General features: G+C 59.9%; 124 protein-coding genes and 15 pseudogenes. 84 read left to right on the forward strand and 55 right to left on the reverse strand.

From position 1 onward, the window contains the following. The first annotated feature begins 205 nt into the window (after positions 1–205). Together ACFQT0_RS30790 and ACFQT0_RS30795 are read left to right on the forward strand one after the other, a co-directional pair. Positions 206–676 (forward strand): alpha/beta fold hydrolase, encoded by a 471-nt coding sequence (locus ACFQT0_RS30790; RefSeq protein WP_380207340.1) that lies wholly within the window; start codon positions 206–208, stop codon positions 674–676. Between the two features lie 8 nt (positions 677–684). Continuing rightward, entirely contained in the window at positions 685–1026 is a 342-nt protein-coding gene (locus tag ACFQT0_RS30795; RefSeq protein WP_380207342.1) for an alpha/beta fold hydrolase, read from the forward strand. A 176-nt stretch (positions 1027–1202) separates the two neighbouring features. Here ACFQT0_RS30795 and ACFQT0_RS30800 read toward each other — a convergent pair whose 3' ends face one another. Beyond that, entirely contained in the window at positions 1203–1712 is a 510-nt protein-coding gene (locus tag ACFQT0_RS30800) for a hypothetical protein (protein ID WP_380207344.1), read from the reverse strand. 452 nt (positions 1713–2164) lie between these two features. Here ACFQT0_RS30800 and ACFQT0_RS30805 point away from each other — a divergent pair, with 452 nt between their 5' ends. The 6 genes from ACFQT0_RS30805 to ACFQT0_RS30830 all read left to right on the forward strand — a co-directional run bounded on the left by ACFQT0_RS30805 (position 2165) and on the right by ACFQT0_RS30830 (position 6106). Further along, on the forward strand, positions 2165–2464 hold the full coding sequence (locus ACFQT0_RS30805) for a hypothetical protein (RefSeq protein WP_380207346.1): 300 nt from the start codon (positions 2165–2167) through the stop codon (positions 2462–2464). A gap of 16 nt (positions 2465–2480) precedes the next feature. Continuing rightward, positions 2481–2711, forward strand: coding sequence for a helix-turn-helix domain-containing protein (locus tag ACFQT0_RS30810; RefSeq protein WP_380207347.1), 231 nt, complete (start codon positions 2481–2483; stop codon positions 2709–2711). Between the two features lie 125 nt (positions 2712–2836). After that, a complete protein-coding gene (locus ACFQT0_RS30815; RefSeq protein WP_380207349.1) occupies positions 2837–4690 on the forward strand; it encodes an ice-binding family protein in 1854 nt (617 codons plus the stop codon). Between the two features lie 93 nt (positions 4691–4783). Continuing rightward, positions 4784–5446: a T9SS type A sorting domain-containing protein gene (locus tag ACFQT0_RS30820; protein ID WP_380207351.1), complete on the forward strand. Its 663-nt coding sequence runs from the start codon at positions 4784–4786 to the stop codon at positions 5444–5446. Positions 5447–5626: 180 nt separating this feature from the next. Next, complete coding sequence (locus ACFQT0_RS30825) at positions 5627–5728, forward strand: PID-CTERM protein-sorting domain-containing protein (RefSeq protein WP_380207353.1); 102 nt, start codon at positions 5627–5629, stop codon at positions 5726–5728. A 240-nt stretch (positions 5729–5968) separates the two neighbouring features. Next, on the forward strand, positions 5969–6106 hold the full coding sequence (locus tag ACFQT0_RS30830; RefSeq protein WP_380207355.1) for a hypothetical protein: 138 nt from the start codon (positions 5969–5971) through the stop codon (positions 6104–6106). Between the two features lie 174 nt (positions 6107–6280). Here the strand turns inward: ACFQT0_RS30830 and ACFQT0_RS30835 are convergent, their stop codons facing one another. Further along, positions 6281–6586, reverse strand: coding sequence for a hypothetical protein (locus ACFQT0_RS30835; RefSeq protein ID WP_380207357.1), 306 nt, complete (start codon positions 6584–6586; stop codon positions 6281–6283). Positions 6587–7679: 1093 nt separating this feature from the next. On the opposite strand from ACFQT0_RS30835, the gene ACFQT0_RS30840 reads away from it, so the two are divergent. After that, the gene (locus ACFQT0_RS30840; protein WP_380207359.1) at positions 7680–7850 is read left to right on the forward strand and encodes a hypothetical protein; all 171 of its coding nucleotides are present in this window, start codon (positions 7680–7682) and stop codon (positions 7848–7850) included. Positions 7851–8352: 502 nt separating this feature from the next. Then, positions 8353–8628: a hypothetical protein gene (locus ACFQT0_RS30845; protein WP_380207361.1), complete on the forward strand. Its 276-nt coding sequence runs from the start codon at positions 8353–8355 to the stop codon at positions 8626–8628. Between the two features lie 167 nt (positions 8629–8795). Here ACFQT0_RS30845 and ACFQT0_RS30850 read toward each other — a convergent pair whose 3' ends face one another. Further along, complete coding sequence (locus ACFQT0_RS30850) at positions 8796–9752, reverse strand: serine hydrolase domain-containing protein (protein WP_380207362.1); 957 nt, start codon at positions 9750–9752, stop codon at positions 8796–8798. Between the two features lie 316 nt (positions 9753–10068). Here ACFQT0_RS30850 and ACFQT0_RS30855 point away from each other — a divergent pair, with 316 nt between their 5' ends. Next, positions 10069–10308, forward strand: a complete 240-nt coding sequence (locus ACFQT0_RS30855; protein ID WP_380207364.1) for a hypothetical protein — start codon at positions 10069–10071, stop codon at positions 10306–10308. 402 nt (positions 10309–10710) lie between these two features. On the opposite strand, the gene ACFQT0_RS30860 is transcribed toward ACFQT0_RS30855, so the two are convergent. Then, positions 10711–10875 (reverse strand): hypothetical protein, encoded by a 165-nt coding sequence (locus tag ACFQT0_RS30860; RefSeq protein WP_380207366.1) that lies wholly within the window; start codon positions 10873–10875, stop codon positions 10711–10713. Between the two features lie 225 nt (positions 10876–11100). On the opposite strand from ACFQT0_RS30860, the gene ACFQT0_RS30865 reads away from it, so the two are divergent. Then, positions 11101–11310: a hypothetical protein gene (locus ACFQT0_RS30865; protein ID WP_380207368.1), complete on the forward strand. Its 210-nt coding sequence runs from the start codon at positions 11101–11103 to the stop codon at positions 11308–11310. Further along, complete coding sequence (locus ACFQT0_RS30870) at positions 11277–11903, forward strand: phosphatase PAP2 family protein (RefSeq protein ID WP_380207369.1); 627 nt, start codon at positions 11277–11279, stop codon at positions 11901–11903. The genes ACFQT0_RS30865 and ACFQT0_RS30870 overlap by 34 nt, the downstream gene beginning before the upstream one ends. Positions 11904–12429: 526 nt before the next feature. Here ACFQT0_RS30870 and ACFQT0_RS30875 read toward each other — a convergent pair. The 6 genes and pseudogenes from ACFQT0_RS30875 to ACFQT0_RS30900 form a co-directional block, all read right to left on the reverse strand. After that, positions 12430–12888 (reverse strand): hypothetical protein, encoded by a 459-nt coding sequence (locus tag ACFQT0_RS30875; protein ID WP_380207371.1) that lies wholly within the window; start codon positions 12886–12888, stop codon positions 12430–12432. Further along, the gene (locus tag ACFQT0_RS30880) at positions 12789–13880 is read right to left on the reverse strand and encodes an RCC1 domain-containing protein (RefSeq protein ID WP_380207513.1); all 1092 of its coding nucleotides are present in this window, start codon (positions 13878–13880) and stop codon (positions 12789–12791) included. Before ACFQT0_RS30880 ends, ACFQT0_RS30875 begins: the two co-directional genes overlap by 100 nt. Then, positions 13874–14335, reverse strand: a pseudogene (locus ACFQT0_RS30885) (RCC1 domain-containing protein); the annotation flags it as partial. The pseudogene ACFQT0_RS30885 and the gene ACFQT0_RS30880, both read right to left, overlap by 7 nt. 142 nt (positions 14336–14477) lie before the next feature. After that, positions 14478–14702: pseudogene (locus ACFQT0_RS30890) on the reverse strand (hypothetical protein); the annotation flags it as partial. 35 nt (positions 14703–14737) lie between these two features. Next, a pseudogene (locus tag ACFQT0_RS30895) lies at positions 14738–14812 on the reverse strand (hypothetical protein); the annotation flags it as partial. 28 nt (positions 14813–14840) lie between these two features. Then, positions 14841–15266 (reverse strand): annotated as a pseudogene (locus tag ACFQT0_RS30900) (RCC1 domain-containing protein); the annotation flags it as partial. A 636-nt stretch (positions 15267–15902) separates the two neighbouring features. Between ACFQT0_RS30900 and ACFQT0_RS30905 the strand changes: the two are divergent. The 18 genes and pseudogenes from ACFQT0_RS30905 to ACFQT0_RS30990 all read left to right on the forward strand — a co-directional run bounded on the left by ACFQT0_RS30905 (position 15903) and on the right by ACFQT0_RS30990 (position 31467). After that, positions 15903–16493: a recombinase family protein gene (locus ACFQT0_RS30905; protein ID WP_380207372.1), complete on the forward strand. Its 591-nt coding sequence runs from the start codon at positions 15903–15905 to the stop codon at positions 16491–16493. Between the two features lie 269 nt (positions 16494–16762). Next, positions 16763–17878 carry a PDDEXK nuclease domain-containing protein gene (locus tag ACFQT0_RS30910; protein ID WP_380207374.1) on the forward strand — a complete coding sequence of 372 codons (1116 nt, stop codon included), beginning with the start codon at positions 16763–16765 and terminating at the stop codon, positions 17876–17878. A 501-nt stretch (positions 17879–18379) separates the two neighbouring features. After that, positions 18380–18946 (forward strand): hypothetical protein, encoded by a 567-nt coding sequence (locus tag ACFQT0_RS30915; RefSeq protein WP_380207376.1) that lies wholly within the window; start codon positions 18380–18382, stop codon positions 18944–18946. After that, positions 18943–19098 carry a hypothetical protein gene (locus ACFQT0_RS30920; RefSeq protein WP_380207378.1) on the forward strand — a complete coding sequence of 52 codons (156 nt, stop codon included), beginning with the start codon at positions 18943–18945 and terminating at the stop codon, positions 19096–19098. The genes ACFQT0_RS30915 and ACFQT0_RS30920 overlap by 4 nt, the downstream gene beginning before the upstream one ends. Before the next feature lie 59 nt (positions 19099–19157). Further along, the gene (locus ACFQT0_RS30925; RefSeq protein ID WP_380207379.1) at positions 19158–20144 is read left to right on the forward strand and encodes a hypothetical protein; all 987 of its coding nucleotides are present in this window, start codon (positions 19158–19160) and stop codon (positions 20142–20144) included. Next, complete coding sequence (locus ACFQT0_RS30930) at positions 20141–20404, forward strand: hypothetical protein (protein WP_380207381.1); 264 nt, start codon at positions 20141–20143, stop codon at positions 20402–20404. Before ACFQT0_RS30925 ends, ACFQT0_RS30930 begins: the two co-directional genes overlap by 4 nt. Then, entirely contained in the window at positions 20373–21074 is a 702-nt protein-coding gene (locus ACFQT0_RS30935) for a hypothetical protein (RefSeq protein ID WP_380207383.1), read from the forward strand. The genes ACFQT0_RS30930 and ACFQT0_RS30935 overlap by 32 nt, the downstream gene beginning before the upstream one ends. Before the next feature lie 72 nt (positions 21075–21146). Further along, positions 21147–22877 (forward strand): hypothetical protein, encoded by a 1731-nt coding sequence (locus ACFQT0_RS30940; protein ID WP_380207385.1) that lies wholly within the window; start codon positions 21147–21149, stop codon positions 22875–22877. Between the two features lie 1433 nt (positions 22878–24310). Further along, the gene (locus tag ACFQT0_RS30945) at positions 24311–24625 is read left to right on the forward strand and encodes a glycosyltransferase family 2 protein (RefSeq protein ID WP_380207387.1); all 315 of its coding nucleotides are present in this window, start codon (positions 24311–24313) and stop codon (positions 24623–24625) included. A gap of 50 nt (positions 24626–24675) precedes the next feature. Continuing rightward, the gene (locus ACFQT0_RS30950; RefSeq protein WP_380207388.1) at positions 24676–25365 is read left to right on the forward strand and encodes a hypothetical protein; all 690 of its coding nucleotides are present in this window, start codon (positions 24676–24678) and stop codon (positions 25363–25365) included. 60 nt (positions 25366–25425) lie between these two features. After that, on the forward strand, positions 25426–26283 hold the full coding sequence (locus ACFQT0_RS30955; protein WP_380207390.1) for an ABC transporter permease: 858 nt from the start codon (positions 25426–25428) through the stop codon (positions 26281–26283). A gap of 5 nt (positions 26284–26288) precedes the next feature. After that, positions 26289–27047 carry an ABC transporter ATP-binding protein gene (locus tag ACFQT0_RS30960; protein ID WP_380207392.1) on the forward strand — a complete coding sequence of 253 codons (759 nt, stop codon included), beginning with the start codon at positions 26289–26291 and terminating at the stop codon, positions 27045–27047. Continuing rightward, the gene (locus tag ACFQT0_RS30965; RefSeq protein ID WP_380207394.1) at positions 27044–27475 is read left to right on the forward strand and encodes a hypothetical protein; all 432 of its coding nucleotides are present in this window, start codon (positions 27044–27046) and stop codon (positions 27473–27475) included. The genes ACFQT0_RS30960 and ACFQT0_RS30965 overlap by 4 nt, the downstream gene beginning before the upstream one ends. An 86-nt stretch (positions 27476–27561) precedes the next feature. Beyond that, the gene (locus ACFQT0_RS30970; RefSeq protein ID WP_380207396.1) at positions 27562–28827 is read left to right on the forward strand and encodes a glycosyltransferase family 2 protein; all 1266 of its coding nucleotides are present in this window, start codon (positions 27562–27564) and stop codon (positions 28825–28827) included. A 2-nt stretch (positions 28828–28829) separates the two neighbouring features. Next, positions 28830–29617 (forward strand): annotated as a pseudogene (locus ACFQT0_RS30975) (glycosyltransferase family 2 protein). A gap of 86 nt (positions 29618–29703) precedes the next feature. Continuing rightward, entirely contained in the window at positions 29704–30462 is a 759-nt protein-coding gene (locus tag ACFQT0_RS30980; protein WP_380207398.1) for a class I SAM-dependent methyltransferase, read from the forward strand. Positions 30463–30514: 52 nt separating this feature from the next. Further along, entirely contained in the window at positions 30515–31171 is a 657-nt protein-coding gene (locus tag ACFQT0_RS30985) for a polysaccharide deacetylase family protein (RefSeq protein ID WP_380207400.1), read from the forward strand. 29 nt (positions 31172–31200) lie between these two features. Next, entirely contained in the window at positions 31201–31467 is a 267-nt protein-coding gene (locus ACFQT0_RS30990) for a polysaccharide deacetylase family protein (protein ID WP_380207401.1), read from the forward strand. 1656 nt (positions 31468–33123) lie between these two features. On the opposite strand, the gene ACFQT0_RS30995 is transcribed toward ACFQT0_RS30990, so the two are convergent. The 7 genes from ACFQT0_RS30995 to ACFQT0_RS31025 all read right to left on the reverse strand — a co-directional run bounded on the left by ACFQT0_RS30995 (position 33124) and on the right by ACFQT0_RS31025 (position 38629). Then, positions 33124–33480 (reverse strand): hypothetical protein, encoded by a 357-nt coding sequence (locus ACFQT0_RS30995; RefSeq protein ID WP_380207403.1) that lies wholly within the window; start codon positions 33478–33480, stop codon positions 33124–33126. A 148-nt stretch (positions 33481–33628) separates the two neighbouring features. Then, positions 33629–33955 (reverse strand): ParA family protein, encoded by a 327-nt coding sequence (locus ACFQT0_RS31000; protein WP_380207405.1) that lies wholly within the window; start codon positions 33953–33955, stop codon positions 33629–33631. Beyond that, on the reverse strand, positions 33952–34275 hold the full coding sequence (locus ACFQT0_RS31005; RefSeq protein ID WP_380207407.1) for a ParA family protein: 324 nt from the start codon (positions 34273–34275) through the stop codon (positions 33952–33954). Before ACFQT0_RS31005 ends, ACFQT0_RS31000 begins: the two co-directional genes overlap by 4 nt. 141 nt (positions 34276–34416) lie before the next feature. Beyond that, positions 34417–35631, reverse strand: coding sequence for a replication initiation protein (locus tag ACFQT0_RS31010; protein ID WP_380207409.1), 1215 nt, complete (start codon positions 35629–35631; stop codon positions 34417–34419). Between the two features lie 786 nt (positions 35632–36417). Then, on the reverse strand, positions 36418–37314 hold the full coding sequence (locus ACFQT0_RS31015; protein ID WP_380207411.1) for a hypothetical protein: 897 nt from the start codon (positions 37312–37314) through the stop codon (positions 36418–36420). A 61-nt stretch (positions 37315–37375) separates the two neighbouring features. Continuing rightward, complete coding sequence (locus ACFQT0_RS31020; RefSeq protein ID WP_380207413.1) at positions 37376–37786, reverse strand: CHC2 zinc finger domain-containing protein; 411 nt, start codon at positions 37784–37786, stop codon at positions 37376–37378. Between the two features lie 204 nt (positions 37787–37990). Continuing rightward, positions 37991–38629: a hypothetical protein gene (locus ACFQT0_RS31025; RefSeq protein ID WP_380207415.1), complete on the reverse strand. Its 639-nt coding sequence runs from the start codon at positions 38627–38629 to the stop codon at positions 37991–37993. Between the two features lie 1424 nt (positions 38630–40053). Between ACFQT0_RS31025 and ACFQT0_RS31030 the strand changes: the two genes are divergently transcribed. Beyond that, the gene (locus tag ACFQT0_RS31030; RefSeq protein WP_380207417.1) at positions 40054–40341 is read left to right on the forward strand and encodes a hypothetical protein; all 288 of its coding nucleotides are present in this window, start codon (positions 40054–40056) and stop codon (positions 40339–40341) included. 152 nt (positions 40342–40493) lie between these two features. Here ACFQT0_RS31030 and ACFQT0_RS31035 read toward each other — a convergent pair whose 3' ends face one another. The 3 genes from ACFQT0_RS31035 to ACFQT0_RS31045 form a co-directional block, all read right to left on the reverse strand. Further along, positions 40494–40805 (reverse strand): hypothetical protein, encoded by a 312-nt coding sequence (locus ACFQT0_RS31035; RefSeq protein ID WP_380207418.1) that lies wholly within the window; start codon positions 40803–40805, stop codon positions 40494–40496. Positions 40806–41001: 196 nt separating this feature from the next. Further along, entirely contained in the window at positions 41002–41217 is a 216-nt protein-coding gene (locus ACFQT0_RS31040) for a hypothetical protein (protein ID WP_380207420.1), read from the reverse strand. Positions 41218–41967: 750 nt separating this feature from the next. Further along, a complete protein-coding gene (locus tag ACFQT0_RS31045; RefSeq protein ID WP_380207422.1) occupies positions 41968–42189 on the reverse strand; it encodes a hypothetical protein in 222 nt (73 codons plus the stop codon). Between the two features lie 259 nt (positions 42190–42448). Here ACFQT0_RS31045 and ACFQT0_RS31050 point away from each other — a divergent pair, with 259 nt between their 5' ends. After that, on the forward strand, positions 42449–42760 hold the full coding sequence (locus ACFQT0_RS31050) for a hypothetical protein (RefSeq protein ID WP_380207424.1): 312 nt from the start codon (positions 42449–42451) through the stop codon (positions 42758–42760). A 75-nt stretch (positions 42761–42835) separates the two neighbouring features. Here ACFQT0_RS31050 and ACFQT0_RS31055 read toward each other — a convergent pair whose 3' ends face one another. Beyond that, positions 42836–43306: a hypothetical protein gene (locus tag ACFQT0_RS31055; protein ID WP_380207426.1), complete on the reverse strand. Its 471-nt coding sequence runs from the start codon at positions 43304–43306 to the stop codon at positions 42836–42838. 1068 nt (positions 43307–44374) lie between these two features. On the opposite strand from ACFQT0_RS31055, the gene ACFQT0_RS31060 reads away from it, so the two are divergent. The 7 genes and pseudogenes from ACFQT0_RS31060 (at position 44375) to ACFQT0_RS31090 (ending at position 47354) form a co-directional block, all read left to right on the forward strand. Further along, positions 44375–44890, forward strand: a complete 516-nt coding sequence (locus ACFQT0_RS31060; protein WP_380207428.1) for a hypothetical protein — start codon at positions 44375–44377, stop codon at positions 44888–44890. A gap of 66 nt (positions 44891–44956) precedes the next feature. After that, positions 44957–45523: a hypothetical protein gene (locus ACFQT0_RS31065; RefSeq protein WP_380207429.1), complete on the forward strand. Its 567-nt coding sequence runs from the start codon at positions 44957–44959 to the stop codon at positions 45521–45523. A 94-nt stretch (positions 45524–45617) separates the two neighbouring features. Next, positions 45618–45872 carry a T9SS type B sorting domain-containing protein gene (locus tag ACFQT0_RS31070; protein ID WP_380207431.1) on the forward strand — a complete coding sequence of 85 codons (255 nt, stop codon included), beginning with the start codon at positions 45618–45620 and terminating at the stop codon, positions 45870–45872. Positions 45873–46052: 180 nt separating this feature from the next. Next, entirely contained in the window at positions 46053–46184 is a 132-nt protein-coding gene (locus ACFQT0_RS31075; RefSeq protein ID WP_380207432.1) for a hypothetical protein, read from the forward strand. Between the two features lie 53 nt (positions 46185–46237). Further along, positions 46238–46399: pseudogene (locus ACFQT0_RS31080) on the forward strand (DUF4172 domain-containing protein); the annotation flags it as partial. Positions 46400–46484: 85 nt separating this feature from the next. Next, on the forward strand, positions 46485–47036 hold the full coding sequence (locus tag ACFQT0_RS31085) for a Fic family protein (RefSeq protein ID WP_380207434.1): 552 nt from the start codon (positions 46485–46487) through the stop codon (positions 47034–47036). A gap of 186 nt (positions 47037–47222) precedes the next feature. Beyond that, positions 47223–47354, forward strand: a complete 132-nt coding sequence (locus tag ACFQT0_RS31090; RefSeq protein WP_380207436.1) for a hypothetical protein — start codon at positions 47223–47225, stop codon at positions 47352–47354. Positions 47355–47551: 197 nt separating this feature from the next. On the opposite strand, the gene ACFQT0_RS31095 is transcribed toward ACFQT0_RS31090, so the two are convergent. The 5 genes from ACFQT0_RS31095 to ACFQT0_RS31115 all read right to left on the reverse strand — a co-directional run bounded on the left by ACFQT0_RS31095 (position 47552) and on the right by ACFQT0_RS31115 (position 51976). Then, the gene (locus tag ACFQT0_RS31095) at positions 47552–48310 is read right to left on the reverse strand and encodes a sensor histidine kinase (protein WP_380207437.1); all 759 of its coding nucleotides are present in this window, start codon (positions 48308–48310) and stop codon (positions 47552–47554) included. A 44-nt stretch (positions 48311–48354) separates the two neighbouring features. Further along, positions 48355–48966, reverse strand: a complete 612-nt coding sequence (locus tag ACFQT0_RS31100; protein WP_380207438.1) for a hypothetical protein — start codon at positions 48964–48966, stop codon at positions 48355–48357. Continuing rightward, positions 48921–49715, reverse strand: coding sequence for a hypothetical protein (locus ACFQT0_RS31105; protein WP_380207440.1), 795 nt, complete (start codon positions 49713–49715; stop codon positions 48921–48923). Before ACFQT0_RS31105 ends, ACFQT0_RS31100 begins: the two co-directional genes overlap by 46 nt. A gap of 246 nt (positions 49716–49961) precedes the next feature. Continuing rightward, on the reverse strand, positions 49962–51455 hold the full coding sequence (locus tag ACFQT0_RS31110; protein WP_380207442.1) for an IS1182 family transposase: 1494 nt from the start codon (positions 51453–51455) through the stop codon (positions 49962–49964). 83 nt (positions 51456–51538) lie between these two features. After that, on the reverse strand, positions 51539–51976 hold the full coding sequence (locus ACFQT0_RS31115; protein ID WP_380207444.1) for a hypothetical protein: 438 nt from the start codon (positions 51974–51976) through the stop codon (positions 51539–51541). Between the two features lie 674 nt (positions 51977–52650). Here ACFQT0_RS31115 and ACFQT0_RS31120 point away from each other — a divergent pair. From ACFQT0_RS31120 to ACFQT0_RS31180, 13 genes and pseudogenes are all read left to right on the forward strand, one after another. Beyond that, on the forward strand, positions 52651–53256 hold the full coding sequence (locus ACFQT0_RS31120) for a hypothetical protein (RefSeq protein ID WP_380207446.1): 606 nt from the start codon (positions 52651–52653) through the stop codon (positions 53254–53256). Positions 53257–53535: 279 nt separating this feature from the next. Beyond that, complete coding sequence (locus ACFQT0_RS31125; RefSeq protein ID WP_380207448.1) at positions 53536–53664, forward strand: hypothetical protein; 129 nt, start codon at positions 53536–53538, stop codon at positions 53662–53664. A 65-nt stretch (positions 53665–53729) separates the two neighbouring features. Then, on the forward strand, positions 53730–54239 hold the full coding sequence (locus tag ACFQT0_RS31130; RefSeq protein WP_380207450.1) for an RrF2 family transcriptional regulator: 510 nt from the start codon (positions 53730–53732) through the stop codon (positions 54237–54239). Then, the gene (locus ACFQT0_RS31135; protein ID WP_380207452.1) at positions 54236–54601 is read left to right on the forward strand and encodes a cupin domain-containing protein; all 366 of its coding nucleotides are present in this window, start codon (positions 54236–54238) and stop codon (positions 54599–54601) included. The genes ACFQT0_RS31130 and ACFQT0_RS31135 overlap by 4 nt, the downstream gene beginning before the upstream one ends. Before the next feature lie 640 nt (positions 54602–55241). Beyond that, positions 55242–56551, forward strand: a pseudogene (locus ACFQT0_RS31140) (cbb3-type cytochrome c oxidase subunit I). Then, positions 56529–57581, forward strand: a complete 1053-nt coding sequence (locus ACFQT0_RS31145) for a cbb3-type cytochrome c oxidase subunit II (protein ID WP_380207454.1) — start codon at positions 56529–56531, stop codon at positions 57579–57581. The pseudogene ACFQT0_RS31140 and the gene ACFQT0_RS31145 overlap by 23 nt, the downstream one beginning before the upstream one ends. Before the next feature lie 64 nt (positions 57582–57645). Beyond that, positions 57646–57837 (forward strand): hypothetical protein, encoded by a 192-nt coding sequence (locus ACFQT0_RS31150; protein ID WP_380207456.1) that lies wholly within the window; start codon positions 57646–57648, stop codon positions 57835–57837. A gap of 125 nt (positions 57838–57962) precedes the next feature. Next, the gene (locus ACFQT0_RS31155; protein ID WP_380207458.1) at positions 57963–58352 is read left to right on the forward strand and encodes a hypothetical protein; all 390 of its coding nucleotides are present in this window, start codon (positions 57963–57965) and stop codon (positions 58350–58352) included. A 12-nt stretch (positions 58353–58364) separates the two neighbouring features. Beyond that, complete coding sequence (locus ACFQT0_RS31160; RefSeq protein ID WP_380207460.1) at positions 58365–58706, forward strand: group III truncated hemoglobin; 342 nt, start codon at positions 58365–58367, stop codon at positions 58704–58706. Between the two features lie 137 nt (positions 58707–58843). Continuing rightward, positions 58844–59627, forward strand: a pseudogene (locus ACFQT0_RS31165) (succinate dehydrogenase/fumarate reductase iron-sulfur subunit). Positions 59628–59757: 130 nt separating this feature from the next. Further along, positions 59758–60426 carry a cupin domain-containing protein gene (locus ACFQT0_RS31170; protein WP_380207462.1) on the forward strand — a complete coding sequence of 223 codons (669 nt, stop codon included), beginning with the start codon at positions 59758–59760 and terminating at the stop codon, positions 60424–60426. A gap of 103 nt (positions 60427–60529) precedes the next feature. Next, entirely contained in the window at positions 60530–60760 is a 231-nt protein-coding gene (locus ACFQT0_RS31175; RefSeq protein ID WP_380207464.1) for a hypothetical protein, read from the forward strand. A gap of 32 nt (positions 60761–60792) precedes the next feature. Beyond that, positions 60793–62109: a molybdopterin-dependent oxidoreductase gene (locus ACFQT0_RS31180; protein ID WP_380207466.1), complete on the forward strand. Its 1317-nt coding sequence runs from the start codon at positions 60793–60795 to the stop codon at positions 62107–62109. A 235-nt stretch (positions 62110–62344) separates the two neighbouring features. On the opposite strand, the gene ACFQT0_RS31185 is transcribed toward ACFQT0_RS31180, so the two are convergent. From ACFQT0_RS31185 to ACFQT0_RS31830, 6 genes and pseudogenes are all read right to left on the reverse strand, one after another. Next, entirely contained in the window at positions 62345–62974 is a 630-nt protein-coding gene (locus ACFQT0_RS31185) for a gliding motility-associated C-terminal domain-containing protein (protein WP_380207468.1), read from the reverse strand. Then, complete coding sequence (locus ACFQT0_RS31190; RefSeq protein ID WP_380207470.1) at positions 62956–63399, reverse strand: PKD domain-containing protein; 444 nt, start codon at positions 63397–63399, stop codon at positions 62956–62958. Before ACFQT0_RS31190 ends, ACFQT0_RS31185 begins: the two co-directional genes overlap by 19 nt. A 2-nt stretch (positions 63400–63401) precedes the next feature. Then, positions 63402–64106 (reverse strand): hypothetical protein, encoded by a 705-nt coding sequence (locus tag ACFQT0_RS31195; RefSeq protein ID WP_380207472.1) that lies wholly within the window; start codon positions 64104–64106, stop codon positions 63402–63404. Next, positions 64079–64387 carry a hypothetical protein gene (locus tag ACFQT0_RS31200; RefSeq protein ID WP_380207474.1) on the reverse strand — a complete coding sequence of 103 codons (309 nt, stop codon included), beginning with the start codon at positions 64385–64387 and terminating at the stop codon, positions 64079–64081. The genes ACFQT0_RS31195 and ACFQT0_RS31200 overlap by 28 nt, the downstream gene beginning before the upstream one ends. 83 nt (positions 64388–64470) lie before the next feature. Further along, a complete protein-coding gene (locus tag ACFQT0_RS31205) occupies positions 64471–64722 on the reverse strand; it encodes a hypothetical protein (RefSeq protein ID WP_380207475.1) in 252 nt (83 codons plus the stop codon). After that, positions 64719–65599, reverse strand: a pseudogene (locus ACFQT0_RS31830) (DUF7948 domain-containing protein). Before ACFQT0_RS31830 ends, ACFQT0_RS31205 begins: the two are co-directional and overlap by 4 nt. Positions 65600–66109: 510 nt before the next feature. Here ACFQT0_RS31830 and ACFQT0_RS31220 point away from each other — a divergent pair. Both ACFQT0_RS31220 and ACFQT0_RS31225 read left to right on the forward strand, forming a co-directional pair. Then, positions 66110–66580: an alpha/beta fold hydrolase gene (locus ACFQT0_RS31220; protein WP_380207340.1), complete on the forward strand. Its 471-nt coding sequence runs from the start codon at positions 66110–66112 to the stop codon at positions 66578–66580. Positions 66581–66588: 8 nt separating this feature from the next. Further along, positions 66589–66930 carry an alpha/beta fold hydrolase gene (locus ACFQT0_RS31225; protein ID WP_380207342.1) on the forward strand — a complete coding sequence of 114 codons (342 nt, stop codon included), beginning with the start codon at positions 66589–66591 and terminating at the stop codon, positions 66928–66930. A 176-nt stretch (positions 66931–67106) separates the two neighbouring features. On the opposite strand, the gene ACFQT0_RS31230 is transcribed toward ACFQT0_RS31225, so the two are convergent. After that, complete coding sequence (locus ACFQT0_RS31230; protein ID WP_380207344.1) at positions 67107–67616, reverse strand: hypothetical protein; 510 nt, start codon at positions 67614–67616, stop codon at positions 67107–67109. 452 nt (positions 67617–68068) lie between these two features. Here ACFQT0_RS31230 and ACFQT0_RS31235 point away from each other — a divergent pair, with 452 nt between their 5' ends. The 6 genes from ACFQT0_RS31235 (at position 68069) to ACFQT0_RS31260 (ending at position 72012) form a co-directional block, all read left to right on the forward strand. Then, a complete protein-coding gene (locus ACFQT0_RS31235; protein WP_380207346.1) occupies positions 68069–68368 on the forward strand; it encodes a hypothetical protein in 300 nt (99 codons plus the stop codon). Between the two features lie 17 nt (positions 68369–68385). Beyond that, the gene (locus ACFQT0_RS31240) at positions 68386–68616 is read left to right on the forward strand and encodes a helix-turn-helix domain-containing protein (protein ID WP_380207347.1); all 231 of its coding nucleotides are present in this window, start codon (positions 68386–68388) and stop codon (positions 68614–68616) included. A 126-nt stretch (positions 68617–68742) separates the two neighbouring features. Further along, positions 68743–70596, forward strand: coding sequence for an ice-binding family protein (locus tag ACFQT0_RS31245; RefSeq protein WP_380207349.1), 1854 nt, complete (start codon positions 68743–68745; stop codon positions 70594–70596). A 93-nt stretch (positions 70597–70689) separates the two neighbouring features. Next, complete coding sequence (locus tag ACFQT0_RS31250) at positions 70690–71352, forward strand: T9SS type A sorting domain-containing protein (protein ID WP_380207351.1); 663 nt, start codon at positions 70690–70692, stop codon at positions 71350–71352. A gap of 180 nt (positions 71353–71532) precedes the next feature. Then, positions 71533–71634 carry a PID-CTERM protein-sorting domain-containing protein gene (locus ACFQT0_RS31255; RefSeq protein WP_380207353.1) on the forward strand — a complete coding sequence of 34 codons (102 nt, stop codon included), beginning with the start codon at positions 71533–71535 and terminating at the stop codon, positions 71632–71634. Positions 71635–71874: 240 nt separating this feature from the next. Continuing rightward, the gene (locus tag ACFQT0_RS31260; protein WP_380207355.1) at positions 71875–72012 is read left to right on the forward strand and encodes a hypothetical protein; all 138 of its coding nucleotides are present in this window, start codon (positions 71875–71877) and stop codon (positions 72010–72012) included. Positions 72013–72186: 174 nt separating this feature from the next. Here ACFQT0_RS31260 and ACFQT0_RS31265 read toward each other — a convergent pair whose 3' ends face one another. Beyond that, the gene (locus tag ACFQT0_RS31265) at positions 72187–72492 is read right to left on the reverse strand and encodes a hypothetical protein (RefSeq protein ID WP_380207357.1); all 306 of its coding nucleotides are present in this window, start codon (positions 72490–72492) and stop codon (positions 72187–72189) included. A gap of 1028 nt (positions 72493–73520) precedes the next feature. On the opposite strand from ACFQT0_RS31265, the gene ACFQT0_RS31270 reads away from it, so the two are divergent. Together ACFQT0_RS31270 and ACFQT0_RS31275 are read left to right on the forward strand one after the other, a co-directional pair. Beyond that, on the forward strand, positions 73521–73757 hold the full coding sequence (locus ACFQT0_RS31270) for a hypothetical protein (protein WP_380207481.1): 237 nt from the start codon (positions 73521–73523) through the stop codon (positions 73755–73757). A 501-nt stretch (positions 73758–74258) separates the two neighbouring features. After that, on the forward strand, positions 74259–74534 hold the full coding sequence (locus tag ACFQT0_RS31275; RefSeq protein WP_380207361.1) for a hypothetical protein: 276 nt from the start codon (positions 74259–74261) through the stop codon (positions 74532–74534). Between the two features lie 143 nt (positions 74535–74677). On the opposite strand, the gene ACFQT0_RS31280 is transcribed toward ACFQT0_RS31275, so the two are convergent. Then, positions 74678–75655 carry a serine hydrolase domain-containing protein gene (locus ACFQT0_RS31280; protein ID WP_380207483.1) on the reverse strand — a complete coding sequence of 326 codons (978 nt, stop codon included), beginning with the start codon at positions 75653–75655 and terminating at the stop codon, positions 74678–74680. Between the two features lie 316 nt (positions 75656–75971). Between ACFQT0_RS31280 and ACFQT0_RS31285 the strand changes: the two genes are divergently transcribed. Continuing rightward, the gene (locus ACFQT0_RS31285) at positions 75972–76211 is read left to right on the forward strand and encodes a hypothetical protein (protein WP_380207364.1); all 240 of its coding nucleotides are present in this window, start codon (positions 75972–75974) and stop codon (positions 76209–76211) included. A 409-nt stretch (positions 76212–76620) separates the two neighbouring features. Here the strand turns inward: ACFQT0_RS31285 and ACFQT0_RS31290 are convergent. Continuing rightward, positions 76621–76803, reverse strand: a pseudogene (locus tag ACFQT0_RS31290) (hypothetical protein); the annotation flags it as partial. Positions 76804–77009: 206 nt separating this feature from the next. Here ACFQT0_RS31290 and ACFQT0_RS31295 point away from each other — a divergent pair. Together ACFQT0_RS31295 and ACFQT0_RS31300 are read left to right on the forward strand one after the other, a co-directional pair. After that, positions 77010–77219 (forward strand): hypothetical protein, encoded by a 210-nt coding sequence (locus ACFQT0_RS31295; protein ID WP_380207368.1) that lies wholly within the window; start codon positions 77010–77012, stop codon positions 77217–77219. Next, positions 77192–77803 carry a hypothetical protein gene (locus ACFQT0_RS31300; RefSeq protein WP_380207485.1) on the forward strand — a complete coding sequence of 204 codons (612 nt, stop codon included), beginning with the start codon at positions 77192–77194 and terminating at the stop codon, positions 77801–77803. The genes ACFQT0_RS31295 and ACFQT0_RS31300 overlap by 28 nt, the downstream gene beginning before the upstream one ends. 624 nt (positions 77804–78427) lie before the next feature. On the opposite strand, the gene ACFQT0_RS31305 is transcribed toward ACFQT0_RS31300, so the two are convergent. The 8 genes and pseudogenes from ACFQT0_RS31305 to ACFQT0_RS31340 form a co-directional block, all read right to left on the reverse strand. Next, positions 78428–78691: a hypothetical protein gene (locus ACFQT0_RS31305; protein WP_380207518.1), complete on the reverse strand. Its 264-nt coding sequence runs from the start codon at positions 78689–78691 to the stop codon at positions 78428–78430. A 346-nt stretch (positions 78692–79037) separates the two neighbouring features. Further along, positions 79038–79115 (reverse strand): annotated as a pseudogene (locus tag ACFQT0_RS31310) (hypothetical protein); the annotation flags it as partial. A gap of 113 nt (positions 79116–79228) precedes the next feature. After that, the gene (locus ACFQT0_RS31315; protein ID WP_380207514.1) at positions 79229–79567 is read right to left on the reverse strand and encodes an RCC1-like domain-containing protein; all 339 of its coding nucleotides are present in this window, start codon (positions 79565–79567) and stop codon (positions 79229–79231) included. Continuing rightward, a complete protein-coding gene (locus tag ACFQT0_RS31320) occupies positions 79507–79791 on the reverse strand; it encodes a hypothetical protein (protein ID WP_380207516.1) in 285 nt (94 codons plus the stop codon). The genes ACFQT0_RS31315 and ACFQT0_RS31320 overlap by 61 nt, the downstream gene beginning before the upstream one ends. After that, positions 79785–80246 (reverse strand): annotated as a pseudogene (locus tag ACFQT0_RS31325) (RCC1 domain-containing protein); the annotation flags it as partial. The gene ACFQT0_RS31320 and the pseudogene ACFQT0_RS31325, both read right to left, overlap by 7 nt. A 77-nt stretch (positions 80247–80323) precedes the next feature. Continuing rightward, positions 80324–80455: pseudogene (locus ACFQT0_RS31330) on the reverse strand (hypothetical protein); the annotation flags it as partial. Beyond that, positions 80413–80613 (reverse strand): annotated as a pseudogene (locus ACFQT0_RS31335) (hypothetical protein); the annotation flags it as partial. The pseudogenes ACFQT0_RS31335 and ACFQT0_RS31330, both read right to left, overlap by 43 nt. Then, positions 80604–81176, reverse strand: a pseudogene (locus ACFQT0_RS31340) (RCC1 domain-containing protein); the annotation flags it as partial. The pseudogenes ACFQT0_RS31340 and ACFQT0_RS31335, both read right to left, overlap by 10 nt. Positions 81177–81812: 636 nt before the next feature. Here ACFQT0_RS31340 and ACFQT0_RS31345 point away from each other — a divergent pair. From ACFQT0_RS31345 to ACFQT0_RS31425, 17 genes are all read left to right on the forward strand, one after another. Continuing rightward, positions 81813–82403: a recombinase family protein gene (locus ACFQT0_RS31345; protein WP_380207486.1), complete on the forward strand. Its 591-nt coding sequence runs from the start codon at positions 81813–81815 to the stop codon at positions 82401–82403. A 269-nt stretch (positions 82404–82672) separates the two neighbouring features. Further along, positions 82673–83788 (forward strand): PDDEXK nuclease domain-containing protein, encoded by a 1116-nt coding sequence (locus ACFQT0_RS31350; protein ID WP_380207374.1) that lies wholly within the window; start codon positions 82673–82675, stop codon positions 83786–83788. 501 nt (positions 83789–84289) lie between these two features. Continuing rightward, positions 84290–84856: a hypothetical protein gene (locus tag ACFQT0_RS31355; protein WP_380207376.1), complete on the forward strand. Its 567-nt coding sequence runs from the start codon at positions 84290–84292 to the stop codon at positions 84854–84856. Next, complete coding sequence (locus ACFQT0_RS31360) at positions 84853–85008, forward strand: hypothetical protein (protein ID WP_380207378.1); 156 nt, start codon at positions 84853–84855, stop codon at positions 85006–85008. Before ACFQT0_RS31355 ends, ACFQT0_RS31360 begins: the two co-directional genes overlap by 4 nt. Positions 85009–85067: 59 nt before the next feature. Next, positions 85068–86315 carry a hypothetical protein gene (locus tag ACFQT0_RS31365; protein WP_380207488.1) on the forward strand — a complete coding sequence of 416 codons (1248 nt, stop codon included), beginning with the start codon at positions 85068–85070 and terminating at the stop codon, positions 86313–86315. Continuing rightward, the gene (locus tag ACFQT0_RS31370) at positions 86284–86985 is read left to right on the forward strand and encodes a hypothetical protein (protein WP_380207383.1); all 702 of its coding nucleotides are present in this window, start codon (positions 86284–86286) and stop codon (positions 86983–86985) included. The genes ACFQT0_RS31365 and ACFQT0_RS31370 overlap by 32 nt, the downstream gene beginning before the upstream one ends. Further along, the gene (locus tag ACFQT0_RS31375; protein WP_380207490.1) at positions 86985–88787 is read left to right on the forward strand and encodes a hypothetical protein; all 1803 of its coding nucleotides are present in this window, start codon (positions 86985–86987) and stop codon (positions 88785–88787) included. Before ACFQT0_RS31370 ends, ACFQT0_RS31375 begins: the two co-directional genes overlap by 1 nt. A gap of 1433 nt (positions 88788–90220) precedes the next feature. Next, positions 90221–90535: a glycosyltransferase family 2 protein gene (locus ACFQT0_RS31380; RefSeq protein WP_380207387.1), complete on the forward strand. Its 315-nt coding sequence runs from the start codon at positions 90221–90223 to the stop codon at positions 90533–90535. Between the two features lie 50 nt (positions 90536–90585). Next, complete coding sequence (locus ACFQT0_RS31385) at positions 90586–91275, forward strand: hypothetical protein (RefSeq protein ID WP_380207388.1); 690 nt, start codon at positions 90586–90588, stop codon at positions 91273–91275. A gap of 60 nt (positions 91276–91335) precedes the next feature. Further along, positions 91336–92088, forward strand: coding sequence for an ABC transporter permease (locus ACFQT0_RS31390; RefSeq protein WP_380207491.1), 753 nt, complete (start codon positions 91336–91338; stop codon positions 92086–92088). A gap of 109 nt (positions 92089–92197) precedes the next feature. Beyond that, positions 92198–92956 carry an ABC transporter ATP-binding protein gene (locus ACFQT0_RS31395; protein ID WP_380207392.1) on the forward strand — a complete coding sequence of 253 codons (759 nt, stop codon included), beginning with the start codon at positions 92198–92200 and terminating at the stop codon, positions 92954–92956. 154 nt (positions 92957–93110) lie between these two features. Further along, complete coding sequence (locus ACFQT0_RS31400) at positions 93111–93383, forward strand: hypothetical protein (RefSeq protein ID WP_380207492.1); 273 nt, start codon at positions 93111–93113, stop codon at positions 93381–93383. 86 nt (positions 93384–93469) lie between these two features. Further along, positions 93470–94735 (forward strand): glycosyltransferase family 2 protein, encoded by a 1266-nt coding sequence (locus tag ACFQT0_RS31405; RefSeq protein ID WP_380207396.1) that lies wholly within the window; start codon positions 93470–93472, stop codon positions 94733–94735. Between the two features lie 2 nt (positions 94736–94737). Then, the gene (locus tag ACFQT0_RS31410; RefSeq protein ID WP_380207494.1) at positions 94738–95013 is read left to right on the forward strand and encodes a glycosyltransferase family 2 protein; all 276 of its coding nucleotides are present in this window, start codon (positions 94738–94740) and stop codon (positions 95011–95013) included. Next, the gene (locus ACFQT0_RS31415) at positions 95004–96371 is read left to right on the forward strand and encodes a methyltransferase domain-containing protein (RefSeq protein ID WP_380207495.1); all 1368 of its coding nucleotides are present in this window, start codon (positions 95004–95006) and stop codon (positions 96369–96371) included. Before ACFQT0_RS31410 ends, ACFQT0_RS31415 begins: the two co-directional genes overlap by 10 nt. Positions 96372–96423: 52 nt before the next feature. Further along, positions 96424–97080, forward strand: a complete 657-nt coding sequence (locus tag ACFQT0_RS31420) for a polysaccharide deacetylase family protein (protein ID WP_380207400.1) — start codon at positions 96424–96426, stop codon at positions 97078–97080. Between the two features lie 29 nt (positions 97081–97109). Then, positions 97110–97376, forward strand: coding sequence for a polysaccharide deacetylase family protein (locus ACFQT0_RS31425; RefSeq protein ID WP_380207401.1), 267 nt, complete (start codon positions 97110–97112; stop codon positions 97374–97376). A gap of 1573 nt (positions 97377–98949) precedes the next feature. Here the strand turns inward: ACFQT0_RS31425 and ACFQT0_RS31430 are convergent. The 10 genes from ACFQT0_RS31430 to ACFQT0_RS31475 form a co-directional block, all read right to left on the reverse strand. Continuing rightward, positions 98950–99390 carry a hypothetical protein gene (locus ACFQT0_RS31430; protein ID WP_380207497.1) on the reverse strand — a complete coding sequence of 147 codons (441 nt, stop codon included), beginning with the start codon at positions 99388–99390 and terminating at the stop codon, positions 98950–98952. Positions 99391–99538: 148 nt separating this feature from the next. Beyond that, positions 99539–99865, reverse strand: a complete 327-nt coding sequence (locus ACFQT0_RS31435; protein ID WP_380207405.1) for a ParA family protein — start codon at positions 99863–99865, stop codon at positions 99539–99541. Continuing rightward, on the reverse strand, positions 99862–100185 hold the full coding sequence (locus ACFQT0_RS31440) for a ParA family protein (RefSeq protein ID WP_380207407.1): 324 nt from the start codon (positions 100183–100185) through the stop codon (positions 99862–99864). The genes ACFQT0_RS31435 and ACFQT0_RS31440 overlap by 4 nt, the downstream gene beginning before the upstream one ends. 141 nt (positions 100186–100326) lie before the next feature. Next, positions 100327–100710 carry a hypothetical protein gene (locus ACFQT0_RS31445; RefSeq protein ID WP_380207499.1) on the reverse strand — a complete coding sequence of 128 codons (384 nt, stop codon included), beginning with the start codon at positions 100708–100710 and terminating at the stop codon, positions 100327–100329. Positions 100711–100745: 35 nt separating this feature from the next. Next, positions 100746–101075 carry a hypothetical protein gene (locus tag ACFQT0_RS31450; RefSeq protein ID WP_380207500.1) on the reverse strand — a complete coding sequence of 110 codons (330 nt, stop codon included), beginning with the start codon at positions 101073–101075 and terminating at the stop codon, positions 100746–100748. Further along, a complete protein-coding gene (locus ACFQT0_RS31455) occupies positions 101063–101539 on the reverse strand; it encodes a replication initiation protein (protein ID WP_380207501.1) in 477 nt (158 codons plus the stop codon). The genes ACFQT0_RS31450 and ACFQT0_RS31455 overlap by 13 nt, the downstream gene beginning before the upstream one ends. 841 nt (positions 101540–102380) lie before the next feature. Further along, positions 102381–102965, reverse strand: a complete 585-nt coding sequence (locus ACFQT0_RS31460; protein ID WP_380207503.1) for a hypothetical protein — start codon at positions 102963–102965, stop codon at positions 102381–102383. Between the two features lie 50 nt (positions 102966–103015). Beyond that, on the reverse strand, positions 103016–103693 hold the full coding sequence (locus ACFQT0_RS31465) for a CHC2 zinc finger domain-containing protein (protein ID WP_380207504.1): 678 nt from the start codon (positions 103691–103693) through the stop codon (positions 103016–103018). A 123-nt stretch (positions 103694–103816) separates the two neighbouring features. Continuing rightward, positions 103817–104410 carry a hypothetical protein gene (locus ACFQT0_RS31470; protein ID WP_380207506.1) on the reverse strand — a complete coding sequence of 198 codons (594 nt, stop codon included), beginning with the start codon at positions 104408–104410 and terminating at the stop codon, positions 103817–103819. Next, a complete protein-coding gene (locus ACFQT0_RS31475) occupies positions 104401–104589 on the reverse strand; it encodes a hypothetical protein (RefSeq protein WP_380207508.1) in 189 nt (62 codons plus the stop codon). The genes ACFQT0_RS31470 and ACFQT0_RS31475 overlap by 10 nt, the downstream gene beginning before the upstream one ends. A 1265-nt stretch (positions 104590–105854) precedes the next feature. On the opposite strand from ACFQT0_RS31475, the gene ACFQT0_RS31480 reads away from it, so the two are divergent. Beyond that, positions 105855–106250 carry a hypothetical protein gene (locus ACFQT0_RS31480; RefSeq protein WP_380207510.1) on the forward strand — a complete coding sequence of 132 codons (396 nt, stop codon included), beginning with the start codon at positions 105855–105857 and terminating at the stop codon, positions 106248–106250. Between the two features lie 151 nt (positions 106251–106401). Here ACFQT0_RS31480 and ACFQT0_RS31485 read toward each other — a convergent pair whose 3' ends face one another. Further along, the gene (locus tag ACFQT0_RS31485) at positions 106402–106791 is read right to left on the reverse strand and encodes a hypothetical protein (protein ID WP_380207511.1); all 390 of its coding nucleotides are present in this window, start codon (positions 106789–106791) and stop codon (positions 106402–106404) included. Positions 106792–107285: the final 494 nt, after the last annotated feature.

Genomic DNA, 107285 nt, shown 5'->3' on the forward strand with positions numbered 1-107285 from the left:
GCGGGAAGGCGAGCCAAGCCGCTGGCAGGGCTTAGCTCGCGTGCTCAAAACGCGGCGCTAAACGTAGCTTGCACCTTCGCTGGAAGGGGCGCTTTGCGGGGGAGCAAGAGGCTTCGTCTCTGGCAGCGCCCGCTCAGCTTCGTGTAAACGCGGGCCGGCTCGACGTCGGCGCCCCCACCAACGCCACCTGATTAGCTGCCTCGCGATGCGTCCCTACCTGCTGCTTTTGCTCATCCTCCTCTCGGGCCTACGCGCCGTGGGCCAGCCCGTGCCGTACGGCAATAACCCGGCCGCGGGCCATTACCAACTGGTGCGGGGAGTCAAGCTCTACTACGAAGTGTATGGCAAAGGCCAACCCCTGTTGCTGATTCACGGCAATGGCGGGAGCATCGAGAAGTTCAAGGCCAACATCCCCTACTTCGCCCAACGGTACCAGGTGATTGCCGTGGACAGCCGGGCGCACGGCAAGTCGGTGGACCCGGGCGACTCGCTCAGCTTTGAGATGATGGCCGATGACTTTGCCGGCCTGCTCACCGCGTTGCGCCTGGATTCGGTGAACGTGCTGGGCTGGAGTGATGGCGGCATCAACGCCCTGGCACTCGCACTCCGGCACCCCAAAAAGTGCGGCGCCTGGCGTCCACGGGGGCCAACCTGTCGCCCGACTCCGCGGCCCTAGTACCGGCGGTGTGGAAACAGCAACAGGTAGTCTACCAGGCGAATAAAGGCAAGGCCTTTCCCGACCCGGTGCAGCGCAATAAATGGAAGGTATTTAAACTGGATGTGTTGCAGCCCAACATTCCGCTGGCGACGCTGCGGCAGATTACGGCCCCCGCCTTCATCATCGCCGGCGACCGGGACATCATCACGCACGCCCATACGGTGGCCATCTACCGCCACCTGCGCCGCGCCTGGCTGTGGATAGTGCCCAACAGCGGCCACGCCACGCTCCGGGAGCATGCCGACGAGTTCAACCAAAAGGTGGACGAGTTCTTTCAGGCGAAAGCGATACCGGCCCTGGCGCACTGACGACGGGCGTGCTCCGCGCCGGGTGTGAGGTGACCTGGTGAGAAAGGGTGGACCAAAAGCAAGTCGTGTGCGGTGCGCTACCCTTCTTACTCAAGAGTAGCAAGGAATACCTGTTGCGCTATCCGTTCAAGAAAACGGTAGCGAAGTAAACTAGGCCCGTTCAATTGAAGGAGCGTTTACAAAGTGTTCTTCTTGAAATCCTTTCGAAGGGCAGCCATTTTTAACCTTTTGTAAGCCCGCAGATACCGCCAATCGTTGCGGTTGTCATACATCAGCTGCACGTGGTAGTAGTTCACGTGTTCGGCTACGCCAAACAGGTAAGCGAACAGCGCCCACTCCGTGTGGGTTTGCGCGGCCCAAGTGTGCGCAAACCGGGCGTTCAACAGCATTACCAGCACGGGGTAGGCCACGATAACGCACACGTTCACCCATTGGAAGCCGTGGAAGTGCCGCAGGATGCGTTCGGGTCGACGGCGTTCCCCTTGCACCGTGGCCAGTTTTTGGCGCCAGTAATAAGTGCCTTGCGCCAGCACCAGCAGCACCAAGCCGATGCCGTACGTCAACAACAGCGTGGGCCGCCACCCGTACTTGACGTTGAGAAATAGGCCAAACAGCGAAAGCCAGACGACGTGGAAGCGCTCCAGTTTGTAATACTCCGTCAGGCGCTTAATCAACTGGTCTTTCATCCCGCGAAGATGAACCGCGCGGACCCAACAGGTGGCCGTTGCTGGCACGAATCAACGACAGGAGGCATTTCTACCCCGGTAACGGACCGTTCACCTAAACGGTCCGAAAAGCGAAAGGAGCAATCAGGCCTTTTGATTTCATAGAGAGCGGTTTGGCATTATGCTGGAGTAGAAAATACCAGAAACAAGAAGCAACTCGAAGCTCCTTCTGCCCCTGCCGCTTATCTATTATCTTATTAGCCGCAATGGCACCGGGTTGGCTTGGGCAATTGGTGCTTAAGATGTTTCAGGCGGTGCCGCTGAGTAGTACGTGCCAAGGGCCGGCAACGCCAAGGTGGCAAAACACGTTGGGAATAAACTCTTTGCTATCTGACCCGTAGGCGGCTCTGCCTACCCCTGTGGCCGGGTGTTTCGGGCGAAGCAGTGCCGCTTCCGGCGCCCATACAGTCCCCATGAAACTTTACATCAAATACATGGTCAGCGTGCGCTGCAAGCTGGACGTGCAAGCCAAGCTTGACAAGCTCGGGCTGCATTACGGTCAGGTGGACTTAGGCGAAGTCGAGTTCAAGCAAGACATCACGGCGGAGCAGCACGCCCAATTGCAGCGCGAATTAGAAGACCTGGGCGTGGAGCTGCTGGATAAGGGCAAGGGTGAGTTGATTGAGCAAGTGCAAGCCCTCATTATCCAACTGGTGCACCATGCCGATGCGCTGCCGAAAATAAAAACTCCGACTACATCAGCCAGCAGCTGAAGCGGGATATAGCCAGGTGGCCACCTTGTTTTCGGAATCTACCGGCGTCACCATTGAGCGCAGCATCATCCGGCACAAGATGGAACGGGTGAAAGAATTGCTGCTGTACGACGAGTTGAGCCTGACTGAAATTGCTGCGAAGATGAACTACAGCAGCGTAGCGCACCTCTCCGGCCAATTCAAAAAAGAAACCGGGCTGACGCCGACCTTCTTCAAGCAACTTAAGCACAAGAAGCGGCCGGTATAAGGTATTGCGAATGATGTAAATCATTTCGGAAATTGTGTAAGACGAACGGGGTGTAGGAAGAGGAGCTTTGCAGTATGCAAATCCATTTATCCTTCAATTCCGCCGTATGACAAATCGCTTACTTTTTGCTATCCGTTGCCGCGCTGCTGGGCTCCCCGAAGACAAGTAGTGGGCAGGTTGCCCCGGCTCTAGGGGCCGCTTCCAGCTTTGCATTATTTACGGCGGTTGGCGCCGTCGAAAATTCCGGCCCCACCATCATCAACGGCGACATTGGCACCAATGCCGGCGCCTTCAACGGTTTTCCGCTCGGCGTGGTGAACGGCAACATTCACGTGGCCGACGCTTATGCGACGCAAGCCGCCACGGATGTGCAAACGGCCTACGGCTACATGTCGACCATTCCGTGCGTAACGCCGGTGGCCGTATACGGCGGAACCCCGGCCGTCACGATGGGTCCCGGCTCCTACTGCGTGGGCGGGGCGAGCACCCTGGCCGGCACCCTGATTCTGGACGGCGGCGGCGACCCAAACGCGAAGTTCTTCCTTCGGGTAACCGGGGCCTTGACCACGGGCGAAAATTCCCTCGTGTTGACGCAAAACGGTGCTACTCCCAGCAATGTGTACTGGCAGATAGGCGGGCAGGTCACGTTGGGCCGAAATTCGGTGATGCGGGGTACGCTGCTCGTGAACGGCGCCATCAACATGATTGCCGGCGCTTCGCTGATAGGCCGGGGCCTTTCGCGCGAGGGTGCCATTACGATTGACACAAATACGGCCAGCCTGCCGAGCTTTGTTGTAGCGCCAGTAGTGACATCAACCGTTTGGTTGGGCAACCGCACCACCGATTGGTTTACGGCCACGAACTGGTCGGCCGGCGTGCCCAGCAGCACCTTGGATGCTGGTATTCCCTCCAACACGTCGCCCTACCCGCTGATTGCCGCTGGCAACGCGGCCGCCAATAACCTAACCATTGGCACCGGCGCCAGCCTCACACAAAGCGGCGGCACCCTCGACTTGAAAGGCAACCTGAGCAACAGCGGCACCATCAGCGCCACCGCTGGTACTATGAGCCTGAGCAACGGTACCGCAACGCAAATCCTTGGCGGGAGCGGCATCACCCAGTTGTGGAGCCTGACCATTGCCAACGCCAACGGCGCCATCCAAAGCGGTGCCGTGCGCATCCACGGTGTATTGGCCCCGGCCAGCGGCAACCTTTCCACCAACGGCCAGACGCTAACGCTGCTCTCCGATGCGGCCGGTACGGCCCTGGTGAACAACAACGGCACGGGCGTAGTAAACGGCACTGCCACCGTACAGCGCTACATCGCCTCGACCAACAGCGGCTTGGGCTACCGCCACTACAGCGCCCCGGTTTCGGGTAGCACGGTGGGCGACCTGGCCACGGCCGGCTTCACGCCTGAAATCAGCCAGGGCAGCGTTTACAACACTTCGGCCACGCCGGGCTTCACCACCCCGTTCCCCACCGTATTTGCCTACGACCAAAGCCGCCTGGCTACGGTTACCAACAATTATTCGGCTTTCGACAAAGGGTTCGTGGTTCCAGCCAGCTTGGCTTCTCCGCTGGCCGTGGGCCGGGGCTACGCGGTCAACATCAGCGCTTCGCCGCTGGTTGATTTTGTAGGCCAGCTCACCAACGGCAACCAGAGCCTGAACCTGAGCCGCAACGCGGCCGCCTCGGCCAACGCCGCCGACGCCGGCTGGCAGCTGGTCGGCAATCCTTACCCCGCGCCGCTCGACTATAGCTTAGTAGCTGAAGGCGACCGCACGGGTCTGGACGCTGCCATCTCCGTTTACGCTAGCTCCGGCCCCTATGCCGGCCAGTACCGCGCTTACCTGCCCCCGTGGGTACCAACCCTGGCATCGGCAACCCCGTGCTGCCGGTTGCCCAGGGTTTCTTTGCCCACGTCAGCAGCGGCCAGACTGCGGCCTCGCTCACCTTCCGCAACAGCCAGCGCCTGACTACGCCTAACAGCACCGCATTTCAGCGCTCCACAACCGACAGCCGGCCCGTGGTGCAGCTCGAGCCTGCGTGCCGGTAATGGGACCGCCGACATGCTCTATGCCTATGCCCAGACCAGCGCCACCTCCGGATTCGATGCGCTCTATGACGCCCTGAAACTGACCAACCCGTCGGGCCTGAACTTGGCCAGCGTAGCCGCCACCAGCGAAGCCTTGGCCATTGATGGCCGCCCGGCCTTCACTGCTTCCACCGTGCTCCCGCTGACCGTGGGCGTGCCCGCGGCCGGCACCTACACGCTGGCTGCCGCCACCATCGTCAACCTGCCCGCCAGCCTCGATGCCCTGCTCACCGATGCCGCCACGGGCCAAACCGTGAACCTGCGTTTGCAGCCGGCTTACTCGTTCAGCGTAACTAGCGCCCAAGCCGCCGCTTCGATGACGGGCCGTTTCACGCTGCACTTTGCTGCCCGCACCGCCCTCGCCAATGCCCAGGCCCTAACGGCCGCCGAGGTGACGCTCTACCCCAACCCGGCCCACAACGCCTTCACCGTTCAAGTGCCGGCCATAGACGGGGCCACGCAAGTGCACGCCGACCTGCTCAACTCGTTGGGCCAGGTAATGCGCCGCCAGAATACTGCTTTGTCTGCCGCGGGTGCCCGCCTCGCCGTGGACGCTACCGGCCTGGCCGCTGGGGTCTACACCCTGCGCCTGCAGGTAGGAGCTACCACGTTGGCCAAGCGCGTCGTGATTCAATAAATTATACAGAGCCGGCCCCTGTACGGGGCCGGTTCTGTATTGCTCTTAAAGTACCCAATTCTATGAAATCCTTTTTTCTTCCGCCATAGGCTTGCTGGCCTTATCTGTGCTGACCAGCCTGCCGGCGTTGGCCCAGGCTCGGGCGGCCCGGCGCCCGCCACCCCGCTTGACCCGACAGCGGTGCCCATCGATGGCGGCGTTTCGCTGCTGCTGGCTGGCGGTGTCGCTTTCGGTATCAAGCAGCTCCGCGCGCGCCGCCTAGCGCGCCGGTCCACCAAATAAGCGCTCATACAGCATTGCCGTCGGCGGCAGGTATCCTTCCGCTGGCTGCAACTGGTGACCGGGCCATTCACATGTAAAGCCCTGCCCTGCGTCAGAAAATAAAAGAGGCGGAAGCTCCAGTAGCTTCTGCCTCTTTTTGCGTTGCACCAACGGCCTAAAAGGTTAGGGGTATTATAGTCTAAACAGTCATGAGGTGGTCTAGGCAAGGAGGACAGAAGAAGGACGTCTATTTCTTCTGTGATGGCAGCAAAATCAAGCGGATCGTCGCCCAACCAACGGCGTAAATACGACGAGGCGTTTAAGGCGGAGGCCTGGCGCCTGGCCTCGGAAAGCCGCGGCACGCAGGCCGCCGCGCAGCAGTTGGGTCGTACCCGGTAGGGCATCCGCCCTAAGCGGCTCCACCGCTGGCAGCAGGCGCAGCTCGTGGCCGAAGTGGGCAGCGAAGCAGTGGCGCGCGACCCGGAGGTGCGCGCCCTGCGGGCCCGCCAACAAGCGGCTGGCGCAGGAGCTTGACATTTTAAATAAAATCCTAGTTCTGCCTGCCGTGCATGCTCAGCGGCTGCTCGAAGAACTAATTAGCTCCCCCGCAAACGCGCCGGTGGGCTTGGCGTCGCTGCTTTTCTGGCTGGGCCAATAGCCCTGGTGCAAGGCTCTAATAAAAAACACAATGGGCTGCAGCGGGGAGGCGTCGCCCAGGGCGTTGAGCAGGAACTCTCCCTCCTTGGCCGTCAGGGAAACCGAGTCCACGCATCGTCCTGCGCGCATGATCACCAGGTCCCAGGGGTAAACCGATTGCACCAGTAACGCGGTGTAGTCCCGGCTCAGGTAGGCCTCTAATTTTTGCAGGGTCTTGTGCATAATCAGCGAAATATAACGTTTGCCATATAGTTACACTGCCCTAAATGTAACTATTTTCTGTTCACCTATTTTAACATTCGCTTTGAATGAACTAAAAAAAGCCCATTCCTTTCAGAACGAGCATGTTTTTTCTTAGAAACCCTGTGCTTTGCTTCAACGAGCCATAGGACGGAAAGGGTAGCCCCTGGACGGCGAACCGGAGCCCTTCCCGTTTGGCGCCTCCGGGTGGCCATTTCCCTCCGTACCAGGGGTGGGAACGTTTTCGCCCGGCGCACCGCGATGGGAGAGGTCGGAAGCGCCCGAAGGGTTAACGTTTAGCGACGAAGGGGCGTGCGATTCCCGCGCAGGGGCGGCTGGGGCGACTCGTGTGCGCCCATGAGACCGGCCTTCCCAACCGCCGCGGTTCGGGCCACGGGCCACCAGCGACTCGGAGTACCCCGCCCGGTGCCGGCCCCCGGCCTGGGCGTCCGGGTCCGTTGCCCGACGCACGCGCTGGCCAACGTCGGCACACAACGGCCTGCCAATGGGGCAGGTACAGGCCCATCGCGGGGAAGCAAACGGAAAAAGGCCACCGCCTTAAACGACGGAGCGGAACAATAGGTAGCGCATTCCGATAGTTACGTTCAATTTGTATCGTCTGGAATAGCGAATACAAGAACGCCACGACCAGAGCGGCCGTGGCGTTCTTGTATTCTCCCGGTGGCGGGGCCCCGGCGTCGGAGGGCAAGCGGTTCGCCCAGAAGTCCATCGCTGGTCTCCAAGGGGTCGCGCTGGGGGAGGTGAAAAAAGAGGAAAAGGGTAAACGATACGCCAACTTATACAGACGGAATGGTAATTGCAAGCAATACTATAATTATTTAATTAAATTATTATATAATGATGAGCTTGTCGTAACCTCCCGGGACCGGCGGCAGGCCTGGGCCCGGCGGAGCCGCGAAATCAGGACCACTGGGCCGCGGGCGGATTATTTATTAACGAAAGAGCAGGGATATGCTTAAATAAACCCTATCTTTTGTTTTTAAACTGCCATGAACAACGCCCTGCAGCGCTTGGCCGCTTTTCGGCATGCCGAGTATCAAGCCCTGGTGGTCCAGTGTGGCCCCCGGAAGAACTGGCCGTGCTCCAAGGCGGGCGGTGCGTGGCCACCGTCCCGTTGCGTCCCGGCGAATGGGAAGCCATTCGCCGGGCCCTGCCCGCGCCGCACCACCTGCAGTCGCTGGAGGCATTCCGCCGGGCCTTGCAGGGCCCGCCGGCGCGGTCGTAGCGGGCGGGCAGGGCCGCGCCACCCGTCGGACGAGGGCGGCGCACGCAGCGGAGCACGGCCCGCCCGGAATGGTTGAAATACGACCCTTAGGCGCAATAGTAAAGAGGAACACGGCCTTGCAGCGCCTCGAACTTTTCCCAGGCCCCGCTACCCGGGCCTGCTCGTCCGGTCCGGGGAGCCGTGGGCGATTGCCGTCCTGCGGGGCGGGCAGTCCGTGGCCTCGGTCCCGCTGCCGCTCGCCGAGCGGCAGGACCTCACCCCGCCTTGAGCGGGTCCGAACAGCGGCGGCCGTTGGGGTACTTCCGGCTGGCCTTGCGGCAAGCACGGTGGGCCACGGGCCACCCGGCGGGGGGCGTGCGTCGACTGATCCGCCTAGCGCCTGATCACCAAGGTCGGGGCCGTACAGCCGGCGTGTGTAAACATAGTAGAATGATAATGCTCCAACTCGAAGCCATTTCAGCGACTCGAAGCCTTCCACGGCCAGTCCTACACCGGCCTGCTGGTGCAGTCGGTGCACCCCTGGGTGCTGGTCGTGCTGCGCGACGGGCAGTGCGTGGCCTCGGTGGCGCTCGCGCCCGCCGGCGCGGCCGGCTTGCACGAGCGGTTTCACGGCCTGACCCAAGCGTTGGCCAACCTGGACGCCGGGCGGCACCCGGGCCTGCCCGTGGTGCGGGAACGGCTGCAGGCCCGGGCCCGCCAGCGGGAGCAGGTGCCCGTCGCCGAGCTGCACGCCCGCTTGGTGCGCGTGCTGCACACGACCCTGCGCCAGCTCCGCTAGGGCATCTGGCCCCGCCGGGCATCCAAAAGGCGTAGGGGATGGCCCCGGTGGGCTAGCCGGTACCCAGCAAGAATGAATCCACCTGGTCTAAGTACCGTTCGTCCTTCAGCCCGGTGCGGTTCATCAGCAGCACGCTGCCCTTTTTTAGAGCCGGGTAGAGACGTAATTCACAGTAATACCCGCCGCCGCCGCCCGCATGGGCCACGTAGTCGGTCCCTTGCAGGCTGGCCCCGAAACCACGCCAGGCACATCCCGGTGGGACGGTGGTCATTGGTGCGGTTTTCGGCAAAGAGCTGCTGTTTGTACTCGTCCGAAAGCAGGACCGAATGGCTGGTGAGCAGCGCTTGCAGGTACCGGACAAAGGCGGGGGCGGTGCCGATCAAACCGCCATACGACGCGCCGTTGACGTACACCGTTTTGAACGGCTTCCACATCCCTTCCGCCGGGTTCATGTATTTGTCCTTGTCCAGCAGCCATCCCAGGAGTAGGTAGGAGAAACTCGTGCGCTTGTGGTAGCCCTTGGCGTGGCAGCGGGCGTCTGCCACGGCAAAACCCAACTCGCGGGCGGTGAGCTGCAGCGGGGCGAGAATGTGCTGGCGCACGTAGTCCTCGTAGCGCAGGCCCGACACGTGCTCGATGACTTGCCCCAGCAGCACGTAGCCCAGGTTGGAGTACGCAAAGCGCTGGTTTGGCGGAGTCCGGGGCGTGGGGTGCTGGCGAAAAATCCGCTGGAAAAAGGCCCGGCTGTCAAAGGTCGGGTGTTCGCTGGCCAGGTGGATCCACCCCAGCGGCAGCGGATTGGGAAGGCCGGCCGTGTGCGTGAGCAGGTGCCGGACCGTGATGTCCAGCCCGTAGGGAAAGTCGGGCAAATAGGACAAGGCGGGCTGGTCCAGGGCCAGCCGGTGCTGTTCGGCCAATTGCAGGAGGGCCAACGCCGTGAAGGTCTTGGTGACCGAGTACGCCTGGTAGGTGGTTTGCGCGGTCGTTCCGCGGCGGTGCAGGACATCCGCATACCCAAGCTGCGTGTGTTGAATAGTGCGGTCCTGGTCGAAAAACACGTACTGCACCGAGGGCGTCTGGCGCCCTTCCACGAGTCGCGCCAGCAAGCGTTCTGTTTCGTTCATCGCGGGGGGCAAGGGGTTGCCTAAGGTAACACCGAAGTGATCTCCATTTCCGGCCCCGGTGCCCGGCCCGCACGCCGGCCGGGGAACGCCATCACGCGCAACTCCTGGGGCTGGCCCAATGCCGAGGCGTACTTGGGTGGAGGGGAAGCCGGGCGCCGGGCTTGGCGCCGCCCGCGACCCTTCGCGCCGGCCAGGGCCCGCATCAGCCTTCTCGTGACCAAGGCCGCTAGCGGAGCTACGGGAAAAGCACGGCGCCCGCGTACCCCGCCGGCCCAACTGGGCCATAACGCCCGGGCCGTTCGTGCGTTCACTGTACATGAGCAGTGCCTTGTCCCAACTGGAGGCCTTTGAGGACGATGACTTCGAAGGACGGCTCGTCCGCCGCGCCAACCCGTGGAAAATTGCGGTGGTGTTGAACGGCTATTCCGTGGCCTGGATTGCGCTGACGCCCGCCGAGGGCGCGTACCTCACGCACGTGCTGAAGCACCCCGAGCAACTCCGGCCCTTGGTGTACTTCCGCCTAGCCTTGCAGCAAGGCACCTGGTCGCCCAATTGACCCCAGGGCGGGTGGTTCGCCCGCGGCCGGCCCGGCGTCCACCAGTTGGCGGCCGCGTCGGGTGGGCTCGCCAACGCGCCCGTGGAGGGGGGGAGGGGGCCCGTACCGGCGAACAATACCCTTCGGATGAAAGGAGCCGACTGGCTCCGATTCGGCTCACCCGGAAAGGAGTTACTTAGATTCGGGCCCGTTTGGGGAGCGCACGGGGAGTGTTGGGGCCACTCATTGGCGCCTGGGGCAGGCGCGCTACTTCGCGCTGCAACTGCCGAAAATGGGCTTGGTGCTCGGCCTGTTTGCGCAACTGACAGGCTTCGCACGCGATATCGAACGCGGTTTTCATGAGGATGGTTAAATTATTTATGCAAATCGGTGCTGGGTCAGGGAATAAGTGAGGTGGTATAGCTACGCCGGACAGCGTTGGGACCTGGGTTGCAGGTGGCTTTCGACGTGGTTGGGCGCCCGATCGCCGCGGGCGGAATCACGTCGTTCGGCATGGTAGTAGGCGATGTCATGACTGATTTCCAGTCCCGCTTCCGCGAGGTTGGCGAAGCGGCCGCCGTTGAGCACTTCGGTTTTGAGCCGACGCCAACACGATTCGTCGGGGGGCGTACCCGGTCGGGCGTTATCGTAGCCGTTGCCAGACGCGGCGGGCCCTCGTCTTGGCCAAGCGGGAACAGTTGCGCCAAGCCCCCGTGTTGCAGGACGACGGGGCGCTAAAGCCAGGAACCGCCACACCCGGCGCGTGCCGGTTCCCGGCCCCGTTTCTTTTCGCTATCCTTCTTCGCCATTACCATGCGCATGGGGCGTTCTTTCTTTCCGCAGTTGCTGGTGGGCGGGCTGCTCGTGGCCTCGGTTCCCGGTCGGGCCCAGCAACCTGTGGCCGCTGACTCGGGGCTTTTCCCGCCCGGCCGACGCTGCTTCGCCGCCGGGCGGGCGGGGTCCTTCAACCGGCGGGACGGCGGGTACTGGTGCCGGTGCTGCTGCTGGGTGCCGGCGCGCTGACCACCCACCGGGTGGCCCTCGTTGAATCCGATGAGGAACTGCGCGAAGAGCTGCGGGAGCACCTCCAGCCGTTCCGCACCTCCGTCGACGACCAGCTGCGCCACGTGCCCGCCTACGCGGCCGTTGGCCTCAGCCTGATGGGCGTCACGGGCACGCACAGCCCCGGCAACCAGGCGTTGCTCTTTGCCCTGACCTACACCCTTAACAACGCGCTGACCAGCAACCTAAAGCGGCTCACGCACGTCGAGCGGCCCCAGGGCAACAGCTTTGATTCCTTTCCCAGCCAGCACACGAGCGCCGCCTTTTCCGCCGCCCGCTTGTTGGACCGGGAGTACGGGGAACGTAGCGTCTGGTATAGCGTCGGAGGCTACGCCGTGGCGACGGGGGTCGCCACCCTGCGCGTGGCGAAGGACAACCACTGGTGCTCCGATGTGTTGGCGGGGGCGGGCGTGGGCCTGCTCTCGACGGAGCTCGCGTACTGGGTGTATCCTTATATGCAGCGCGTCCTGGTCAAAGGCCTGCCGAACCGGGCCGTCGTGCTGCCTTATTACCAAAGCGGCACCGCCGGATTTTCCGTCGTGGTGATCCTGTAAGCGGCCGTTGCGCGATGCCCTCTCGCAAGGCGGGCCAGATGCGTCAAGTCACTTTGGCAGGAGTACTGGCAGGCGTTACCTTTTTAGGTACGATAAGCTTTCCTTATCCCTAGGTTGGGGGTTAATAGAGCGACATTACTTTCAAATGATAGGGCCTGATAACGTTGACTTATCTGCCTTTCATTAAGCGTTGCCGTGGTTCAAAAAGCCACGCCTTGCTGGCCCCAACCAATTGGTGGGAGATGAGCAGGTAGAAGGGGGCCAGAAAGTGGAACCAGTTATGCATCGTGATGGCCCCACCTTGTTGACCTATCCGGTACTGCAAGCAGCAGGGCCAATGACTGATAGGCCGACCTGGGATAAACCAGGTAATGGCTCACTGAAAAGCTGGCTATTGCGTAATCTTCAGAGCGAGTTCGGCCTATCTGGAAATCCTGTTAATGACCGATCAGTTGACGTATGGGAAGTATTTATAGCCAAGTTGAGAACGATAACCAGTTCGTCGTTTAACCTTCGCACCAAACTTTTAACCGAGGCCAACAATCCTCGCGCGGCCCTTCCGGCGCCCCGGCCAGAGCGGGGCACCGGAGCGCTTGCCAGGCCGGTGCACCGGGCTATTCGACCACGAGGCGGGCCGTGCGAGGGGCTGGCCGGGCGCGCCGGCCCGCAGCAGGTACAGGCCCGGGGCCAGCCCCGACAGGGAAAGGGAAGCGCCGGTGCCGGTGCGCACGGCGCGCCCCTGCGCGTCGAGCAGCTGCAGCGCGGCCACTGCGCCCAACCCCGGCAGCTGTACCCGGCCGCGGGCCGGATTGGGCACGAGCTGCAAGGTCCCGGCCGCGCCAGCCGCGGGCACAAACACCACGGGCGAGTACGCCACCGCGCCGTCTACGTCGCGTTGCGCCAGGCGGTAGTACGCGGCGTTCGGGGCGGGCTCGGCGGTAAAAGCGTAGGCGCGGGGGGCGCTGCTCGTGCCGTGGCCGGCCACGGTGCCCAGGGCGGCAAACTGGCGCCCGTCGGGGAGTGCTCGATGGTGAAACCGGCGTTGTTCTGCTCCGAAGCCGTGCGCCAGGCCAGGGCCACGGTGCGCGGGCCCGTGCGGCGGGCGGTAAAGCTGACCAACTCTACGGGTAATGGACCGCTTGCCGTGAAGATGAGCAAGGGCACCGCGCTCTGCCAAGGGATGCCGAGTTGACCGGAGCCCTGGCTGCCCCAAGCCCAGAGGGTGCCGTCCGTGCGCACGGCCAAGCCGTGACCGTCCCCCGCGCTGGCGCTTTGCCAGGTGGTGCCCGTGCCGATTTGCACCGGGGCTAAGCGGTTGGTCAACGTGCCGTCGCCGAGCTGGGCCTGGGTGTTCAGCCCCCAGGCCCAGAGCGTGCCATCGGTGCGCACGGCCAGGCTTTGTCCGTAGTTCGCCTCAATGCGCTGCCAGGTTGCATCGGTGCCGATTTGGACCAGGGCGGTGCGCACCGTCGTGGTGCCGTCGCCGAGCATGCCGTAGTCGTTGTTGCCCCCGGCCCAGAGCGTGCCGTCGGTGCGCACGGCCAGGCTGTACGAGAGCCCCACCCCGCTGCTCTGCCACGTGGTGGCCGTGCCGACTTGCGTGGGAACGTAACGCGGGCTGAAAGGGGCGGGCCCGAGCTGGCCGTAGTTGTTGTTGCCCCAGCCCCAGAGCGTGCCGTCGGTGCGCACCGCTAGGCTGTGGTCGCGGCCGGCGCTGACGCTCTGCCAGGTTGTGGCCGTGCCCAGTTGCACCGGAGCGTAAAACGTGCTGTTGCTGCCGCCAAAACCGGCCCCGACCTGCCCGACGTAGTTAGCCCCCCAGGCCCAGAGGGTGCCGTCCGTGCGCACGGCCACGCTGTGGAGCCATCCGGCGGCCACGCTCCGCCAGTTCGTGCCCGTGCCGATTTGCACCGGGGCGGTGCGCTGCGTGTTGGTGCCGTCCCCGAGCCGGCCGGCGCTTCCTCGCCCCAGGCCCAGAGCGTGCCGTCCGTGCGCACCGCCAGGCTGTGGATGTCACCGGCGGCCACGCTCTGCCAGTTCGTGGCCGTGCCGATTTGCACCGGGGTTGAACGGTTGGTCAACGTGCCGTCGCCGAGCTGACCATACTCGTTAGACCCCCAGGCCCAGAGCGTGCCGTCGGTGCGCACCGCCAGGCTGTGGTATTGCCCGGCACTAATGCTTTGCCACGTGGTGGCCGTGCCGACCTGCTTCGGGAGCAGCTGCGGGTTGGTGGATAAGGTGCGGCTGCCGACTTGGCCGCTCCGGTTGGTACCCCAGGCCCAGAGCGTGCCGTCGGTGCGCTCGGCCACGCTGTGGATTCCTCCGGCGCTGGCACTTTGCCAGGTGGTGGCCGTGCCGATTTGCACGGGGGCGTTGCGTGGCAGGTTGGTGCCATCGCCGAGTTGGTTGTTGCCGTTGGCCCCCAGGCCCAGAGCGTGCCGTCGGTGCGCACGGCCAGGCTGTAGTCGCTGCCAGCACTAGCACTTTGCCAGGTGGTGGCCGTGCCGATTTGCACGGGGGCGTTGCGCTGGGTGGTCGTGCCGTCGCCCAACCGGCCTTGGCCGTTGGCCCCCAGGCCCAGAGCGTGCCGTCGGTGCGCACGGCCAGGCTGTGGGAGTCTCCCGCCTCCACGCTGGCCCACGTGGTGGCCGTGCCAATTTGCACCGGGGCGTTGCGCTGGGTGGTGGTGCCGTCGCCGAGTTGGTTGTTGCCGTTGGCCCCCAGGCCCAGAGCGTGCCGTCGGTGCGCACGGCCAAGCTGAACTCGTTGAAGGCGGTGCTGGCGCTGACGCTTCGCCACGTGGTGAGCGTGCCGATTCGCACGGGGGCCAAGCGCGTGGTGGTCGTGCCGTCGCCCACCTGGCCGAACTGGTTGTTGCCCCAGGCCCAGAGCGTGCCGTCGGTGCGCACCGCCAGGCTGTGAAAAACCAGCGGATACGCTCTGCCAATTCGTGTCCGTGCCGACTTGCACCGGGGTCAGGGATGTGGTGGTCGTGCCGTCACCGAGCTGGCCGTAGGTGTTATTGCCCCAGGCCCAGAGCGTGCCGTCGGTGCGCACGGCCAGGCTGTAGCCGCCGCCCGCGCTGGCGCTTTGCCAGGTGGTGGCCGTGCCAATTTGCACGGGCGTTTGGCGCTGGGTCGTGGTGCCGTCGCCGAGTTGGCCGCCGCCGTTGCCGCCCCAGGCCCAGAGCGTGCCGTCCGGACGCACGGCCAGGCTGTGGTTGCTGCCGGCCGAGCTGCTGCCCCCGTACGCGGGGCTCCAAGCCCCGGCCAGCAGCGCGAGCAGCCCGAGCACGAAGCCGGTGCGGAAACGGAGAAGGAAGCCGAAACGGGGCAGCGCGGAGGCAGGGGACAGAGGAGCCATAAGAAAATGAGAATATTCTATATTATGCAATTAGTCCCAATATATGCATAATTAATGCAATTGCAAGCCCGTTATGGGGTATATGCGGAGCAAAAGTAGGCGGGTCTGACCCGGCCCGGTGACTCAGCCAAGTAGGATATTTACCGGGCGAAGTAAGGTAACTACGCCAGTACCCTAGTCGTTTTCCAGGACTCCCTGCCGCGGCCGAACCGGAACGGACTGGGTGCTGGCCGCGCGGCGGGGGCGCTGAACGGGGCCCGCCCCGCTGGGTAGGGCCGGGCCCCGTCCCGCCAAAGTACCACGCCGGCTGAAGCAACAGGACCGGGCTGAAATCTACCACGATTCCAAGAGCGGGGATATAAGCTACATTATGTAAAGAGACAATTCCGGGATGAGCAAATCACTTTCTCAAGCTGGCTAGGCCCCGAGAGATCTTTTTACTGCAACCAATCTTATGTAAAAGGAATCTCCGCATATGGCAAGACCGCTACGCATTTGAAATACATAGGGACTGATACTTTCCCGTACCAGTCGCTACTCCATCGGGAGGACTGGCAGCATTGCGCCTATAACGTTTATTAAACGTGCGTTTAATAAACGTTATAAACGCTACTTTTGTACCAACCCCCGCCTTTTATGCTGCCCGTGAGCCCCTGCTATGTGCCCTACTACCGCGTGAGCACCGCCCGCCAGGGCCAGTCCGGCTTGGGCTCGAAGCCCAGCAAGCCGCGGTGCGCGCCTTCGTCGCGGACCCGGCCCAGCCTGCTGACCGAGTACATCGAAATCGAGAGCGGCAAGAAGAACCAGCGGCCCCAACTGCTGGGCGCCATCGCCGAGGCCCGGCGGGTCGGGGCCACGCTGCTCATTGCGAAACTCGATCGGCTGTCGAGGAATGCGGGGTTCATTTTCGCCCTGCGCGATTCCGGGGTAGCGTTTGTCTGCTGCGACATGCCCGACGCCAATACCTTAACGGTGGGCCTCTTTGCCGTCATCGCCCAGCACGAGCGGGAGACGATTTCGAAACGGACTAAAGAGGCGCTGAAAGCGAAGAAGGCTCGCGGAGCCGTACTCGGTACGCCGGCCAACCTAACGCCCGCAGCCATCGTGAAGAGCCGGCACCTTCGGCAGGAAAATGCGCGCACGAATCAACAGAACCAGCAGGCCACCCGGCTCGGGGGCTGCTGCACGCGCAGGGGCACACCTTGCAACAGATTGCCCAGGAGTTAAACCAGGGGGCTACCGCACGCGAAGGGGAAGTTGTTCCTGCCCATGTCCGTGCAGCGGCTGCTCACCCGGGCCATCGCGCCACCGCCATTAGGGACGTTTGGCCAACCTATGTAAAGGAAAGGGGCCTTTCCTTTACATAGGCCGCGCCTCTTTGTTAAGAAACAGAACATTTTTTGACAAGGCGAAGGCGATTCTCTTCCTCCCGCTGCCGCGTTTCCTCTAGGCCGACTGCTTGGGCGCACCCCTGGGCCCGGCGTACCTTCGCACCCATGGCAGAAACCACGCTTTCGACGCTGGCCGAACAGATTGGGCAGCTGCACGCCCAAGCGCAACGGGCGGCGGCGCAACAAATCAACTATTGGCTGACGGTGCGCAACTGGTTGATCGGCTGGCACATTGCCGAGTACGAGCAGGGCGGCAGCGACCGGGCCGAATACGGCGAGCGCGTGCTGCCGGAGTTGGCCCGGCAGCTGCGCGGCGTCAAGGGCCTCGCCGTCCAACGCCTCTATGACTGCCGAGCGTTTTACCGGGCGTATCCGACCATTCTCCAGACAGTGTCTGGAGAATTGCACCGGGCGGGTTTGTTGAGCACGGTCGGCCTTCCCGCGCCGGTGGCCTCCGAGCAGCTGGTCGGGACGGACGCACGGCCGGGCATTGCTCCCGATCTGCTCTTGACGCGGCTGAGCTTCTCGCATTTTCTGGAACTGCTGGCCCTGGACCGGCCGGTGCAGCGGGCGTTTTACGAGGTGCACGCCGTGAAGAACAGCTGGTCGGTAAGGGAGTTGAAGCGGGCTATTGATTCGGCACTCTACGAGCGCACGGGGCTCTCGGCCGACAAGGCCGCGGTGCTGGCCGGTCATGCCGGCGCCCAGCCACTGGCGGTTGCCGATGTAATGAAAAACCCCTACGTGCTGGAATTTCTGGGGCTGGACGAGCGGGCCCGCTACAGCGAGAGCGACTTGGAGGCCGCGATTATTGCCCACTTGCAGACGTTTCTGGTGGAGTTGGGGCGGGGGTTCTGCTTTGAGGCCCGGCAAAAGCGCATCACCTTCGACAACGAGCACTACTTCATTGACCTGGTGTTTTACCACCGCATCCTGAAATGCCACGTGCTGGTGGACCTGAAGCTTGGGGCGTTCAGCCACGCCGACGCGGGGCAGATGAACGTGTACCTGAATTACTACCGGGAGCAGGAGATGACCGAAGGCGACAACCCGCCGGTGGGGCTCATTCTGTGCGCACAGCAGAACGACACGCTCGTGCGCTACGCGACCGCTGGGCTCTCCGAGCAGCTCTTCGTTAGCAAGTACCAAGTGAACCTGCCATCGGAAGCGGAACTGCAGCAGTTGGTGCGCGAAGAGCAAGAGCGCCTGGGCAACCGCTAGATCGCCCGGGCGAAAAGCGGCAAACAAGGGCCCCTTCGTCGGCATATTTGACGAGCCTCTGCTGCCATTCATCTCTACTTTCTACCCGGTTGTAACGGATTGCAGGGGCTCGTTTACAATATGTAAAATCACTATTCCTGCCTATCAGCAGTCCAAGGAGCAATAGCGCTTTCCAACCGCCCGATTACATAATATTAGCTTCTATAAGATGCGTTGCAGAAGGACGGGTGTAAAATGGTTATAGCCCTTCTGCATAACAGACCTGTCTTTGCACGAGCGACTATGCGTTGCCGAATTTAGTTACGTGCCTTAGTCACTGCGAAGCTGGCGAAATGCATCAGAATAAAACCACGCTACTTTGCGGATTGAAATAGGGCAGCGGTGAAAACAGCAGTTTGCTCAAGGCCTGTCCCATCGCATTACCATGAAAATAGCCCCACACAGAGAACGGTTGCGTGTTCTGCTTATCCTCTATTTTTTTCTGAGGCTTATGCAGAACCGTTGGAGCCAACACTGGCCAGAGTATTCTATTCCGAAGTAAAAATCCAAAAAATAGACTTCCTGCTGCGCTACCCTAGTTACTTGTGCTTCGAACTGCTACGCTTGCACCAGGAAACCGGAGTACCCAGTGGCGCTGATGTGCAACTGATTGTCAGCAATATTTTTGCTAAGGGGGAACCGGAACTGCGCACCGACGAAATGAAGCGGTTCTTTTTCGGAGCCTATCAGGACCTGGACGACATCATCGGCTTTCTGAAATCAGTGGGGCTGGTCGAGTTTAGGAAGCAGACCAGCATGGGGCTTAAGGACATCCGCAAAGCGTACTTCCTCACGCAAGACGGAATTCAGCGTATTGAGCGTGGCCTAGCCAATGTGCCCTCGGCGTCCTGGTATTTTGACCGTTGCCAGCTCATCAAACGCTACTTTGCCGATGCCTCGGGCACCCAGCTGAAAAATCGGCAGTACGCGATTGAAGAGTATCGGGAAACGCCACTCGGCGATTACATCCAAGACATCGAGGCAATGGTTCGCACCGAATACTTCACTTTGTTTAATACCCAGCTATGAGCGCCGCCACCGAACTAGAGAAACTCAGCAAGCTGGTGGCCAAACGCACGGGCGGCACCATAGCGCTGCCCCAGATTCAGGAGCTGCTAACGCTCGACGAAGACGCCTACCAGCGCGACAGCCCCGGTCGGTCGGCAAAACGCTTCGGGTGAGATCAGTAGCTTTTTCCGGAGTCAAGAACACGGGTGAAGTAATCGAGTACGCCCGCACGATGGCCGACGGCGTCAACCTGTGGGTGGCTGACAATTTAAAAGGTAAGACCAGCATTTTTAAGGTGTTGAAGCTGGCGCTCTCTGGCAACGACGACCTGGACGAAGAGATTATGAGCTGGTTGAGGGAAGTCTGGGTCGAATTTGAAATCGGCAGCAATTCCTATTCAGTGAACATGACCAAGGGCGAGAATGACCGCAGCCCTATCTACCGGTTTTACAACGCCAATCGGGAGGCTTTGAAAGCCTTCAGCGCAGAGCAGGTAGAGGCTGCGCAGAGTTTCAAAGGGGTGCTGACGAACTACGCGGATTTTATTGAAAACCTCTTTTTCCGCGAGTTTGACTACTACCGGTTGCAACGAACCCAACGGGCCCCTCAAAAAGATAACCCTAACTTGCTGACCGTCCCGGCAAGCTGGAAAACCTATTTCAAGGCCATTTTTCTCGAAGCCAACGACAACTCATTCTTCTATGGCAATCAGTCGGAGTTGGTCTTTCAGATGCTGTTGGGATTGGAACTGACGTATCCCATCAATCGATTGAAAGTAAAGGCCGACAATCTGAAAAATGACATTGGCCTGCATAAAATACAAGCACCACTACAAGCAGCGGCTGACCCTGCTCACTTGGCGGAGCTGCAAGCTGAATTGCAGGAGATTCACCGCAGGGGTTTGGTGCTTACCGAAGCCCTTACCGTTACTTCCCCGCCCGCACAGGCCAGCACCCTACGCCAGATAGAAATAGCGCGTAATCGTTACAATACTCTGTCGCAATTGCAGAATACGCTGAACGCCGAGATTATCAGCGGTAACAACGAGCATAACGAGTTGGAGAGGCATGCCACTCGCGCCTACCGTAGCATGAATGAAAGCACGGTGGAGATGAACAAGCGAAACCGCCGCCTCAACGACCTGACCGAATACGAGCAGTTCGGCGAATTCTTCAACAGCTTGAGGTCAAAACCTGCCCTAGCTGCAGCCACGACGTGACCACCGCGCGGGTAGTGCAGGAAAAGAAAACCGGCAGCTGCCGGCTGTGCACGGACCACCAGGTGCCGGCCCAGGCTATCGAGCCGGAAGCCTTTGCTGAGCAGATAGCCCAACTGCAAACGGAGGCGCAAGGCTTCAAGGTTGACGAGTACAACTTTAAAGTCAAACTGGCCGGCCTGCGCCACCAGCAGTCTCTGCTAACAAAGCAGTTGGACGAAAAAAGAGCGCTTGGCCGGCCTTTCGCTGCAATCCGTAATTGACGAGATAGAGCAACTGGAAAAGGCCGCCAGCGCACCGCCGCCCGTGGTGGTCGATGTGTTGGCCACGGTAACCGAGATGACAGCGCTCAATGTGCGTAAAGCGGCGATTGAAGCCGAGGTGAAGGCCCTGACTACTCCAGGCGGCGGCACCGATACCCAGTTGGCGGAGATGGGGCTAAAGGTAAATTTGCTGGAAATTGCGCGGACGGAGCTGCTGATGATGCAGGCCGAACGTAGCAGGACCGTGCTACACCAGCTAGAAGGGCTTTACCTCAAACACTTGCAAGCTTTTGGTTTGCTGCACTATAAAAAGGTGGGCATCGATGGAGATTTTCGCATTCACTTCACCAAACACGAGCGGAACTTCAAATTTGACAAGCTTTCGCCTGGAGAGAAGCTGCGGGTTAAGTTGGGGCTCTACATCGCCTTGATAGACATGGACGTGCAGTTTCAAAACGGCCGGCACCCGCGGTTCATTATGCTTGATTCACCAGCTGGCGAAGAGGCCGATCAGGATTATTTGGATGGGCTAAAGGATACGCTGGCCTACATTGAATCGGCTCTTGGTAGCGAGCTACAGGTTTTCGTAGGTACAGCGCAGCGAGAACTGCAGACTGCCGTAGCCCCGGAAAAAGCAGACGTGCGCGCCCGAGGCGAGTTCTTTTTCTAATGCCCTTACCTGCTTCGCTCGACTACGCCCAATTCAGCACCCAGCCCCTGGATTATCGGATTGAATGGTTCGATGAGCCTGGCCTGGGACAGCATTGCCGTGCCCACCGAGCAGCGCGCCATCAAGCGGTTTTTGAGCGCCGTGTTTGAGCAGGACCCCAACCAGCATGTGCGCAAGAAAGCGTTGGAATGGATTGGCGAGTTGGCTTTGGCTGATGTGTTACGAGTCGATTTTGCCCGAGATTTTCTGCTCGATGTGGCTGCGACCGAAGAGCGCTACATCAGCATCTGCAAGCTCAAGTACCTGTTTCTGCTGTGCGGGGATGACACCGATGTGTATCTGGCGTTCACGAGTGCGCTCGGCAATACGGACGATGAAATTGCTTCGGAGGCCTACTTCCGGCAAGGGCTGGTACACCTGCTTTACCGCACCGGCCAGGCTACCGAACAACAATTCTTTGAAGAAATAGTCCAGGCAAACCAGTGTTTTCGGCAGGCCCGGATGCTTGCTGAAAATCGGGTCGATGCTGAGTTTTTCGGTCTGGTTGCCGACTGCCTGATTGCCCTGCTTGGGCAGCGGCCCGAACAATACGAGCCGTTACTGTTGGCTCTTAACACTCTGCTCTGGCAGCGGCAGCTATGGAGTTGGCAACAGCCCACTCACTTGCTGGAGTGGCATATTTTGCATGGCCTCGGTAACCTGCGGCTAATCGGCGAGCGAACGGCGGCCGAGTCGTCGTGGACCGACTATCACCAAGAGTTTGCTAAGCTCAGCAAACTATGTAATGATATTGCCCTGCTAGATTCCCTCAGCAGCTCCTTGCAACACTCCTACCAGGAGTTCGCCGACGGGGTTGCCAGCCGGCTGGTTCGCCACTACTACGTTCAGAATCTATCCGCTTGCCGGTTAAAAATCAGTGCAGTGATAGCCGAGATAGGAGAGCACAATGCTGAGCTGACGCTCTTTCTGCAGCAGGTAGAGAATACGCTTGAAAAAAGCGTAGTAGATACTACCGACCTGACAGCCCAATTAATCCGCGCCTTTCCCCAAATTGAGCTCGCTCGGATAATGCGCGACGTAGCAGCTCTGAGCGCGGCTGGACCGGCTGACGCTCAGTTACTAGCAGACCTTGCCTTTCGCTACCTGCCCGAAACGCAACAAGGGAGCTTCGTTGATTACGAAACGGGGTTTGAGGTGGGTGACGAGGTATTGGCTGATATCGCGCGGGAAATACAGAACGCCTTGATTACGCTCAGGCCTCGGCAGCAGAGCACATTTTTCCGCGTCCTTGCGGACGTTATTTCCTATGCTTACCGGTCAATAAGGCAACCTAAGCGGTTTTTTCCGCACCTGTACGACCCTGGCGAAGACAAGGAGGAAACGTTCCAAAACCACCTGTTCACTGCCCTGACATCCGGTAGCCGGGCCGAATATTATAGTTACGAACCGGCCGATAAAATCGGGAGTGGCCGAATGGATATCGTGTATTCAGAAAACAACTTGGTCTTCCCGATAGAAATCAAAAAGGACGACAGCAAACCTGATTGGTCGGTGATAGAGGCAAACTATCTGGCGCAGGCTCAAACCTACGTGCATGCCTACCACCGACTAGGCTTGCTGGTTGTTTTTGATATCAGCCCCAAAAGGGGTGGGGCTCCGGTCAATAACTTTCGGGAGTTATTCAAGCTGATGCACTTGGCTCCCTATTACAACCTTGGCAACACCCGGCCAGATTATGTGGTGGCTTGCATAATCCCAGGCAACAAGGTGTCGCCAAGTGCATATACCACTTACAGTTCCTAAGTAGCTCATTGAGCGGAGCGGAGCCAAAGTGTGATGTTTGAATAGCAGGAATTGACCTTGTTGAAGAATTCATTCGAAAAACCACCAGTTTTCGAACGCGCCTCTCCCCGACCCCACTGGTGCATAGAAAGTCAATTGTAGGGGCCTTCCCAGGCAAGGTTTTTCGAACGTCCCCAGCGCGGTGCTCACCATCGGGATTGCCCCCATTCTCTAAACGCGAAACGTGGCTGGCAATCACCGCGTGCGGCGGCGCATTCGGCGATTGCCGGCCGTGGAGCACCTTTTTTGCCACGCCTGCCCTTTGCCAGGACCCATCTCCGCCACCCATCGGCAGACTCTACTCGGCAACGCATTGACATTGAGCCGAAAATAGCCCTTGCACTTTGTCAAATGCGACTTATTATCAACACCTTATCTTCATGAATTATCCCGGCGAACCAATTCGACGTTCATAACACCCTGGTGATTAGTCAAATTCTGTGCGAATCGCGGGCCATAACCCGCGCTGCGAGGCCGCTAGGAGCGGCTCGCACGCGGCATTCGTCGGCAACGACACACCGTTCGTGGTCCGTCCAATCGTCTAACCAGACAACTGCCGGGGCTGGGCACGAGGCGGTGGAGGGCTGTGCCCGCCGGTACCGGAACTCGGGACCGGCCCGCGAACACGGGCGTCCGCCGCGGCAAAATCGCTTCGTATACGGTGCTAGCAATCCCGAAAACGAGCAGATAACGGCCGAGGCAAGTACCGGTTTCGGCTTGCATTCAAACAGATAGGGACAAGCTCACTGGATCGCCTAGTCGGTCCACGCGGGCTGAGCGCTTATCAGGCCCGCGCAGCCGAATTGGGCTATTCGCGGGCACCGGTCACGGCGGCCGCGAATAGCCCAATTCGGCTGTTTTACAAGCAGTTACTGAAAGTGATGCGTCAACGAACGGCTCGTTGCGCACCAGCCGAAGCGCGCCGGCATCGGCCCGTATGACCAGAGCCAATGTGGAGAGAATAATTTCTGCCATCCTTTGATAATCAAGCTATTTCAGCGGTTCGCGGCGTTGCTCACGGCACCACTTGTGGCCTCTACCGGTGTCGTAAGCGGCTCGTGCCAATAGATGCTGACTTATATATACCGCCACCAAACATGGCATGCGAAGAATAGTCGATCGGACCCAGTCTATTATGAGGTTCTTTATACGCGACCCTATGTCATTTCTAAGGTGGACTTATTCGCCAGTTAGCCCCCTTAGTAATAGACTGTTTAAAGTTTGATTTAACAACAGGAAAATTATAATCTGAGTCGCAAGCTGTTTCTTGCTTCAACATTCCTTAGGTTGCACTAAATTTATGTCTTGATAGAATCATAAATTTTCCCGTATTGAGCTTAAGATGTCCATTTATCCCACTGGCAGAAACGGTACAACCTGACGCTGGTACCCTTATGAAGCTAACCCGAACAGATGAGATTTCTCCTGCAGCAATGGAAGTCATGGGTGAGCGAACCCCAACCTCACCACCTGTAATTGCCCCTCTTGCCGGCCATATTCGACGCCCCTTGTGGTCCGTCATGCTGCCTACGTACAATTGCCTAATCTATCTGCAACAAGCATTAGAAAGCGTGCTTGCCCAGGGCATAGGTCCTGACAACATGCAAATCGTGGTGGTGGACGATTGCAGTACGGACGGCGACGTTTTGGCATTAGTGCAGAAAATAAGTAATAACCGTGTAGAATATTTCCGGCAAGAAAAAATGTAGGCAGTTTGCGCAACTTCGAGACGTGCATTAATCTGGCAATTGGAAAGTGGGTGCACATTCTGCACGGAGATGATTGGGTTGCGCCCGGTTTCTATATGGAAATTGAAATGCTTTTTTGCAAGCATCCTGAAGCGGGCGCTGCTTTTACCAATAACTTCAACTTTCTGCAAGAGGAGGAGGAAATAAGGGCAAGATCTCCACTTGCAAATCAGGCCGGTGTGCTGCAAGATGCATTGTTAATGATAGCAGAGCGGCAGGAAATCTCCACTCCTTCGGTCGTCGTTAAACGAATTGTTTATGAGCAACTTGGTGGTTTTTTTGCTGTTCATTACGGAGAAGACTGGGAAATGTGGGCGCGAATCGCGGCGCATTTCCCAATTGCCTACTCTCCCAGGTGCCTGGCGTATTACCGGTATCTGAACCGTACCAGTATCAGTTACAGCTCCATTAAAAACGGACAGAACATAACTGATATAATGCAAATCATCGATATCATGCAACAATACTTACCCGTTGAGCAGCGGGAGAGGCTAAAGATGATGGCGCAGCGTAATTATTCCCGGTATTGTGCTTCTCTGGCCCACACCATCTATGAGCAGGAGGCCGACTACGATGCCGCTTTTGTACAGACGAGCGGCGCTTTACATATGAGCAAGGATCTGAAAGTGCTTTATTTGGTTCTAAAACTGTACGTGAAGCATATAATTGGTTACAAACAGCTTAAGAAGTTGTGGCAATAATCGATTTTTTTTCAGGGTCGAATAAAAGCAGGAAGGGTTACAACACGCAATAGTTTACGCATGGCAACGGGCAAGAACGCCGTTTGGGATTGGGAAATAAAGGCCAGGACCAGCTGGTGGGGCTCAAGTCCAGCGGAGCTCTGGTCCTATCGTCACTTGCTGGTCGGGTTGATTCGACGGGACTTTTTACTCGGCTATCAGCAAACCATTTTGGGGCCCTTTTGGGTACTGCTACAGCCCGTAATGACAATGGTTACCTATGTGCTGGTATTTGGAAAAATAGTGGGGGTATCCACCGGCCAGGTTCCGCCGGTGCTGTTCTATTTGGCAGGTATTGTGTTGTGGAATCTATTTAATGACAGTTTCATGGGCACTTCCGGTACTTTTCGGGACAATGCCCACCTTTTTAGCAAAGTCTATTTTCCCCGTCTGGTCCTGCCATTTGCCCAATTCAGCACTTATCTGATAAGCTATGGCATTCAATTCCTATTTTTATTGCTGGTCTTGGGCTACTACTCTCTTTTCAACTCTTGGCACGCGAGTCCTCTCGGCTGGATGCTATTAGTTCCCTTCGTTACTGCGCTCGTTGGAGCCCAGAGTTTGGCGTGGGGATTGCTGTTTTCGGTGTTCACCGGCAAGTATCGTGATCTTAAATTTGTGGTGGGCCTTGGCGTACGGCTGCTCATGTTTCTGACGCCCGTTATTTATCCGGTGCAGTATGTAGCGGAAAAATGGCGCTGGGTAGTAGAACTCAACCCCCTCACGCCGCTCTTCGAGTTGTTCCGCTGGTGTCTTTTCGGCCAAGGTTCGGTAACGGCCGGCCAAATCGCCTATAGTACCGGCTTCACCTTGGTTCTGTTCACGGCCGCGCTGCTGACGTTTAACAAGCAGGGCGACAAGCTAGTGGACGTCGTCTAAGCCTCATGTCAGAAGTCGCTATTCAGGTTGATCAATTGTCCAAGTTGTACCGGCTCGGCGCCACCGGAACCGGCTCGTTGCGCCAGGACGTGCAGCGCTGGTGGACCACCGCCATTCGGCAGAAACAGGACCCCTTCTTTTTGCCAGAGCCCACCACGGCACCCCAGCAATCGCTCTGGGCCCTGAAGGACGTCAGCTTCGAGGTAAAGCAGGGGGAGGTCTGGGGCATCGTCGGCAATAACGGCGCCGGAAAGTCCACCCTGCTTAAAATCATTTCCCGCATTGTCCGCCCCACAAGAGGGACGGTGCGGGGGCGCGGCCGAATCAGCAGTCTGCTGGAAGTAGGCACCGGGTTTCAAGCCGAACTGAGCGGCCGGGAAAATATCTTCCTGAGCGGGTACATTCTGGGCATGAGCAAAGCCGAGGTCCGTGCGAAATTCGACGAAATTGTTGCGTTCTCGGGGATTGAAAAGTTCTTGGACACCCCCGTAAAGCGCTATTCCTCGGGCATGTATGTGCGGCTCGCGTTTGCGGTGGCGGCTCACCTAGAGCCCGATATCCTGATTTTGGATGAGGTGCTGGCGGTCGGCGATGCGGAATTTCAAAAAAATGCTTGGGCAAAATGCGCGAAGTTTCGCGGAGTACCGGCCGCACCATCCTCTTCGTCAGCCACAGCATGCAAGCCGTCACCAACCTTTGCGAAAAATGCCTGTGGCTTCAGCAGGGCCAAGTCAAGGCCCTCGGCGACGTTTCCACCGTTGTGAACCGCTATGTGGCCGATGCGCAACACCTGCAACTCAAGCAAACGTGGGCCCATCCGGCCGAAGCGCCCGGTAACGACCTCATCCGGTTCAAACACGTTGAATTAGTCCCCCAGCTGCTCCCTGATGCCCCCGTCGATATTCGTACTCCCCTCACCGTGAAGTTTCAATTCTGGAATTTCACCAACGACATTTTAATCAGCACCAATCTGGTGCTGTTCTCTTATAGCGGAGAGTGCATTTTCGATATCCCCTCGGCCGCAACGCAGTGCAACAAGGGCATCGTATCCGGCGAATGCACCATCCCCGGCAACTTTCTCAACGACGGATCCTACTACATCTCCTTGTACGTGGTGAGGGATACTACCACGCCGCTCTTCGACTACGAGGGGTGTTTGTCTTTCGATTTAGAGGACTACCGGGGGAAATAAAATGGTACGGCAAATGGTGGGGGCCGTGCGCCCGCATTTCCCTTTCTCTCTCACCCAAATGGAAATGCCGCTTTCGTAAGAACCCCATGTCTTTTCAGCCTGCGTATCACATCACCCATGTTTACCTGGATCGGCAATCCGATTGGCTACCGCCTGCGCGCGTCCGCCAAGGCAATTACGTGGTGTTTTGGTGGAAGGCAATTGCCCTGGGGCATTTGTTTATCAAGCCCAACCAGGCCCTGCTTGCCGAAGCGTATCATACGGCGCTAGCGGCGGCGATTTCACCCGCAATTGAGCATTATGCGGGCCTCCAACAGGCCAGCGGGACGCCGTGGCAGGCATGGCTTCCCGAACAGGATTACGAGCGCTGGGGTGCGTGGATGGAGGTCCTTCTTTCGTCTTGGCTCCCGGTGGCGATTCCCCCACAGGTACCGGTCTCGGTCATTATTTGTACCCGCAACCGGGCGGCCCAATTGTGGCGGTGCTTACAACAACTGCATGCATTGCCGTGCGCTCCCGCAGAGATAGTGGTGGTCGACAACGCTCCCACGGATGCCAGCACGTACGAAACGACCAAAGCGTTCAGCGGAGTGGCGTACGTAAGAGAACTCAGGGCGGGGTTGGACATCGCCCGCAACACCGGCATTGCCATGGCCCAACAGCCCGTGGTCCTTTTTGTGGACGATGACGTGATAGTGCATCCCTGGCTGCTTTATAGTGTCTGGGAAACCTTTCAGGAGCCTACCACGGCCGCCATAACGGGTCTGGTCATTGCCCTGGCGTTGCAAACGGAGGCGCAATTGATTTTTGAGCAATGCTGGAGCTTCAACCGAGGGTACGTTGACAAAGTGTATTCTCCTGGATTCCTACAAGCGACTCGCGGACAGGCACCCCCAGTATGGGAAATTGGGGCGGGGGCCAACATGGCGTTTCGCAAATCAGTCTTTGAGGAGGTGGGGTACTTCGATGAACTGCTGGATGCGGGAGCGGCCGGTTGCAGCGGCGACTCGGAGATGTGGCACCGCATCCTGGCCCACGGGCATTCAATTCGTTACGTTCCCCGGGCCGTGGTATTTCACGAACACCGTGAGAAAATGGCTGATTTAAAGCGCCAACTTTTCTACTATGTCCGGGGCCACGCAGTGGCGGCTTTAATTCAGCACGAACAGCAGCCGCAAGAGGGCTATGCCCGTCGCGTTTTTTGGACCATGCCCAAAATGTATGCTTACCTCCTGGTCAGGGGCTTCCCTTTCTTTCGCTTTCGCAGCCGGACGTTGTGGGCAGAGATGAAAGGGCTGGTCGCGGGCATGGTCTATTTCTATTCCCATCGGAAGGCCAAGACGCCACGCTAACCATGGAACTTGCCTCGAATGCAGCTTACCCGCTGGTGTCCATTATCATCCCCTGTTACAATTACGGGCATTTTTTGTCGGAAGCTATTGAAAGCGCACAGCAGCAATCATACCCAGCGAAAGAAATCCTGGTGGTCGACGATGGCTCGACGGACCACACCAAAGCCCTTGTCGCACGCTACCCGGAAGTGGTGTATGTCCATCAGGAAAATCAGGGCCTTTCGGCAGCCCGTAACACCGGCATCCAAAAAGCACGGGAGCCTACCTGGTGTTCCTAGATGCCGATGACTGGCTGTTTCCCGAGGCGCTGGCCATCAATGTCGCCTACTTACAGCAACATCCCCAAGCCGCATTTGTCGCGGGCGCCCATACCCGGGTTTATGCGGAGAGCCCAAAGACGGAAAAGAAAATTCCCATTATCGCAGGTAATCCCTATGAGACATTGCTGTCGAGTGGGAATTACATCAGCATGATTTCTGCTGTCCTATTTGCCCGGTGGGTGTTTTCTGAACTGCTTTTTGACACCTCCCTGGCAAACTGCGAGGATTATGACTTGTATTTAACTATCACCCGACAATACCCCATCGTCCAACACGAACACCAACTCGCCGCCTATCGTATCCACCCCGCTGCGATGTCCGCCGCCATTCCGCGCATGCTTTCGGGGGCATTAATCGTATTGCATCGACAAAAAAGAAGCTCAGAAGCCCGCGAGAACTCGCGTCATTTCGCCAGGGAGAAGACTTTTGGACACGGTATTATTGCGGGGAATTGTACACCGCCTTGGTAACTACTCCTGCTACCCTCTCCCGAAATGCTCTAGGCTGTTTATTCCAGCATGCTCCTGCTCTGGGACTTCGCTACCTTTTGAGATATATGAAAAACATGGCGAAGGCCGTACTTAAAACTCTTCTTCCGGCGGCTGCAAGACGATGGATCCGCAAAACAGGGCTTTTAGGCCAGCGACCGCTTGGCATTGGCCAGATTACGGCCGGCGACTTCAACCGCCTCACCCCGTTCAGCAGCGGGTTTGGGTACGACCGCGGCGGTCCCATAGACCGGTACTATATTGAAGGTTTCCTGCAAAGGGAAGCGGCTAGCATCCGGGGCCGGGTGCTTGAAATTGGCGACAATGCCTATACCCTGCAGTACGGCGCCGGGAAAGTGAGCAAAAGTGATGTGTTGCACATCGATGGCAGCAATGAAGCGGCAACATTTATAGGCGACTTAAGCGCCGCGCCCCACTTGCCTAGTGAGGCATTTGATTGCGTTATCTTGACGCAAACTCTGCATTTAATCTATGACTTTAAAGCGGCGCTTCGTACCTGCTACCGTATTCTAAAGCCGGGCGGCACGTTCTTGATGACGGTGCCTGGAATTACTCCGATCGACAAAGGGGAATGGAAAGAAACGTGGTACTGGTCTTTCACCGATAAGGCGTTGCATCGATTACTGGGCGAGGTCTTCCCCGGTGCCAGCCTCGAAATACACTCGTTTGGAAATGTATTCGTCGCGTCCGCATTTTTATACGGCATAGGGCTACCCGAAATCAGCCAGGAAAAACTGAGTTACGATGACCCCCAATTTCAAGTAATCAACTCTGTCAAAGCGGTAAAGCGCGCGCCCCTTGCTTAGCAAAGCAGCACGGTTTGTTCAACGTTATGCGGAGCCCAAGGCCCTCGTATTAATGTATCACCGGGTGGCCGAATTGAAAACGGACGCCTGGGATTTGGCCGTTTCGCCCGCAAACTTTGAGTGCCACCTGAAAATTCTAAGAAAAACTGGGCAGGTCATCCCCGTAGAAGAACTAGTAGAACGGCTCAAGACGGGCACGCTTAAGCGGCGGAGTGTGGTCATAAGCTTTGACGATGGCTATGCTGACAATTTTTCGGCGGCCCAACCATTGCTGGAAGACTTCAAATTACCCGCTGCCTTTTTTATTACCTCTGGCCTTGTCGCAGGAAGCAACGCCTTTTGGTGGGACGTCCTGGAGTATATATTCTTGGCTGCGGACCAGCTCCCGCCGCTTTTTTCTCGCCTTGTCGATGGAAAGCTCTTGGAATTCGATCTTAGCAGTGAGCAGCAATTGAGTGACGACTTAAGGCAAAAGCACCGGCAGTGGAAAGCCAGTGAGGTCCCCCCTACTAGACGAGCGGCTTTATACTACCGGCTTTGGCAGATTCTGAAGCCCTTGGCACACCCTGCGCAACAGCAAGAACTGCAATACATCAACGCATGGGCGGGGATTGCTTCTTCCTGTCCGGCTGAATACGCGCGTCTACCGCTGGAGGATCTCCGTCAGTTAAGGCTCCCCCTGGTTTGTCCATTGGTGCTCACACCATGACCCACCCAGCGCTGGCCCGACATTCCCTCATGTTTCAAGAGCATGAATTGCAGACGAACAAAGAAACGCTCACGCGAGCCGTGAATAGGCCAATAAAGCTATTGGCTTACCCTTACGGAGAGTACGGGGCTGAAACGCCGGTTCTCGCAGCCCGGTTAGCTTTTGATGCAGCATTCACTACCGAAGCACGAACCGTAACCCGTTGGTCTGATCCCTACCGGTTGGGTCGTTTCCACGTTAAAAATTGGAGTGGGGAAGAGTTTAGCAGGCACTTACAGCATTGGTTTCTGCAATAAGATAAAGGGGGTTGCTAATTCGGTGGCGTACGCTCGCTCTGGTGTGAGTGTCAGGGGTTGTAAAGACGTCTGAAATCTTTGACAATGGCCAAAGTGCTCCACAACCGTGCCTGACGCTGGTCACCCCAAAGCAATCACTCATCTCCACCGGCCATGAATAGGGTCCACAACCAACGAACGGATTAGAGGCATAATAACGCTTCGACCCTTGAAAGGAACGAGGCCCTTCCGAGCGCGGTTGGAATACCCCTCTTTAGCCCTTAGCGCCTTCACTAAACCTCCTTTAGTGGTGATGGATCCTGTGTACAGGCGAAGCTAGACTACCGCTGCAGCAGCCAAGCCCAGGCGCCCATCTACCACAAGCTGTTGTATCAGGAATAAAAGACCCTGTTTACTTCCCCAGTACCCAGGCAAGCGGCTCCGCAGACTGCTGCGGTCGCTCAGGCTCGGCGCGTCTCCACTTTTTTAGTTCCGGAAAAACACCTCCGGCGCCTTAATCACGGCTAGTTGACGGTTGACGTGCCGTTAAAAAATGCTAGTGCTCGGCTTCGAGCACCACAGCCGATACCTTATCATGTTGGCATCATGTTGACCCGGTAGTTTTGGTTCCTTCAGGGAAGCTTATTCAAGTTAGCTTACTAAAAAAAGATGTTTTTTTCGCAGCCCACCTGTACTCCTTTGCGGCCATGTCCCAAGTGCGTGCGGCTTCCTCGCCCGCCAAGGGCACGACGACCAAGTAAACGGGCATCCCATACCTCTTTCGGCCATGCTAATGCCTGGAAAATATTCTTACCGTGCTACTCAGGTGAATAACACCATCCGCATTCAGCGCTCCGTGCACATACTGGGGTTCACGTTTTGGCGAACGATTGAAGTTTATCCAGGGAAGAAGGTGGAGGATGCCGTAGAGAAATATTGTGGCAACGCATAAGGCGACCCTGACGCAAAGAGAAACCGTCAGAGGTCGACAAAACAACGATGTGGTGCATCGGAATACTCCGTCCATGGAGCCACGCCATTCCCGTTGCGTAACGGCAAACGCAGCGACACCTGCGCACCCGCGTTGAACTCGCCTGAGGAGCCGAAGGGGCCAGCACATTAGCCTGGCTCACTGCTCCGCGGCGTGAACTCGTGGCCGAAGCAAACTGCGACCCGCAACAACTCGCAAGGCTTTCGGTTCGGGCGATTCACTCCGTGGTCGGCCCTCTTTCCATCCCTTTCCAGTTCCATCATGTGCAGTTCCGGCAACCCTTTTCATTGGTTGCACCAACCTACGGGGGCCGGCGCTTACACAGCCACGCCGCCTCCGCTTGTGCGCGGCGCAGAAGAACGACGCCTTGTCGCGCTACTCCACCACGGGCGTGGCCGAGCAGTTGTTTGTGAGCAGATACAGGACGATCCTACCCTCGGAAGCAGAGCCACCGCAAATCGGCCGTAACGAGGAAGCCCGCCACTAACCGTTACCCCGCCGACCGCATATATATTTGGGCTAGCGCGCCTGTCTTTAGGCGGCTATCCACCATGGTTGTCAGAAGGCTTCCTGCTCGGGCTACAAGTTGTCCGAGAAGCCGTTTTATGTTAAACTCTGATGGGTCAGAGCTACACCCGTTTCTGTTATTAATGTCAGTATATCGAGCACGGCATCTGACCAATAAGCTATCTCAAATTTGGCAGTTTCTTCCGTAGCTTCTCTTTCACTTTTGCGGGCAGCTCACGATCGGCTTCTGGTTTGCCGGCGAAAAAAGCAGTCAATGCTTCCTCCAGGATATCCTGAATTTCCATTCCACCCCAGCATTCAAATTGCTTCAAGCGTAGGAATGTATCAGGAGTAAGTTGATTCGTGAATGGGACCTTTGTTGTAGCAACCTCTGGTTGCTGCGTGACTACAGTTGAGGTAGATAAAGTCGTTGGTTGACTAGGCAAATCATACAGCAGAGCATCAGCTGCTAACGCAGGAACCGACTCCACCTTGGCCATATTGCCGATCATGCTCACCTTGGCCGACTTTTTCACATTTGTCATATTTATGATAATTATGATACTGATGGGTGAAATGCCCTGCGCATTATTTCTGTTGTCAGGTTACGATAGTCAATAGCACCGTTAGAATGTGGTGCCCAAGAGTAAATGCTTTGCCTCATGCTTTGAGATTCAGGCAGTGCTACATTTTCTCGGATGGTAGTTTCCATAACCAGCGGCCCGAGTGTTGGGTCATCACGGAGTTGCTGGACAACCTGGTGGTGCAAGGCGCGACGGTATGAGGGCGCGTACTCCGTGAAGAATATCCCCCCACCCGAAGCCTGGGGTTAAAGTTCTTTTGCAGCCGAGAACACATATCCAATAGTGCAGTCATCCCTTCGTTTCCGAAAAATTCTGGGTGCAAAGGCACAAACACAGCATCACTAGCAACGAGTGATGCCACAGTTAGTGCAGCAAGCGAAGGAGGAGTATCGATTACGACATAATCAACCCCGGTGAATTGGCTCAATTGATCGCGTAAAAGAAAATATAGTCTGGCTGGGTGCCAAACACCTTTTCTTGTTGGGCCAATGAACGTTCAGCGCGAACGACCTGCAGGTTAGGGCCAACTCGATAAAGAGCTTTAAAAAGCGTTTGCTTTTCCTCGAGAACCTCACCTATATGCGAAGTCCCAACTGGTACGTCAAACGTTTTGCTCGCATTCGCTTGAGGGTCGCAATCAAGCAAGGCTACTTGAAAGCCTTGTTCTGCCAGAGCATGTGCTACCGAAAGTGCCGATGTGGTTTTGCCCACACCTCCTTTATTGTTTGCGAATGAGAGAATGTGCATGAACGAGTGGGATTAAGTACGGCAGTAAATATAGGGCATATCAACAATATCGTACATGTCATAAATATAACTTGTTCATATTTATTATAAATATGAACAAGGTCATACGCATGTACCATAGGTTAAATGCCCATTGGGGTTTTAATCTCTAACTAGCCACTCTACTCCTTGTGCATCTTCCTCGCGGCGGAAACCTTGCGATAAGTATACCAACTGCAGGTTTTCTTCGAAAGTAGAGCCTTTAGCTATATTCTTTTTGCTCATAACTTCATACGATTCCTTCACCTCATCGAGCCGGTATCGTAGCGTCTCATTGCTTGCTTTTTCGCTTTTCCTAACGGCCGCCTTCTTTCGCACAACAAGGGACTTTCGGTACTCTTCTAAAGAATGACCTTTAGTGATGGCCGTAAATACTGCCCCTGCTAGGCTGCTTATTTTCCCTTGCGTGCTTTTGCCACGCTGCTGGTTTATTACAAAAAGCACATAGGCAGGCTCGATCTCGCCTTGCTTGATAAGCTCACCCACGGCAAGGATGCTGTTAGCCGAAACACCTGCATCCATTAATGCTTTTTGCCACTCATTCGGAGACTGAAGAGCTGGTAGCATAGCTTCGCTAGCAACCGGAGCAAATCGAAAGCGAATTTGTTCTACACTCTTGCCTTTGCCACGGAGGAGATCATACTCGAAGGCCAGGTTAGTCTGCGATAGCTCCTGCTGCGCACGGTCGAGCACCCGTAGCTTAAACAAGGGAAATTGTTTGTACTGGCCCTCTAAGTCGAGAAGCCGTTTGAGTTCATCTACCCTTATGATGCGCGAGCCAAACCCACCATATTGCTTTAACAACCAATAGATCCGATAGGAGTGGGCGCTCTTAAGTTTCAGCAGCTGCATGAGCTGAGCTTGCGTAAAATTTCCTTCATTGAGTTGAAGGAGATGCTCGCGTACTCGATCGTTGAACCGTACGACTAGTGCGCGCTCTTCACTACTGTAGTCCGCATAGGCCATCAGAGGTGTATTTGAAAAACTTGGCGCGTCTTCTCCAATCTTGTTTGCCCTTTTTTTGGTGCTGGGCCGTTCAATGTAGAGAACTCGGGAAGCCAAGAGTGCGCACATGTCCTTGAGTTGCTGATAGTCGTTGCTGCTTGGTCGGCGTCCAGAAAGCGCTATAACCTCTGTTACAGGAATATGCATCTCACTAAATTCCGTGTCATCCCTGTGAATGCGAGAAAGCATGGCCATGAACAACCTCATCTCAAGGGTAGTGAGCGCGAACCTGGCATTCACTAAATCGTTGCGCTGGACGACAAGCTTGCTAACCGTTTCTGGCTTAGGTTGAGAGAATAAGGTTGCTTGCATAAAAGGGGTAGGAGAGGGTCCATGGCCGACTGATAGCGCAATAGTATTACAAAAACTTTCTTGTAATAGGTCTTCGTGCTTGTTGTAATAAGAAAGCTCAGGGCTTTCGTGCTTTCGGTAATAGGCCTTCGTGCTTTCGGTAATAGGTCTTCGTGCTTTCAGTAATACATGACTCGTGCTTCTTGTAATACAAAACCTTTTTAATCCACTGTTTTCCAATTACTTACGCAACCTATAATATAGGTAATAAGGTTAATAATTAAAAACGACGTTTTATAATTGAGAAGTTTTTTTATATTAATGAAAATCAAAGGTTTGTATAAGAGATGGTTGGGCAGGAAAAGAAAATAGGTCTGCTTGGCCGGCCCCTGTAATTCGTGCTTGTTGTAATAGAAAGAAAAGAACTTAGCTCATCTAGACTTTATTTAACGCCTTAATTATTATAGAGTTAATTATGACTACCGCTGATACTGCCTTTTGACAAAAGCAAACGCTATTACAAAAAGCACGAATGGGAAGCGAGGCAGGTAATATTAGGCGCTATTACAGAAAGCACGAATTTCACATCACGTAATCAAGCGCTTATCTGTTTGAAGACGTCCCAAAATCGTGCTTTTTGTAATAGCAGTACCCTGTCATCTTAACTTTAGATGCATTAAGTTGGGGTAGGGGAGGAGTGAGGATGTAAAAAAGGCGTTAGTACAAGTCACTGAGGTGTCTTAAAGTAGCGTAAATACCAGGGAATCAAGCAGTGGTATAAAATAAATAGTTGTACTATATTAGTCTTTAATAGCAATAAACTACTGTCTTCTGGCTCCTTGTGCCTTTTAATACTTTGGGCTTAGGCGCGACCCCGCCTGCCCGGATTGCCGGCGGGCAAGCGGGCGCAGCTGCCCGGGGCGTGGGCATTCGCCGCCGGCCCCCAGGCAGCGGCCAGTGGCCCGCCGCGCGCCCGCCGCCCTGTTGCTCGAACCGGAACCGGCGGCCGCTGCCCACGCGCTCGCAGAACCGGGTCAGGACGGCCTCGCCCGCTAGGCGCGCGCGCAAGGCCAACAGGGCCGCTTTGCCCGCAGACGTGTTGGCATGGGCGTAAAACGTGCGCTGCCGGTCCGCGCCCGCGGGCCCGCGGAACAGCACCCACAGCCACCACTTCGCCGTTTCGGCTTGGGGGCTGGGCGCCTGGCCCCGGGCCGGCAGGGGCTTGGCGGGGAGTTTCTTGCACAGCGAGTCGTTGAGGTCCTTGTAGCCGCGGTAGCCTTCGTTTTGGGCGTAGAACCCGGCCCCGTGCTGCCGGCAGTGGGCCTGGTAAAAGGCCTGCAAGTCGATGCCCGCTTGGTCGTTGTCGCCGTAGTAAAACAGGCTGCCGCCCGCTTTGGCCACCAAGGGCAGGGACTGTTTGGCCAGCGTCACCGAATGCAGCACGAGCACCGAGCACTGAAACGCCGCGCCCTTGCCCTTTTTGGCCTTCCAGCGCAGCGTCAGCGCCGAAAAAGTCCAGCATGCCCTCGAACACGGCCAGGCCCGGCTGGGCCCCCTGATGAAGGTCACGTCCTTGGTCCCGAGGTGGCTTTGGAAGTTTCGGGCCGTGATTTCCAGGCCCTGGCTTTCGTTGACCAACCCGATGGCAAAGTAGGCGCGCAGCCGGCCGTCCGCGGCGTACTTGCCCGCCTGGGTGTAGTGCACTTCCCGCGCTGGCTCCAGACCCGCCCGTCGGCTTGCAGGGCCTCGACCGCAATGCCGCGGCTCACCAGGTAGGCGCGTAACACGCCCGAGCGCGCTCGCCGGTGCGCAGCACGGTGCGGCCCGCGCCGGGGACGGCCACCAGGGGCACAAAGTTGCGGGCCCGGCCCTGTTCGTCGGCGTCGTCGTAGGCGGCGGGGCAGGCCACCGCCTGGCCCAGGGACTCGGCGGCGTCCGCGTAGCTCATTCCCCACAGGCGCATGGCCAGGTCCAGCAGGTTGCCGCCCTCGCCCAGGCCGTGGTCAAACCAGCAGTTTTTGCGGGTGTTGACGGCAAACGACGCCGTCCGCTCCTCGCGCAGCGGGCTCAGGTAGTACAGCTCCCGCCCCTGGCCGTGCACCGCCACCAGGTTGCATTTGGTCAGAAACTGCACGATGGGGAACCGTTTGAGGGCCGAAAAGTGGTCTTTTTTCACGAAGGACGGGGGGTAGAGGGGGGCGGAAAGGCGCGCCGGCGGCCCTTCTTTTTTTCAGTCAGCCCCGGGTGGGGACAACTCGGCGGATAACCTGGGGAAAAGTCACGCGATTTTTGGCGTTCTTATTCTTCCATAGAACTTACGTTAGAACAGTAATTAACAGAGTCGGCATTTTGTCCGACTGGGGTCCGGCGGGGCCTCTGGTTAGGCCCCCGGCTTTGGGGAGTGTGTGGCCCGGAGTTGCGCCGTGCGCTGGAGGATGCGGGCGGCGCCCACGGCGGGCACGGGCGGCTCCGGGGCCGCGGGTGCGGGCTGGGGCACCGCGGCCCCGGGGAGGGGGACTTCCTCCCAGTCGAAGAAGTCGGCGTTGAGCACCAGGTAGAAGCTGGGCGCGCCGGGCGTGGCGACGCCCAACTGCCGGCGGACCTTGACCAAGCCCAGTGTCTCGAAGTCCTTCAGGTGGCGGCGCAGGGTACGTTCGTCGCAGTGGCACTCCTCGACCAGATCCCACAGGGTGGTGCGCAAGTGGAACTCACGCGCCGGAAACTCCAGCGAGCTAGGGGCGGGCGGCGCGGCACGGCCGCCGGACTTGTGCGCCGAAGCCGGGCGATAGCCCATGCCGGCGTCGTAGGGCGCGTGCCGGTAGGCACCGGCCTGGTAGAGAACCATCTGGTAGAGGTTCCGCAACGTAACCAGCTTGCCGGCGCTCAGGAGCACGGGGAACGGGCGCCGCCGGCACGGGCGCCGCCGGCACGGGCACGCCCGGGGTGCGGGCAGCGAGCTTCCAGTTGCGCCGGGCCTGCGCCCGCCGTGCCGCTGAATGCCGGGCTTTACAGTAGGCATCCAAGCACGCCTTCAGGCGTGCGCGCACGGTGGCCGCGATCAGCCGGTGCACGACCGTGGGGGTGGAGGGAGGGCATGGTTGCGAGAGGGAAGGGGTGGTAGCGAAAAGGAGCGGGAAAGGCCGCGGCGGGGGCAACCCCAGGGACGGCAGCGGACGCGTTGCCCGCAAGCCGTGCCACGCGGGGGCCTTCGGGTGAGCGCGCAGCGGTTGGCCCGGAACGAACGCCCGCGGGCTCCAACCGCAACGACCCGCCAGGGGGCCACCCGACGATCGAAAAGGCCCCAGGGGGCAGCACAGGGAAAGCAGCAGCGCCGGCCACGAAAGCAGGAGTAAGGCCAGCAACGGAACCGAGGCGGGCCCCGGCGAGCCCTCCTGTGCCGGTGGGGAACGCGTCCGCGAACGGGAAACACGCGACGGGGCCGCGCGGCCGCACAATGGTACTGCGAAAACTTCGCATTCACTGGCGCTTCTTTTAGCGCTGCCGGCTCAAAAGGGGGCACTTTTCCCGGGCGATCGGAAACACCCCGAGCCACGTGCCCGGACCCGGCCAGGGGCTGCGCGGGAAGCGCACGCCACGGGGCCCCACCCGCTCCCGGAACCGCGGCACCACGGACGCGCGATCCGCCCGGCGAGCGCCTGAAAAAGGCAGCGCGACGGGTGGGGTGGCAGCGGGTGGCGCCCGTGCTGCGCCGGGGTGTTGCGGGGCACCCACGGACCGGGTCACTCGCTGGGGGGCGGGAACGCGAGAGGTAAGCAGGGTTACACACCGAGCCTGAAGTTCCGTGCCGGTGCCGGCTTTTTCTCCCATTCCGCGCGTACGCCGGGCGCCCTCCGCGTCGGCGACGGCCGGTCCCAGCGCCGGGCCTGTTGCGCGCGTGTCGGACCGCGTGAAAAAGCCTCACAACCGGGGCATTAACCAAGGCCCTCACCCGCCTGAGGCCCAGGCACTCAGGAGACGAACAACCCGTGCGGACCGGGCGCACCCATTGCTGGCCAGCAATGGATTGGGCAGCGATCGCCGGCGGCAGAACGGGCACGTTTTCGGCCGGTTCCCTTCGCGCTAGAGAACGCTGTTCCGTTCAGATGCAACGTCTTAACAGCCAATCAAGTGACTTCCATGGTTTCCGGCAGCTCGTTCGCGGCTTCCGAACGCGCACCCGCGCTGCCCGAAGGATAAATTTGCGCTAACTGCTGTTTTTTAGCGTAGGTTTACACTAACTCCCGCCGGGTTAGTGCAAACTTACGCTAACCGGCCCGGCGTTAGCGCAGCGTTGCGCTAACCGCCGGGGTTAGCGGTGTCCTTTCCTGCCCGTCATGCCCTACCTTCCCCGCCCCGAAACCACCCAGGCCTGCGCCCACTGCGGCCAGCCTGTTCGCCGCGCGCCACCTGCGCCGCAAGTACTGCTGCAACTCCTGCAACGTGTTGGCCAGTTACGCCCGCACCGGGCGCCGCGCGGCCGGGCCCAGCAAGGCCGACCTCGAGGCCGTGGTGCAGGCCCTGCTGGCCCTGACCCCGCCGGCCCCAGCGAGCCCGGACCTCGCCCCGGTGGCCGCCCAAGCCACGCGCGTGGCCGCCATCAAGGGCCGGCTGCAGGACGAGGCCGAGGCCGACGGCCAACGGGCCACGCTCGCCGCGCAAGAACAAGCTGTGCGCCTGCACGCCCTAAAAGCCAAGCGACCCGGCCCGGGCCCGGCCGAGCGTCCGCAGTAGCGCTCCGCCGCTCGGACGTCCCGCAGGCACTGAACGGGGCAGCGGCACCCGAGTGCCGGACCGGTCGCCCGCGCGGACGGGAGGCAGGGGGCGGATGGCCACGCCTGCGAATGGCACCGTTTTGATGAACGCCCAGGGGGCGCCGGGGGTGCTTAGAAGGCCGCGGGCTTGGGGTGGCCGGTAAAGCGGTAGCGGAGCCCGACGCTCACGGCTGGCGTCAGGCCGTAGCGGTTGCCCGTGGTGTAGCGGTTGGTCATCGACGAGGCAAAGCGCACGTTGCGGTTGTACGTCCAATCGACCACGCTTTCCAGGTGCCGGCCCAAGGCGTACCGCGCCCCGATGCCGGCCGTGAGGAAGCCGTTGGTGGCCTGGTACCGTCGGCTGATTTGGCGGACCGCTTGGCCGTTGACCCGGTCCTGCTCGTCGAAGTGGACCTTGGCGCCCACCAGCGTGGCCCCGAGCACGGCGTCCAGGTGCCCGCGGGAGTGGGCAAACCCAAGGCGGCGTAGCGGGCCAGCACCGGCACGCAGTACGTGCGCACGAGCGACTCGGAGGTGCCGTCCACGTAATCCCCGTTGAGCATCGTGCCCGTGTAGGAAGGGTTGCGGCGGTCGCGTTGTCGTTGGTAGCTCAGGCCGGCTTGCAGGGCCCAGCGCGGCGTCAGCTCGCCGCCCAACGTGAGTTGCCAGGGCGGGCCCCGGCCCGGGCGGCCTCGGGGAAAAAGACCTGGTAGTGGCTCTGCGCCAGCCAGTGCACCCCCACGTAAAAGCGCGGGATCGGGGCAGGGGCGAACGCCGGGGCTTGGGCCAAGCACGGCACCGCGCCCAGCAGGGGCCCGGCCAGCGCAGCCAAGAGCACGCGTATATAATTCTTCATAAACTACGGGGTCGGAATAACACCCCGGCCCTAAACTGACAGGGGCTGCGGTTATTGTCCCGCCGCGAGTACAAGGCAAAAGGCTCGTTTTGCTATTGCGACCATTTTAGTAGCCCTTAGTTAACACATACCTTAGCGTTTTCTTCCTTCCTAAACACAAACTCGTTATGCGGTGGCTACCCTCTTTCGTTAAACTTTTCTTGCTGTTTGTAACAGGCTTGGTCTTGTCAATCGGGGAGGAATTGCGCAGATGGAGTATATAGGAGATTACACGATGGGCACCATTTTTATGACCTTAAGGCTGATTGGGTGGTTGTTAATGGTCGCTAGTCCGCTACTGATTGCGCTCAAGTTCTTTGCCCAACTAGACCGAAAAGCCAAGTAGTATCGGACACCAAGAAAAGTCTCCTTTGCCTCAACCACCCTTTGCGTGAACAGAACTACTTTGGCCAAATGCTAAAACGTCTCGCCGGTTGGCCAACTAAACTCTTCGCCTTGCTCTGGGTACTGCCGACCTCCGTGGAAGCCGGCAATGCCTTTCCTCATTCGCCTACGAATCTGCCCCTGTGGGGCCGACTCTTTCCCTTGTTCCTGGCGCTTCTCATTCTCATCGCTTGCGGAGTGCACGAGTTGAGAAAGAAGAAGCAATGACCCTCGTTTAAGCGATTCCGACCGTTTTTCTAGACCAGAATTGTCCTTGAGCAGTGGCTCCGGTTTTCCAGCGCTTATACTTGGGCGATGACTCGCTTATTAGGACAGCATACCCTCGAACAGGCCGGTTCCAACACCGTCGTTTCCTTCACTACCCAAGGAACCGAGAACTGGCCCGCCTGGAACCGTTTCCTTTGCATCGAGGGCAAGCCCGCGTATGAAATTGGCAACATTTGCAACACGTGTGCCTTTTACTTTGAGCGGCTGGACGGGGCCAGCCAGAGCATCCATTCCCACGCCATCATTGAGCACCTGAATCACGGGCTGGGGGCCTTGTCGCCGGACGCCGTGGCGTCGGTGTTGCCCATCATTCCCAGCGGTCGCTACCACGTCGCGCTGCTCGAAGTATTCCCTAAACTGGTGACCCTGGGGGCGCGCAGGACTATTTCGCGCAGGAACAAGTGGCCTTATGGGGCGTGGACGGGTTTTACGGCCTGCCCCACCACCCCAAAGTGCCCTATTACCGGGGCACGGACACGCCCTTGCAAAAGGAGCAAAAGCCTTTGAGTTCCTGGTCCCCATGTTCCCGCCCAGCTGGCTGGATACCGAACGGGTGGCGCACTACCGAACGGAAATTGAAAAAGGCGGCACGCCGACGGCGGTGGCCTTAAGTGTGCTGGATGTCAAAGGACCGGCCTGGCTGGACGAGAGTGGGACAATCCCGCCGTACACGGAGCATTGGTGTTTGGCCCACTACCTCTTGGACGGTCACCATAAAATGTACGCCGCCAGTCTGCTTCAGAAGCCCATCCACTTGCTGGCCTTTATTGCCCTAGATGAATGCATTATGGAGAGTCCGGATGACGTGGCCACCTTACTGACGGCTATCTAAACGTTTGTCGACCTACTACCTGTGAATTCTGTTCGTTGGACCGTTTCGCTGAATGATGTCAGCCATCAAAGCAGACTAAAAAGCGTGGTAAGTCCATTCATCCGTAGACAAATCCGAGCCGCCGAAGTATTGCTTTCGGGTGTAGCGCAACCGCAAAGTGCTGTTAGTAAGCTCTACTACCTCGTATGGAATTGAGGCGTTCACCACGCGGGAGGCCACGGCTAGGGTCTGCTCGTTGTCAGCCCATTGCCACGAACTGGTTTCCGTCTGGGAGATGGCGGGGTCGCATTTGGCAGGACCTTCGTCGTAGAGTATCGACTTGTCTGGACGAAAACGGATGAAATTATCCCTTTGGCACGCAGGATAAGCAGCATAGGCGTCGACGGTAGTGCTACTACCAGCCGTGACCGAAACGACTGTATACGCCGCTAAACGCCAGTTTGTAGCCGTCAAAAGGTCTGTTTTGGTGGGCGCCGCTGGGTCCTTGTCCTTCTGGCAGGCCGTGAGAGATGCGTAGAAAAGCAACAGGGGTAGCAATTTTTTCATTGGTAGTAGCAGGGCAGGTCGTCTAAACAGCACCTCGTCAATAATTTGTCTAAACTAAGGAGGACCGTTGTTTTTTGCGCTCCTTTTACTTTTCCGACCGTGGCTGTTGCAGAACCCCTGTGCTGAGCCTGAAATCCTGCTGATGGCGGCGTCAGGGAGCGCATAAGTTGTTAAAACAGCTGTTTTGGATGCTCGTTCAGTGCAATAGTTTGGGACGCCAGGCCGGTGACCGGGTTCTGCAACAGCCACGACCGTTTCAGTGGACACCAGCCAGGCACTAAAGTGCTACTAAAAGCACGTTTACCTCGACAGTGGTGGAGTGCCGCCACGCGGTCCTCGGTTGCTGCCCTTTAACTACTTCGAAACTTAATTCCAACCCACGTCCCAGTTGTGTCCGGCTTGGCTAGACCACCTGAGTTTTGCCCTGTAGTTTTGGGTCGCGTACGCTTCGTGCGCCTCTTTCTCCTTCCTCTATGCGGCGCTTGCTCGTCCCTTTCTTGCTGACCGTAGCCGGCCTGCTCACGTGTGCCCCTCGGGTCGGCGCCCAAACGTTCGTGCCGATCAAGCAATGGGACCGCGCTTTTGGCAGCAGCGGGGACGATGTCCTCCGTGCCGGGCAGCCAACCAGTGACGGGGGCTCCATTCTGGGCGGCACGTCGCCCTCCGGTCTCGGCGGGGACAAGACGCAGCCCAGCCGGGGAGGGCTGGATTACTGGCTCGTCAAGCTCGACGCCAGCGGGGCGAAGCAGTGGGACCGCACCTTCGGGGGAAGCGGGAATGATAACCTCACCGCCGTGCAGCAAACCAGTGACGGCGGCTATCTGCTCGGGGCTACTCCGACTCGCCCGTTAGCGGCGATAAAACGGAACCGGCGCTTAACACGGGGCTTGTCGATTATTGGGTAGTAAAGCTCGACGCCAACGGTAACAAGCAGTGGGACCGTACCATCGGGGGCAGTAGTACGGACATGCTGAAAGCGGTGCACCAAACCCGTGACGGCGGCTACCTGCTCAGTGGCCAATCCTACTCCCCGTCAGCGGCCACAAGACGCAGCCCAGCCGGGGATGGATGGATTACTGGGTGGTGAAGCTTGACGCCAATGGCACCAGGCAATGGGACCGCACCTTTGGGGGCAGCGACAACGACTTTATCGAGGCCGCGCAGCAAACCCCCGACGGCGGCTACCTGCTCGCCGGCGGTTCCCTCTCGCCGATTAGCGGCGACAAGACGCAGCCCCACTACGGCAGTGGCGATTTCTGGGTGGTAAAGCTCGACGCCAATGGCGACAAGCAATGGGACCGCACTTTTGGGGGCCAGACCAGTGACTACGTCACGGCCCTGCACCTGACCCGCGATGGGGGCTACCTGCTGGGCGGGTATTCCGACTCGCCGAGCAGCAGCACCAAAACGCAGTCCGGCCAAGGGCTTGGCGACTACTGGGTGGTGAAGCTCGACGCCACCGGGGCGAAGCAGTGGGACCGCACCTTCGGGGCACAAACTACGATTACCTGTACGCGCTCGAACAAACCCGCGACGGGGGCTACCTGCTGGGGGCTATTCGAACTCGCCCGTCGGGGGCGATAAGACGCAGCCCGGCCAGGGCGGCTACGATTACTGGCTCGTCAAGCTCGAGGCCAGCGGGGCGAAGCAGTGGGACCAGGTCGTCGGCGGCCCGGGAGGAGACTACCTGTATGCCTTGGCGCAAACCGGGGACGGGGGCTACTTGCTGGGGGCTATTCGGCTTCGGGCCCGGGCGGCGACAAGACCCAAGCCAGCCGGGGCGGGCTGGATTACTGGCTCGTCAAACTGAGCCCCGTGCGCATCCTAACCGCCCCCCGGTCCTCTGCCGGCTCGATACCGTGCTGCGCCTGGCGGCCGCCCTGCGGGGGCGTCTGGCGGGGCGCCGGCATCACCGACAGCCAGCGGGGCCTCTTCTCCGCCGCCGCCGCGGGCCGCGGAGACCACGTGGTCCGCTACGAGGTGGGAAGCGGGACCAGCCGCGCGGCCGATTCGCTCACCATTGCCATCCGCCCCGTGCCCATGCCGGTGGTGAGTCCCCGGGGCGTGGTCGTCGCGCGCTGCGGGCCGGCGAGCGGGCTGCTCAGCGTCTCGGCTTCCCCACAGCCGGCACGCGGTACGATTGGCAGTACGCCGCCGACACTGCGCGTGCCTGGCAATCGCTGGCCGCGGCCAATGGCCAGCCCACGTACCCCGTGACGCAGGTGGGCTGGTACCGGGTGCGCGTCACCCAAGGCACCTGTGCGGCGACCTCCAGCCCGGTGGAAGCGTCCGCCGCCCCCTGCAGGCCGCCGTGATCCCGAACATTTTTACGCCTAACCACGACCAGATCAATGACCAGTTTGAGTTGCGGTTACAGGATCCCCGCACCTCCAGCCTGCGGGTATTCAATCGGTGGGGGCAGCAAGTGTTCGCCAGTGCGACCTACGGCGACTTCTGGACCGGAAGCGGCGCGTCCGAAGGCGTGTACTTCTACCTCTGGCGCTACTCCACGGCCTGCGAACCTACGGAACGGGAGGTAAAAGGCTGGGTTCAATTGGTTCGCTGAAGGCGCGGAACCCACTACCAGGTGCGGGGACCAATGCTGGCTTCTGCTACAACACGAGCAGCTCTACTTCCCAGTACAACTCCAATACACCGTTTTTATGAACGGTCCTTGCAGTCTGATGGCAAGTCTGAAGGATTGCCAAATACTTTGCGTCAACTCCTCACAAGCGAACGTACCCCGATGCAAAACGACAGTGACTGGCTCTTGGAGCAGGTGCAGAGCTGGGCCACCTTTTACAAGTACCTCCACCACCGCGGCGTGGCCCTGCACGCCCAGCCCTTGCCCAGCCCCGTGAGCTCCCCGGCTCCATAACGGCGCTCGACACGACCCGATGCGGCGAATAACGGGTATATTCGCCGCACATTATGCGGAGATTAGGTCCCTACATTCACCAACGCTCGGACTGGCCGGCCTTCACCTGGGACCCGGCGGCTCTGGAAGCGTTGCTCGGCACCGTGCGCCACCAGCAGGGACGCCTGCTGGGACGGCTCGAGGCCTTGGGCGTGGACCTGCGGGCCGAGGCCACGCTGCGCACGCTCACGCTCGACGTGCTTAAGTCCAGCGAAATCGAAGGCGAGCTGTTGCCCCCGCGTCGGTGCGCTCTTCCATCGCGTGGCGCCTGGGGCTGGAGCAGGCCGCCTTGCCCCCGCCGACCGGCGGGTGGAGGGCGTGGTGGCCATGCTGCTCGACGCCACCCAGCAGGCCACCGCGCCGCTGACGGCCGAACGCCTGTTCGGCTGGCACGCGGCCTTGTTCCCCACCGGCTACAGCGGGCTCTACCCGCTGCAGGTGGGGGCGTGGCGCACGGGCCCCATGCAGGTCGTGTCCGGGCCGCTGGGCCGCGAGCGCGTGCACTACGAGGCGCCCCCGGCCGCGGACCTGGACGCGCAGATGCGGCAGTTCCTGGCCTGGTTCAACGCCGACCAGGGGCTGGACCCCGTGCTCAAAGCGGGGCTGGCGCACTTCTGGTTCGTGACGCTTCACCCCTTCGACGACGGCAACGGGCGCATTGCCCGGGCCATCGCGGATTTGCAGCTGGCCCGGGCCGATGGCACGGGCAGCGCTGCTACAGCATGTCCGCGCAGATCCAGGCCGAACGCCAGGCGTATTACGACCTGTTGGAAAGCAGCCAGCGTGGGCCCCTGGACGTCACGCCGTGGTTGACCTGGTTCCTCGAGTGCCTGGGCCGAGCCCTACAGGCGGCCGAGCAGACGCTGGGGCAGGTGCTGGCCAAGGCCCGCTTCTGGGAACGCCACCGGCAGACCCTGTTCACTGACCGGCAGCGCCAGCCTGCTCACCCGCCTGCTCGACGGCTTCGAGGGCAAATTCACCACGGCCAAGTGGGCGCGCATGGCCCACTGCTCGCAGGACACGGCCGGCCGCGACATCGCCGACTTGGTGGCCAAGGGCGTGCTGGAGCACGAAGGCGCCGGCGGGCGCAGCACCAGCTATTGCTTGGCGCCCGAAACAGAAGCCCGTTAAGTGCCATGCCGCATCGATCACCGCGAAAGGGCTCGCAATGGGCTCACAGCCCCGGTGCATGAAGCCTCAAAACCCACTCACCGACCGCTAAACACACGTTTTGCGGCGAAGCAATGGGCTCACCATAGGCTCACGGACATCGCGTAAGTGGTTTGCCTAGAAAGTTCGTTTAGCTTTAGGAGCCTTTGGCTTGCCAGCTAGTGCGCGGCCCCGTTCAGGGGCAAGGCGACGCAGAATGTCGTGCCTTGTCCTTCCCGGCTCTCCGCGCTAAGCGTGCCGCTGTGGCCTTGAGCGATGATGTCGTGGCTCAGCGACAGGCCCAGGCCCGTGCCCTCGCCCGTGGGCTTGGTGGTGAAGAAGGGCTGGAAGATTTTGGCTCTGACCGCGGCCGGCATGCCCGGGCCGTTGTCTGTTACCCGGATTTCGACGTGTCCGTTCACGCGCGCGGTGGCCACGCCGACGGTGGGCGCGTAGCCCGTCTCGCCGGACTGCTGGCGCTGGCGCACGGCGTAGAAAGCGTTGCTGAACAGGTTGAGCAGCACCCGGCCCACGTCCGCGCCCACGGCCTCGACCAGCGGCAGGCCGGGCGCAAAGTCGGTGGCCAACGTGGCGTTGAAGGTTTTGTCTTTGGCCCGCAGGCCCTGGTAGGCCAGGCGCAGGTACTCGTCGGCCAATTGGTTGACGTCCGTGGGGGCGCGCTCGCCGGTGCTCTGGCGCGAGTGCTCGAGCATGCCCTTGACAATGGCCGCCGCCCGCTGCCCGTGGTGGCTGATTTTGCCCAGGTTCAGCGCCAGGTCGTCGGCCAGCGCGTCCACTTCGGCTGCGTCGCCGGCCGCCTGGGCTTCCTTGAGCTCGGCCACCAGCTCCGTGCTGACTTCCGAGAAGTTGTTGACGAAGTTGAGCGGGTTTTGAATCTCGTGGGCAATGCCGGCCGTGAGTTCGCCCAGGCTCGCCATCTTCTCCTTCTGAATCAGCTGCGCCTGGGTGGCGCGCAGGTCGGTCAGGAGCGTTGCAGCTCGCCGGTGCGTTCGGCCACCTGCGTTTCCAGGGTTTCGTTTTGGGCGGCCAGCAGCGCTTGTTTCTCCTGTTCCTGGGCGAGGGTCTGGGCCGAGAGCTGTTCGACTTCGCCCAGCTTCACTTGCAGCAGCTGCGCATCCAGCGCGAACTCGCGGGCCAGGTGCAGCGAAATGCCCAACGCCGGCAGCGCAAAACTGCAGGCGGTCAGCAACTGCCGCAGCACGAATTCCTCCGGTAGCAACACCACCACACCCGCATAGGCCAGCGTGACCAGCAGGCCGGCGGCAAAACCACTTGCCACAATGCCGGCCCCGCGCTGCCGCTGGCGCAGGGCGCGCCCGGTCAGGCGCAACTGCTCGACCAGGGGCAAGACCAGCAAGAGGACGAAAGGCAGAATTCCGGCGGGATGCAGGTAGAACACGGCGTAGAGCAACACCAACCCGCCGTAGGCGACCCACAGCGCCGCATACACCCGACCGGGACGCACGTAAAACAGGTCGTACAAGGCACGTACTGCCCACAACCCAATCATACCCGCCAGCGCAGCGGTTAAAACGCTGAACACCACATACGTCGTGAACGAAGCGAACGGCACCGCGAATACATAGTAGGCCAATACCGACGCCAGGGCCGCCAACAAGGCATAGCGGGCGAAGTAGCGGTTGGCGCGCTGGGCCGGGTTGTAGCGAAAAAAGCCAGGTGCAAGAGCGCCAAGAGCACCATAAAGCCCAGGTTCACCAGGTAAACCCGGGCGCTGTCGCGCTCCCGGGCAATACTTTCCGCGTATTGCATCGGGCCATACAAGTATATTCGCAACGCCGGATTGTGGTCCTCGCCCTGGAGCAGCGCCGGCCGCCAGGCCACGTAGCGCACGGCCAGCACCTGCTCGGCCGGGCCGCCGGCGGACAACAGGCCCGGCTGGGGAAACCTACCCCGGGGCCGCATCCGCGCGGCATTGGCACTCACGTGGCCGTGCTGCAACACCCGCCGGCCGTTGAGGTACACCTCGACCGCGCCGAGCTCCCGGGCCTGCACCAGCACCTCGCGCAGCCGCAAGCTGTCGCCGGGGCGGAAACGCAGCCGCAGCCAGCTAATGCCCTTGCTGAAATCGGCCGGCAGTTCGCGCCGGGGCCGGGTGGGGTTGATGGTGTCCCAGGCCGCGTCGTCGAAGTCGGGCCGGGCCCAGGCGGGGTTGTCGCCGGGGTGGTAGCGCCAGCCTTGTTGCAACAGCAGACCGTCGGGCGGCAGGCGGACGATGCGTTGGGCAGTGGCGGGGCACGGCGGCATGGCCCGGGCGGGCAGGGCCAGCAGCCAAAGCGCGGCCAGCAACAGAACGTAGCGCATGGGGACGGAACCACGCCGCCAACCCTGTGCGGAAGTGGAATTAAATAAAGGCAAAATTGAGCTTTAGGCGAGCAAGCTACGACTCAATGTGACGCTTTTTTGTCCGTCACCGGGGTGACAACCAAAATACCGGAAATGCCAGCGGTGACTAGGGACGTGAGTTTACGGAAACGGTAGTGGCTGTTGCAGAACTCGGTTCAGGAGTGCTAGACCGAGCAATTGCTTGGCGAGTGCCCGAGTGGGAGCCTAACTGGGACACCTGTTGCGCCGCCAAGTGCGGGTATTCGCGGCCAGCAGGGGCCGTGGCAGGGCCACGGCGGCGGCCACTTGCTGCTGGAGCCGGTGCTTGAGGAGCTTTTTGAGGTTGTAGGCCACGGCTGCGAGCAGCATGGTTTTGTGGGCACCGGCCAAGCCGCGCACGTTGAGCCGGCGCAGGCCGTAGTGGTGAATTAGGTTGCCGAAGACCGGCTCGACGGTGCTTTGCCGGACCCGTCGCATGTGCTGCCCTCGCCGGCTTTGCTGGCGCTGCCACGCCCGGCGGTAGGGGGCGTCGTAGAGCGTGCGGGTGAGTTGCTTGCGCTTGGCCCCGGGCACGCACGTGGGCTTCAACGGGCACTGCTGGCAGTCTTGGCAGGTGGCCCAATAGATTTTGCTCCAGTTGCCGTCGGCCGTGGTGTCGTACTTGCGAAACGGCAGCGCCTTGCCCGCCCGGCAGCGGTAAAGGTCCTGCTGCGCGTCGTAGGTAAACCCCTCAATCTCGGCCTTGTACTGGCCAAAGACGGGTATCCAGGCCGTGAGGTGCTGGGCTTCGAGCAGGGCGTAATTCGAGCCGTTGGCGTAGCCCGCGTCAGCCAAGAGATCACGCAAACGCAGTTCGTGGGCGCGCAAGCGCCGCTGTAGCCCCAGCAGCAATCGGGGCAGGTGTAAGCTGTCGCGGCTATCGGCCAAATCGGCCTGCACGTGGCTGATGACGCCGTGGGCCGTGTCCACGGCCAGGCTGCAGAGGTAATTGAGGGCCCGGGCTTTGCCAGGCTTGAGGGAAATGCGGGCGTCGGGGTCGGTGGGGCTATAATGGGTCTTGTTGCTCAGTAGCCGCGCCTGGGGGTGCCGGGAACCGGGCACGCTGGAGTGGACGGCGAGCCGGGCCTGGCGGGCGGCCAGATTCCGCAGTTGGTGGGCCGGGGCCGTCACCACCGACGCGGCCGGGGCCACGGCCGCCGCCTCTGCGGTGGCCAGAAACGGGCCGCGCGTGCCCGCCACGTGCTTTTCGAGCACCGCCTCCAAGGAGGCGTTGGCCTTGACCGGGGCTGAATCGACGGCCTGCGTGTCGCCGGCGACCAGGCCCCGGGCCACGCACTGGGCGAAGACGTGGTCGAACAAGCGCTCAAACACCGCGGCCGGGAACAGCTGGCGGGTGCGGCTGATGGTCGAGTGCCAGGGCAATTCTTCGTCCACCTCGTAGCCGAGGAAGTAGAGGATGTCCAACCGGAGCGCGCAGTGCTCGACCAGGCGGCGGTCGCTGACCAGGTTTTCCAGCCGGCCGACGAGCACGAGTTTGAAGAACACGACCGGGTCGAGCGAGGGCTGCCCCGTGTGGCTGTACAGGCCTTGCGTTTCCTGGTAGAGAAACGACCAGTCGACCAGTTCCGCGAGTCGGCGGTAGAGATTATGGCGGGGCACCCGCTCACTGAGCCGAAAGCGAACTACCTCTTTGTCGAGAAACAGCTTCTTGCCTTGCATCTTCCTGCTACGAACCCGGGTTCTGCAACAGCCACGGTAGGTAAGCCCAACAAGGTATCGTGTTCGGGTGGGTTTCCTGTTCGCTACTGGAACCCGATTTTGAAGACCATGGAGGTGCTGGGGCTCACCGGGCCCTGGTGGGTGGGGCGAAACGACACGTCGCGTTTGACGTACGCGACCAACAGTGGGTAATAGGGCAAGGATTGCACCGAATAAGGAATCGTCTCGGCTTGATAATTGAGCAAGTTCACCTCCAACGTGGCTTGACCGAGCTCCGTCACGCTCACTTTGAGCACCCGGACCAGCCGGTGGCCACCGTCGGGGGTGATGGCCACTTGCACCGCCGCAAAGCCGGTGATGCCTTTGCGCCGCAAGGCGGCAGGTAAGGTCGCGTGGGGCTTTTTGCGCTCCAGCTTAAAGGCTACTGGCTCGACCGGGTCGATAATAATCTGCGCGTCCGGGGGAATCGTGTCGACTTGTGCATAGCCGGACGTTGCGACGCCGCACAAGCCGATTAACACCACCCAAAAAATACACGCAGAACGTAAGCGGAGCTTTGCCATGAACGCATGATACACCTAGCCAGGGAATAGTGCGTCACCTAACCCATTTTGAATCCGAATAAAGTTCAGCGAAACGGTCGGAACGGCAAAGGAGCGAATAGAAGGAAGGTAATCCGGCGGTTGTTGCCCATCGCTCTATCTTCGTCGGGTTAACAGGTGTTTTGTCAGTATTTTGGGATTGAAACGCCTTTTTTAACTTGGGCCGTCGCCGGCTCTTTTTCCGGCCAAAACTTGCACCACAGCCTTACTCCACTTTTTTCCCGCCGTCCCATGACTGGTTTTCCTTCCCTCCGCCGCGCACTGGATCTGCTGGGCCGCGCGGCGATGATCACCATTCGCGCGGTTAACTGTTGTTTTCTCAGCCAGTTACCCTAACGCCCCTTTTAATTACCGGGGCCGTTACGCTGCGGGCCGATGTGCATCAGGTGCTGGACACGTCCTTGCGCGGGCAGAATAAGAAAATCCAAGGCCATAAAAAAGTAGTGCGGGGAGGTTGAAAAAGAAGTATACCGCTCTTTTCAGCAAAACGGTCTAATTTCTTATGAAGCGGTTACGCAAATTCAGCCGGCTGGTGGGGGAAGCGTTGGCGGGCGCGGTGCTGGTCGCCTTGGGTGCGAAGTATGGCTGGGCCTATGCGAACGACCCGTTTTGGAGCAGCGGGCAGAAAATCGGGCTGCTGCTGTTGCTGCCCGCCGCGTGGGGGCTGGCCGTGCTGGCCCACGAGCCTGGGCCACGTGCTGGCGGGCCGGACCCAGGGCTTGGGGTTCCGCTGGTTGGCCGTCGGGCCCTTCCGCTGGACCCGGGAACGGGGCCGCGGGCGCCTGACGTGGCGCCCGGACCAGCCCGCGGCCGGCGGCCTGGCCGTGTGCGTCCCCCGCCCGATGCCCGCGGCCTGCGGTGGCGCTTCCTGGCCTTTGCCGCCGGCGGCCCCTGGCCAGCGGGGTGTACGCCGGCGCGGTCTGGGGCGTGTGCGCCCTGCTGCCCCCGCCGCGGGCGCGGGCCGGGTGCTGGGCGGCGCCCTGGCCGTGAGCGGCCTGATGTCCGGGGCGCTGGCCCTGGTGGCGCTGGTGCCGCGGCCCGCGGCCAGCGACGGCGCCCGCCTGCTCGCCCTGTGGCGCGGCGGCCCCGCCGCGCAACGGGCCGTGGCCCTGCTCGCGGCGGAGCTGGCCTCGCTGGCCGGCGCCCGCCCCCGGGAACGGGCCCGCCCGCGGCTGGAAGCCGACGCCGCGCCCGGGTAAACGGCCCGGGGTGCCCCGCGGCCGCCGGACGCGCGCCCGGCCCGAACGACAGGACGCCGTGCCTTTACTCGAAAAAGCCCCTGTTCAGCGAAAGGAGCGTTACTTTAACCGCCTGCATTCTCCCGTTCTTTTCGGGTGGAACACCCCGCCCTTCTATGAACCTGCCCCTAGTTCCCCTCCCTGGTTGCTTCCTGACGGGCGCGTAGCCGCGTCGGTACCGCCCCAGGGCCGGTCCGTGGCCTTTAGCCTGGCCGTGGCCGCTGCTTCCGCGCGGACACCGTGGCCGTGGCCCTGAACGGGCAGGACCTGGTGAAGCATGCGGCGACGAGCTCCGATTTCAGCAGGGGCGTGACGGACCCGAGAGTGTACCAAGACCGACACGGGCTGTGGGTGCGCGTGGCGGGCTAGAGCATGCACAATTCATATCGGACAAAATTGTCCACTATTAAATTTACTACTACCTTTGTGCCATCATGGCAATGTTCTCCAAGGCGTGTGAGTACGGAATTCGGGCTGCGATTTACATCGGGCAGCAGTCGGCCGACGCTGGCCGGCGGGTAGGCCTGCGCGACATTGCCGCGGAAATCGATTCGCCGGAAGCCTTCACGGCCAAAGTGCTTCAGCTGCTGGTGCGGGCCCAGCTTATCACCTCCGTGAAAGGTCCCACGGGCGGCTTCGCGCTGACGGCGGAGCAGCTGCGCACGGTCACCCTGAAGCAAATCGTAGTAGCCATTGATGGGCCCGACATTTTGCAGGGCTGCGCCCTGGGCCTGCGGCAGTGCTCGGCCAAGCAGCCCTGCCCCATGCATTACCAGTTTGTGCCGATCCGCGACCAGCTAAACGAGCCTGCTGCGCGCCCACACCATCGGCGAGCTAGCCGGCAAGGTGCACGAGGGCCTGGGCTTTTTAAAGCAATTCAGCTAACCCCTTTTTTATTCAAATACCGGACAAATTTATCCGGCAATTACCCTTATCTTCCATGACCTCCGACCAGAAAGCCCTCGTCACGGCTACCGTGAGCACTGCCCACCCTATGTATCCTCCCCTAAAATGCGGCAGCCTGCTCCACGGGCAGCACCCGTCCGTCGGCGAACAGAAAGGCCTCGTGCTGCTCGATAAAGCCGGTCAGAAAATCATTTTCAAAACCTTTCAAGCCGGCGAAACCATGCCCACACATCACCACGACGCGGGCGACGTGCTGGTGGCGGTACTCGCCGGCCGGCTGACCATCACGCAGGAGGCGACCAGCGTGGACGTGGCGGCCGGCGACTACGTCATCTTCCCAGCCGGCGCGCCGCATTCGCTGGCCTGCCTGGAGGCCGCCCGCATCCTGATTTACCGCTAAGCCGGGGCGGGGCGGTTGGCTTGCAATGGTGGTCTTTTTGCTGATAACCAGCATAAAGACCATTTATAGTCAGTTGTTTATGCGAGGCTTTTTCACTCTGTATTTCATAAACCGGCAATGAGATATTTTTATCTGGATAAGGCTTTGGGGCCGGGGCTGCTGGCCCTGCTGCTGCCGGTGGCCGGGCAGGCGCAGGCCCCGGCTCCGGCCGAGGCCCCCATGCTCACGCAGCCGGCCGTGCTGGGCATGCTGGCCCTGCTGCTCGTCATTGTGCTCGGGGCGGCGGCCGTGCTGGTCAGCCGGGTCGCTTCGCTGGTACGCGGCAGCCAGAAGCCGACGTTGGAAGAAGAGCTGGAGCATTACGACGAGACGGTGACGAACCTGACGCCGGCGCAGCTGGCGGCCATTGTGGCGCGGCACCAGGCCCGGCAGTTCGCGCTGAGCGGGGCCGAGCCTGGGCAGCGCCAGCTCCGCGCGGGACCCGCAGGGCCTGGTGCAGCAGGTGGCCGTGGACGTGCATTCGCCCTGGTTTCACGAGAAGCGGCGCACGGCTCCGTTCACCGACCTCGACCCCCGGCTGACGCGGCTGGTATCGGCGTTTTTGCTGTGCGCGGCCGGCTGGCTGGTGCTCGGCACCACGGTGGGCTGGTACGTGGGCGTGAAGTTCGTGAGCCCCGACCTCGACCACCTGGCCGCCCTCTCCTTTGGGCGGCTGCGACCGGTGCACACCAACATGGTGTTCTGGGGCTGGACGTCGCTGGCCATGATTGGGCTGGCCTACTTCGTGGTGCCGCGCACCAACAACATCCCCATCTACAGCCTGCGCTGGGGCTGGTGGTCGCTGGGGCTGATTAACGCGAGCGTGATTCTGGGCACCGGCTGTCTGCTGGCGGGCATCAACAACGGCGGCGGCGAGTACCGCGAGTACACCTGGCCCGTGATGCTGCTCTTTGCCGTGGGCGTGGTGCTCACGTTCGCCAACTTCTACCAGACCATTGCGCGGCGCACCACGGAAGAGTTCTATATCTCGAACTGGTACATCCTGGCCGCCACCATCTGGGGCATCGTGCTCACGGTTATTGCCTACCTGCCCTTTTACCAGAATGGCATGGGGGAAACCATTACGCAGGGCTACTACATGCACATGGGCGTGGGCATGTGGTTCATGACCTTCACGCTGGGCCTGATGTACTACTTCCTGCCCATGTCGCTCAACAAGCCCATTTACTCCTACTCGCTCGGGGTGCTGGCCTTCTGGACGCAGCTGCTGTTTTATACCATGATTGGCACCCACCACTTCATTTTCAGCCCCCTGCCGTGGTGGCTGCAAACGGTGGCCATCGTGTTCAGCGTGGGCATGGTGATTCCGGTGCTGGCCGGCACCATCAACTTCCTGATGACTTTTCGGGGCAGCCGCAAGCGCGTGGGCGACTCCTACTCGCTGCCCTTCCTGCTCATTGGGGTGCTGTTTTACTTCACCGGCTCGTTTCAGGCTCGCTGCAGGCCTTCCGCTACACCAACCTGGTGTGGCACTTCACCGATTTCAACGTGGCCCACTCCCACCTGACCATGTACGGCATCGTGGCGTTCATGCTCTGGGGCTGCATTTACACGCTGGCCCCGCGGCTGCGGGGCGCGAGCCCGGCAGGGCCTGGTGGGGATGCATTTCTGGTTTGCCCTCCTGGGGCTGTTGGGCTACAGCATGGCCCTGATGATTGGCGGCACCCTGAAAGGGCAGAGCTGGATGGCGGGGAGCCCTTTATGAAATCGGTGGTGCTGATGGCCCCTTACTGGCTCTGGCGGGCCATTGGCGGCACGTTTATGCTCCTGGCCCATTTCGTATTCCTCTTCAATCTGGCCGATATGCTGTTGGGCAAAGTGGCCCCGGCCCCGCCCGTTGTCACTCCCGAACCCCAAGTCCAAGCGCATGAAATCCTGGAGTCTGTATAAAAACCACCGCCTGTTTGCGGGCACCGTGTTCCTAGGGTTCCTGGGCCTGAGCGTGCTCATTGCCGTGCAGCCGGCCGCCCGCATTCAGGCCGAGAATGCCCCGCTGCCCACCGCCGAGGCCCTCACGCCGGAGCAGCAGGCCGGCCTGCGCGTGTTCATCGGCGAGGGCTGCGTGGCCTGCCACACCCAGCAGGTGCGCAACATCGACATGGACAAAATGTGGGGCGGCCGGCCCGGCCTGCCGGCCGACTACGCCTGGCGCAAGCGCCTGGACGTGTGGCGCGCCACCCCGTCCGTCCTGGGCTCGGAGCGCACCGGCCCCGACCTGACCGAAGTGGGCGAGCGGCAGCCCAGCGACCTGTGGCACCTGATTCACCTCTACCAGCCACGCGCCGTGGTAAAGGAATCCATCATGCCGGCCTTTCCGTGGCTGTTTCAGGACAGCGTGGCGGGCACGCCGGCGGGGCTGGCCGTACGCATTCCGGCGGGCTTCCGCGAGCCCGGCAGCCACACCATCGTGCCCACGCGCCGCGCCCAGCGCCTGGTGGCTTACCTCATGTCCTTGAAACAAGCCGAGCTGCCCACCGGCGCAACGGCGCCCGCCTTCCTGAACGTGTCGCCGCCCAAAGCCGCCACGGCCACCGGCCTAGCCCCCGACGCGGCGGCCCTGCCGGTCCTCGACGGGGCCGCCCTGTATGCCACCAACTGCCAGGCCTGTCACCAGGCCAGCGGCGAAGGGCTGAAGGGCGCTTTTCCGCCCCTGAAAGGCAGCCCGGTCGCCAACAATGCCGATGCGACGCTCATGGTCAACATCGTGCTGCAGGGCTACGACCCGCGCCCGGAGTACGCCGCCATGCCGGGTTTCGCCGCCAAGCTCACCGACGCGGAAATTGCGGCCATCGTCAGCCACGAGCGCCGCAGCCTGGGGCAATACCGGCGCGCCCGTCACGGCGGAGTTCGTGCAAAAGCTCCGGGCCCTGGTCAAACCCGGTCCGGCCCTCTAATCAACTTTTCCATCCTGTACTCATGAAAAGGAACCTGTTTGCCTTGCTCAGCTGCCTGCTGCTGGCGCTGCCCGCGCTGGCCTGCCCGGTGTGCGAGAAAACCAGCCGAAAGGCTTTGCCGGCGTTACGCACGGCGTGGGGCCGGGCGGGGCCTTCGATTATGTGATGCTCTACGGCTCGATTGCCGTCGTCGTGGTCACCCTTATGCTGTTCTTCCGCTTCCTGCTCCGGCCTGATAACCGCCGCAACCAGGCGCGGCGGGAGCAGCTCACTTTCCGCTAACGCCCGCCCCATGCCTACTTCTGACGACTCGCAGCAGGTGCTGCTGTTCCTTGACGACAACCCCGTACCGTTTGCCCGCTACGCCCCGCCGGTGAAAATCGACCTTGACACCACGAAGCTGGTGGATGGCCCCCACGAGCCTGCGCGTGGTCGCCCGCTCCACCAGCGGGGTGGAGGGCGTGCAGCGCATTTCATTCGTGGTACGCAATGGCCCCGCCATTACAGTGCTGGGGTTGAGCGAAAACGACACGGTTTCCGACGTGGTGCCCCTTACCGTGTCGGCCTACGGCAGCGAGCGGGCCGATTCGTTCGTCATCACGGCCTCGGAAACGCCCCAGGGCGTGCCGGCCTGGGTATGGGCCGGCATCCTGGCGTTTATGGGCTGGGGGCGTACTACTTATTCACCGCCATTTCCGTGCCCGCCAGCTAGCGTCGGCATTCTTTACCTCCTCTTCCGTCCATGGAAACTTCCGAAAAAACCGACATCCGCGAGCAGGACGATATCCGCCGGCTAATTGATGCCTTTTATGCGCTGGTCCGCCGCGACGAGCCTGCTCGGGCCGGTGTTTGCCGCGCGCATCCCCGACGGCCACTGGCCCACACACCTTGATACCATGACGCGCTTCTGGACGGCGGCCCTGCTCAGCCAGGCCGCCGGCTACCGCGGCAACCCCGGGGCCAAGCATATGTACCTGCCCATCGAACAGGCGCATTTTACGCGTTGGCTGGCCCTGTTCGGCCAAACCGTGGATGCGATGTTTGCGGGCGGGAATGCCGCCGAAATGAAGGTGCGGGCCCTGAAAATGGGCGAGATGTTTCAGGCCAAAATAGCTTCGGCCCGCGCCAGCGGCGGTCTGTCGGTACTGTAAAAGCTGCCCGGGCCCGCCCCACCGCGGCGGCCGGTTATTGCCAACTGCTTCAGCAGCCCTCCTTTGAGTCACAGGCCCGGTGGGGGCCCAATTTAGGTAGCCGTACCTTGAGCAGTAACCGTAAACCCGCTACGACGATGACTCCTGCTAAGCAGCAACCCGACGCGCTCCGCTTAACCCTCCACATCTGGCGGCAGAAAAACCGGGCGGCGGCGGGGCACTCGTGACCTATGTGGTGCAGGACATCTCCCCGGAAATGTCGCTTCTGGAAATGCTCGATGTGCTCAACGAGGAGCTGCTGCACCAAGGCCAGGACCCCGTGGCCTTCGACCACGACTGCCGCGAAGGCATCTGCGGCTCCTGCGCCTTGTTCATCAACGGCCGCGCCCATGGGCCACAACGGCTCACCACGGCCTGCCAGCTGCACATGCGCACCTTCGCCGACGGCGACACCATCACCATCGAGCCCTGGCGCGCCAACGCCTTCCCCTCAACAAAGACCTGAGCTGCGACCGGTCGGCGTTCGACCGCATCATCCAGGCGGGCGGCTACGTGAGCGTGAACACCGGCGGCACCCCCGACGGCAACGCAATCCTGATTCCCAAAGAAATAGCTGACCGTGCGTTTGAATCCGCCACCTGCATCGGGTGCGGGGCCTGCGTGGCGGCCTGCAAAAACGCCTCGGCCGTGCTTTTCGTGGGGGCCAAGGTGATGGAGTTGGCGCTACTCCCGCAGGGCCAGGTGGAGCGCCAGACCCGCGCCGAGGACATGGTGGCCCAGATGGATAAGGAGGGCTTTGGTTCCTGCTCCAACATCGGGTCCTGCGCCGCCGAGTGCCCGGTGGGCATCTCGCTGGAAAACATTGCCACCCTCAACCGCGAATACCTGGTGGCCAAAGCCACCTCCAACCACCTGGCCTGATGCTTCGGGCGGATATTCCGCTTTCGAAGACTGCTGACGGCCTTTTTCCCGCACTTGCTATGGAACCCATGACTACCGTTTCCGAGGTGCTGAATGCCCTGAAAAAGAGGGCTACACCATCGATTTCAATTTGCAGGACAACTGCCTGGTCTGCCACGGCAACGCCCTGCAGCTTGCGTCCGACGAGTTTCGGGTGGACCGGCACTACCGCTTCGAAGGCCAGTCGGACCCCGGCGACGAGGCCGTGGTCTACGCCATTTCCTCCGCCCGGCACAACGTAAAAGGCACGCTGGTGAACGGCTACGGTGTTTCGAGCGAGGCGATGGGGGCCGACATGGTGAAGGCCCTGCGGGATAATTCCGCCTTCGGCGCGTCCCCGGACGAAACCCGGGCCCCGGCCGAAAAGTCGAATGACGCCACGCCGCAGCGCCCGGCGGGCACCCGCCCGCTGGATGCCCCGCTGCTGGTGCTCGACCTGCCGCAGGCCCTGGCCCAAATCAAGCAGGAGCCCGCCTGGCACAGCAGCGACCGGAACTCGCTCACGCTGCTTCAGTCGGACGGGATACGCCTGGTGCTGATAGCGCTGCACGAAGGCGCGGAGTTGAAAACGCACACCACTCCCGGCCCCATCAGCGTGCAGGTGCTCGAAGGCCACGTCAGTTTTCGGTCGCAGGAGCAGACAACCGAGCTGGTCCCCGGCCAGCTGCTGACGCTGCACGCCGGCCTGCCGCACAGCGTAGTGGCCCGACAAGAGTCAGTATTTCTGCTTACCCTGGCCTCGCCTGCCGCCCGCAAGTAGCCCGCGCCGCCCCGAACGATTGCGCTTTTTCAGGTAGCTCAAGCCAACCGGCCGGCCCCCGGAGAAAAACCGGTTGCCATCCCTGCCTACCTAACCCGCCCGCATGATTCCCCGTTTCACCGCCGCCGAGCAGGCCGTTCATTACCCTGATGACCGCCGGTCCTTCGTGGCGGTCAAGCCCTACATGGTGGTCCTGCTGGGCGGCCTGCTGCTGGGCGCGGTGGGCCTGGCCTGGGGACAATACCTGCTCTGGGGCTTGCCCTGGACCCTTCCCTGGCTACCGCCGCCACAGCCGGCCGCGACCCGGCCGGCTTCCCGTGGTGGGTTAACCTAAGCCACTGGGCCAACTTTTTCCTGGCCCTGCTCATGCGCAGCGGCCTTTCCATCCTGGCCGACCACCCGCGCCTGTACTGGAACAACGGCTGCACGCCCACCAGCGAATGGGTCCGGTTTACGCCCATCGTGGTGCCCTTGGACCGGATGTGGACCGCCAAGGAAGACAACCGCTACATCAGGCCCGTGTGGGGGCTGCCAGGCTACCGCCACACCGTGGGCATTGCGCGGGTCTGGCACTTTCTCACGGTGCCGTTTTTCCTATTGAACGGGGTCGTGTTTGTGGTTCTGCTGTTCACTACGGGCCACGGGCACCGGCTGGTGCCCGCCTCCTGGCAGGTGCTGCCCGATGCCTGGCGCGTGTTCGTGTACTACGCCACGCTGCACCTGCCGCTGGAGCCCAACGGCTTTTACCACTACAACGCGCTGCAGCAGGTTTCCTATTTCGCGGTGGTGTTCCTGCTCGCGCCGCTGGCCATGCTCACGGGCATGGCCATGTCGCCGGCCATCGAGAACCGCTTTCACTGGTACCCCCGGCTGTTTGGAAACCGGCAAAGCGCCCGCTCCCTGCACTTTCTGGTGCTGGTGGCCTACGTGGTGTTCCTCGTCATCCACGTGAGCATGGTGGCGGCCACCGGGCTGCTGCGCAATATGAACCACATCACCCGGGGCACCGACGAGGCGGCGAGCCCGGCCGGGCTGTATTGGGGCATCGGCATCGTGCTGGTCACGGTCGCGTTTGGCGGGCTGGCGCACTGGCTGTCCTGGCGCCGGCAGCGCGGCCTGCAGGGCCTGCAGGCGGCAGTGAGTGGCACGCTCTGGCGGGCCACCCTCAACCGGTTCCAGCCCCGTGCTTTCTACCAGAAGAAAGACATCTCGCCCTACTTCTGGGCCAATGGCAAGCTGCCGGTGTCGGAAGAATGGAAGCAGCTGGCGGCGGAAGGCTTCGCTGGCTACAAGCTCAAAATCAGCGGGCTGGTGGAGAATCCCGTGGAGCTGTCCCTGGCCGAGCTGCAGGGCTTGGCCAAGGAGCAGAACATCACCATGCACCACTGCATCCAGGGCTGGACGGGCATCGCCGAGTGGGGTGGCGTGCCCTTGCGCGAGATTGTGCAACTGGTCAGGCCCCACGCCTCGGCCGCCACCGTCGTGTTCTATTCCTTTGGCGAAGGCCCCTTTGGCGGGGCCTACTACGACACCCACACGCTGGAAAACTGCCTGCACCCGCAGTCGATTCTGGCGTGGGAGATGAACTACGCGCCTCTGCCCGCCATCTACGGCGCACCGCTGCGGCTGCGGGTGGAAAACCAGGCTGGGCTACAAGATGGTGAAGTGGATTCGCGCCATTGAGTTCGTGGAAAGCCACCAAACCGTGGGCAAAGGCTACGGCGGCAAAAATGAGGACGATGAGTATTTTGACCTGCTGGCCAACACGTAACCACCCGCCGGCTGCTGGCGCAGGCAAAAGGACAAGTCAAACCTCAATAGCCAACGAGTTAACAAGGGGGCCATGATTTCCTTTACGTAAGCCCGACCTCTCGAAATGAATGGGCTACGATAGTTCACTTTAACGGTACGTTGGCTACTACCGGACAATATGAAGCCAGCCCTTTAGTTGCTTTTCGCAAAGGCGCTCATTCACCAGCCGGTAAAAATATTCACCAGCCGGAAGCCCAGGGGCTGACCACTCATTGGCGTAATTGTCGCTATGATACACTTCGCGTCCCCATCGGTTGTATACCCACAAGCGCGTGCCGGGAAGGGCCGCGGTAGGCCGGAAAGTATCGTTCGCGCCGTCGTGGTTGGGCGTTATAATATTAGGTGGCAACTCAGTGGGAGCTGTCCCGATTAGGCGGTTGAGCGTCTGGGTGCAGCCAGCGGTGGTAACCCGGACGGAGTAGGTACCCGGCGTTTGCACTGTGATGGCGGGAGTGGTTTCGCCCGTTGACCATAGAAACGTACTGTTGGCGGCGACACCGCGCGGGGCTAAAAGGACAGCCGCGTTGGAACACACGAGCGTGTCGGGGCCTAGCTGCGGCCGCGCCACGGCACGCACCAGCACGCTGTCGCGCACGGTGCAGCCGTTGGCCGTGATCTGCACGCTGTAGCGCCCGGGCTGCGTGACGAGCAGCGTGGGGGTGAGGGCGCCGGTGTTCCAGCGGAAGGCGCTGCCGGGCTCGGCGTTGGGGCGCAGCGTCAGGGGCTGCCCGGGCACAGGGGCTGCTCCGGTCCCAGCGCCGGCAGGGGCAGCCGGCGAACGTCGACGCTGTCGCGCACCGCGCAGCCGCCGTTTTGGATGCGCACCCGGTAGCGTCCCGGCTGGTTGATGTTTAGGGTCCGGGTGCTCGCCCCCGTGCTCCACTGGTAGCTGGCGCCGGGGTTGCCCGCATCGACGGTGACTTGGCTGCCGCACAACACCACGGCCCGCGGCAACACGGCGGCCACCGGGGCGCTTACCTGCACCTGCGCCGTGGCGGTGTCGTTGCGTGAGCAGCCGGTGCCCCGCCCATAGGCCACCAAGCGGATTTGGTAGGTGCCGGGCTGGGAGTAGGTGTGCTGCGGGGTGCGGGCCGTATCGGGTGGGGTGCCGTCGCCGAAAAACCAGCGAAACCGGGTGCTGCCGCGGCTGGCGTTCGCCAACGCTACTTGGTACGGGGCACAGCCCGGGGCACCGCCGGGGTAACGGCCCGCACGACCGGGCCGGGACCGGTGCCCTGGTCCAGGACGTAGGCCACCACGTCCTTGCGGGCATTGCCGCTGCGGGTGGTGGCGGCGTACGCGCCGGGCGTGGTCGGAAACCCCGCTCCGTTGATCACGCACGCGTTCGCGTACAAGCGCCCCTGCTTGTCGAACCGGGCGCGGCCGTGGGCATGGCCCAGGCTGCCGAAGAACGAGCCGAACGTCCAGCGCGCCAAGCGGGCATCCAAGGTGAGGCTGAACATGCGGGCGATGCTGGAGTTGGGCGTAATGGTGGTGGGGCTGTTGGGGAGCGGGTTGACAATGGGAATGTTGTCGTAGCTGACCCCGGCGAGGTGCACGTTCTCGCATTCGTCCACCTCGAACGCGTTCACGCCCAAGCCAAAGCGTAGCTCGGTTCGCGCCAGCAGCAGCTGCCGTTGCAGCGACGGGTCGAACTTGGCCACAAACACCTCCCCCGCCGCCAAGCAACCGGGCGTGGGCGCAAGGGCGTCGAACGTGGCGGCCAGCACGTACGGGTTGTCGGCCGCGTCCAGGGCCAGGTGCGGGGCCGTGCCGCTTAAGTTATCCCGAAACAGGAACGTGGAGGCCACGACGGCCGAGCCATCGGCCCGCAAGCGCGTTAGAAACCCGCTGTTGGTGTTGGGCACGTAAGTGGGCCGAAAAGCACCCGCCGAAATGGGAAAATCGGGACTGGACGTGGTGCCCAGCAGCAGGGGGCCCCGTTGCTATCCAACGCCAGGTCGTTGATGATTTCGTTGACTTGCCCGCCCAGCAGCGTGCTCCAGGCCAGCGCCGTGAGGTCCGGCGCGAAGCACGTCACAAAGCCGTCCAGCAGCCCGTTTCGGGTGCGGTCGAACGCGCCGGCCGTGGTGGGGAAGTTGAAAGAATAGGTGGTGCCGGCCACGACGATGCGCCCAGCCGCGTCCACGGCGACGTCTGCAAAGGTTTCGTCGGAGCTGCCGCCGAGGTACGTCGAGCCCAGCAGCTGCCGGCCGTCGGCGCTGAGCTTGCTTACGACCAGGTCCTGGAGCCCCCGTTGTACACCGGGCTGAAGCTTCCCGCCGTGGTGGGGAAGCCCGCGCCGTTGGTGCTCGCGACCAGCACCAAGTCGTCGGCGCCCGTAACGGCCAGGGCAAGCACGTCGTCGCGGCCTGGCCCGCCGAGGTAGGACGCGTAGCGCAGCTGCCGGCCGTCGGGGCTGAACTTGCTGATGGCCACGTCCTCGGTGCCCCGGAAGGCCGTTTGGTACGCCCCCGGCGTCACCGGGTAGCCCCCTCAAAGGCCCAGCCGCCCGAGTACAGGTTGCCTTGGGAGTCGTAGGCCGTAGAGGAAGCCCACACTTCGCCTGCGGAACCCGAATAGGTGCAGGCCGTTACCGTGGGGTCGATGACCAGCGGCAGCTGGGGGTTGTAGCCCATAGGGAAGTCGTAGCGCAGGGTGTTGCCCTCCAACTGGTAGCGGCAGGCCACTACGCGCCGCTGCTTTCCTACCACCTGGTAGGCGTACGGGCGTTGCTCCACCACGTCGGTCACGGAGGTATGCACGAGCAGGGTGCCGTCGGGGCGCAGGCGCAGGCGTTCGGCCCCGCGGTAGCGCAGGGCAATGTCGGCCGGTTGCCCGCCGGGCTGCACCACAAAATCGTATTTCAAACTGCCGTCGGCCGTGCCGTACACGCGCAGGTCGGTGCCGGCGTAGAGCCCCGCGTAGCGCACCTCTTCGAACAGGGGCACCCGGCTGGCCCAGCGGCGGGGGCGTTGCCCAGAAAGTAGTTGTGGTAGCTGGCCAGTTGCTGCTGACCGGCCAAAGCGACGGCGGCGCGTGCCCCCACAAAGTCCACAAACACCGCGTGGCCGTGCAACGTCAGACCGGGCAGTGCAGCACGGGGGCGGGAAGCGGTTTTTTCCGTGGCCTCGTGCGCGCGCTGCAAATCGGCGGCACTGCGCCAGTTGTAAACAAACCCGGTGGCCGTGAGGAATACGCTGCCGCCGGGAATTTCGGCCTTGAACCGGACAGCGTCCGGCCACTGCCGCTGATTCTGAATAAATGCGGGCCCGTTACCCGCCCAACAAAACCGGCCGCTCAACAGGCACAAAACCAGGGTAACCGCAGCTAGGGAACGAGAAGTAAACAATGGAATCACTCGAATTGGGAAAAATGATAGGTCGGATAATATCCTAAGGCACGTAGAGCCTGTTAAAATTTACAAGTAACTGCCAGACGAAAAGAGACCGCACAGGTTACTGTATTTTTCATTCGACCAAAGAGGCGCTAAACGGACCCGACTGATTTCCAGGGGCAAGTTATTCCAGAAACCCGGCGCTCGCCCTTGCAGGCCGCCCACCGGCTTGCGAGCCGTGTTCAGGAAAACGGTACTCGCGTGCACTCGCTTTGTTCAATCGAAGGAGGCTTACCAATTTGCTTTCCTTGTGGGGCTGTGCTGCCCCAGCGGGAAGGCGAGCCAAGCCGCTGGCAGGGGCTTAGCTCGCGTGCTCAAAACGCGGCGCTAAACGTAGCTTGCACCTTCGCTGGAAGGGGCGCTTTGCGGGGAGCAAGAGGCTTCGTCTCTGGCAGCGCCCGCTCAGCTTCGTGTAAACGCGGGCCGGCTCGACGTCGGCGCCCCCACCAACGCCACCTGATTAGCTGCCTCGCGATGCGTCCCTACCTGCTGCTTTTGCTCATCCTCCTCTCGGGCCTACGCGCCGTGGGCCAGCCCGTGCCGTACGGCAATAACCCGGCCGCGGGCCATTACCAACTGGTGCGGGGAGTCAAGCTCTACTACGAAGTGTATGGCAAAGGCCAACCCCTGTTGCTGATTCACGGCAATGGCGGGAGCATCGAGAAGTTCAAGGCCAACATCCCCTACTTCGCCCAACGGTACCAGGTGATTGCCGTGGACAGCCGGGCGCACGGCAAGTCGGTGGACCCGGGCGACTCGCTCAGCTTTGAGATGATGGCCGATGACTTTGCCGGCCTGCTCACCGCGTTGCGCCTGGATTCGGTGAACGTGCTGGGCTGGAGTGATGGCGGCATCAACGCCCTGGCACTCGCACTCCGGCACCCCAAAAAGTGCGGCGCCTGGCGTCCACGGGGGCCAACCTGTCGCCCGACTCCGCGGCCCTAGTACCGGCGGTGTGGAAACAGCAACAGGTAGTCTACCAGGCGAATAAAGGCAAGGCCTTTCCCGACCCGGTGCAGCGCAATAAATGGAAGGTATTTAAACTGGATGTGTTGCAGCCCAACATTCCGCTGGCGACGCTGCGGCAGATTACGGCCCCCGCCTTCATCATCGCCGGCGACCGGGACATCATCACGCACGCCCATACGGTGGCCATCTACCGCCACCTGCGCCGCGCCTGGCTGTGGATAGTGCCCAACAGCGGCCACGCCACGCTCCGGGAGCATGCCGACGAGTTCAACCAAAAGGTGGACGAGTTCTTTCAGGCGAAAGCGATACCGGCCCTGGCGCACTGACGACGGGCGTGCTCCGCGCCGGGTGTGAGGTGACCTGGTGAGAAAGGGTGGACCAAAAGCAAGTCGTGTGCGGTGCGCTACCCTTCTTACTCAAGAGTAGCAAGGAATACCTGTTGCGCTATCCGTTCAAGAAAACGGTAGCGAAGTAAACTAGGCCCGTTCAATTGAAGGAGCGTTTACAAAGTGTTCTTCTTGAAATCCTTTCGAAGGGCAGCCATTTTTAACCTTTTGTAAGCCCGCAGATACCGCCAATCGTTGCGGTTGTCATACATCAGCTGCACGTGGTAGTAGTTCACGTGTTCGGCTACGCCAAACAGGTAAGCGAACAGCGCCCACTCCGTGTGGGTTTGCGCGGCCCAAGTGTGCGCAAACCGGGCGTTCAACAGCATTACCAGCACGGGGTAGGCCACGATAACGCACACGTTCACCCATTGGAAGCCGTGGAAGTGCCGCAGGATGCGTTCGGGTCGACGGCGTTCCCCTTGCACCGTGGCCAGTTTTTGGCGCCAGTAATAAGTGCCTTGCGCCAGCACCAGCAGCACCAAGCCGATGCCGTACGTCAACAACAGCGTGGGCCGCCACCCGTACTTGACGTTGAGAAATAGGCCAAACAGCGAAAGCCAGACGACGTGGAAGCGCTCCAGTTTGTAATACTCCGTCAGGCGCTTAATCAACTGGTCTTTCATCCCGCGAAGATGAACCGCGCGGACCCAACAGGTGGCCGTTGCTGGCACGAATCAACGACAGGAGGCATTTCTACCCCGGTAACGGACCGTTCACCTAAACGGTCCGAAAAGCGAAAGGAGCAATCAGGCCTTTTGATTTCATAGAGAGCGGTTTGGCATTATGCTGGAGTAGAAAATACCAGAAACAAGAAGCAACTCGAAGCTCCTTCTGCCCCTGCCGCTTATCTATTATCTTATTAGCCGCAATGGCACCGGGTTGGCTTGGGCAATTGGTGCTTAAGATGTTTCAGGCGGTGCCGCTGAGTAGTACGTGCCAAGGGCCGGCAACGCCAAGGTGGCAAAACACGTTGGGAATAAACTCTTTGCTATCTGACCCGTAGGCGGCTCTGCCTACCCCTGTGGCCGGGTGTTTCGGGCGAAGCAGTGCCGCTTCCGGCGCCCATACAGTCCCCATGAAACTTTACATCAAATACATGGTCAGCGTGCGCTGCAAGCTGGACGTGCAAGCCAAGCTTGACAAGCTCGGGCTGCATTACGGTCAGGTGGACTTAGGCGAAGTCGAGTTCAAGCAAGACATCACGGCGGAGCAGCACGCCCAATTGCAGCGCGAATTAGAAGACCTGGGCGTGGAGCTGCTGGATAAGGGCAAGGGTGAGTTGATTGAGCAAGTGCAAGCCCTCATTATCCAACTGGTGCACCATGCCGATGCGCTGCCGAAAATAAAAACTCCGACTACATCAGCCAGCAGCTGAAGCGGGAGTATAGCCAGGTGGCCACCTTGTTTTCGGAATCTACCGGCGTCACCATTGAGCGCAGCATCATCCGGCACAAGATGGAACGGGTGAAAGAATTGCTGCTGTACGACGAGTTGAGCCTGACTGAAATTGCTGCGAAGATGAACTACAGCAGCGTAGCGCACCTCTCCGGCCAATTCAAAAAAGAAACCGGGCTGACGCCGACCTTCTTCAAGCAACTTAAGCACAAGAAGCGGCCGGTATAAGGTATTGCGAATGATGTAAATCATTTCGGAAATTGTGTAAGACGAACGGGGTGTAGGAAGAGGAGCTTTGCAGTATGCAAATCCATTTATCCTTCAATTCCGCCGTATGACAAATCGCTTACTTTTTTGCTATCCGTTGCCGCGCTGCTGGGCTCCCCGAAGACAAGTAGTGGGCAGGTTGCCCCGGCTCTAGGGGCCGCTTCCAGCTTTGCATTATTTACGGCGGTTGGCGCCGTCGAAAATTCCGGCCCCACCATCATCAACGGCGACATTGGCACCAATGCCGGCGCCTTCAACGGTTTTCCGCTCGGCGTGGTGAACGGCAACATTCACGTGGCCGACGCTTATGCGACGCAAGCCGCCACGGATGTGCAAACGGCCTACGGCTACATGTCGACCATTCCGTGCGTAACGCCGGTGGCCGTATACGGCGGAACCCCGGCCGTCACGATGGGTCCCGGCTCCTACTGCGTGGGCGGGGCGAGCACCCTGGCCGGCACCCTGATTCTGGACGGCGGCGGCGACCCAAACGCGAAGTTCTTCCTTCGGGTAACCGGGGCCTTGACCACGGGCGAAAATTCCCTCGTGTTGACGCAAAACGGTGCTACTCCCAGCAATGTGTACTGGCAGATAGGCGGGCAGGTCACGTTGGGCCGAAATTCGGTGATGCGGGGTACGCTGCTCGTGAACGGCGCCATCAACATGATTGCCGGCGCTTCGCTGATAGGCCGGGGCCTTTCGCGCGAGGGTGCCATTACGATTGACACAAATACGGCCAGCCTGCCGAGCTTTGTTGTAGCGCCAGTAGTGACATCAACCGTTTGGTTGGGCAACCGCACCACCGATTGGTTTACGGCCACGAACTGGTCGGCCGGCGTGCCCAGCAGCACCTTGGATGCTGGTATTCCCTCCAACACGTCGCCCTACCCGCTGATTGCCGCTGGCAACGCGGCCGCCAATAACCTAACCATTGGCACCGGCGCCAGCCTCACACAAAGCGGCGGCACCCTCGACTTGAAAGGCAACCTGAGCAACAGCGGCACCATCAGCGCCACCGCTGGTACTATGAGCCTGAGCAACGGTACCGCAACGCAAATCCTTGGCGGGAGCGGCATCACCCAGTTGTGGAGCCTGACCATTGCCAACGCCAACGGCGCCATCCAAAGCGGTGCCGTGCGCATCCACGGTGTATTGGCCCCGGCCAGCGGCAACCTTTCCACCAACGGCCAGACGCTAACGCTGCTCTCCGATGCGGCCGGTACGGCCCTGGTGAACAACAACGGCACGGGCGTAGTAAACGGCACTGCCACCGTACAGCGCTACATCGCCTCGACCAACAGCGGCTTGGGCTACCGCCACTACAGCGCCCCGGTTTCGGGTAGCACGGTGGGCGACCTGGCCACGGCCGGCTTCACGCCTGAAATCAGCCAGGGCAGCGTTTACAACACTTCGGCCACGCCGGGCTTCACCACCCCGTTCCCCACCGTATTTGCCTACGACCAAAGCCGCCTGGCTACGGTTACCAACAATTATTCGGCTTTCGACAAAGGGTTCGTGGTTCCAGCCAGCTTGGCTTCTCCGCTGGCCGTGGGCCGGGGCTACGCGGTCAACATCAGCGCTTCGCCGCTGGTTGATTTTGTAGGCCAGCTCACCAACGGCAACCAGAGCCTGAACCTGAGCCGCAACGCGGCCGCCTCGGCCAACGCCGCCGACGCCGGCTGGCAGCTGGTCGGCAATCCTTACCCCGCGCCGCTCGACTATAGCTTAGTAGCTGAAGGCGACCGCACGGGTCTGGACGCTGCCATCTCCGTTTACGCTAGCTCCGGCCCCTATGCCGGCCAGTACCGCGCTTACCTGCCCCCGTGGGTACCAACCCTGGCATCGGCAACCCCGTGCTGCCGGTTGCCCAGGGTTTCTTTGCCCACGTCAGCAGCGGCCAGACTGCGGCCTCGCTCACCTTCCGCAACAGCCAGCGCCTGACTACGCCTAACAGCACCGCATTTCAGCGCTCCACAACCGACAGCCGGCCCGTGGTGCAGCTCGAGCCTGCGTGCCGGTAATGGGACCGCCGACATGCTCTATGCCTATGCCCAGACCAGCGCCACCTCCGGATTCGATGCGCTCTATGACGCCCTGAAACTGACCAACCCGTCGGGCCTGAACTTGGCCAGCGTAGCCGCCACCAGCGAAGCCTTGGCCATTGATGGCCGCCCGGCCTTCACTGCTTCCACCGTGCTCCCGCTGACCGTGGGCGTGCCCGCGGCCGGCACCTACACGCTGGCTGCCGCCACCATCGTCAACCTGCCCGCCAGCCTCGATGCCCTGCTCACCGATGCCGCCACGGGCCAAACCGTGAACCTGCGTTTGCAGCCGGCTTACTCGTTCAGCGTAACTAGCGCCCAAGCCGCCGCTTCGATGACGGGCCGTTTCACGCTGCACTTTGCTGCCCGCACCGCCCTCGCCAATGCCCAGGCCCTAACGGCCGCCGAGGTGACGCTCTACCCCAACCCGGCCCACAACGCCTTCACCGTTCAAGTGCCGGCCATAGACGGGGCCACGCAAGTGCACGCCGACCTGCTCAACTCGTTGGGCCAGGTAATGCGCCGCCAGAATACTGCTTTGTCTGCCGCGGGTGCCCGCCTCGCCGTGGACGCTACCGGCCTGGCCGCTGGGGTCTACACCCTGCGCCTGCAGGTAGGAGCTACCACGTTGGCCAAGCGCGTCGTGATTCAATAAATTATACAGAGCCGGCCCCTGTACGGGGCCGGTTCTGTATTGCTCTTAAAGTACCCAATTCTATGAAATCCTTTTTTCTTCCGCCATAGGCTTGCTGGCCTTATCTGTGCTGACCAGCCTGCCGGCGTTGGCCCAGGCTCGGGCGGCCCGGCGCCCGCCACCCCGCTTGACCCGACAGCGGTGCCCATCGATGGCGGCGTTTCGCTGCTGCTGGCTGGCGGTGTCGCTTTCGGTATCAAGCAGCTCCGCGCGCGCCGCCTAGCGCGCCGGTCCACCAAATAAGCGCTCATACAGCATTGCCGTCGGCGGCAGGTATCCTTCCGCTGGCTGCAACTGGTGACCGGGCCATTCACATGTAAAGCCCTGCCCTGCGTCAGAAAATAAAAGAGGCGGAAGCTCCAGTAGCTTCTGCCTCTTTTTGCGTTGCACCAACGGCCTAAAAGGTTAGGGGTATTATAGTCTAAACAGTCATGAGGTGGTCTAGGCAAGGAGGACAGAAGAAGGACGTCTATTTCTTCTGTGATGGCAGCAAAATCAAGCGGATCGTCGCCCAACCAACGGCGTAAATACGACGAGGCGTTTAAGGCGGAGGCCTGGCGCCTGGCCTCGGAAAGCCGCGGCACGCAGGCCGCCGCGCAGCAGTTGGGTCGTACCCGGTAGGGCATCCGCCCTAAGCGGCTCCACCGCTGGCAGCAGGCGCAGCTCGTGGCCGAAGTGGGCAGCGAAGCAGTGGCGCGCGACCCGGAGGTGCGCGCCCTGCGGGCCCGCCAACAAGCGGCTGGCGCAGGAGCTTGACATTTTAAATAAAATCCTAGTTCTGCCTGCCGTGCATGCTCAGCGGCTGCTCGAAGAACTAATTAGCTCCCCCGCAAACGCGCCGGTGGGCTTGGCGTCGCTGCTTTTCTGGCTGGGCCAATAGCCCTGGTGCAAGGCTCTAATAAAAAACACAATGGGCTGCAGCGGGGAGGCGTCGCCCAGGGCGTTGAGCAGGAACTCTCCCTCCTTGGCCGTCAGGGAAACCGAGTCCACGCATCGTCCTGCGCGCATGATCACCAGGTCCCAGGGGTAAACCGATTGCACCAGTAACGCGGTGTAGTCCCGGCTCAGGTAGGCCTCTAATTTTTGCAGGGTCTTGTGCATAATCAGCGAAATATAACGTTTGCCATATAGTTACACTGCCCTAAATGTAACTATTTTCTGTTCACCTATTTTAACATTCGCTTTGAATGAACTAAAAAAAGCCCATTCCTTTCAGAACGAGCATGTTTTTTCTTAGAAACCCTGTGCTTTGCTTCAACGAGCCATAGGACGGAAAGGGTAGCCCCTGGACGGCGAACCGGAGCCCTTCCCGTTTGGCGCCTCCGGGTGGCCATTTCCCTCCGTACCAGGGGTGGGAACGTTTTCGCCCGGCGCACCGCGATGGGAGAGGTCGGAAGCGCCCGAAGGGTTAACGTTTAGCGACGAAGGGGCGTGCGATTCCCGCGCAGGGGCGGCTGGGGCGACTCGTGTGCGCCCATGAGACCGGCCTTCCCAACCGCCGCGGTTCGGGCCACGGGCCACCAGCGACTCGGAGTACCCCGCCCGGTGCCGGCCCCCGGCCTGGGCGTCCGGGTCCGTTGCCCGACGCACGCGCTGGCCAACGTCGGCACACAACGGCCTGCCAATGGGGCAGGTACAGGCCCATCGCGGGGAAGCAAACGGAAAAAGGCCACCGCCTTAAACGACGGAGCGGAACAATAGGTAGCGCATTCCGATAGTTACGTTCAATTTGTATCGTCTGGAATAGCGAATACAAGAACGCCACGACCAGAGCGGCCGTGGCGTTCTTGTATTCTCCCGGTGGCGGGGCCCCGGCGTCGGAGGGCAAGCGGTTCGCCCAGAAGTCCATCGCTGGTCTCCAAGGGGTCGCGCTGGGGGAGGTGAAAAAAGAGGAAAAGGGTAAACGATACGCCAACTTATACAGACGGAATGGTAATTGCAAGCAATACTATAATTATTTAATTAAATTATTATATAATGATGAGCTTGTCGTAACCTCCCGGGACCGGCGGCAGGCCTGGGCCCGGCGGAGCCGCGAAATCAGGACCACTGGGCCGCGGGCGGATTATTTATTAACGAAAGAGCAGGGATATGCTTAAATAAACCCTATCTTTTGTTTTTAAACTGCCATGAACAACGCCCTGCAGCGCTTGGCCGCTTTTCGGCATGCCGAGTATCAAGCCCTGGTGGTCCAGTGTGGCCCCCCGGAAGAACTGGCCGTGCTCCAAGGCGGGCGGTGCGTGGCCACCGTCCCGTTGCGTCCCGGCGAATGGGAAGCCATTCGCCGGGCCCTGCCCGCGCCGCACCACCTGCAGTCGCTGGAGGCATTCCGCCGGGCCTTGCAGGGCCCGCCGGCGCGGTCGTAGCGGGCGGGCAGGGCCGCGCCACCCGTCGGACGAGGGCGGCGCACGCAGCGGAGCACGGCCCGCCCGGAATGGTTGAAATACGACCCTTAGGCGCAATAGTAAAGAGGAACACGGCCTTGCAGCGCCTCGAACTTTTCCCAGGCCCCGCTACCCGGGCCTGCTCGTCCGGTCCGGGGAGCCGTGGGCGATTGCCGTCCTGCGGGGCGGGCAGTCCGTGGCCTCGGTCCCGCTGCCGCTCGCCGAGCGGCAGGACCTCACCCCGCCTTGAGCGGGTCCGAACAGCGGCGGCCGTTGGGGTACTTCCGGCTGGCCTTGCGGCAAGCACGGTGGGCCACGGGCCACCCGGCGGGGGCGTGCGTCGACTGATCCGCCTAGCGCCTGATCACCAAGGTCGGGGCCGTACAGCCGGCGTGTGTAAACATAGTAGAATGATAATGCTCCAACTCGAAGCCATTTCAGCGACTCGAAGCCTTCCACGGCCAGTCCTACACCGGCCTGCTGGTGCAGTCGGTGCACCCCTGGGTGCTGGTCGTGCTGCGCGACGGGCAGTGCGTGGCCTCGGTGGCGCTCGCGCCCGCCGGCGCGGCCGGCTTGCACGAGCGGTTTCACGGCCTGACCCAAGCGTTGGCCAACCTGGACGCCGGGCGGCACCCGGGCCTGCCCGTGGTGCGGGAACGGCTGCAGGCCCGGGCCCGCCAGCGGGAGCAGGTGCCCGTCGCCGAGCTGCACGCCCGCTTGGTGCGCGTGCTGCACACGACCCTGCGCCAGCTCCGCTAGGGCATCTGGCCCCGCCGGGCATCCAAAAGGCGTAGGGGATGGCCCCGGTGGGCTAGCCGGTACCCAGCAAGAATGAATCCACCTGGTCTAAGTACCGTTCGTCCTTCAGCCCGGTGCGGTTCATCAGCAGCACGCTGCCCTTTTTAGAGCCGGGTAGAGACGTAATTCACAGTAATACCCGCCGCCGCCGCCCGCATGGGCCACGTAGTCGGTCCCTTGCGGCGGCCCCGAAACCACGCCAGGCACATCCCGGTGGGACGGTGGTCATTGGTGCGGTTTTCGGCAAAGAGCTGCTGTTTGTACTCGTCCGAAAGCAGGACCGAATGGCTGGTGAGCAGCGCTTGCAGGTACCGGACAAAGGCGGGGGCGGTGCCGATCAAACCGCCATACGACGCGCCGTTGACGTACACCGTTTTGAACGGCTTCCACATCCCTTCCGCCGGGTTCATGTATTTGTCCTTGTCCAGCAGCCATCCCAGGAGTAGGTAGGAGAAACTCGTGCGCTTGTGGTAGCCCTTGGCGTGGCAGCGGGCGTCTGCCACGGCAAAACCCAACTCGCGGGCGGTGAGCTGCAGCGGGGCGAGAATGTGCTGGCGCACGTAGTCCTCGTAGCGCAGGCCCGACACGTGCTCGATGACTTGCCCCAGCAGCACGTAGCCCAGGTTGGAGTACGCAAAGCGCTGGTTTGGCGGAGTCCGGGGCGTGGGGTGCTGGCGAAAAATCCGCTGGAAAAAGGCCCGGCTGTCAAAGGTCGGGTGTTCGCTGGCCAGGTGGATCCACCCCAGCGGCAGCGGATTGGGAAGGCCGGCCGTGTGCGTGAGCAGGTGCCGGACCGTGATGTCCAGCCCGTAGGGAAAGTCGGGCAAATAGGACAAGGCGGGCTGGTCCAGGGCCAGCCGGTGCTGTTCGGCCAATTGCAGGAGGGCCAACGCCGTGAAGGTCTTGGTGACCGAGTACGCCTGGTAGGTGGTTTGCGCGGTCGTTCCGCGGCGGTGCAGGACATCCGCATACCCAAGCTGCGTGTGTTGAATAGTGCGGTCCTGGTCGAAAAACACGTACTGCACCGAGGGCGTCTGGCGCCCTTCCACGAGTCGCGCCAGCAAGCGTTCTGTTTCGTTCATCGCGGGGGGCAAGGGGTTGCCTAAGGTAACACCGAAGTGATCTCCATTTCCGGCCCCGGTGCCCGGCCCGCACGCCGGCCGGGGAACGCCATCACGCGCAACTCCTGGGGCTGGCCCAATGCCGAGGCGTACTTGGGTGGAGGGGAAGCCGGGCGCCGGGCTTGGCGCCGCCCGCGACCCTTCGCGCCGGCCAGGGCCCGCATCAGCCTTCTCGTGACCAAGGCCGCTAGCGGAGCTACGGGAAAAGCACGGCGCCCGCGTACCCCGCCGGCCCAACTGGGCCATAACGCCCGGGCCGTTCGTGCGTTCACTGTACATGAGCAGTGCCTTGTCCCAACTGGAGGCCTTTGAGGACGATGACTTCGAAGGACGGCTCGTCCGCCGCGCCAACCCGTGGAAAATTGCGGTGGTGTTGAACGGCTATTCCGTGGCCTGGATTGCGCTGACGCCCGCCGAGGGCGCGTACCTCACGCACGTGCTGAAGCACCCCGAGCAACTCCGGCCCTTGGTGTACTTCCGCCTAGCCTTGCAGCAAGGCACCTGGTCGCCCAATTGACCCCAGGGCGGGTGGTTCGCCCGCGGCCGGCCCGGCGTCCACCAGTTGGCGGCCGCGTCGGGTGGGCTCGCCAACGCGCCCGTGGAGGGGAGGAGTGGGGAGGGGGCCCGTACCGGCGAACAATACCCTTCGGATGAAAGGAGCCGACTGGCTCCGATTCGGCTCACCCGGAAAGGAGTTACTTAGATTCGGGCCCGTTTGGGGAGCGCACGGGGAGTGTTGGGGCCACTCATTGGCGCCTGGGGCAGGCGCGCTACTTCGCGCTGCAACTGCCGAAAATGGGCTTGGTGCTCGGCCTGTTTGCGCAACTGACAGGCTTCGCACGCGATATCGAACGCGGTTTTCATGAGGATGGTTAAATTATTTATGCAAATCGGTGCTGGGTCAGGGAATAAGTGAGGTGGTATAGCTACGCCGGACAGCGTTGGGACCTGGGTTGCAGGTGGCTTTCGACGTGGTTGGGCGCCCGATCGCCGCGGGCGGAATCACGTCGTTCGGCATGGTAGTAGGCGATGTCATGACTGATTTCCAGTCCCGCTTCCGCGAGGTTGGCGAAGCGGCCGCCGTTGAGCACTTCGGTTTTGAGCCGACGCCAACACGATTCGTCGGGGGCGTACCCGGTCGGGCGTTATCGTAGCCGTTGCCAGACGCGGCGGGCCCTCGTCTTGGCCAAGCGGGAACAGTTGCGCCAAGCCCCCGTGTTGCAGGACGACGGGGCGCTAAAGCCAGGAACCGCCACACCCGGCGCGTGCCGGTTCCCGGCCCCGTTTCTTTTCGCTATCCTTCTTCGCCATTACCATGCGCATGGGGCGTTCTTTCTTTCCGCAGTTGCTGGTGGGCGGGCTGCTCGTGGCCTCGGTTCCCGGTCGGGCCCAGCAACCTGTGGCCGCTGACTCGGGGCTTTTCCCGCCCGGCCGACGCTGCTTCGCCGCCGGGCGGGCGGGGTCCTTCAACCGGCGGGACGGCGGGTACTGGTGCCGGTGCTGCTGCTGGGTGCCGGCGCGCTGACCACCCACCGGGTGGCCCTCGTTGAATCCGATGAGGAACTGCGCGAAGAGCTGCGGGAGCACCTCCAGCCGTTCCGCACCTCCGTCGACGACCAGCTGCGCCACGTGCCCGCCTACGCGGCCGTTGGCCTCAGCCTGATGGGCGTCACGGGCACGCACAGCCCCGGCAACCAGGCGTTGCTCTTTGCCCTGACCTACACCCTTAACAACGCGCTGACCAGCAACCTAAAGCGGCTCACGCACGTCGAGCGGCCCCAGGGCAACAGCTTTGATTCCTTTCCCAGCCAGCACACGAGCGCCGCCTTTTCCGCCGCCCGCTTGTTGGACCGGGAGTACGGGGAACGTAGCGTCTGGTATAGCGTCGGAGGCTACGCCGTGGCGACGGGGTCGCCACCCTGCGCGTGGCGAAGGACAACCACTGGTGCTCCGATGTGTTGGCGGGGGCGGGCGTGGGCCTGCTCTCGACGGAGCTCGCGTACTGGGTGTATCCTTATATGCAGCGCGTCCTGGTCAAAGGCCTGCCGAACCGGGCCGTCGTGCTGCCTTATTACCAAAGCGGCACCGCCGGATTTTCCGTCGTGGTGATCCTGTAAGCGGCCGTTGCGCGATGCCCTCTCGCAAGGCGGGCCAGATGCGTCAAGTCACTTTGGCAGGAGTACTGGCAGGCGTTACCTTTTTAGGTACGATAAGCTTTCCTTATCCCTAGGTTGGGGGTTAATAGAGCGACATTACTTTCAAATGATAGGGCCTGATAACGTTGACTTATCTGCCTTTCATTAAGCGTTGCCGTGGTTCAAAAAGCCACGCCTTGCTGGCCCCAACCAATTGGTGGGAGATGAGCAGGTAGAAGGGGGCCAGAAAGTGGAACCAGTTATGCATCGTGATGGCCCCACCTTGTTGACCTATCCGGTACTGCAAGCAGCAGGGCCAATGACTGATAGGCCGACCTGGGATAAACCAGGTAATGGCTCACTGAAAAGCTGGCTATTGCGTAATCTTCAGAGCGAGTTCGGCCTATCTGGAAATCCTGTTAATGACCGATCAGTTGACGTATGGGAAGTATTTATAGCCAAGTTGAGAACGATAACCAGTTCGTCGTTTAACCTTCGCACCAAACTTTTAACCGAGGCCAACAATCCTCGCGCGGCCCTTCCGGCGCCCCGGCCAGAGCGGGGCACCGGAGCGCTTGCCAGGCCGGTGCACCCCGGGCTATTCGACCACGAGGCGGGCCGTGCGAGGGGCTGGCCGGGCGCGCCGGCCCGCAGCAGGTACAGGCCCGGGGCCAGCCCCGACAGGGAAAGGGAAGCGCCGGTGCCGGTGCGCACGGCGCGCCCCTGCGCGTCGAGCAGCTGCAGCGCGGCCACTGCGCCCAACCCCGGCAGCTGTACCCGGCCGCGGGCCGGATTGGGCACGAGCCTGCAAGGTCCCGGCCGCGCCAGCCGCGGGCACAAACACCACGGGCGAGTACGCCACCGCGCCGTCTACGTCGCGTTGCGCCAGGCGGTAGTACGCGGCGTTCGGGGCGGGCTCGGCGGTAAAAGCGTAGGCGCGGGGGCGCTGCTCGTGCCGTGGCCGGCCACGGTGCCCAGGGCGGCAAACTGGCGCCCGTCGGGGAGTGCTCGATGGTGAAACCGGCGTTGTTCTGCTCCGAAGCCGTGCGCCAGGCCAGGGCCACGGTGCGCGGGCCCGTGCGGCGGGCGGTAAAGCTGACCAACTCTACGGGTAATGGACCGCTTGCCGTGAAGATGAGCAAGGGCACCGCGCTCTGCCAAGGGATGCCGAGTTGACCGGAGCCCTGGCTGCCCCAAGCCCAGAGGGTGCCGTCCGTGCGCACGGCCAAGCCGTGACCGTCCCCCGCGCTGGCGCTTTGCCAGGTGGTGCCCGTGCCGATTTGCACCGGGGCTAAGCGGTTGGTCAACGTGCCGTCGCCGAGCCTGGGCCTGGGTGTTCAGCCCCCAGGCCCAGAGCGTGCCATCGGTGCGCACGGCCAGGCTTTGTCCGTAGTTCGCCTCAATGCGCTGCCAGGTTGCATCGGTGCCGATTTGGACCAGGGCGGTGCGCACCGTCGTGGTGCCGTCGCCGAGCATGCCGTAGTCGTTGTTGCCCCCGGCCCAGAGCGTGCCGTCGGTGCGCACGGCCAGGCTGTACGAGAGCCCCACCCCGCTGCTCTGCCACGTGGTGGCCGTGCCGACTTGCGTGGGAACGTAACGCGGGCTGAAAGGGGCGGGCCCGAGCCTGGCCGTAGTTGTTGTTGCCCCAGCCCCAGAGCGTGCCGTCGGTGCGCACCGCTAGGCTGTGGTCGCGGCCGGCGCTGACGCTCTGCCAGGTTGTGGCCGTGCCCAGTTGCACCGGAGCGTAAAACGTGCTGTTGCTGCCGCCAAAACCGGCCCCGACCTGCCCGACGTAGTTAGCCCCCAGGCCCAGAGGGTGCCGTCCGTGCGCACGGCCACGCTGTGGAGCCATCCGGCGGCCACGCTCCGCCAGTTCGTGCCCGTGCCGATTTGCACCGGGGCGGTGCGCTGCGTGTTGGTGCCGTCCCCGAGCCGGCCGGCGCTTCCTCGCCCCAGGCCCAGAGCGTGCCGTCCGTGCGCACCGCCAGGCTGTGGATGTCACCGGCGGCCACGCTCTGCCAGTTCGTGGCCGTGCCGATTTGCACCGGGGTTGAACGGTTGGTCAACGTGCCGTCGCCGAGCTGACCATACTCGTTAGACCCCCAGGCCCAGAGCGTGCCGTCGGTGCGCACCGCCAGGCTGTGGTATTGCCCGGCACTAATGCTTTGCCACGTGGTGGCCGTGCCGACCTGCTTCGGGAGCAGCTGCGGGTTGGTGGATAAGGTGCGGCTGCCGACTTGGCCGCTCCGGTTGGTACCCCAGGCCCAGAGCGTGCCGTCGGTGCGCTCGGCCACGCTGTGGATTCCTCCGGCGCTGGCACTTTGCCAGGTGGTGGCCGTGCCGATTTGCACGGGGGCGTTGCGTGGCAGGTTGGTGCCATCGCCGAGTTGGTTGTTGCCGTTGGCCCCCAGGCCCAGAGCGTGCCGTCGGTGCGCACGGCCAGGCTGTAGTCGCTGCCAGCACTAGCACTTTGCCAGGTGGTGGCCGTGCCGATTTGCACGGGGGCGTTGCGCTGGGTGGTCGTGCCGTCGCCCAACCGGCCTTGGCCGTTGGCCCCCAGGCCCAGAGCGTGCCGTCGGTGCGCACGGCCAGGCTGTGGGAGTCTCCCGCCTCCACGCTGGCCCACGTGGTGGCCGTGCCAATTTGCACCGGGGCGTTGCGCTGGGTGGTGGTGCCGTCGCCGAGTTGGTTGTTGCCGTTGGCCCCCAGGCCCAGAGCGTGCCGTCGGTGCGCACGGCCAAGCTGAACTCGTTGAAGGCGGTGCTGGCGCTGACGCTTCGCCACGTGGTGAGCGTGCCGATTCGCACGGGGGCCAAGCGCGTGGTGGTCGTGCCGTCGCCCACCTGGCCGAACTGGTTGTTGCCCCAGGCCCAGAGCGTGCCGTCGGTGCGCACCGCCAGGCTGTGAAAACCAGCGGATACGCTCTGCCAATTCGTGTCCGTGCCGACTTGCACCGGGGTCAGGGATGTGGTGGTCGTGCCGTCACCGAGCTGGCCGTAGGTGTTATTGCCCCAGGCCCAGAGCGTGCCGTCGGTGCGCACGGCCAGGCTGTAGCCGCCGCCCGCGCTGGCGCTTTGCCAGGTGGTGGCCGTGCCAATTTGCACGGGCGTTTGGCGCTGGGTCGTGGTGCCGTCGCCGAGTTGGCCGCCGCCGTTGCCGCCCCAGGCCCAGAGCGTGCCGTCCGGACGCACGGCCAGGCTGTGGTTGCTGCCGGCCGAGCTGCTGCCCCCGTACGCGGGGCTCCAAGCCCCGGCCAGCAGCGCGAGCAGCCCGAGCACGAAGCCGGTGCGGAAACGGAGAAGGAAGCCGAAACGGGGCAGCGCGGAGGCAGGGGACAGAGGAGCCATAAGAAAATGAGAATATTCTATATTATGCAATTAGTCCCAATATATGCATAATTAATGCAATTGCAAGCCCGTTATGGGGTATATGCGGAGCAAAAGTAGGCGGGTCTGACCCGGCCCGGTGACTCAGCCAAGTAGGATATTTACCGGGCGAAGTAAGGTAACTACGCCAGTACCCTAGTCGTTTTCCAGGACTCCCTGCCGCGGCCGAACCGGAACGGACTGGGTGCTGGCCGCGCGGCGGGGGCGCTGAACGGGGCCCGCCCCGCTGGGTAGGGCCGGGCCCCGTCCCGCCAAAGTACCACGCCGGCTGAAGCAACAGGACCGGGCTGAAATCTACCACGATTCCAAGAGCGGGGATATAAGCTACATTATGTAAAGAGACAATTCCGGGATGAGCAAATCACTTTCTCAAGCTGGCTAGGCCCCGAGAGATCTTTTTACTGCAACCAATCTTATGTAAAAGGAATCTCCGCATATGGCAAGACCGCTACGCATTTGAAATACATAGGGACTGATACTTTCCCGTACCAGTCGCTACTCCATCGGGAGGACTGGCAGCATTGCGCCTATAACGTTTATTAAACGTGCGTTTAATAAACGTTATAAACGCTACTTTTGTACCAACCCCCGCCTTTTATGCTGCCCGTGAGCCCCTGCTATGTGCCCTACTACCGCGTGAGCACCGCCCGCCAGGGCCAGTCCGGCTTGGGGCTCGAAGCCCAGCAAGCCGCGGTGCGCGCCTTCGTCGCGGACCCGGCCCAGCTGCTGACCGAGTACATCGAAATCGAGAGCGGCAAGAAGAACCAGCGGCCCCAACTGCTGGGCGCCATCGCCGAGGCCCGGCGGGTCGGGGCCACGCTGCTCATTGCGAAACTCGATCGGCTGTCGAGGAATGCGGGGTTCATTTTCGCCCTGCGCGATTCCGGGGTAGCGTTTGTCTGCTGCGACATGCCCGACGCCAATACCTTAACGGTGGGCCTCTTTGCCGTCATCGCCCAGCACGAGCGGGAGACGATTTCGAAACGGACTAAAGAGGCGCTGAAAGCGAAGAAGGCTCGCGGAGCCGTACTCGGTACGCCGGCCAACCTAACGCCCGCAGCCATCGTGAAGAGCCGGCACCTTCGGCAGGAAAATGCGCGCACGAATCAACAGAACCAGCAGGCCACCCGGCTCGGGGGCTGCTGCACGCGCAGGGGCACACCTTGCAACAGATTGCCCAGGAGTTAAACCAGGGGGCTACCGCACGCGAAGGGGAAGTTGTTCCTGCCCATGTCCGTGCAGCGGCTGCTCACCCGGGCCATCGCGCCACCGCCATTAGGGACGTTTGGCCAACCTATGTAAAGGAAAGGGGCCTTTCCTTTACATAGGCCGCGCCTCTTTGTTAAGAAACAGAACATTTTTTGACAAGGCGAAGGCGATTCTCTTCCTCCCGCTGCCGCGTTTCCTCTAGGCCGACTGCTTGGGCGCACCCCTGGGCCCGGCGTACCTTCGCACCCATGGCAGAAACCACGCTTTCGACGCTGGCCGAACAGATTGGGCAGCTGCACGCCCAAGCGCAACGGGCGGCGGCGCAACAAATCAACTATTGGCTGACGGTGCGCAACTGGTTGATCGGCTGGCACATTGCCGAGTACGAGCAGGGCGGCAGCGACCGGGCCGAATACGGCGAGCGCGTGCTGCCGGAGTTGGCCCGGCAGCTGCGCGGCGTCAAGGGCCTCGCCGTCCAACGCCTCTATGACTGCCGAGCGTTTTACCGGGCGTATCCGACCATTCTCCAGACAGTGTCTGGAGAATTGCACCGGGCGGGTTTGTTGAGCACGGTCGGCCTTCCCGCGCCGGTGGCCTCCGAGCAGCTGGTCGGGACGGACGCACGGCCGGGCATTGCTCCCGATCTGCTCTTGACGCGGCTGAGCTTCTCGCATTTTCTGGAACTGCTGGCCCTGGACCGGCCGGTGCAGCGGGCGTTTTACGAGGTGCACGCCGTGAAGAACAGCTGGTCGGTAAGGGAGTTGAAGCGGGCTATTGATTCGGCACTCTACGAGCGCACGGGGCTCTCGGCCGACAAGGCCGCGGTGCTGGCCGGTCATGCCGGCGCCCAGCCACTGGCGGTTGCCGATGTAATGAAAAACCCCTACGTGCTGGAATTTCTGGGGCTGGACGAGCGGGCCCGCTACAGCGAGAGCGACTTGGAGGCCGCGATTATTGCCCACTTGCAGACGTTTCTGGTGGAGTTGGGGCGGGGGTTCTGCTTTGAGGCCCGGCAAAAGCGCATCACCTTCGACAACGAGCACTACTTCATTGACCTGGTGTTTTACCACCGCATCCTGAAATGCCACGTGCTGGTGGACCTGAAGCTTGGGGCGTTCAGCCACGCCGACGCGGGGCAGATGAACGTGTACCTGAATTACTACCGGGAGCAGGAGATGACCGAAGGCGACAACCCGCCGGTGGGGCTCATTCTGTGCGCACAGCAGAACGACACGCTCGTGCGCTACGCGACCGCTGGGCTCTCCGAGCAGCTCTTCGTTAGCAAGTACCAAGTGAACCTGCCATCGGAAGCGGAACTGCAGCAGTTGGTGCGCGAAGAGCAAGAGCGCCTGGGCAACCGCTAGATCGCCCGGGCGAAAAGCGGCAAACAAGGGCCCCTTCGTCGGCATATTTGACGAGCCTCTGCTGCCATTCATCTCTACTTTCTACCCGGTTGTAACGGATTGCAGGGGCTCGTTTACAATATGTAAAATCACTATTCCTGCCTATCAGCAGTCCAAGGAGCAATAGCGCTTTCCAACCGCCCGATTACATAATATTAGCTTCTATAAGATGCGTTGCAGAAGGACGGGTGTAAAATGGTTATAGCCCTTCTGCATAACAGACCTGTCTTTGCACGAGCGACTATGCGTTGCCGAATTTAGTTACGTGCCTTAGTCACTGCGAAGCTGGCGAAATGCATCAGAATAAAACCACGCTACTTTGCGGATTGAAATAGGGCAGCGGTGAAAACAGCAGTTTGCTCAAGGCCTGTCCCATCGCATTACCATGAAAATAGCCCCACACAGAGAACGGTTGCGTGTTCTGCTTATCCTCTATTTTTTTCTGAGGCTTATGCAGAACCGTTGGAGCCAACACTGGCCAGAGTATTCTATTCCGAAGTAAAAATCCAAAAAATAGACTTCCTGCTGCGCTACCCTAGTTACTTGTGCTTCGAACTGCTACGCTTGCACCAGGAAACCGGAGTACCCAGTGGCGCTGATGTGCAACTGATTGTCAGCAATATTTTTGCTAAGGGGGAACCGGAACTGCGCACCGACGAAATGAAGCGGTTCTTTTTCGGAGCCTATCAGGACCTGGACGACATCATCGGCTTTCTGAAATCAGTGGGGCTGGTCGAGTTTAGGAAGCAGACCAGCATGGGGCTTAAGGACATCCGCAAAGCGTACTTCCTCACGCAAGACGGAATTCAGCGTATTGAGCGTGGCCTAGCCAATGTGCCCTCGGCGTCCTGGTATTTTGACCGTTGCCAGCTCATCAAACGCTACTTTGCCGATGCCTCGGGCACCCAGCTGAAAAATCGGCAGTACGCGATTGAAGAGTATCGGGAAACGCCACTCGGCGATTACATCCAAGACATCGAGGCAATGGTTCGCACCGAATACTTCACTTTGTTTAATACCCAGCTATGAGCGCCGCCACCGAACTAGAGAAACTCAGCAAGCTGGTGGCCAAACGCACGGGCGGCACCATAGCGCTGCCCCAGATTCAGGAGCTGCTAACGCTCGACGAAGACGCCTACCAGCGCGACAGCCCCGGTCGGTCGGCAAAACGCTTCGGGTGAGATCAGTAGCTTTTTCCGGAGTCAAGAACACGGGTGAAGTAATCGAGTACGCCCGCACGATGGCCGACGGCGTCAACCTGTGGGTGGCTGACAATTTAAAAGGTAAGACCAGCATTTTTAAGGTGTTGAAGCTGGCGCTCTCTGGCAACGACGACCTGGACGAAGAGATTATGAGCTGGTTGAGGGAAGTCTGGGTCGAATTTGAAATCGGCAGCAATTCCTATTCAGTGAACATGACCAAGGGCGAGAATGACCGCAGCCCTATCTACCGGTTTTACAACGCCAATCGGGAGGCTTTGAAAGCCTTCAGCGCAGAGCAGGTAGAGGCTGCGCAGAGTTTCAAAGGGGTGCTGACGAACTACGCGGATTTTATTGAAAACCTCTTTTTCCGCGAGTTTGACTACTACCGGTTGCAACGAACCCAACGGGCCCCTCAAAAAGATAACCCTAACTTGCTGACCGTCCCGGCAAGCTGGAAAACCTATTTCAAGGCCATTTTTCTCGAAGCCAACGACAACTCATTCTTCTATGGCAATCAGTCGGAGTTGGTCTTTCAGATGCTGTTGGGATTGGAACTGACGTATCCCATCAATCGATTGAAAGTAAAGGCCGACAATCTGAAAAATGACATTGGCCTGCATAAAATACAAGCACCACTACAAGCAGCGGCTGACCCTGCTCACTTGGCGGAGCTGCAAGCTGAATTGCAGGAGATTCACCGCAGGGGTTTGGTGCTTACCGAAGCCCTTACCGTTACTTCCCCGCCCGCACAGGCCAGCACCCTACGCCAGATAGAAATAGCGCGTAATCGTTACAATACTCTGTCGCAATTGCAGAATACGCTGAACGCCGAGATTATCAGCGGTAACAACGAGCATAACGAGTTGGAGAGGCATGCCACTCGCGCCTACCGTAGCATGAATGAAAGCACGGTGGAGATGAACAAGCGAAACCGCCGCCTCAACGACCTGACCGAATACGAGCAGTTCGGCGAATTCTTCAACAGCTTGGAGGTCAAAACCTGCCCTAGCTGCAGCCACGACGTGACCACCGCGCGGGTAGTGCAGGAAAAGAAAACCGGCAGCTGCCGGCTGTGCACGGACCACCAGGTGCCGGCCCAGGCTATCGAGCCGGAAGCCTTTGCTGAGCAGATAGCCCAACTGCAAACGGAGGCGCAAGGCTTCAAGGTTGACGAGTACAACTTTAAAGTCAAACTGGCCGGCCTGCGCCACCAGCAGTCTCTGCTAACAAAGCAGTTGGACGAAAAAAGAGCGCTTGGCCGGCCTTTCGCTGCAATCCGTAATTGACGAGATAGAGCAACTGGAAAAGGCCGCCAGCGCACCGCCGCCCGTGGTGGTCGATGTGTTGGCCACGGTAACCGAGATGACAGCGCTCAATGTGCGTAAAGCGGCGATTGAAGCCGAGGTGAAGGCCCTGACTACTCCAGGCGGCGGCACCGATACCCAGTTGGCGGAGATGGGGCTAAAGGTAAATTTGCTGGAAATTGCGCGGACGGAGCTGCTGATGATGCAGGCCGAACGTAGCAGGACCGTGCTACACCAGCTAGAAGGGCTTTACCTCAAACACTTGCAAGCTTTTGGTTTGCTGCACTATAAAAAGGTGGGCATCGATGGAGATTTTCGCATTCACTTCACCAAACACGAGCGGAACTTCAAATTTGACAAGCTTTCGCCTGGAGAGAAGCTGCGGGTTAAGTTGGGGCTCTACATCGCCTTGATAGACATGGACGTGCAGTTTCAAAACGGCCGGCACCCGCGGTTCATTATGCTTGATTCACCAGCTGGCGAAGAGGCCGATCAGGATTATTTGGATGGGCTAAAGGATACGCTGGCCTACATTGAATCGGCTCTTGGTAGCGAGCTACAGGTTTTCGTAGGTACAGCGCAGCGAGAACTGCAGACTGCCGTAGCCCCGGAAAAAGCAGACGTGCGCGCCCGAGGCGAGTTCTTTTTCTAATGCCCTTACCTGCTTCGCTCGACTACGCCCAATTCAGCACCCAGCCCCTGGATTATCGGATTGAATGGTTCGATGAGCTGGCCTGGGACAGCATTGCCGTGCCCACCGAGCAGCGCGCCATCAAGCGGTTTTTGAGCGCCGTGTTTGAGCAGGACCCCAACCAGCATGTGCGCAAGAAAGCGTTGGAATGGATTGGCGAGTTGGCTTTGGCTGATGTGTTACGAGTCGATTTTGCCCGAGATTTTCTGCTCGATGTGGCTGCGACCGAAGAGCGCTACATCAGCATCTGCAAGCTCAAGTACCTGTTTCTGCTGTGCGGGGATGACACCGATGTGTATCTGGCGTTCACGAGTGCGCTCGGCAATACGGACGATGAAATTGCTTCGGAGGCCTACTTCCGGCAAGGGCTGGTACACCTGCTTTACCGCACCGGCCAGGCTACCGAACAACAATTCTTTGAAGAAATAGTCCAGGCAAACCAGTGTTTTCGGCAGGCCCGGATGCTTGCTGAAAATCGGGTCGATGCTGAGTTTTTCGGTCTGGTTGCCGACTGCCTGATTGCCCTGCTTGGGCAGCGGCCCGAACAATACGAGCCGTTACTGTTGGCTCTTAACACTCTGCTCTGGCAGCGGCAGCTATGGAGTTGGCAACAGCCCACTCACTTGCTGGAGTGGCATATTTTGCATGGCCTCGGTAACCTGCGGCTAATCGGCGAGCGAACGGCGGCCGAGTCGTCGTGGACCGACTATCACCAAGAGTTTGCTAAGCTCAGCAAACTATGTAATGATATTGCCCTGCTAGATTCCCTCAGCAGCTCCTTGCAACACTCCTACCAGGAGTTCGCCGACGGGGTTGCCAGCCGGCTGGTTCGCCACTACTACGTTCAGAATCTATCCGCTTGCCGGTTAAAAATCAGTGCAGTGATAGCCGAGATAGGAGAGCACAATGCTGAGCTGACGCTCTTTCTGCAGCAGGTAGAGAATACGCTTGAAAAAAGCGTAGTAGATACTACCGACCTGACAGCCCAATTAATCCGCGCCTTTCCCCAAATTGAGCTCGCTCGGATAATGCGCGACGTAGCAGCTCTGAGCGCGGCTGGACCGGCTGACGCTCAGTTACTAGCAGACCTTGCCTTTCGCTACCTGCCCGAAACGCAACAAGGGAGCTTCGTTGATTACGAAACGGGGTTTGAGGTGGGTGACGAGGTATTGGCTGATATCGCGCGGGAAATACAGAACGCCTTGATTACGCTCAGGCCTCGGCAGCAGAGCACATTTTTCCGCGTCCTTGCGGACGTTATTTCCTATGCTTACCGGTCAATAAGGCAACCTAAGCGGTTTTTTCCGCACCTGTACGACCCTGGCGAAGACAAGGAGGAAACGTTCCAAAACCACCTGTTCACTGCCCTGACATCCGGTAGCCGGGCCGAATATTATAGTTACGAACCGGCCGATAAAATCGGGAGTGGCCGAATGGATATCGTGTATTCAGAAAACAACTTGGTCTTCCCGATAGAAATCAAAAAGGACGACAGCAAACCTGATTGGTCGGTGATAGAGGCAAACTATCTGGCGCAGGCTCAAACCTACGTGCATGCCTACCACCGACTAGGCTTGCTGGTTGTTTTTGATATCAGCCCCAAAAGGGGTGGGGCTCCGGTCAATAACTTTCGGGAGTTATTCAAGCTGATGCACTTGGCTCCCTATTACAACCTTGGCAACACCCGGCCAGATTATGTGGTGGCTTGCATAATCCCAGGCAACAAGGTGTCGCCAAGTGCATATACCACTTACAGTTCCTAAGTAGCTCATTGAGCGGAGCGGAGCCAAAGTGTGATGTTTGAATAGCAGGAATTGACCTTGTTGAAGAATTCATTCGAAAAACCACCAGTTTTCGAACGCGCCTCTCCCCGACCCCACTGGTGCATAGAAAGTCAATTGTAGGGGCCTTCCCAGGCAAGGTTTTTCGAACGTCCCCAGCGCGGTGCTCACCATCGGGATTGCCCCCATTCTCTAAACGCGAAACGTGGCTGGCAATCACCGCGTGCGGCGGCGCATTCGGCGATTGCCGGCCGTGGAGCACCTTTTTTGCCACGCCTGCCCTTTGCCAGGACCCATCTCCGCCACCCATCGGCAGACTCTACTCGGCAACGCATTGACATTGAGCCGAAAATAGCCCTTGCACTTTGTCAAATGCGACTTATTATCAACACCTTATCTTCATGAATTATCCCGGCGAACCAATTCGACGTTCATAACACCCTGGTGATTAGTCAAATTCTGTGCGAATCGCGGGCCATAACCCGCGCTGCGAGGCCGCTAGGAGCGGCTCGCACGCGGCATTCGTCGGCAACGACACACCGTTCGTGGTCCGTCCAATCGTCTAACCAGACAACTGCCGGGGCTGGGCACGAGGCGGTGGAGGGCTGTGCCCGCCGGTACCGGAACTCGGGACCGGCCCGCGAACACGGGCGTCCGCCGCGGCAAAATCGCTTCGTATACGGTGCTAGCAATCCCGAAAACGAGCAGATAACGGCCGAGGCAAGTACCGGTTTCGGCTTGCATTCAAACAGATAGGGACAAGCTCACTGGATCGCCTAGTCGGTCCACGCGGGCTGAGCGCTTATCAGGCCCGCGCAGCCGAATTGGGCTATTCGCGGGCACCGGTCACGGCGGCCGCGAATAGCCCAATTCGGCTGTTTTACAAGCAGTTACTGAAAGTGATGCGTCAACGAACGGCTCGTTGCGCACCAGCCGAAGCGCGCCGGCATCGGCCCGTATGACCAGAGCCAATGTGGAGAGAATAATTTCTGCCATCCTTTGATAATCAAGCTATTTCAGCGGTTCGCGGCGTTGCTCACGGCACCACTTGTGGCCTCTACCGGTGTCGTAAGCGGCTCGTGCCAATAGATGCTGACTTATATATACCGCCACCAAACATGGCATGCGAAGAATAGTCGATCGGACCCAGTCTATTATGAGGTTCTTTATACGCGACCCTATGTCATTTCTAAGGTGGACTTATTCGCCAGTTAGCCCCCTTAGTAATAGACTGTTTAAAGTTTGATTTAACAACAGGAAAATTATAATCTGAGTCGCAAGCTGTTTCTTGCTTCAACATTCCTTAGGTTGCACTAAATTTATGTCTTGATAGAATCATAAATTTTCCCGTATTGAGCTTAAGATGTCCATTTATCCCACTGGCAGAAACGGTACAACCTGACGCTGGTACCCTTATGAAGCTAACCCGAACAGATGAGATTTCTCCTGCAGCAATGGAAGTCATGGGTGAGCGAACCCCAACCTCACCACCTGTAATTGCCCCTCTTGCCGGCCATATTCGACGCCCCTTGTGGTCCGTCATGCTGCCTACGTACAATTGCCTAATCTATCTGCAACAAGCATTAGAAAGCGTGCTTGCCCAGGGCATAGGTCCTGACAACATGCAAATCGTGGTGGTGGACGATTGCAGTACGGACGGCGACGTTTTGGCATTAGTGCAGAAAATAAGTAATAACCGTGTAGAATATTTCCGGCAAGAAAAAATGTAGGCAGTTTGCGCAACTTCGAGACGTGCATTAATCTGGCAATTGGAAAGTGGGTGCACATTCTGCACGGAGATGATTGGGTTGCGCCCGGTTTCTATATGGAAATTGAAATGCTTTTTTGCAAGCATCCTGAAGCGGGCGCTGCTTTTACCAATAACTTCAACTTTCTGCAAGAGGAGGAGGAAATAAGGGCAAGATCTCCACTTGCAAATCAGGCCGGTGTGCTGCAAGATGCATTGTTAATGATAGCAGAGCGGCAGGAAATCTCCACTCCTTCGGTCGTCGTTAAACGAATTGTTTATGAGCAACTTGGTGGTTTTTTTGCTGTTCATTACGGAGAAGACTGGGAAATGTGGGCGCGAATCGCGGCGCATTTCCCAATTGCCTACTCTCCCAGGTGCCTGGCGTATTACCGGTATCTGAACCGTACCAGTATCAGTTACAGCTCCATTAAAAACGGACAGAACATAACTGATATAATGCAAATCATCGATATCATGCAACAATACTTACCCGTTGAGCAGCGGGAGAGGCTAAAGATGATGGCGCAGCGTAATTATTCCCGGTATTGTGCTTCTCTGGCCCACACCATCTATGAGCAGGAGGCCGACTACGATGCCGCTTTTGTACAGACGAGCGGCGCTTTACATATGAGCAAGGATCTGAAAGTGCTTTATTTGGTTCTAAAACTGTACGTGAAGCATATAATTGGTTACAAACAGCTTAAGAAGTTGTGGCAATAATCGATTTTTTTTCAGGGTCGAATAAAAGCAGGAAGGGTTACAACACGCAATAGTTTACGCATGGCAACGGGCAAGAACGCCGTTTGGGATTGGGAAATAAAGGCCAGGACCAGCTGGTGGGGCTCAAGTCCAGCGGAGCTCTGGTCCTATCGTCACTTGCTGGTCGGGTTGATTCGACGGGACTTTTTACTCGGCTATCAGCAAACCATTTTGGGGCCCTTTTGGGTACTGCTACAGCCCGTAATGACAATGGTTACCTATGTGCTGGTATTTGGAAAAATAGTGGGGGTATCCACCGGCCAGGTTCCGCCGGTGCTGTTCTATTTGGCAGGTATTGTGTTGTGGAATCTATTTAATGACAGTTTCATGGGCACTTCCGGTACTTTTCGGGACAATGCCCACCTTTTTAGCAAAGTCTATTTTCCCCGTCTGGTCCTGCCATTTGCCCAATTCAGCACTTATCTGATAAGCTATGGCATTCAATTCCTATTTTTATTGCTGGTCTTGGGCTACTACTCTCTTTTCAACTCTTGGCACGCGAGTCCTCTCGGCTGGATGCTATTAGTTCCCTTCGTTACTGCGCTCGTTGGAGCCCAGAGTTTGGCGTGGGGATTGCTGTTTTCGGTGTTCACCGGCAAGTATCGTGATCTTAAATTTGTGGTGGGCCTTGGCGTACGGCTGCTCATGTTTCTGACGCCCGTTATTTATCCGGTGCAGTATGTAGCGGAAAAATGGCGCTGGGTAGTAGAACTCAACCCCTCACGCCGCTCTTCGAGTTGTTCCGCTGGTGTCTTTTCGGCCAAGGTTCGGTAACGGCCGGCCAAATCGCCTATAGTACCGGCTTCACCTTGGTTCTGTTCACGGCCGCGCTGCTGACGTTTAACAAGCAGGGCGACAAGCTAGTGGACGTCGTCTAAGCCTCATGTCAGAAGTCGCTATTCAGGTTGATCAATTGTCCAAGTTGTACCGGCTCGGCGCCACCGGAACCGGCTCGTTGCGCCAGGACGTGCAGCGCTGGTGGACCACCGCCATTCGGCAGAAACAGGACCCCTTCTTTTTGCCAGAGCCCACCACGGCACCCCAGCAATCGCTCTGGGCCCTGAAGGACGTCAGCTTCGAGGTAAAGCAGGGGGAGGTCTGGGGCATCGTCGGCAATAACGGCGCCGGAAAGTCCACCCTGCTTAAAATCATTTCCCGCATTGTCCGCCCCACAAGAGGGACGGTGCGGGGGCGCGGCCGAATCAGCAGTCTGCTGGAAGTAGGCACCGGGTTTCAAGCCGAACTGAGCGGCCGGGAAAATATCTTCCTGAGCGGGTACATTCTGGGCATGAGCAAAGCCGAGGTCCGTGCGAAATTCGACGAAATTGTTGCGTTCTCGGGGATTGAAAAGTTCTTGGACACCCCCGTAAAGCGCTATTCCTCGGGCATGTATGTGCGGCTCGCGTTTGCGGTGGCGGCTCACCTAGAGCCCGATATCCTGATTTTGGATGAGGTGCTGGCGGTCGGCGATGCGGAATTTCAAAAAAATGCTTGGGCAAAATGCGCGAAGTTTCGCGGAGTACCGGCCGCACCATCCTCTTCGTCAGCCACAGCATGCAAGCCGTCACCAACCTTTGCGAAAAATGCCTGTGGCTTCAGCAGGGCCAAGTCAAGGCCCTCGGCGACGTTTCCACCGTTGTGAACCGCTATGTGGCCGATGCGCAACACCTGCAACTCAAGCAAACGTGGGCCCATCCGGCCGAAGCGCCCGGTAACGACCTCATCCGGTTCAAACACGTTGAATTAGTCCCCCGCTGCTCCCTGATGCCCCCGTCGATATTCGTACTCCCCTCACCGTGAAGTTTCAATTCTGGAATTTCACCAACGACATTTTAATCAGCACCAATCTGGTGCTGTTCTCTTATAGCGGAGAGTGCATTTTCGATATCCCCTCGGCCGCAACGCAGTGCAACAAGGGCATCGTATCCGGCGAATGCACCATCCCCGGCAACTTTCTCAACGACGGATCCTACTACATCTCCTTGTACGTGGTGAGGGATACTACCACGCCGCTCTTCGACTACGAGGGGTGTTTGTCTTTCGATTTAGAGGACTACCGGGGGAAATAAAATGGTACGGCAAATGGTGGGGGCCGTGCGCCCGCATTTCCCTTTCTCTCTCACCCAAATGGAAATGCCGCTTTCGTAAGAACCCCATGTCTTTTCAGCCTGCGTATCACATCACCCATGTTTACCTGGATCGGCAATCCGATTGGCTACCGCCTGCGCGCGTCCGCCAAGGCAATTACGTGGTGTTTTGGTGGAAGGCAATTGCCCTGGGGCATTTGTTTATCAAGCCCAACCAGGCCCTGCTTGCCGAAGCGTATCATACGGCGCTAGCGGCGGCGATTTCACCCGCAATTGAGCATTATGCGGGCCTCCAACAGGCCAGCGGGACGCCGTGGCAGGCATGGCTTCCCGAACAGGATTACGAGCGCTGGGGTGCGTGGATGGAGGTCCTTCTTTCGTCTTGGCTCCCGGTGGCGATTCCCCCACAGGTACCGGTCTCGGTCATTATTTGTACCCGCAACCGGGCGGCCCAATTGTGGCGGTGCTTACAACAACTGCATGCATTGCCGTGCGCTCCCGCAGAGATAGTGGTGGTCGACAACGCTCCCACGGATGCCAGCACGTACGAAACGACCAAAGCGTTCAGCGGAGTGGCGTACGTAAGAGAACTCAGGGCGGGGTTGGACATCGCCCGCAACACCGGCATTGCCATGGCCCAACAGCCCGTGGTCCTTTTTGTGGACGATGACGTGATAGTGCATCCCTGGCTGCTTTATAGTGTCTGGGAAACCTTTCAGGAGCCTACCACGGCCGCCATAACGGGTCTGGTCATTGCCCTGGCGTTGCAAACGGAGGCGCAATTGATTTTTGAGCAATGCTGGAGCTTCAACCGAGGGTACGTTGACAAAGTGTATTCTCCTGGATTCCTACAAGCGACTCGCGGACAGGCACCCCCAGTATGGGAAATTGGGGCGGGGGCCAACATGGCGTTTCGCAAATCAGTCTTTGAGGAGGTGGGGTACTTCGATGAACTGCTGGATGCGGGAGCGGCCGGTTGCAGCGGCGACTCGGAGATGTGGCACCGCATCCTGGCCCACGGGCATTCAATTCGTTACGTTCCCCGGGCCGTGGTATTTCACGAACACCGTGAGAAAATGGCTGATTTAAAGCGCCAACTTTTCTACTATGTCCGGGGCCACGCAGTGGCGGCTTTAATTCAGCACGAACAGCAGCCGCAAGAGGGCTATGCCCGTCGCGTTTTTTGGACCATGCCCAAAATGTATGCTTACCTCCTGGTCAGGGGCTTCCCTTTCTTTCGCTTTCGCAGCCGGACGTTGTGGGCAGAGATGAAAGGGCTGGTCGCGGGCATGGTCTATTTCTATTCCCATCGGAAGGCCAAGACGCCACGCTAACCATGGAACTTGCCTCGAATGCAGCTTACCCGCTGGTGTCCATTATCATCCCCTGTTACAATTACGGGCATTTTTTGTCGGAAGCTATTGAAAGCGCACAGCAGCAATCATACCCAGCGAAAGAAATCCTGGTGGTCGACGATGGCTCGACGGACCACACCAAAGCCCTTGTCGCACGCTACCCGGAAGTGGTGTATGTCCATCAGGAAAATCAGGGCCTTTCGGCAGCCCGTAACACCGGCATCCAAAAAGCACGGGAGCCTACCTGGTGTTCCTAGATGCCGATGACTGGCTGTTTCCCGAGGCGCTGGCCATCAATGTCGCCTACTTACAGCAACATCCCCAAGCCGCATTTGTCGCGGGCGCCCATACCCGGGTTTATGCGGAGAGCCCAAAGACGGAAAAGAAAATTCCCATTATCGCAGGTAATCCCTATGAGACATTGCTGTCGAGTGGGAATTACATCAGCATGATTTCTGCTGTCCTATTTGCCCGGTGGGTGTTTTCTGAACTGCTTTTTGACACCTCCCTGGCAAACTGCGAGGATTATGACTTGTATTTAACTATCACCCGACAATACCCCATCGTCCAACACGAACACCAACTCGCCGCCTATCGTATCCACCCCGCTGCGATGTCCGCCGCCATTCCGCGCATGCTTTCGGGGGCATTAATCGTATTGCATCGACAAAAAAAGAAGCTCAGAAGCCCGCGAGAACTCGCGTCATTTCGCCAGGGAGAAGACTTTTGGACACGGTATTATTGCGGGGAATTGTACACCGCCTTGGTAACTACTCCTGCTACCCTCTCCCGAAATGCTCTAGGCTGTTTATTCCAGCATGCTCCTGCTCTGGGACTTCGCTACCTTTTGAGATATATGAAAAACATGGCGAAGGCCGTACTTAAAACTCTTCTTCCGGCGGCTGCAAGACGATGGATCCGCAAAACAGGGCTTTTAGGCCAGCGACCGCTTGGCATTGGCCAGATTACGGCCGGCGACTTCAACCGCCTCACCCCGTTCAGCAGCGGGTTTGGGTACGACCGCGGCGGTCCCATAGACCGGTACTATATTGAAGGTTTCCTGCAAAGGGAAGCGGCTAGCATCCGGGGCCGGGTGCTTGAAATTGGCGACAATGCCTATACCCTGCAGTACGGCGCCGGGAAAGTGAGCAAAAGTGATGTGTTGCACATCGATGGCAGCAATGAAGCGGCAACATTTATAGGCGACTTAAGCGCCGCGCCCCACTTGCCTAGTGAGGCATTTGATTGCGTTATCTTGACGCAAACTCTGCATTTAATCTATGACTTTAAAGCGGCGCTTCGTACCTGCTACCGTATTCTAAAGCCGGGCGGCACGTTCTTGATGACGGTGCCTGGAATTACTCCGATCGACAAAGGGGAATGGAAAGAAACGTGGTACTGGTCTTTCACCGATAAGGCGTTGCATCGATTACTGGGCGAGGTCTTCCCCGGTGCCAGCCTCGAAATACACTCGTTTGGAAATGTATTCGTCGCGTCCGCATTTTTATACGGCATAGGGCTACCCGAAATCAGCCAGGAAAAACTGAGTTACGATGACCCCCAATTTCAAGTAATCAACTCTGTCAAAGCGGTAAAGCGCGCGCCCCTTGCTTAGCAAAGCAGCACGGTTTGTTCAACGTTATGCGGAGCCCAAGGCCCTCGTATTAATGTATCACCGGGTGGCCGAATTGAAAACGGACGCCTGGGATTTGGCCGTTTCGCCCGCAAACTTTGAGTGCCACCTGAAAATTCTAAGAAAAACTGGGCAGGTCATCCCCGTAGAAGAACTAGTAGAACGGCTCAAGACGGGCACGCTTAAGCGGCGGAGTGTGGTCATAAGCTTTGACGATGGCTATGCTGACAATTTTTCGGCGGCCCAACCATTGCTGGAAGACTTCAAATTACCCGCTGCCTTTTTTATTACCTCTGGCCTTGTCGCAGGAAGCAACGCCTTTTGGTGGGACGTCCTGGAGTATATATTCTTGGCTGCGGACCAGCTCCCGCCGCTTTTTTCTCGCCTTGTCGATGGAAAGCTCTTGGAATTCGATCTTAGCAGTGAGCAGCAATTGAGTGACGACTTAAGGCAAAAGCACCGGCAGTGGAAAGCCAGTGAGGTCCCCCCTACTAGACGAGCGGCTTTATACTACCGGCTTTGGCAGATTCTGAAGCCCTTGGCACACCCTGCGCAACAGCAAGAACTGCAATACATCAACGCATGGGCGGGGATTGCTTCTTCCTGTCCGGCTGAATACGCGCGTCTACCGCTGGAGGATCTCCGTCAGTTAAGGCTCCCCCTGGTTTGTCCATTGGTGCTCACACCATGACCCACCCAGCGCTGGCCCGACATTCCCTCATGTTTCAAGAGCATGAATTGCAGACGAACAAAGAAACGCTCACGCGAGCCGTGAATAGGCCAATAAAGCTATTGGCTTACCCTTACGGAGAGTACGGGGCTGAAACGCCGGTTCTCGCAGCCCGGTTAGCTTTTGATGCAGCATTCACTACCGAAGCACGAACCGTAACCCGCTGGTCTGATCCCTACCGGTTGGGTCGTTTCCACGTTAAAAATTGGAGTGGGGAAGAGTTTAGCAGGCACTTACAGCATTGGTTTCTGCAATAAGATAAAGGGGGTTGCTAATTCGGTGGCGTACGCTCGCTCTGGTGTGAGTGTCAGGGGTTGTAAAGACGTCTGAAATCTTTGACAATGGCCAAAGTGCTCCACAACCGTGCCTGACGCTGGTCACCCCAAAGCAATCACTCATCTCCACCGGCCATGAATAGGGTCCACAACCAACGAACGGATTAGAGGCATAATAACGCTTCGACCCTTGAAAGGAACGAGGCCCTTCCGAGCGCGGTTGGAATACCCCTCTTTAGCCCTTAGCGCCTTCACTAAACCTCCTTTAGTGGTGATGGATCCTGTGTACAGGCGAAGCTAGACTACCGCTGCAGCAGCCAAGCCCAGGCGCCCATCTACCACAAGCTGTTGTATCAGGAATAAAAGACCCTGTTTACTTCCCCAGTACCCAGGCAAGCGGCTCCGCAGACTGCTGCGGTCGCTCAGGCTCGGCGCGTCTCCACTTTTTTAGTTCCGGAAAAACACCTCCGGCGCCTTAATCACGGCTAGTTGACGGTTGACGTGCCGTTAAAAAATGCTAGTGCTCGGCTTCGAGCACCACAGCCGATACCTTATCATGTTGGCATCATGTTGACCCGGTAGTTTTGGTTCCTTCAGGGAAGCTTATTCAAGTTAGCTTACTAAAAAAAGATGTTTTTTTCGCAGCCCACCTGTACTCCTTTGCGGCCATGTCCCAAGTGCGTGCGGCTTCCTCGCCCGCCAAGGGCACGACGACCAAGTAAACGGGCATCCCATACCTCTTTCGGCCATGCTAATGCCTGGAAAATATTCTTACCGTGCTACTCAGGTGAATAACACCATCCGCATTCAGCGCTCCGTGCACATACTGGGGTTCACGTTTTGGCGAACGATTGAAGTTTATCCAGGGAAGAAGGTGGAGGATGCCGTAGAGAAATATTGTGGCAACGCATAAGGCGACCCTGACGCAAAGAGAAACCGTCAGAGGTCGACAAAACAACGATGTGGTGCATCGGAATACTCCGTCCATGGAGCCACGCCATTCCCGTTGCGTAACGGCAAACGCAGCGACACCTGCGCACCCGCGTTGAACTCGCCTGAGGAGCCGAAGGGGCCAGCACATTAGCCTGGCTCACTGCTCCGCGGCGTGAACTCGTGGCCGAAGCAAACTGCGACCCGCAACAACTCGCAAGGCTTTCGGTTCGGGCGATTCACTCCGTGGTCGGCCCTCTTTCCATCCCTTTCCAGTTCCATCATGTGCAGTTCCGGCAACCCTTTTCATTGGTTGCACCAACCTACGGGGGCCGGCGCTTACACAGCCACGCCGCCTCCGCTTGTGCGCGGCGCAGAAGAACGACGCCTTGTCGCGCTACTCCACCACGGGCGTGGCCGAGCAGTTGTTTGTGAGCAGATACAGGACGATCCTACCCTCGGAAGCAGAGCCACCGCAAATCGGCCGTAACGAGGAAGCCCGCCACTAACCGTTACCCCGCCGACCGCATATATATTTGGGCTAGCGCGCCTGTCTTTAGGCGGCTATCCACCATGGTTGTCAGAAGGCTTCCTGCTCGGGCTACAAGTTGTCCGAGAAGCCGTTTTATGTTAAACTCTGATGGGTCAGAGCTACACCCGTTTCTGTTATTAATGTCAGTATATCGAGCACGGCATCTGACCAATAAGCTATCTCAAATTTGGCAGTTTCTTCCGTAGCTTCTCTTTCACTTTTGCGGGCAGGCTCACGATCGGCTTCTGGTTTGCCGGCGAAAAAAGCAGTCAATGCTTCCTCCAGGATATCCTGAATTTCCATTCCACCCCAGCATTCAAATTGCTTCAAGCGTAGGAATGTATCAGGAGTAAGTTGATTCGTGAATGGGACCTTTGTTGTAGCAACCTCTGGTTGCTGCGTGACTACAGTTGAGGTAGATAAAGTCGTTGGTTGACTAGGCAAATCATACAGCAGAGCATCAGCTGCTAACGCAGGAACCGACTCCACCTTGGCCATATTGCCGATCATGCTCACCTTGGCCGACTTTTTCACATTTGTCATATTTATGATAATTATGATACTGATGGGTGAAATGCCCTGCGCATTATTTCTGTTGTCAGGTTACGATAGTCAATAGCACCGTTAGAATGTGGTGCCCAAGAGTAAATGCTTTGCCTCATGCTTTGAGATTCAGGCAGTGCTACATTTTCTCGGATGGTAGTTTCCATAACCAGCGGCCCGAGTGTTGGGTCATCACGGAGTTGCTGGACAACCTGGTGGTGCAAGGCGCGACGGTATGAGGGCGCGTACTCCGTGAAGAATATCCCCCCACCCGAAGCCTGGGGTTAAAGTTCTTTTGCAGCCGAGAACACATATCCAATAGTGCAGTCATCCCTTCGTTTCCGAAAAATTCTGGGTGCAAAGGCACAAACACAGCATCACTAGCAACGAGTGATGCCACAGTTAGTGCAGCAAGCGAAGGAGGAGTATCGATTACGACATAATCAACCCCGGTGAATTGGCTCAATTGATCGCGTAAAAGAAAATATAGTCTGGCTGGGTGCCAAACACCTTTTCTTGTTGGGCCAATGAACGTTCAGCGCGAACGACCTGCAGGTTAGGGCCAACTCGATAAAGAGCTTTAAAAAGCGTTTGCTTTTCCTCGAGAACCTCACCTATATGCGAAGTCCCAACTGGTACGTCAAACGTTTTGCTCGCATTCGCTTGAGGGTCGCAATCAAGCAAGGCTACTTGAAAGCCTTGTTCTGCCAGAGCATGTGCTACCGAAAGTGCCGATGTGGTTTTGCCCACACCTCCTTTATTGTTTGCGAATGAGAGAATGTGCATGAACGAGTGGGATTAAGTACGGCAGTAAATATAGGGCATATCAACAATATCGTACATGTCATAAATATAACTTGTTCATATTTATTATAAATATGAACAAGGTCATACGCATGTACCATAGGTTAAATGCCCATTGGGGTTTTAATCTCTAACTAGCCACTCTACTCCTTGTGCATCTTCCTCGCGGCGGAAACCTTGCGATAAGTATACCAACTGCAGGTTTTCTTCGAAAGTAGAGCCTTTAGCTATATTCTTTTTGCTCATAACTTCATACGATTCCTTCACCTCATCGAGCCGGTATCGTAGCGTCTCATTGCTTGCTTTTTCGCTTTTCCTAACGGCCGCCTTCTTTCGCACAACAAGGGACTTTCGGTACTCTTCTAAAGAATGACCTTTAGTGATGGCCGTAAATACTGCCCCTGCTAGGCTGCTTATTTTCCCTTGCGTGCTTTTGCCACGCTGCTGGTTTATTACAAAAAGCACATAGGCAGGCTCGATCTCGCCTTGCTTGATAAGCTCACCCACGGCAAGGATGCTGTTAGCCGAAACACCTGCATCCATTAATGCTTTTTGCCACTCATTCGGAGACTGAAGAGTGGTAGCATAGCTTCGCTAGCAACCGGAGCAAATCGAAAGCGAATTTGTTCTACACTCTTGCCTTTGCCACGGAGGAGATCATACTCGAAGGCCAGGTTAGTCTGCGATAGCTCCTGCTGCGCACGGTCGAGCACCCGTAGCTTAAACAAGGGAAATTGTTTGTACTGGCCCTCTAAGTCGAGAAGCCGTTTGAGTTCATCTACCCTTATGATGCGCGAGCCAAACCCACCATATTGCTTTAACAACCAATAGATCCGATAGGAGTGGGCGCTCTTAAGTTTCAGCAGCTGCATGAGTGAGCTTGCGTAAAATTTCCTTCATTGAGTTGAAGGAGATGCTCGCGTACTCGATCGTTGAACCGTACGACTAGTGCGCGCTCTTCACTACTGTAGTCCGCATAGGCCATCAGAGGTGTATTTGAAAAACTTGGCGCGTCTTCTCCAATCTTGTTTGCCCTTTTTTTGGTGCTGGGCCGTTCAATGTAGAGAACTCGGGAAGCCAAGAGTGCGCACATGTCCTTGAGTTGCTGATAGTCGTTGCTGCTTGGTCGGCGTCCAGAAAGCGCTATAACCTCTGTTACAGGAATATGCATCTCACTAAATTCCGTGTCATCCCTGTGAATGCGAGAAAGCATGGCCATGAACAACCTCATCTCAAGGGTAGTGAGCGCGAACCTGGCATTCACTAAATCGTTGCGCTGGACGACAAGCTTGCTAACCGTTTCTGGCTTAGGTTGAGAGAATAAGGTTGCTTGCATAAAAGGGGTAGGAGAGGGTCCATGGCCGACTGATAGCGCAATAGTATTACAAAAACTTTCTTGTAATAGGTCTTCGTGCTTGTTGTAATAAGAAAGCTCAGGGCTTTCGTGCTTTCGGTAATAGGCCTTCGTGCTTTCGGTAATAGGTCTTCGTGCTTTCAGTAATACATGACTCGTGCTTCTTGTAATACAAAACCTTTTTAATCCACTGTTTTCCAATTACTTACGCAACCTATAATATAGGTAATAAGGTTAATAATTAAAAACGACGTTTTATAATTGAGAAGTTTTTTTATATTAATGAAAATCAAAGGTTTGTATAAGAGATGGTTGGGCAGGAAAAGAAAATAGGTCTGCTTGGCCGGCCCCTGTAATTCGTGCTTGTTGTAATAGAAAGAAAAGAACTTAGCTCATCTAGACTTTATTTAACGCCTTAATTATTATAGAGTTAATTATGACTACCGCTGATACTGCCTTTTGACAAAAGCAAACGCTATTACAAAAAGCACGAATGGGAAGCGAGGCAGGTAATATTAGGCGCTATTACAGAAAGCACGAATTTCACATCACGTAATCAAGCGCTTATCTGTTTGAAGACGTCCCAAAATCGTGCTTTTTGTAATAGCAGTACCCTGTCATCTTAACTTTAGATGCATTAAGTTGGGGTAGGGGAGGAGTGAGGATGTAAAAAAGGCGTTAGTACAAGTCACTGAGGTGTCTTAAAGTAGCGTAAATACCAGGGAATCAAGCAGTGGTATAAAATAAATAGTTGTACTATATTAGTCTTTAATAGCAATAAACTACTGTCTTCTGGCTCCTTGTGCCTTTTAATACTTTGGGCTTAGGCGCGACCCCAGCTTGCCCGGATTGCCGGCGGGCAAGCGGGCGCAGGCCGCCCGGGCGTGGGCATTCGCCGCCGGCCCCCAGGCAGCGGCCAGTGGCCCGCCGCGCGCCCGCCGCCCTGTTGCTCGAACCGGAACCGGCGGCCGCTGCCCACGCGCTCGCAGAACCGGGTCAGGACGGCCTCGCCCGCTAGGCGCGCGCAAGGCCAACAGGGCCGCTTTGCCCGCAGACGTGTTGGCATGGGCGTAAAACGTGCGCTGCCGGTCCGCGCCCGCGGGCCGCGGAACAGCACCCACAGCCACCACTTCGCCGTTTCGGCTTGGGGGCTGGGCGCCTGGCCCCGGGCCGGCAGGGGCTTGGCGGGGAGTTTCTTGCACAGCGAGTCGTTGAGGTCCTTGTAGCCGCGGTAGCCTTCGTTTTGGGCGTAGAACCCGGCCCCGTGCTGCCGGCAGTGGGCCTGGTAAAAGGCCTGCAAGTCGATGCCCGCTTGGTCGTTGTCGCCGTAGTAAAACAGGCTGCCGCCCGCTTTGGCCACCAAGGGCAGGGACTGTTTGGCCAGCGTCACCGAATGCAGCACGAGCACCGAGCACTGAAACGCCGCGCCCTTGCCCTTTTTGGCCTTCCAGCGCAGCGTCAGCGCCGAAAAAGTCCAGCATGCCCTCGAACACGGCCAGGCCCGGCTGGGCCCCTGATGAAGGTCACGTCCTTGGTCCCGAGGTGGCTTTGGAAGTTTCGGGCCGTGATTTCCAGGCCCTGGCTTTCGTTGACCAACCCGATGGCAAAGTAGGCGCGCAGCCGGCCGTCCGCGGCGTACTTGCCCGCCTGGGTGTAGTGCACTTCCCGCAGCTGGCTCCAGACCCGCCCGTCGGCTTGCAGGGCCTCGACCGCAATGCCGCGGCTCACCAGGTAGGCGCGTAACACGCCCGAGCGCAGCTCGCCGGTGCGCAGCACGGTGCGGCCCGCGCCGGGGACGGCCACCAGGGGCACAAAGTTGCGGGCCCGGCCCTGTTCGTCGGCGTCGTCGTAGGCGGCGGGGCAGGCCACCGCCTGGCCCAGGGACTCGGCGGCGTCCGCGTAGCTCATTCCCCACAGGCGCATGGCCAGGTCCAGCAGGTTGCCGCCCTCGCCCAGGCCGTGGTCAAACCAGCAGTTTTTGCGGGTGTTGACGGCAAACGACGCCGTCCGCTCCTCGCGCAGCGGGCTCAGGTAGTACAGCTCCCGCCCCTGGCCGTGCACCGCCACCAGGTTGCATTTGGTCAGAAACTGCACGATGGGGAACCGTTTGAGGGCCGAAAAGTGGTCTTTTTTCACGAAGGACGGGGGGTAGAGGGGGCGGAAAGGCGCGCCGGCGGCCCTTCTTTTTTTTTCAGTCAGCCCCGGGTGGGGACAACTCGGCGGATAACCTGGGGAAAAGTCACGCGATTTTTGGCGTTCTTATTCTTCCATAGAACTTACGTTAGAACAGTAATTAACAGAGTCGGCATTTTGTCCGACTGGGGTCCGGCGGGGCCTCTGGTTAGGCCCCCGGCTTTGGGGAGTGTGTGGCCCGGAGTTGCGCCGTGCGCTGGAGGATGCGGGCGGCGCCCACGGCGGGCACGGGCGGCTCCGGGGCCGCGGGTGCGGGCTGGGGCACCGCGGCCCCGGGGAGGGGACTTCCTCCCAGTCGAAGAAGTCGGCGTTGAGCACCAGGTAGAAGCTGGGCGCGCCGGGCGTGGCGACGCCCAACTGCCGGCGGACCTTGACCAAGCCCAGTGTCTCGAAGTCCTTCAGGTGGCGGCGCAGGGTACGTTCGTCGCAGTGGCACTCCTCGACCAGATCCCACAGGGTGGTGCGCAAGTGGAACTCACGCGCCGGAAACTCCAGCGAGCTAGGGGCGGGCGGCGCGGCACGGCCGCCGGACTTGTGCGCCGAAGCCGGGCGATAGCCCATGCCGGCGTCGTAGGGCGCGTGCCGGTAGGCACCGGCCTGGTAGAGAACCATCTGGTAGAGGTTCCGCAACGTAACCAGCTTGCCGGCGCTCAGGAGCACGGGGGAACGGGCGCCGCCGGCACGGGCGCCGCCGGCACGGGCACGCCCGGGGTGCGGGCAGCGAGCTTCCAGTTGCGCCGGGCCTGCGCCCGCCGTGCCGCTGAATGCCGGGCTTTACAGTAGGCATCCAAGCACGCCTTCAGGCGTGCGCGCACGGTGGCCGCGATCAGCCGGTGCACGACCGTGGGGGTGGAGGGAGGGCATGGTTGCGAGAGGGAAGGGGGTGGTAGCGAAAAGGAGCGGGAAAGGCCGCGGCGGGGGCAACCCCAGGGACGGCAGCGGACGCGTTGCCCGCAAGCCGTGCCACGCGGGGGGCCTTCGGGTGAGCGCGCAGCGGTTGGCCCGGAACGAACGCCCGCGGGCTCCAACCGCAACGACCCGCCAGGGGGCCACCCGACGATCGAAAAGGCCCCAGGGGGCAGCACAGGGAAAGCAGCAGCGCCGGCCACGAAAGCAGGAGTAAGGCCAGCAACGGAACCGAGGCGGGCCCCGGCGAGCCCTCCTGTGCCGGTGGGGAACGCGTCCGCGAACGGGAAACACGCGACGGGGCCGCGCGGCCGCACAATGGTACTGCGAAAACTTCGCATTCACTGGCGCTTCTTTTAGCGCTGCCGGCTCAAAAGGGGGCACTTTTCCCGGGCGATCGGAAACACCCCGAGCCACGTGCCCGGACCCGGCCAGGGCTGCGCGGGAAGCGCACGCCACGGGGCCCCACCCGCTCCCGGAACCGCGGCACCACGGACGCGCGATCCGCCCGGCGAGCGCCTGAAAAAGGCAGCGCGACGGGTGGGGTGGCAGCGGGTGGCGCCCGTGCTGCGCCGGGGTGTTGCGGGGCACCCACGGACCGGGTCACTCGCTGGGGGGCGGGAACGCGAGAGGTAAGCAGGGTTACACACCGAGCCTGAAGTTCCGTGCCGGTGCCGGCTTTTTCTCCCATTCCGCGCGTACGCCGGGCGCCCTCCGCGTCGGCGACGGCCGGTCCCAGCGCCGGGCCTGTTGCGCGCGTGTCGGACCGCGTGAAAAAGCCTCACAACCGGGGCATTAACCAAGGCCCTCACCCGCCTGAGGCCCAGGCACTCAGGAGACGAACAACCCGTGCGGACCGGGCGCACCCATTGCTGGCCAGCAATGGATTGGGCAGCGATCGCCGGCGGCAGAACGGGCACGTTTTCGGCCGGTTCCCTTCGCGCTAGAGAACGCTGTTCCGTTCAGATGCAACGTCTTAACAGCCAATCAAGTGACTTCCATGGTTTCCGGCAGGCTCGTTCGCGGCTTCCGAACGCGCACCCGCGCTGCCCGAAGGATAAATTTGCGCTAACTGCTGTTTTTTAGCGTAGGTTTACACTAACTCCCGCCGGGTTAGTGCAAACTTACGCTAACCGGCCCGGCGTTAGCGCAGCGTTGCGCTAACCGCCGGGGTTAGCGGTGTCCTTTCCTGCCCGTCATGCCCTACCTTCCCCGCCCCGAAACCACCCAGGCCTGCGCCCACTGCGGCCAGCTGTTCGCCGCGCGCCACCTGCGCCGCAAGTACTGCTGCAACTCCTGCAACGTGTTGGCCAGTTACGCCCGCACCGGGCGCCGCGCGGCCGGGCCCAGCAAGGCCGACCTCGAGGCCGTGGTGCAGGCCCTGCTGGCCCTGACCCCGCCGGCCCCAGCGAGCCCGGACCTCGCCCCGGTGGCCGCCCAAGCCACGCGCGTGGCCGCCATCAAGGGCCGGCTGCAGGACGAGGCCGAGGCCGACGGCCAACGGGCCACGCTCGCCGCGCAAGAACAAGCTGTGCGCCTGCACGCCCTAAAAGCCAAGCGACCCGGCCCGGGCCCGGCCGAGCGTCCGCAGTAGCGCTCCGCCGCTCGGACGTCCCGCAGGCACTGAACGGGGCAGCGGCACCCGAGTGCCGGACCGGTCGCCCGCGCGGACGGGAGGCAGGGGCGGATGGCCACGCCTGCGAATGGCACCGTTTTGATGAACGCCCAGGGGGCGCCGGGGGTGCTTAGAAGGCCGCGGGCTTGGGGTGGCCGGTAAAGCGGTAGCGGAGCCCGACGCTCACGGCTGGCGTCAGGCCGTAGCGGTTGCCCGTGGTGTAGCGGTTGGTCATCGACGAGGCAAAGCGCACGTTGCGGTTGTACGTCCAATCGACCACGCTTTCCAGGTGCCGGCCCAAGGCGTACCGCGCCCCGATGCCGGCCGTGAGGAAGCCGTTGGTGGCCTGGTACCGTCGGCTGATTTGGCGGACCGCTTGGCCGTTGACCCGGTCCTGCTCGTCGAAGTGGACCTTGGCGCCCACCAGCGTGGCCCCGAGCACGGCGTCCAGGTGCCCGCGGGAGTGGGCAAAACCCAAGGCGGCGTAGCGGGCCAGCACCGGCACGCAGTACGTGCGCACGAGCGACTCGGAGTGCCGTCCACGTAATCCCCGTTGAGCATCGTGCCCGTGTAGGAAGGGTTGCGGCGGTCGCGTTGTCGTTGGTAGCTCAGGCCGGCTTGCAGGGCCCAGCGCGGCGTCAGCTCGCCGCCCAACGTGAGTTGCCAGGGCGGGCCCCGGCCCGGGCGGCCTCGGGGAAAAAGACCTGGTAGTGGCTCTGCGCCAGCCAGTGCACCCCACGTAAAAGCGCGGGATCGGGGCAGGGGCGAACGCCGGGGCTTGGGCCAAGCACGGCACCGCGCCCAGCAGGGGCCCGGCCAGCGCAGCCAAGAGCACGCGTATATAATTCTTCATAAACTACGGGGTCGGAATAACACCCCGGCCCTAAACTGACAGGGGGCTGCGGTTATTGTCCCGCCGCGAGTACAAGGCAAAAGGCTCGTTTTGCTATTGCGACCATTTTAGTAGCCCTTAGTTAACACATACCTTAGCGTTTTCTTCCTTCCTAAACACAA

It is taken from the genome of Hymenobacter humi, from assembly GCF_042665855.1.
GTDB lineage: Bacteria > Bacteroidota > Bacteroidia > Cytophagales > Hymenobacteraceae > Hymenobacter > Hymenobacter humi.

What these genes read in the sequence shown, in the direction of transcription:
- ACFQT0_RS30790 (WP_380207340.1), top strand. Translation starts at nt 206, where the DNA reads ATGCGTCCCTACCTGCTGCTTTTGCTCATCCTCCTCTCGGGCCTACGC.
- ACFQT0_RS30800 (WP_380207344.1), bottom strand. Translation starts at nt 1,712, where the DNA reads ATGAAAGACCAGTTGATTAAGCGCCTGACGGAGTATTACAAACTGGAG.
- ACFQT0_RS30805 (WP_380207346.1), top strand. Translation starts at nt 2,165, where the DNA reads ATGAAACTTTACATCAAATACATGGTCAGCGTGCGCTGCAAGCTGGAC.
- ACFQT0_RS30820 (WP_380207351.1), top strand. Translation starts at nt 4,784, where the DNA reads ATGCTCTATGCCTATGCCCAGACCAGCGCCACCTCCGGATTCGATGCG.
- ACFQT0_RS30830 (WP_380207355.1), top strand. Translation starts at nt 5,969, where the DNA reads ATGGCAGCAAAATCAAGCGGATCGTCGCCCAACCAACGGCGTAAATAC.
- ACFQT0_RS30835 (WP_380207357.1), bottom strand. Translation starts at nt 6,586, where the DNA reads ATGCACAAGACCCTGCAAAAATTAGAGGCCTACCTGAGCCGGGACTAC.
- ACFQT0_RS30850 (WP_380207362.1), bottom strand. Translation starts at nt 9,752, where the DNA reads ATGAACGAAACAGAACGCTTGCTGGCGCGACTCGTGGAAGGGCGCCAG.
- ACFQT0_RS30855 (WP_380207364.1), top strand. Translation starts at nt 10,069, where the DNA reads ATGAGCAGTGCCTTGTCCCAACTGGAGGCCTTTGAGGACGATGACTTC.
- ACFQT0_RS30865 (WP_380207368.1), top strand. Translation starts at nt 11,101, where the DNA reads ATGCGCATGGGGCGTTCTTTCTTTCCGCAGTTGCTGGTGGGCGGGCTG.
- ACFQT0_RS30905 (WP_380207372.1), top strand. Translation starts at nt 15,903, where the DNA reads ATGCTGCCCGTGAGCCCCTGCTATGTGCCCTACTACCGCGTGAGCACC.
- ACFQT0_RS30910 (WP_380207374.1), top strand. Translation starts at nt 16,763, where the DNA reads ATGGCAGAAACCACGCTTTCGACGCTGGCCGAACAGATTGGGCAGCTG.
- ACFQT0_RS30920 (WP_380207378.1), top strand. Translation starts at nt 18,943, where the DNA reads ATGAGCGCCGCCACCGAACTAGAGAAACTCAGCAAGCTGGTGGCCAAA.
- ACFQT0_RS30925 (WP_380207379.1), top strand. Translation starts at nt 19,158, where the DNA reads ATGGCCGACGGCGTCAACCTGTGGGTGGCTGACAATTTAAAAGGTAAG.
- ACFQT0_RS30940 (WP_380207385.1), top strand. Translation starts at nt 21,147, where the DNA reads ATGAGCCTGGCCTGGGACAGCATTGCCGTGCCCACCGAGCAGCGCGCC.
- ACFQT0_RS30945 (WP_380207387.1), top strand. Translation starts at nt 24,311, where the DNA reads ATGAAGCTAACCCGAACAGATGAGATTTCTCCTGCAGCAATGGAAGTC.
- ACFQT0_RS30955 (WP_380207390.1), top strand. Translation starts at nt 25,426, where the DNA reads ATGGCAACGGGCAAGAACGCCGTTTGGGATTGGGAAATAAAGGCCAGG.
- ACFQT0_RS30960 (WP_380207392.1), top strand. Translation starts at nt 26,289, where the DNA reads ATGTCAGAAGTCGCTATTCAGGTTGATCAATTGTCCAAGTTGTACCGG.
- ACFQT0_RS30970 (WP_380207396.1), top strand. Translation starts at nt 27,562, where the DNA reads ATGTCTTTTCAGCCTGCGTATCACATCACCCATGTTTACCTGGATCGG.
- ACFQT0_RS30980 (WP_380207398.1), top strand. Translation starts at nt 29,704, where the DNA reads ATGAAAAACATGGCGAAGGCCGTACTTAAAACTCTTCTTCCGGCGGCT.
- ACFQT0_RS30985 (WP_380207400.1), top strand. Translation starts at nt 30,515, where the DNA reads ATGTATCACCGGGTGGCCGAATTGAAAACGGACGCCTGGGATTTGGCC.
- ACFQT0_RS30990 (WP_380207401.1), top strand. Translation starts at nt 31,201, where the DNA reads ATGTTTCAAGAGCATGAATTGCAGACGAACAAAGAAACGCTCACGCGA.
- ACFQT0_RS31005 (WP_380207407.1), bottom strand. Translation starts at nt 34,275, where the DNA reads ATGCACATTCTCTCATTCGCAAACAATAAAGGAGGTGTGGGCAAAACC.
- ACFQT0_RS31010 (WP_380207409.1), bottom strand. Translation starts at nt 35,631, where the DNA reads ATGCAAGCAACCTTATTCTCTCAACCTAAGCCAGAAACGGTTAGCAAG.
- ACFQT0_RS31025 (WP_380207415.1), bottom strand. Translation starts at nt 38,629, where the DNA reads ATGCCTACTGTAAAGCCCGGCATTCAGCGGCACGGCGGGCGCAGGCCC.
- ACFQT0_RS31040 (WP_380207420.1), bottom strand. Translation starts at nt 41,217, where the DNA reads ATGAAGAATTATATACGCGTGCTCTTGGCTGCGCTGGCCGGGCCCCTG.
- ACFQT0_RS31050 (WP_380207424.1), top strand. Translation starts at nt 42,449, where the DNA reads ATGTTCCCGCCCAGCTGGCTGGATACCGAACGGGTGGCGCACTACCGA.
- ACFQT0_RS31055 (WP_380207426.1), bottom strand. Translation starts at nt 43,306, where the DNA reads ATGAAAAAATTGCTACCCCTGTTGCTTTTCTACGCATCTCTCACGGCC.
- ACFQT0_RS31060 (WP_380207428.1), top strand. Translation starts at nt 44,375, where the DNA reads ATGGATTACTGGGTGGTGAAGCTTGACGCCAATGGCACCAGGCAATGG.
- ACFQT0_RS31075 (WP_380207432.1), top strand. Translation starts at nt 46,053, where the DNA reads ATGCAAAACGACAGTGACTGGCTCTTGGAGCAGGTGCAGAGCTGGGCC.
- ACFQT0_RS31090 (WP_380207436.1), top strand. Translation starts at nt 47,223, where the DNA reads ATGGCCCACTGCTCGCAGGACACGGCCGGCCGCGACATCGCCGACTTG.
- ACFQT0_RS31095 (WP_380207437.1), bottom strand. Translation starts at nt 48,310, where the DNA reads ATGGCGAGCCTGGGCGAACTCACGGCCGGCATTGCCCACGAGATTCAA.
- ACFQT0_RS31105 (WP_380207440.1), bottom strand. Translation starts at nt 49,715, where the DNA reads ATGCGCTACGTTCTGTTGCTGGCCGCGCTTTGGCTGCTGGCCCTGCCC.
- ACFQT0_RS31110 (WP_380207442.1), bottom strand. Translation starts at nt 51,455, where the DNA reads ATGCAAGGCAAGAAGCTGTTTCTCGACAAAGAGGTAGTTCGCTTTCGG.
- ACFQT0_RS31120 (WP_380207446.1), top strand. Translation starts at nt 52,651, where the DNA reads ATGCGAACGACCCGTTTTGGAGCAGCGGGCAGAAAATCGGGCTGCTGC.
- ACFQT0_RS31130 (WP_380207450.1), top strand. Translation starts at nt 53,730, where the DNA reads ATGGCAATGTTCTCCAAGGCGTGTGAGTACGGAATTCGGGCTGCGATT.
- ACFQT0_RS31135 (WP_380207452.1), top strand. Translation starts at nt 54,236, where the DNA reads ATGACCTCCGACCAGAAAGCCCTCGTCACGGCTACCGTGAGCACTGCC.
- ACFQT0_RS31145 (WP_380207454.1), top strand. Translation starts at nt 56,529, where the DNA reads ATGAAATCCTGGAGTCTGTATAAAAACCACCGCCTGTTTGCGGGCACC.
- ACFQT0_RS31155 (WP_380207458.1), top strand. Translation starts at nt 57,963, where the DNA reads ATGGCCCCCACGAGCCTGCGCGTGGTCGCCCGCTCCACCAGCGGGGTG.
- ACFQT0_RS31160 (WP_380207460.1), top strand. Translation starts at nt 58,365, where the DNA reads ATGCGCTGGTCCGCCGCGACGAGCCTGCTCGGGCCGGTGTTTGCCGCG.
- ACFQT0_RS31175 (WP_380207464.1), top strand. Translation starts at nt 60,530, where the DNA reads ATGATTCCCCGTTTCACCGCCGCCGAGCAGGCCGTTCATTACCCTGAT.
- ACFQT0_RS31180 (WP_380207466.1), top strand. Translation starts at nt 60,793, where the DNA reads ATGCGCAGCGGCCTTTCCATCCTGGCCGACCACCCGCGCCTGTACTGG.
- ACFQT0_RS31220 (WP_380207340.1), top strand. Translation starts at nt 66,110, where the DNA reads ATGCGTCCCTACCTGCTGCTTTTGCTCATCCTCCTCTCGGGCCTACGC.
- ACFQT0_RS31230 (WP_380207344.1), bottom strand. Translation starts at nt 67,616, where the DNA reads ATGAAAGACCAGTTGATTAAGCGCCTGACGGAGTATTACAAACTGGAG.
- ACFQT0_RS31235 (WP_380207346.1), top strand. Translation starts at nt 68,069, where the DNA reads ATGAAACTTTACATCAAATACATGGTCAGCGTGCGCTGCAAGCTGGAC.
- ACFQT0_RS31250 (WP_380207351.1), top strand. Translation starts at nt 70,690, where the DNA reads ATGCTCTATGCCTATGCCCAGACCAGCGCCACCTCCGGATTCGATGCG.
- ACFQT0_RS31260 (WP_380207355.1), top strand. Translation starts at nt 71,875, where the DNA reads ATGGCAGCAAAATCAAGCGGATCGTCGCCCAACCAACGGCGTAAATAC.
- ACFQT0_RS31265 (WP_380207357.1), bottom strand. Translation starts at nt 72,492, where the DNA reads ATGCACAAGACCCTGCAAAAATTAGAGGCCTACCTGAGCCGGGACTAC.
- ACFQT0_RS31270 (WP_380207481.1), top strand. Translation starts at nt 73,521, where the DNA reads ATGAACAACGCCCTGCAGCGCTTGGCCGCTTTTCGGCATGCCGAGTAT.
- ACFQT0_RS31280 (WP_380207483.1), bottom strand. Translation starts at nt 75,655, where the DNA reads ATGAACGAAACAGAACGCTTGCTGGCGCGACTCGTGGAAGGGCGCCAG.
- ACFQT0_RS31285 (WP_380207364.1), top strand. Translation starts at nt 75,972, where the DNA reads ATGAGCAGTGCCTTGTCCCAACTGGAGGCCTTTGAGGACGATGACTTC.
- ACFQT0_RS31295 (WP_380207368.1), top strand. Translation starts at nt 77,010, where the DNA reads ATGCGCATGGGGCGTTCTTTCTTTCCGCAGTTGCTGGTGGGCGGGCTG.
- ACFQT0_RS31345 (WP_380207486.1), top strand. Translation starts at nt 81,813, where the DNA reads ATGCTGCCCGTGAGCCCCTGCTATGTGCCCTACTACCGCGTGAGCACC.
- ACFQT0_RS31350 (WP_380207374.1), top strand. Translation starts at nt 82,673, where the DNA reads ATGGCAGAAACCACGCTTTCGACGCTGGCCGAACAGATTGGGCAGCTG.
- ACFQT0_RS31360 (WP_380207378.1), top strand. Translation starts at nt 84,853, where the DNA reads ATGAGCGCCGCCACCGAACTAGAGAAACTCAGCAAGCTGGTGGCCAAA.
- ACFQT0_RS31365 (WP_380207488.1), top strand. Translation starts at nt 85,068, where the DNA reads ATGGCCGACGGCGTCAACCTGTGGGTGGCTGACAATTTAAAAGGTAAG.
- ACFQT0_RS31375 (WP_380207490.1), top strand. Translation starts at nt 86,985, where the DNA reads ATGCCCTTACCTGCTTCGCTCGACTACGCCCAATTCAGCACCCAGCCC.
- ACFQT0_RS31380 (WP_380207387.1), top strand. Translation starts at nt 90,221, where the DNA reads ATGAAGCTAACCCGAACAGATGAGATTTCTCCTGCAGCAATGGAAGTC.
- ACFQT0_RS31390 (WP_380207491.1), top strand. Translation starts at nt 91,336, where the DNA reads ATGGCAACGGGCAAGAACGCCGTTTGGGATTGGGAAATAAAGGCCAGG.
- ACFQT0_RS31395 (WP_380207392.1), top strand. Translation starts at nt 92,198, where the DNA reads ATGTCAGAAGTCGCTATTCAGGTTGATCAATTGTCCAAGTTGTACCGG.
- ACFQT0_RS31405 (WP_380207396.1), top strand. Translation starts at nt 93,470, where the DNA reads ATGTCTTTTCAGCCTGCGTATCACATCACCCATGTTTACCTGGATCGG.
- ACFQT0_RS31410 (WP_380207494.1), top strand. Translation starts at nt 94,738, where the DNA reads ATGGAACTTGCCTCGAATGCAGCTTACCCGCTGGTGTCCATTATCATC.
- ACFQT0_RS31420 (WP_380207400.1), top strand. Translation starts at nt 96,424, where the DNA reads ATGTATCACCGGGTGGCCGAATTGAAAACGGACGCCTGGGATTTGGCC.
- ACFQT0_RS31425 (WP_380207401.1), top strand. Translation starts at nt 97,110, where the DNA reads ATGTTTCAAGAGCATGAATTGCAGACGAACAAAGAAACGCTCACGCGA.
- ACFQT0_RS31440 (WP_380207407.1), bottom strand. Translation starts at nt 100,185, where the DNA reads ATGCACATTCTCTCATTCGCAAACAATAAAGGAGGTGTGGGCAAAACC.
- ACFQT0_RS31450 (WP_380207500.1), bottom strand. Translation starts at nt 101,075, where the DNA reads ATGCAGCTGCTGAAACTTAAGAGCGCCCACTCCTATCGGATCTATTGG.
- ACFQT0_RS31455 (WP_380207501.1), bottom strand. Translation starts at nt 101,539, where the DNA reads ATGCAAGCAACCTTATTCTCTCAACCTAAGCCAGAAACGGTTAGCAAG.
- ACFQT0_RS31480 (WP_380207510.1), top strand. Translation starts at nt 105,855, where the DNA reads ATGCCCTACCTTCCCCGCCCCGAAACCACCCAGGCCTGCGCCCACTGC.